This window comes from Pseudomonas sp. S49, from assembly GCF_009866785.1.
Taxonomy (GTDB): domain Bacteria; phylum Pseudomonadota; class Gammaproteobacteria; order Pseudomonadales; family Pseudomonadaceae; genus Aquipseudomonas.
Genome location: NZ_CP019432.1, coordinates 1,052,300 through 1,164,932 on the forward strand (window position 1 = coordinate 1,052,300; position 112,633 = coordinate 1,164,932).

At 59.1% G+C, this 112,633-nt stretch carries 107 protein-coding genes and 1 pseudogene (1 of these 108 only partly in view); 60 read left to right on the forward strand and 48 right to left on the reverse strand.

Annotated elements, in window-relative coordinates; all coding sequences use genetic code 11:
* Positions 1-507, reverse strand: a protein-coding gene (locus PspS49_RS04440; protein WP_202982094.1) for an IS3 family transposase whose coding sequence is annotated in 2 segments (ribosomal slippage) — positions 1-243 and positions 243-507 — 1,185 coding nt in all (it extends 677 nt beyond the left edge of the window). Because the reading frame shifts where the segments join, the coding sequence is not laid out codon by codon here.
* Positions 508-1,192: 685 nt separating this feature from the next.
* Here PspS49_RS04440 and PspS49_RS04445 point away from each other — a divergent pair.
* On the forward strand, positions 1,193-1,549 hold the full coding sequence (locus PspS49_RS04445) for a DUF6124 family protein (RefSeq protein ID WP_127925817.1): 357 nt from the start codon (positions 1,193-1,195) through the stop codon (positions 1,547-1,549).
* Between the two features lie 171 nt (positions 1,550-1,720).
* On the opposite strand, the gene PspS49_RS04450 is transcribed toward PspS49_RS04445, so the two are convergent.
* Positions 1,721-2,437, reverse strand: a complete 717-nt coding sequence (locus PspS49_RS04450) for an SIMPL domain-containing protein (protein ID WP_127925818.1) — start codon at positions 2,435-2,437, stop codon at positions 1,721-1,723.
* A 302-nt stretch (positions 2,438-2,739) separates the two neighbouring features.
* On the opposite strand from PspS49_RS04450, the gene PspS49_RS04455 reads away from it, so the two are divergent.
* The 4 genes from PspS49_RS04455 (at position 2,740) to PspS49_RS04470 (ending at position 7,316) form a co-directional block, all read left to right on the forward strand.
* A complete protein-coding gene (locus PspS49_RS04455; RefSeq protein WP_007915316.1) occupies positions 2,740-4,002 on the forward strand; it encodes an ATP-binding protein in 1,263 nt (420 codons plus the stop codon).
* On the forward strand, positions 3,995-4,555 hold the full coding sequence (locus PspS49_RS04460) for a response regulator transcription factor (RefSeq protein WP_003221630.1): 561 nt from the start codon (positions 3,995-3,997) through the stop codon (positions 4,553-4,555). Before PspS49_RS04455 ends, PspS49_RS04460 begins: the two co-directional genes overlap by 8 nt.
* 96 nt (positions 4,556-4,651) lie before the next feature.
* On the forward strand, positions 4,652-6,379 hold the full coding sequence (locus tag PspS49_RS04465; protein ID WP_160038285.1) for an ABC transporter ATP-binding protein/permease: 1,728 nt from the start codon (positions 4,652-4,654) through the stop codon (positions 6,377-6,379).
* A 190-nt stretch (positions 6,380-6,569) separates the two neighbouring features.
* Positions 6,570-7,316, forward strand: a complete 747-nt coding sequence (locus tag PspS49_RS04470) for a FadR/GntR family transcriptional regulator (protein ID WP_176472316.1) — start codon at positions 6,570-6,572, stop codon at positions 7,314-7,316.
* Positions 7,317-7,323: 7 nt separating this feature from the next.
* On the opposite strand, the gene PspS49_RS04475 is transcribed toward PspS49_RS04470, so the two are convergent.
* Positions 7,324-7,686: a hypothetical protein gene (locus PspS49_RS04475; RefSeq protein WP_160038287.1), complete on the reverse strand. Its 363-nt coding sequence runs from the start codon at positions 7,684-7,686 to the stop codon at positions 7,324-7,326.
* A 131-nt stretch (positions 7,687-7,817) separates the two neighbouring features.
* Positions 7,818-8,198, reverse strand: coding sequence for a hypothetical protein (locus tag PspS49_RS04480; RefSeq protein WP_160038289.1), 381 nt, complete (start codon positions 8,196-8,198; stop codon positions 7,818-7,820).
* 296 nt (positions 8,199-8,494) lie between these two features.
* Between PspS49_RS04480 and kdgD the strand changes: the two genes are divergently transcribed.
* The 5 genes from kdgD (at position 8,495) to PspS49_RS04505 (ending at position 15,204) form a co-directional block, all read left to right on the forward strand.
* Entirely contained in the window at positions 8,495-9,406 is a 912-nt protein-coding gene (kdgD, locus tag PspS49_RS04485; protein ID WP_016984321.1) for a 5-dehydro-4-deoxyglucarate dehydratase, read from the forward strand.
* A 75-nt stretch (positions 9,407-9,481) separates the two neighbouring features.
* Positions 9,482-10,927 carry an aldehyde dehydrogenase family protein gene (locus PspS49_RS04490; protein ID WP_034154458.1) on the forward strand — a complete coding sequence of 482 codons (1,446 nt, stop codon included), beginning with the start codon at positions 9,482-9,484 and terminating at the stop codon, positions 10,925-10,927.
* A gap of 138 nt (positions 10,928-11,065) precedes the next feature.
* A complete protein-coding gene (locus tag PspS49_RS04495) occupies positions 11,066-12,427 on the forward strand; it encodes an MFS transporter (RefSeq protein WP_007915342.1) in 1,362 nt (453 codons plus the stop codon).
* A gap of 11 nt (positions 12,428-12,438) precedes the next feature.
* Positions 12,439-13,992 carry a galactarate dehydratase gene (garD, locus tag PspS49_RS04500; protein ID WP_077571106.1) on the forward strand — a complete coding sequence of 518 codons (1,554 nt, stop codon included), beginning with the start codon at positions 12,439-12,441 and terminating at the stop codon, positions 13,990-13,992.
* 270 nt (positions 13,993-14,262) lie between these two features.
* Positions 14,263-15,204, forward strand: coding sequence for an AEC family transporter (locus tag PspS49_RS04505; protein ID WP_127925823.1), 942 nt, complete (start codon positions 14,263-14,265; stop codon positions 15,202-15,204).
* A 119-nt stretch (positions 15,205-15,323) separates the two neighbouring features.
* On the opposite strand, the gene PspS49_RS04510 is transcribed toward PspS49_RS04505, so the two are convergent.
* From PspS49_RS04510 to gatC, 6 genes are all read right to left on the reverse strand, one after another.
* Positions 15,324-15,704 carry a carboxymuconolactone decarboxylase family protein gene (locus PspS49_RS04510; RefSeq protein ID WP_016984177.1) on the reverse strand — a complete coding sequence of 127 codons (381 nt, stop codon included), beginning with the start codon at positions 15,702-15,704 and terminating at the stop codon, positions 15,324-15,326.
* Positions 15,701-16,762 (reverse strand): calcium/sodium antiporter, encoded by a 1,062-nt coding sequence (locus tag PspS49_RS04515; protein ID WP_127925825.1) that lies wholly within the window; start codon positions 16,760-16,762, stop codon positions 15,701-15,703. The genes PspS49_RS04510 and PspS49_RS04515 overlap by 4 nt, the downstream gene beginning before the upstream one ends.
* A 46-nt stretch (positions 16,763-16,808) precedes the next feature.
* Entirely contained in the window at positions 16,809-17,183 is a 375-nt protein-coding gene (locus PspS49_RS04520) for a septal ring lytic transglycosylase RlpA family protein (protein ID WP_007915349.1), read from the reverse strand.
* A 145-nt stretch (positions 17,184-17,328) separates the two neighbouring features.
* Entirely contained in the window at positions 17,329-18,774 is a 1,446-nt protein-coding gene (gatB, locus tag PspS49_RS04525) for an Asp-tRNA(Asn)/Glu-tRNA(Gln) amidotransferase subunit GatB (RefSeq protein ID WP_007915352.1), read from the reverse strand.
* 10 nt (positions 18,775-18,784) lie between these two features.
* Positions 18,785-20,236 carry an Asp-tRNA(Asn)/Glu-tRNA(Gln) amidotransferase subunit GatA gene (gatA, locus tag PspS49_RS04530; protein ID WP_160038291.1) on the reverse strand — a complete coding sequence of 484 codons (1,452 nt, stop codon included), beginning with the start codon at positions 20,234-20,236 and terminating at the stop codon, positions 18,785-18,787.
* A 16-nt stretch (positions 20,237-20,252) separates the two neighbouring features.
* Positions 20,253-20,540: an Asp-tRNA(Asn)/Glu-tRNA(Gln) amidotransferase subunit GatC gene (gene gatC, locus PspS49_RS04535; RefSeq protein WP_007901429.1), complete on the reverse strand. Its 288-nt coding sequence runs from the start codon at positions 20,538-20,540 to the stop codon at positions 20,253-20,255.
* A 211-nt stretch (positions 20,541-20,751) separates the two neighbouring features.
* Here gatC and mreB point away from each other — a divergent pair, with 211 nt between their 5' ends.
* From mreB to tldD, 8 genes are all read left to right on the forward strand, one after another.
* Positions 20,752-21,789 (forward strand): rod shape-determining protein MreB, encoded by a 1,038-nt coding sequence (gene mreB, locus PspS49_RS04540; RefSeq protein ID WP_002555108.1) that lies wholly within the window; start codon positions 20,752-20,754, stop codon positions 21,787-21,789.
* 141 nt (positions 21,790-21,930) lie between these two features.
* On the forward strand, positions 21,931-23,064 hold the full coding sequence (mreC, locus tag PspS49_RS04545; protein ID WP_150749567.1) for a rod shape-determining protein MreC: 1,134 nt from the start codon (positions 21,931-21,933) through the stop codon (positions 23,062-23,064).
* A complete protein-coding gene (gene mreD / locus PspS49_RS04550) occupies positions 23,064-23,555 on the forward strand; it encodes a rod shape-determining protein MreD (RefSeq protein WP_064387931.1) in 492 nt (163 codons plus the stop codon). The genes mreC and mreD overlap by 1 nt, the downstream gene beginning before the upstream one ends.
* Before the next feature lie 37 nt (positions 23,556-23,592).
* Positions 23,593-24,189, forward strand: a complete 597-nt coding sequence (locus PspS49_RS04555; protein WP_160038293.1) for a Maf family protein — start codon at positions 23,593-23,595, stop codon at positions 24,187-24,189.
* A 58-nt stretch (positions 24,190-24,247) separates the two neighbouring features.
* Positions 24,248-25,705, forward strand: coding sequence for a ribonuclease G (gene rng / locus PspS49_RS04560; RefSeq protein WP_034154470.1), 1,458 nt, complete (start codon positions 24,248-24,250; stop codon positions 25,703-25,705).
* Positions 25,706-25,780: 75 nt separating this feature from the next.
* Entirely contained in the window at positions 25,781-29,587 is a 3,807-nt protein-coding gene (locus PspS49_RS04565; RefSeq protein WP_160038295.1) for a YhdP family protein, read from the forward strand.
* A 135-nt stretch (positions 29,588-29,722) separates the two neighbouring features.
* The gene (locus PspS49_RS04570; protein ID WP_160038297.1) at positions 29,723-30,583 is read left to right on the forward strand and encodes a carbon-nitrogen hydrolase family protein; all 861 of its coding nucleotides are present in this window, start codon (positions 29,723-29,725) and stop codon (positions 30,581-30,583) included.
* 4 nt (positions 30,584-30,587) lie between these two features.
* On the forward strand, positions 30,588-32,030 hold the full coding sequence (gene tldD / locus PspS49_RS04575) for a metalloprotease TldD (RefSeq protein ID WP_034154473.1): 1,443 nt from the start codon (positions 30,588-30,590) through the stop codon (positions 32,028-32,030).
* A gap of 90 nt (positions 32,031-32,120) precedes the next feature.
* Here the strand turns inward: tldD and yjgA are convergent, their stop codons facing one another.
* Complete coding sequence (yjgA, locus tag PspS49_RS04580) at positions 32,121-32,645, reverse strand: ribosome biogenesis factor YjgA (protein WP_007915377.1); 525 nt, start codon at positions 32,643-32,645, stop codon at positions 32,121-32,123.
* Between the two features lie 102 nt (positions 32,646-32,747).
* Between yjgA and pmbA the strand changes: the two genes are divergently transcribed.
* From pmbA to PspS49_RS04610, 6 genes are all read left to right on the forward strand, one after another.
* Positions 32,748-34,100, forward strand: coding sequence for a metalloprotease PmbA (pmbA, locus tag PspS49_RS04585; RefSeq protein ID WP_174245042.1), 1,353 nt, complete (start codon positions 32,748-32,750; stop codon positions 34,098-34,100).
* 251 nt (positions 34,101-34,351) lie between these two features.
* Positions 34,352-34,759: a hypothetical protein gene (locus PspS49_RS04590; RefSeq protein ID WP_008085087.1), complete on the forward strand. Its 408-nt coding sequence runs from the start codon at positions 34,352-34,354 to the stop codon at positions 34,757-34,759.
* A complete protein-coding gene (locus PspS49_RS04595) occupies positions 34,740-36,116 on the forward strand; it encodes a class II fumarate hydratase (protein WP_160038299.1) in 1,377 nt (458 codons plus the stop codon). The genes PspS49_RS04590 and PspS49_RS04595 overlap by 20 nt, the downstream gene beginning before the upstream one ends.
* A 27-nt stretch (positions 36,117-36,143) precedes the next feature.
* Positions 36,144-36,584: a hypothetical protein gene (locus PspS49_RS04600; RefSeq protein ID WP_160038301.1), complete on the forward strand. Its 441-nt coding sequence runs from the start codon at positions 36,144-36,146 to the stop codon at positions 36,582-36,584.
* Between the two features lies 1 nt (position 36,585).
* Positions 36,586-37,197 (forward strand): superoxide dismutase, encoded by a 612-nt coding sequence (locus tag PspS49_RS04605; protein WP_122597935.1) that lies wholly within the window; start codon positions 36,586-36,588, stop codon positions 37,195-37,197.
* 30 nt (positions 37,198-37,227) lie between these two features.
* Entirely contained in the window at positions 37,228-38,121 is an 894-nt protein-coding gene (locus PspS49_RS04610; RefSeq protein WP_160038303.1) for a ZIP family metal transporter, read from the forward strand.
* Positions 38,122-38,214: 93 nt separating this feature from the next.
* Here PspS49_RS04610 and PspS49_RS04615 read toward each other — a convergent pair whose 3' ends face one another.
* The 10 genes from PspS49_RS04615 to PspS49_RS04660 all read right to left on the reverse strand — a co-directional run bounded on the left by PspS49_RS04615 (position 38,215) and on the right by PspS49_RS04660 (position 45,241).
* Positions 38,215-38,490, reverse strand: a complete 276-nt coding sequence (locus PspS49_RS04615; protein WP_160038305.1) for an HPr family phosphocarrier protein — start codon at positions 38,488-38,490, stop codon at positions 38,215-38,217.
* Between the two features lie 15 nt (positions 38,491-38,505).
* Positions 38,506-39,363 (reverse strand): RNase adapter RapZ, encoded by an 858-nt coding sequence (gene rapZ, locus PspS49_RS04620; RefSeq protein ID WP_038357533.1) that lies wholly within the window; start codon positions 39,361-39,363, stop codon positions 38,506-38,508.
* Positions 39,364-39,365: 2 nt separating this feature from the next.
* A complete protein-coding gene (gene ptsN, locus PspS49_RS04625; RefSeq protein ID WP_077571129.1) occupies positions 39,366-39,830 on the reverse strand; it encodes a PTS IIA-like nitrogen regulatory protein PtsN in 465 nt (154 codons plus the stop codon).
* A gap of 11 nt (positions 39,831-39,841) precedes the next feature.
* Positions 39,842-40,150 (reverse strand): ribosome-associated translation inhibitor RaiA, encoded by a 309-nt coding sequence (gene raiA, locus PspS49_RS04630; protein WP_047299778.1) that lies wholly within the window; start codon positions 40,148-40,150, stop codon positions 39,842-39,844.
* A 73-nt stretch (positions 40,151-40,223) separates the two neighbouring features.
* On the reverse strand, positions 40,224-41,717 hold the full coding sequence (locus PspS49_RS04635) for an RNA polymerase factor sigma-54 (RefSeq protein WP_160038307.1): 1,494 nt from the start codon (positions 41,715-41,717) through the stop codon (positions 40,224-40,226).
* Between the two features lie 187 nt (positions 41,718-41,904).
* On the reverse strand, positions 41,905-42,630 hold the full coding sequence (gene lptB / locus PspS49_RS04640) for an LPS export ABC transporter ATP-binding protein (protein WP_008085069.1): 726 nt from the start codon (positions 42,628-42,630) through the stop codon (positions 41,905-41,907).
* Positions 42,630-43,175: a lipopolysaccharide transport periplasmic protein LptA gene (lptA, locus tag PspS49_RS04645; protein WP_038357536.1), complete on the reverse strand. Its 546-nt coding sequence runs from the start codon at positions 43,173-43,175 to the stop codon at positions 42,630-42,632. The genes lptB and lptA overlap by 1 nt, the downstream gene beginning before the upstream one ends.
* Positions 43,162-43,734 carry an LPS export ABC transporter periplasmic protein LptC gene (gene lptC / locus PspS49_RS04650; RefSeq protein ID WP_127925838.1) on the reverse strand — a complete coding sequence of 191 codons (573 nt, stop codon included), beginning with the start codon at positions 43,732-43,734 and terminating at the stop codon, positions 43,162-43,164. The genes lptA and lptC overlap by 14 nt, the downstream gene beginning before the upstream one ends.
* Before the next feature lie 8 nt (positions 43,735-43,742).
* Positions 43,743-44,267: an HAD family hydrolase gene (locus PspS49_RS04655; protein ID WP_007912407.1), complete on the reverse strand. Its 525-nt coding sequence runs from the start codon at positions 44,265-44,267 to the stop codon at positions 43,743-43,745.
* Positions 44,267-45,241, reverse strand: a complete 975-nt coding sequence (locus PspS49_RS04660; RefSeq protein ID WP_127925839.1) for a KpsF/GutQ family sugar-phosphate isomerase — start codon at positions 45,239-45,241, stop codon at positions 44,267-44,269. Before PspS49_RS04660 ends, PspS49_RS04655 begins: the two co-directional genes overlap by 1 nt.
* Positions 45,242-45,516: 275 nt before the next feature.
* Here PspS49_RS04660 and PspS49_RS04665 point away from each other — a divergent pair, with 275 nt between their 5' ends.
* The 10 genes from PspS49_RS04665 to hisC all read left to right on the forward strand — a co-directional run bounded on the left by PspS49_RS04665 (position 45,517) and on the right by hisC (position 53,460).
* The gene (locus PspS49_RS04665) at positions 45,517-46,326 is read left to right on the forward strand and encodes an ATP-binding cassette domain-containing protein (protein ID WP_160038309.1); all 810 of its coding nucleotides are present in this window, start codon (positions 45,517-45,519) and stop codon (positions 46,324-46,326) included.
* Positions 46,326-47,123 (forward strand): lipid asymmetry maintenance ABC transporter permease subunit MlaE, encoded by a 798-nt coding sequence (gene mlaE / locus PspS49_RS04670; protein ID WP_007912402.1) that lies wholly within the window; start codon positions 46,326-46,328, stop codon positions 47,121-47,123. Before PspS49_RS04665 ends, mlaE begins: the two co-directional genes overlap by 1 nt.
* A complete protein-coding gene (mlaD, locus tag PspS49_RS04675) occupies positions 47,123-47,590 on the forward strand; it encodes an outer membrane lipid asymmetry maintenance protein MlaD (protein WP_007912400.1) in 468 nt (155 codons plus the stop codon). Before mlaE ends, mlaD begins: the two co-directional genes overlap by 1 nt.
* Positions 47,591-47,601: 11 nt before the next feature.
* Entirely contained in the window at positions 47,602-48,249 is a 648-nt protein-coding gene (locus tag PspS49_RS04680) for an ABC transporter substrate-binding protein (protein WP_038357539.1), read from the forward strand.
* Entirely contained in the window at positions 48,246-48,551 is a 306-nt protein-coding gene (locus PspS49_RS04685) for an STAS domain-containing protein (RefSeq protein ID WP_127925840.1), read from the forward strand. Before PspS49_RS04680 ends, PspS49_RS04685 begins: the two co-directional genes overlap by 4 nt.
* Before the next feature lie 115 nt (positions 48,552-48,666).
* Positions 48,667-48,906 (forward strand): BolA family protein, encoded by a 240-nt coding sequence (locus PspS49_RS04690; protein WP_008085051.1) that lies wholly within the window; start codon positions 48,667-48,669, stop codon positions 48,904-48,906.
* 22 nt (positions 48,907-48,928) lie between these two features.
* Positions 48,929-50,194 carry a UDP-N-acetylglucosamine 1-carboxyvinyltransferase gene (murA, locus tag PspS49_RS04695; RefSeq protein WP_007912385.1) on the forward strand — a complete coding sequence of 422 codons (1,266 nt, stop codon included), beginning with the start codon at positions 48,929-48,931 and terminating at the stop codon, positions 50,192-50,194.
* 124 nt (positions 50,195-50,318) lie between these two features.
* Complete coding sequence (gene hisG / locus PspS49_RS04700) at positions 50,319-50,954, forward strand: ATP phosphoribosyltransferase (RefSeq protein ID WP_007912384.1); 636 nt, start codon at positions 50,319-50,321, stop codon at positions 50,952-50,954.
* 125 nt (positions 50,955-51,079) lie between these two features.
* Positions 51,080-52,405, forward strand: coding sequence for a histidinol dehydrogenase (gene hisD / locus PspS49_RS04705; RefSeq protein ID WP_127925842.1), 1,326 nt, complete (start codon positions 51,080-51,082; stop codon positions 52,403-52,405).
* Between the two features lie 2 nt (positions 52,406-52,407).
* On the forward strand, positions 52,408-53,460 hold the full coding sequence (hisC, locus tag PspS49_RS04710) for a histidinol-phosphate transaminase (protein ID WP_160038311.1): 1,053 nt from the start codon (positions 52,408-52,410) through the stop codon (positions 53,458-53,460).
* Positions 53,461-53,797: 337 nt separating this feature from the next.
* Here the strand turns inward: hisC and PspS49_RS04715 are convergent, their stop codons facing one another.
* The 3 genes from PspS49_RS04715 to algW all read right to left on the reverse strand — a co-directional run bounded on the left by PspS49_RS04715 (position 53,798) and on the right by algW (position 57,881).
* Positions 53,798-54,517 (reverse strand): DUF4198 domain-containing protein, encoded by a 720-nt coding sequence (locus tag PspS49_RS04715; protein ID WP_160038313.1) that lies wholly within the window; start codon positions 54,515-54,517, stop codon positions 53,798-53,800.
* Between the two features lie 12 nt (positions 54,518-54,529).
* The gene (locus tag PspS49_RS04720; protein WP_160038315.1) at positions 54,530-56,635 is read right to left on the reverse strand and encodes a TonB-dependent siderophore receptor; all 2,106 of its coding nucleotides are present in this window, start codon (positions 56,633-56,635) and stop codon (positions 54,530-54,532) included.
* Positions 56,636-56,723: 88 nt separating this feature from the next.
* The gene (gene algW / locus PspS49_RS04725; RefSeq protein WP_016987037.1) at positions 56,724-57,881 is read right to left on the reverse strand and encodes a Do family serine endopeptidase AlgW; all 1,158 of its coding nucleotides are present in this window, start codon (positions 57,879-57,881) and stop codon (positions 56,724-56,726) included.
* 103 nt (positions 57,882-57,984) lie between these two features.
* Here algW and PspS49_RS04730 point away from each other — a divergent pair, with 103 nt between their 5' ends.
* The 3 genes from PspS49_RS04730 (at position 57,985) to cysN (ending at position 61,818) form a co-directional block, all read left to right on the forward strand.
* Positions 57,985-58,743 (forward strand): Nif3-like dinuclear metal center hexameric protein, encoded by a 759-nt coding sequence (locus tag PspS49_RS04730; protein WP_160038326.1) that lies wholly within the window; start codon positions 57,985-57,987, stop codon positions 58,741-58,743.
* Between the two features lie 249 nt (positions 58,744-58,992).
* The gene (gene cysD, locus PspS49_RS04735) at positions 58,993-59,910 is read left to right on the forward strand and encodes a sulfate adenylyltransferase subunit CysD (RefSeq protein ID WP_007912374.1); all 918 of its coding nucleotides are present in this window, start codon (positions 58,993-58,995) and stop codon (positions 59,908-59,910) included.
* Positions 59,911-59,919: 9 nt separating this feature from the next.
* Complete coding sequence (cysN, locus tag PspS49_RS04740) at positions 59,920-61,818, forward strand: sulfate adenylyltransferase subunit CysN (protein WP_127925848.1); 1,899 nt, start codon at positions 59,920-59,922, stop codon at positions 61,816-61,818.
* Between the two features lie 209 nt (positions 61,819-62,027).
* Here cysN and PspS49_RS04745 read toward each other — a convergent pair whose 3' ends face one another.
* From PspS49_RS04745 to PspS49_RS04755, 3 genes are read right to left on the reverse strand one after another with little or no spacing between them, the layout of a single operon-like run.
* A complete protein-coding gene (locus PspS49_RS04745) occupies positions 62,028-62,930 on the reverse strand; it encodes an acyltransferase (protein WP_150774084.1) in 903 nt (300 codons plus the stop codon).
* Positions 62,931-65,030: a phosphate acetyltransferase gene (gene pta / locus PspS49_RS04750; protein WP_127925851.1), complete on the reverse strand. Its 2,100-nt coding sequence runs from the start codon at positions 65,028-65,030 to the stop codon at positions 62,931-62,933.
* A gap of 60 nt (positions 65,031-65,090) precedes the next feature.
* Positions 65,091-65,417: a DUF3565 domain-containing protein gene (locus tag PspS49_RS04755; RefSeq protein ID WP_093436299.1), complete on the reverse strand. Its 327-nt coding sequence runs from the start codon at positions 65,415-65,417 to the stop codon at positions 65,091-65,093.
* Here PspS49_RS04755 and PspS49_RS04760 point away from each other — a divergent pair.
* The 3 genes from PspS49_RS04760 (at position 65,386) to PspS49_RS04770 (ending at position 67,775) form a co-directional block, all read left to right on the forward strand.
* A complete protein-coding gene (locus PspS49_RS04760; protein ID WP_007912368.1) occupies positions 65,386-65,871 on the forward strand; it encodes a peptidylprolyl isomerase in 486 nt (161 codons plus the stop codon). The genes PspS49_RS04755 and PspS49_RS04760 overlap by 32 nt on opposite strands.
* 123 nt (positions 65,872-65,994) lie before the next feature.
* Complete coding sequence (locus PspS49_RS04765) at positions 65,995-66,477, forward strand: glutathione peroxidase (RefSeq protein ID WP_127925852.1); 483 nt, start codon at positions 65,995-65,997, stop codon at positions 66,475-66,477.
* 194 nt (positions 66,478-66,671) lie between these two features.
* The gene (locus PspS49_RS04770; RefSeq protein ID WP_160038328.1) at positions 66,672-67,775 is read left to right on the forward strand and encodes an NADH:flavin oxidoreductase; all 1,104 of its coding nucleotides are present in this window, start codon (positions 66,672-66,674) and stop codon (positions 67,773-67,775) included.
* A gap of 136 nt (positions 67,776-67,911) precedes the next feature.
* Here PspS49_RS04770 and PspS49_RS04775 read toward each other — a convergent pair whose 3' ends face one another.
* Together PspS49_RS04775 and cysZ are read right to left on the reverse strand one after the other, a co-directional pair.
* Positions 67,912-69,111: a glycosyltransferase family 1 protein gene (locus PspS49_RS04775; RefSeq protein ID WP_160038330.1), complete on the reverse strand. Its 1,200-nt coding sequence runs from the start codon at positions 69,109-69,111 to the stop codon at positions 67,912-67,914.
* A 40-nt stretch (positions 69,112-69,151) separates the two neighbouring features.
* A complete protein-coding gene (gene cysZ / locus PspS49_RS04780; protein ID WP_038357552.1) occupies positions 69,152-69,904 on the reverse strand; it encodes a sulfate transporter CysZ in 753 nt (250 codons plus the stop codon).
* A 311-nt stretch (positions 69,905-70,215) separates the two neighbouring features.
* Between cysZ and trxB the strand changes: the two genes are divergently transcribed.
* Entirely contained in the window at positions 70,216-71,178 is a 963-nt protein-coding gene (gene trxB, locus PspS49_RS04785; RefSeq protein ID WP_103305131.1) for a thioredoxin-disulfide reductase, read from the forward strand.
* Positions 71,179-71,366: 188 nt separating this feature from the next.
* On the opposite strand, the gene PspS49_RS04790 is transcribed toward trxB, so the two are convergent.
* The 6 genes from PspS49_RS04790 to PspS49_RS04815 form a co-directional block, all read right to left on the reverse strand.
* The gene (locus tag PspS49_RS04790) at positions 71,367-71,705 is read right to left on the reverse strand and encodes a HopJ type III effector protein (protein WP_127925855.1); all 339 of its coding nucleotides are present in this window, start codon (positions 71,703-71,705) and stop codon (positions 71,367-71,369) included.
* A complete protein-coding gene (locus tag PspS49_RS04795) occupies positions 71,698-71,994 on the reverse strand; it encodes a DUF1244 domain-containing protein (RefSeq protein ID WP_034154503.1) in 297 nt (98 codons plus the stop codon). The genes PspS49_RS04790 and PspS49_RS04795 overlap by 8 nt, the downstream gene beginning before the upstream one ends.
* A 96-nt stretch (positions 71,995-72,090) precedes the next feature.
* Positions 72,091-72,462: a dihydroneopterin triphosphate 2'-epimerase gene (folX, locus tag PspS49_RS04800; RefSeq protein WP_007914273.1), complete on the reverse strand. Its 372-nt coding sequence runs from the start codon at positions 72,460-72,462 to the stop codon at positions 72,091-72,093.
* The gene (folE, locus tag PspS49_RS04805) at positions 72,463-73,023 is read right to left on the reverse strand and encodes a GTP cyclohydrolase I FolE (protein ID WP_127925857.1); all 561 of its coding nucleotides are present in this window, start codon (positions 73,021-73,023) and stop codon (positions 72,463-72,465) included.
* A 21-nt stretch (positions 73,024-73,044) separates the two neighbouring features.
* On the reverse strand, positions 73,045-73,755 hold the full coding sequence (gene folM, locus PspS49_RS04810; RefSeq protein ID WP_127925858.1) for a dihydromonapterin reductase: 711 nt from the start codon (positions 73,753-73,755) through the stop codon (positions 73,045-73,047).
* A gap of 175 nt (positions 73,756-73,930) precedes the next feature.
* Positions 73,931-74,500, reverse strand: coding sequence for an antibiotic biosynthesis monooxygenase (locus PspS49_RS04815; RefSeq protein ID WP_127925859.1), 570 nt, complete (start codon positions 74,498-74,500; stop codon positions 73,931-73,933).
* A 213-nt stretch (positions 74,501-74,713) separates the two neighbouring features.
* Between PspS49_RS04815 and PspS49_RS04820 the strand changes: the two genes are divergently transcribed.
* On the forward strand, positions 74,714-75,673 hold the full coding sequence (locus tag PspS49_RS04820) for a MerR family transcriptional regulator (protein ID WP_137219273.1): 960 nt from the start codon (positions 74,714-74,716) through the stop codon (positions 75,671-75,673).
* A gap of 3 nt (positions 75,674-75,676) precedes the next feature.
* Here PspS49_RS04820 and PspS49_RS04825 read toward each other — a convergent pair whose 3' ends face one another.
* Together PspS49_RS04825 and PspS49_RS04830 are read right to left on the reverse strand one after the other, a co-directional pair.
* Positions 75,677-76,282, reverse strand: coding sequence for a hypothetical protein (locus tag PspS49_RS04825; protein ID WP_160038332.1), 606 nt, complete (start codon positions 76,280-76,282; stop codon positions 75,677-75,679).
* Between the two features lie 54 nt (positions 76,283-76,336).
* Positions 76,337-76,813 carry a PAS domain-containing protein gene (locus tag PspS49_RS04830; protein ID WP_127925862.1) on the reverse strand — a complete coding sequence of 159 codons (477 nt, stop codon included), beginning with the start codon at positions 76,811-76,813 and terminating at the stop codon, positions 76,337-76,339.
* A gap of 153 nt (positions 76,814-76,966) precedes the next feature.
* Here PspS49_RS04830 and PspS49_RS04835 point away from each other — a divergent pair, with 153 nt between their 5' ends.
* Complete coding sequence (locus PspS49_RS04835; RefSeq protein WP_116029503.1) at positions 76,967-77,422, forward strand: flavodoxin; 456 nt, start codon at positions 76,967-76,969, stop codon at positions 77,420-77,422.
* On the opposite strand, the gene PspS49_RS04840 is transcribed toward PspS49_RS04835, so the two are convergent.
* Complete coding sequence (locus tag PspS49_RS04840; RefSeq protein WP_127925864.1) at positions 77,412-78,299, reverse strand: LysR family transcriptional regulator; 888 nt, start codon at positions 78,297-78,299, stop codon at positions 77,412-77,414. The two genes, PspS49_RS04835 and PspS49_RS04840, sit on opposite strands and share 11 nt — an antisense overlap.
* Positions 78,300-78,394: 95 nt before the next feature.
* Here PspS49_RS04840 and PspS49_RS04845 point away from each other — a divergent pair, with 95 nt between their 5' ends.
* The 5 genes from PspS49_RS04845 (at position 78,395) to PspS49_RS04865 (ending at position 82,394) form a co-directional block, all read left to right on the forward strand.
* The gene (locus PspS49_RS04845) at positions 78,395-78,781 is read left to right on the forward strand and encodes a CidA/LrgA family protein (protein WP_127925865.1); all 387 of its coding nucleotides are present in this window, start codon (positions 78,395-78,397) and stop codon (positions 78,779-78,781) included.
* Positions 78,771-79,457: an LrgB family protein gene (locus tag PspS49_RS04850; RefSeq protein ID WP_053117198.1), complete on the forward strand. Its 687-nt coding sequence runs from the start codon at positions 78,771-78,773 to the stop codon at positions 79,455-79,457. The genes PspS49_RS04845 and PspS49_RS04850 overlap by 11 nt, the downstream gene beginning before the upstream one ends.
* Before the next feature lie 131 nt (positions 79,458-79,588).
* Positions 79,589-80,371: a class II aldolase/adducin family protein gene (locus PspS49_RS04855; RefSeq protein ID WP_007950070.1), complete on the forward strand. Its 783-nt coding sequence runs from the start codon at positions 79,589-79,591 to the stop codon at positions 80,369-80,371.
* Positions 80,371-81,273 (forward strand): alpha/beta hydrolase, encoded by a 903-nt coding sequence (locus PspS49_RS04860; RefSeq protein ID WP_127925866.1) that lies wholly within the window; start codon positions 80,371-80,373, stop codon positions 81,271-81,273. The genes PspS49_RS04855 and PspS49_RS04860 overlap by 1 nt, the downstream gene beginning before the upstream one ends.
* Before the next feature lie 209 nt (positions 81,274-81,482).
* Positions 81,483-82,394, forward strand: a complete 912-nt coding sequence (locus PspS49_RS04865) for an SDR family oxidoreductase (RefSeq protein WP_099758023.1) — start codon at positions 81,483-81,485, stop codon at positions 82,392-82,394.
* A gap of 45 nt (positions 82,395-82,439) precedes the next feature.
* Here PspS49_RS04865 and PspS49_RS04870 read toward each other — a convergent pair whose 3' ends face one another.
* On the reverse strand, positions 82,440-82,706 hold the full coding sequence (locus PspS49_RS04870) for a bacteriocin immunity protein (RefSeq protein WP_202982098.1): 267 nt from the start codon (positions 82,704-82,706) through the stop codon (positions 82,440-82,442).
* Complete coding sequence (locus PspS49_RS04875) at positions 82,703-85,045, reverse strand: S-type pyocin domain-containing protein (protein ID WP_238786329.1); 2,343 nt, start codon at positions 85,043-85,045, stop codon at positions 82,703-82,705. Before PspS49_RS04875 ends, PspS49_RS04870 begins: the two co-directional genes overlap by 4 nt.
* 529 nt (positions 85,046-85,574) lie before the next feature.
* Between PspS49_RS04875 and PspS49_RS04880 the strand changes: the two genes are divergently transcribed.
* From PspS49_RS04880 to PspS49_RS04895, 4 genes are all read left to right on the forward strand, one after another.
* Positions 85,575-87,368: a DUF1302 domain-containing protein gene (locus tag PspS49_RS04880; RefSeq protein WP_160038334.1), complete on the forward strand. Its 1,794-nt coding sequence runs from the start codon at positions 85,575-85,577 to the stop codon at positions 87,366-87,368.
* A 23-nt stretch (positions 87,369-87,391) separates the two neighbouring features.
* A complete protein-coding gene (locus PspS49_RS04885) occupies positions 87,392-88,759 on the forward strand; it encodes a DUF1329 domain-containing protein (RefSeq protein WP_127925869.1) in 1,368 nt (455 codons plus the stop codon).
* A gap of 139 nt (positions 88,760-88,898) precedes the next feature.
* On the forward strand, positions 88,899-91,454 hold the full coding sequence (locus tag PspS49_RS04890; protein ID WP_160038336.1) for a LuxR C-terminal-related transcriptional regulator: 2,556 nt from the start codon (positions 88,899-88,901) through the stop codon (positions 91,452-91,454).
* A gap of 152 nt (positions 91,455-91,606) precedes the next feature.
* Complete coding sequence (locus tag PspS49_RS04895) at positions 91,607-95,071, forward strand: DUF6543 domain-containing protein (RefSeq protein ID WP_160038338.1); 3,465 nt, start codon at positions 91,607-91,609, stop codon at positions 95,069-95,071.
* A 29-nt stretch (positions 95,072-95,100) separates the two neighbouring features.
* On the opposite strand, the gene PspS49_RS04900 is transcribed toward PspS49_RS04895, so the two are convergent.
* A complete protein-coding gene (locus PspS49_RS04900) occupies positions 95,101-95,880 on the reverse strand; it encodes an IclR family transcriptional regulator (protein ID WP_127925872.1) in 780 nt (259 codons plus the stop codon).
* A 164-nt stretch (positions 95,881-96,044) separates the two neighbouring features.
* On the opposite strand from PspS49_RS04900, the gene hmgA reads away from it, so the two are divergent.
* The 4 genes from hmgA to PspS49_RS04920 all read left to right on the forward strand — a co-directional run bounded on the left by hmgA (position 96,045) and on the right by PspS49_RS04920 (position 100,803).
* On the forward strand, positions 96,045-97,349 hold the full coding sequence (gene hmgA / locus PspS49_RS04905) for a homogentisate 1,2-dioxygenase (RefSeq protein WP_160038340.1): 1,305 nt from the start codon (positions 96,045-96,047) through the stop codon (positions 97,347-97,349).
* Between the two features lie 3 nt (positions 97,350-97,352).
* Positions 97,353-98,657 carry a fumarylacetoacetase gene (gene fahA, locus PspS49_RS04910; RefSeq protein WP_160038342.1) on the forward strand — a complete coding sequence of 435 codons (1,305 nt, stop codon included), beginning with the start codon at positions 97,353-97,355 and terminating at the stop codon, positions 98,655-98,657.
* A 12-nt stretch (positions 98,658-98,669) separates the two neighbouring features.
* Complete coding sequence (gene maiA / locus PspS49_RS04915) at positions 98,670-99,305, forward strand: maleylacetoacetate isomerase (RefSeq protein ID WP_150749534.1); 636 nt, start codon at positions 98,670-98,672, stop codon at positions 99,303-99,305.
* Positions 99,306-99,447: 142 nt separating this feature from the next.
* Entirely contained in the window at positions 99,448-100,803 is a 1,356-nt protein-coding gene (locus tag PspS49_RS04920; RefSeq protein ID WP_160038344.1) for an aromatic acid/H+ symport family MFS transporter, read from the forward strand.
* Between the two features lie 87 nt (positions 100,804-100,890).
* On the opposite strand, the gene PspS49_RS04925 is transcribed toward PspS49_RS04920, so the two are convergent.
* Positions 100,891-101,694 (reverse strand): transglutaminase family protein, encoded by an 804-nt coding sequence (locus PspS49_RS04925; protein WP_150749532.1) that lies wholly within the window; start codon positions 101,692-101,694, stop codon positions 100,891-100,893.
* A 186-nt stretch (positions 101,695-101,880) separates the two neighbouring features.
* Between PspS49_RS04925 and PspS49_RS04930 the strand changes: the two genes are divergently transcribed.
* Positions 101,881-102,900 (forward strand): Glu/Leu/Phe/Val dehydrogenase dimerization domain-containing protein, encoded by a 1,020-nt coding sequence (locus PspS49_RS04930; RefSeq protein WP_105705534.1) that lies wholly within the window; start codon positions 101,881-101,883, stop codon positions 102,898-102,900.
* A 160-nt stretch (positions 102,901-103,060) separates the two neighbouring features.
* Here the strand turns inward: PspS49_RS04930 and PspS49_RS04935 are convergent.
* A pseudogene (locus PspS49_RS04935) lies at positions 103,061-103,300 on the reverse strand (YebG family protein); the annotation flags it as partial.
* A gap of 328 nt (positions 103,301-103,628) precedes the next feature.
* Between PspS49_RS04935 and PspS49_RS04940 the strand changes: the two are divergent.
* Complete coding sequence (locus PspS49_RS04940) at positions 103,629-104,129, forward strand: phosphate-starvation-inducible PsiE family protein (RefSeq protein ID WP_053117232.1); 501 nt, start codon at positions 103,629-103,631, stop codon at positions 104,127-104,129.
* Here PspS49_RS04940 and PspS49_RS04945 read toward each other — a convergent pair.
* The 3 genes from PspS49_RS04945 to PspS49_RS04955 form a co-directional block, all read right to left on the reverse strand.
* Entirely contained in the window at positions 104,126-104,443 is a 318-nt protein-coding gene (locus PspS49_RS04945) for a DUF3509 domain-containing protein (protein WP_127925879.1), read from the reverse strand. The genes PspS49_RS04940 and PspS49_RS04945 overlap by 4 nt on opposite strands.
* 295 nt (positions 104,444-104,738) lie before the next feature.
* Positions 104,739-106,040 carry an HAAAP family serine/threonine permease gene (locus PspS49_RS04950; RefSeq protein ID WP_160038346.1) on the reverse strand — a complete coding sequence of 434 codons (1,302 nt, stop codon included), beginning with the start codon at positions 106,038-106,040 and terminating at the stop codon, positions 104,739-104,741.
* Between the two features lie 86 nt (positions 106,041-106,126).
* Positions 106,127-107,503 carry an L-serine ammonia-lyase gene (locus PspS49_RS04955; protein ID WP_160038348.1) on the reverse strand — a complete coding sequence of 459 codons (1,377 nt, stop codon included), beginning with the start codon at positions 107,501-107,503 and terminating at the stop codon, positions 106,127-106,129.
* Between the two features lie 135 nt (positions 107,504-107,638).
* On the opposite strand from PspS49_RS04955, the gene PspS49_RS04960 reads away from it, so the two are divergent.
* Both PspS49_RS04960 and PspS49_RS04965 read left to right on the forward strand, forming a co-directional pair.
* The gene (locus PspS49_RS04960) at positions 107,639-108,586 is read left to right on the forward strand and encodes a LysR substrate-binding domain-containing protein (RefSeq protein WP_160038350.1); all 948 of its coding nucleotides are present in this window, start codon (positions 107,639-107,641) and stop codon (positions 108,584-108,586) included.
* Between the two features lie 200 nt (positions 108,587-108,786).
* Positions 108,787-109,191, forward strand: coding sequence for an HPF/RaiA family ribosome-associated protein (locus PspS49_RS04965; protein WP_116029519.1), 405 nt, complete (start codon positions 108,787-108,789; stop codon positions 109,189-109,191).
* Positions 109,192-109,579: 388 nt separating this feature from the next.
* Here PspS49_RS04965 and PspS49_RS04970 read toward each other — a convergent pair whose 3' ends face one another.
* Complete coding sequence (locus tag PspS49_RS04970; RefSeq protein ID WP_160038352.1) at positions 109,580-109,948, reverse strand: endonuclease domain-containing protein; 369 nt, start codon at positions 109,946-109,948, stop codon at positions 109,580-109,582.
* Between the two features lie 272 nt (positions 109,949-110,220).
* Positions 110,221-112,554 carry a TonB-dependent Fe(3+) dicitrate receptor FecA gene (gene fecA, locus PspS49_RS04975; protein ID WP_160038354.1) on the reverse strand — a complete coding sequence of 778 codons (2,334 nt, stop codon included), beginning with the start codon at positions 112,552-112,554 and terminating at the stop codon, positions 110,221-110,223.
* Positions 112,555-112,633 lie beyond the last annotated feature (79 nt).

Sequence of the window (112,633 nt, forward strand, 5' to 3'; positions counted from 1 at the left end):
GCAAAGCGTCGCGCAAAGGGCGGCTGCCGTAGCAGCCTCCACTCTCGGCGAAAGACGCCTTGAGTTGCACAAGAACAGGACAACTCTGCCGAACAGGCGCATCAGCACGCTTCTGAGACTCATAGAAGCCTGAACGACTGATGCTCAGCAACCGACAGACATGTGCCACTGAGTAAGCCTTCTGTTGCAGCTGCCGAACCAGTCGATACCTTACTTCAGCTCGCGGGCAAAGAAGGCGGTAGCCTTTTTTAAGATGTCGTTGTCCACCTTGAGCTGCCGATTTTCCTGTTCCAATTGCCGGATGCGCTGTTGCTCTGCCGTCAATGGCTTGCCGATTCCGGCCTGCCCCAGTTGCTCTGCCTCGTATTGCTGAACCCAGCGTCGAACGGCTGTCTCACCAATGTTCAGATCCTGGCAAACCTGCACAACAGTCAGTCCCTGATCCTTGATCATCTTCACGACTTGCAGCTTGAAGCTGTCGTCGAATGCCCTGCGTTTTTTAGTCATGAATAACTCCTCGATAGATGTATTTTCCACCTATCGGGGTGTCCGGGGAAATTAGACCACTGCAGCTCTCCCAAACACCTCGGTCAGTTCCCTCTCCCTCCGGGAGAGGGCTAGGGTGAGGGGCTTTTGATCTGTTTCAGAATCTGAGTTCGGCTCGGTATTTCATGTCGGCGTAGTTCTCCCAAACAACTCGGTCAGTTCCCTCTCCCTCCGGGAGAGGGCTAGGGTGAGGGGCTTTTGATCTGTTTCATAATCTGAGTTCGGCTCGGTATTTCACGTCGGCGTAGTTCTGCCAAACACCTCGGTCAGTCCCCTCTCCCTCTGGGAGAGGGCTAGGGTGAGGGTTGGCTTTTTGACTGTTTAAATCTGTGTCAGATAACCAGAACCTTCCCACAAGGTTTTCAGGTTGTCCGTCGGACGTGCGCTCTCTAGGCTCTGGTTGTCGCTGAAGACTCAGCGATCGGGAGGTGAGATTCCCGGTTATTGAATTTGGAAACCTGCACAAGCCACCCCATAATCGCCGCCAGCTCATGCTGTCAGCAGTTTTTATGGCGGCTATGTACGGGCGGACTTTTGTCCGGCCGGGTTGGTTTCCTTACCGGTAATCTCACTCCGTACATAGTTGCCACCTCATTTCTCGAGTGAGATCGGAAATGAATGGCGTCAGTTCATAAGGAAATTTTCCATGGATAAATTGATACCTGACCCACCCCTCGATACCCCACTCGAAGACGCCATCCGCGCCGACGACCAAATCAAAACCCGCGAAGCCATCAAACGCGCCCTGGATTTCTACCTCAGCCCCGAACCCCTAAAACCCCGGCAACCCAGCACGATGTTCCTGATCCAGCCGAACATCGACACCGAAAGCCTGCTGGCGCATGCCTGTGAATCACTGGCGTCGGCGAACACGTTAACCGGTAACTTTGCCGATCAGTTGGGCCGGCCCGAGCGTAATACGGCGTTGGCGATTCAGCAGATCATCATGTTGGCCGAACTGGCGGTTAACCGGGCGCTGGATCGGGTTGATCCGCAGACTTGATACCGCGTTATCGTTCTTCGCGAGCAAGCTCGCTCCCACAGGTGGAATGCATTTCAAACTGTGGGAGCGAGCTTGCTCGCGAAGAGGGTGGTTCATCCACAGCAAATCCCGGGCACAAAAAAACCGCCGATCATTCACCGATCGGCGGTTTTTTATTCAGCCCACATCAAATCACTGCATCAACACTTCAATCGAACCATCAGCGGTCATGCTGACCTGGCTGGTGCCTGCTTCAACTTCCGGCGTCACCGGCGCGGAATCCATGGCCGCGGCTTTCATCATCATCGGTGCGCGCAGGTACGGTTGTGGATAACCGTTGCTGTTGAGGTTCAGGTTGACGATTTTGTAACCCTTGCCGCCCAGTGCATCGGTGGCCAGTTGGGCGCGGGCCTTGAAGGCGGTCACGGCTTCTTTGAGCAACTGGTCTTCACTGGATTTGCGGGTCGGGTCGGCGATGGCGAAGTCCATGCCGCCCATTTTCAAGTCGCCCAGCAGTTCGCCGGTGAGTTTGGACAGGGCGGCGAAGTCAGAGCTTTCCAGGCGCAGTTCGGCGCGTTCACGCCAGCCGGTGATCTTCTGGCCCTTGGTGTCGTAGATCGGGTAACTGTTGCGGCTGCCTTGGCGCAGGGTGATGTCTTTGACTTGCTTGGCCTGGGCCAATGCCTTGTTCATGGTGGTGCTGACGTCGGCGGCGAGTTTCGCCGGGTCGGTGTTTTGCTCTTCGGTGTAGAGGGTGACGATCATCAGGTCGCGGGCGACTTCCGTGCTGACTTCGGCGCGCAGGGAAATCTGGTTGTAGTGCAGCTCATCGGCGGCCAGGGCCGGAAGGCTGGCGACGCTGCCGACGGTCAGGGCGAGAAGGGCGGCGCTGCGGCGAAATGTGTGCATGAAAGCTCCTTGATGAGGGCGCAGGTGATGGTTCGGGGGCCTGCGTGAAACCATCAGACTCTAGCTTTTATGATCCGGTTCGCCCAGTTACAACTTCTATACAGATGACTGGTGGCCGCTGTGCAGCCCTTCGCGAGCAGGGGAATGCATTTCAAAGGTGGGAGCGAGCCTGCTCGCGAAGGCGTCCTTATAGCCGCCGAAGATGTTTTCGCCATGTGGTCGTTTGCCGCACTTTCGCCTCTCAAGCCCGCGGCTTGGTTATACTCCGTGCGATCCGCCTGGAGCGCTCATCAGGAGAGCTCATGCTCGCCCCCGTACAACTGACTTCCGCCACTCGCCAGAACCTCTGGCGACTGACTTTCATCCGCACTCTGGTGCTCGCCGCGCAGGCTGGCTCCGTTGGCCTGGCCTACTGGCTGCAATTGTTGCCGTTGCCGTGGGTACAACTGGCGATGACCCTCGGCTGCTCGACGCTGCTCTGCGTGTTCACCGCGGTGCGTTTGCGTACCTCGTGGCCAGTGACCGAACTCGAATATGCCCTGCAACTGGCCTGCGATCTGGTTATCCACAGTGCGCTGCTGTATTTCTCCGGCGGTTCGACCAATCCGTTTGTTTCCTACTATCTGGTGCCGTTGACCATCGCTGCGGTGACGTTGCCGTGGCGCTATTCGGTGATTCTCTCTGGCATCGCGCTGGCGCTGTACACCGTGATGCTCACGCGTTTCTATCCGCTGGAAACCCTGCCGGTCGCTCGCGAGAATCTGCAGATCTACGGCATGTGGCTGAGCTTCGCACTGGCAGCGGCGGTGATCACCTTCTTCGCTGCGCGCATGGCTGAAGAGTTGCGCCGTCAGGAAGAATTACGTGCGATCCGTCGTGAAGAAGGCCTGCGCGATCAGCAATTGTTGGCCGTCGCCACCCAGGCCGCTGGCGCTGCGCATGAACTCGGCACGCCGCTGGCGACCATGAGCGTGTTGCTCAAGGAAATGCAGCAGGATCATCCCGACCCGATGCTGCAGGATGATCTGAAGGTGCTGCAGGATCAGGTCAAACTCTGCAAAGAAACCCTGCAGCAACTGGTGCGCGCCGCTGAAGCCAATCGTCGTCTGGCCGTCGAGATGCAGGACGTCACCGACTGGCTCGACGAAGCGCTGAACCGCTGGCACCTGATGCGTCCGGAAGCCAGTTATCGCTTCCACCGCCTCGGCCAGGGCACCGTGCCGCGCATGGCGCCGCCGCCGGATCTGACTCAGGCGCTGTTGAATCTGCTCAACAACGCCGCCGATGCCTGCCCGGAAAATCTCAAGGTGACCCTGGACTGGGACGTCGAGAACCTGACCATCAGCATTCGTGACCACGGCGCCGGTGTGCCGCTGGCCATCGCCGAGCAGATCGGCAAACCGTTTTTTACCACCAAGGGCAAAGGTTTCGGCCTGGGCCTGTTTTTGAGCAAGGCCAGCGTGACACGCGCCGGCGGCTCAGTGAAACTCTATAGTCATGAGGAAGGCGGCACGCTCACCGAGCTGCGCCTGCCCCACGGCGCCCGAGGAGACCAACATGAGTGACGAAATCCAAGTCGAAGGCGAAGAACTGCCGCATTTGCTGCTGGTCGATGACGACGCAACGTTCACCCGAGTGATGGCCCGTGCCATGGCTCGCCGTGGCTTTCGCGTCAGCACCGCAGGTTCGGCCGAAGAAGGTCTGACCATCGCCCAGGCCGATCTGCCTGATTACGCCGCGCTCGACCTGAAAATGGACGGCGATTCGGGTCTGGTGCTGCTGCCCAAACTGCTGGAGCTGGACCCGGAAATGCGCGTGGTGATTCTCACCGGTTATTCGAGCATTGCCACCGCGGTCGAAGCGATCAAGCGTGGTGCTTGCAACTACCTGTGCAAACCGGCTGACGCCGACGATGTGCTGGCTGCGCTGCTGTCCGAGCACGCCGACCTCGACAGTCTGGTGCCGGAAAACCCGATGTCGGTTGATCGCCTGCAGTGGGAACACATCCAGCGTGTGCTCACCGAGCACGAAGGCAACATCTCCGCCACTGCCCGCGCCTTGGGCATGCACCGCCGTACCCTGCAGCGCAAACTGCAGAAGCGCCCGGTTCGTCGCTGAACCTGCGCTGAACGACTATCGCTAGCGCTCGCGATAAAACGCACCGATCTACTATGATCGGTGCGTGTCTGTTCTTTTCTATATCGAGCCTTATCCATGAATCAGAACGCTGAATATTCCGCGGTCAACGATGCTGTGCGCGGGCAGTTTTTTCGCAAGGTGTGGGCAATCATCACGCCGTACTGGCGCAGTGAAGAGAAGGGCAAGGCCTGGACGCTGCTGATCGCAGTGATAGCACTCTCGCTGCTCAGCGTGGGCATCTCGGTGTGGTTCAACACCTGGTACAAGGACTTTTACAACGCCCTGCAAAAGAAAGACGAAGTGGCGTTCTGGCGCTTGATTCTGTATTTCTGCGGCATTGCGGCGGTGGCCATTGTCGGTGCGGTGTACAGGCTCTATCTGACTCAGATGCTGACGATTCGCTGGCGGGCCTGGCTCACTGAAAAGCATTTCTCGCGTTGGCTTGCCGACAAGAATTACTACCAGCTGGAGCAGGGCGGTTACACCGATAACCCGGACCAGCGGATTTCCGAAGACCTCAACAACTTCACTTCCAACACCCTCGAACTGGGTATCGGCCTGCTGCGCAATATCGTCAGTCTGGTGTCATTCTCGATCATTCTCTGGGGCGTGTCGGGCAGCATCGAACTTTATGGCATCACCATTCCCGGCTACATGTTCTGGTGTGTGCTGGTTTATGCGGTGGTGGGCAGTTGGCTGACGCATTTGATTGGTCGTCGCTTGATCGGTCTGAACAACCAACAACAACGCTTCGAAGCTGACCTGCGTTTTTCCATGGTGCGGATTCGCGAGAATGCCGAAAGCATCGCGTTGTACAACGGTGAGCCGAACGAAAATCGTCGTCTGAGCGCCCGCTTCGGCAATGTCTGGCACAATTTCTGGGACATCATGAAAGTGTCCAAGCGCCTGACGTTTTTCACCGCCGGTTACAGCCAGGCAGCGATCATCTTCCCGTTCATCGTGGCTTCACCGCGTTACCTTGCCGGCAAGATCGAGCTGGGTGAGCTGATGCAGATCAGCTCGGCATTCGGCAACGTCCAGGAAAGCTTCAGCTGGTTCATCAGTGCGTACCAGAGCCTCGCTTCCTGGCGCGCCACCTGTGATCGTCTGCTGAGTTTCCGTCAGGCTATGACCGACAACGAAGAGCGCATTCCGGCGATCGATGTGCAGAATCAGGGCCGCGAATTGAAGGTGCACAACCTCGGTCTGGATCTGGCCGACGGTCGTCATCTGCTGACCAGCGCCGACATGACCGTCGAACCGGGTGAGCGCGTGATGCTCAGCGGCCGTTCCGGCAGCGGCAAGTCGACGCTGTTGCGGGCGATGGGGCATTTGTGGCCGGCGGGCCACGGCAACATCCGTTTGCCGGCGGCGCGTTATCTGTTCTTGCCGCAAAAACCCTATCTGCCGATCGGCACCCTGCGTGAGGCGTTGAGTTATCCACAACCGGGCGACACTTACGCGCCGGAACGTTATGCACAAGTGCTGGAAACCTGCCGCTTGTCGCATTTGGTCGCGCGCCTTGACGAGGCCAATCACTGGCAGCGCATGCTCTCGCCGGGCGAACAGCAACGCTTGGCTTTCGCCCGCGCAATGCTTTACGAACCGCAATGGCTGTACATGGACGAAGCCACTTCGGCGATGGACGAGGAAGACGAAGCGACGCTGTATCAGGCACTGATCGATCAGTTGCCGGGTCTGAGCATTGTCAGTGTCGGCCATCGCAGCAGTTTGAAACGCTTCCATCCACGGCATGTGCGGATCGACAGCGGCCACTTGGTTGAACAGACCGTAACCGCCTGATCACCGCTAACCCCCTGTAGGAGTGAGCCTGCTCGCGATAGCGTTGGGTCAGTCACATTGATGCTGAATGTGCGGACGTCATCGCGAGCAGGCTCACTCCTACATAAAGCGATGTAAACCGGAAAGTGATCGTACAACCCGCTTGAGCTATCATGCCCACAAGCCGAATTTTCGAGACAAGATGCACACCATGGAAAACCTGATCGACACCCCGCGTCTCCCGCGCAAGCGCCGCAGCCTGGCCCAGGAACTGGTGACGGTGCTGAGCGAGCAGATCCGCGATGGCCTGCTCAAACGCGGTGACAAACTGCCCACCGAGTCGGCGATCATGGAAGCCCATGGCGTCAGCCGCACCGTGGTGCGCGAGGCGATTTCCCGTTTGCAGGCTGCCGGACAGGTGGAAACCCGCCACGGCATCGGCACCTTCGTGCTCGACACACCGAGCCCGAGTGGTTTCCGCATCGACCCGGCCACCGTCGTCACCCTGCGTGATGTGCTGGCCATTCTCGAACTACGCATTAGCCTGGAAGTGGAATCTGCCGGCCTTGCCGCGCAACGTCGCAGCGCCGAGCAACTGGCGACCATGCGTGCCGCCCTCGATGCTCTTAACGAAAGCGCTGCCCACGCCAGTGATGCGGTCGCTTCGGACTTTGCCTTCCACCTGGAAATAGCACTGTCCACCGGCAATCGCTACTTCACCGACATCATGACCCACCTGGGCACCAGCATCATTCCGCGTACGCGGCTGAACTCGGCGCGCCTGGCCCATGATGATCAGCAGCATTACATGAGCCGCCTGAGTCGCGAACACGAAGAAATCTACGACGCGATTGCCCGTCAGGATTCCGATGCAGCGCGTGCGGCGATGCGTCTGCATTTGACCAACAGCCGTGAAAGACTGCGCCAGGCCCATGAAGAGGCGCAGGCGCAGGGTTGAGGTTGGGTCATTCTTTAAGCGTGATTTCCAATGGTAATGATTGCCGGACGTTGCCTGCTCTGTCGTTGGAGTACTGCAAGCGCGCATTCATGCCAGCTTTGAGCATTTTTTCAAATAGCGCTTTCGGGATTGCAAACTTAACGGGCTTTCCAGCGGAGATTGCAGTCACTACTACGGAGTGTGACCACTCCTCAGCACCGTCTGAGTCGTACACTTTCAGTGTGATTTTGTCCCCTGCGGCCGCTTCTTGGAGGGCAGGCACTACCCCATGAGCAGGGTCAATCAAGTTATGTACGTAGAGGACGTCATCGATTGCTTCCTTGAGCACAGGTGCTGGCAGCATTTGGATAGCGAAACGTTTATCTGTCATGTTCAAAATCCTTTTAGTTGTCGAAACGAGCCGTTGGCAGCTCAAGTTGATTAACGTATGGATCGCGAAAGCCTGGCACCTGTAAGAAATACCAGTTCCGATGAACGGTCACCGCTCCCGCACGACAAGATTCAGCCCTCGATCCGCAACCTCAACGCGTGCGAAAACGGCTCCATGCTCGACTCGTCGGAAAACTTGTAGCGCAATTCAACCTCTCTGTTCAGGTACGGACGCAGCGCCTCTTTGGGGATCTGCAACTCGATCCCCGTGAGTTTCTCCATCTCGTCTTCAGCATCGTCCCAAGTGCCGGTGTTCACTTCCTCGCCTTCCCATTCCGGCTCTTCCGGGTCGCCGCCGAGAATCGGGTAAACGCTCCAGTTCGCTGGAAAATCGCTCGAATCCGGGACCTGCATGATCAATACATCGGGTAGCGCGGATAGCTGAAGGGTGAGGGTGTCAGAGGCAGAAGAGGCCATTTGCGCGAGGGTCGGTGCAGCATAATTCACGAACATTTCAGTTTCCTTCGAAGGTCCGCCACGATCCTTCGTGGCAGTCGTCGCACCTTACCCGGCGTCTCTGCATCGCTCAGTAAACGAATCTTGACCAGACATTTCCGCGCTAGAACCCTTTAAACACGCGCCTTTGCGACGAGTTTTGCCAAGCCTTGAGCAGCTTTGTCCGACAAAAAAACACCCACAACGATGAAATGCAGTTGACGGTTATTATTTAAGTTGTACGATGACCTACAACTTCAGCGAAGGCTGAACGGACCAATCACAAAAAACGTTGCTACCAGGGTGTTCGAATAATGAATCCACAAGAACTGAAGTCCATCCTCTCTGCCGGCCTGCTGTCTTTCCCGGTGACCGATTTCAACGCGCAGGGCGATTTCAACCGCGCGGGCTACATCAAACGCCTGGAATGGCTGGCTCCGTATGGCGCTTCAGCCTTGTTTGCCGCCGGTGGCACCGGTGAGTTCTTCTCCCTGGCCGCCAGCGAATACTCGGAAATCATCAAGACTGCCGTCGACACTTGCGAAACCAGCGTGCCAATCCTTGCCGGTGTCGGTGGTTCGACCCGTCAGGCCATCGAATACGCTCAGGAAGCCGAACGTCTGGGCGCCAAAGGCCTGTTGCTGCTGCCGCACTACCTGACCGAAGCGAGCCAGGACGGTGTTGCCGCTCACGTTGAAGCCGTGTGTAAATCGGTCAACATCGGCGTGGTCGTTTACAACCGCAACGTTTGCCGCTTGACCGCGCCGCTGCTGGAACGTCTGGCCGAGCGCTGCCCGAACCTGATCGGCTACAAGGATGGTCTGGGCGATATCGAGTTGATGGTGTCGATCCGTCGCCGCCTCGGTGATCGCTTCAGCTACCTGGGTGGTCTGCCGACCGCCGAAGTCTACGCCGCTGCCTACAAGGCTTTGGGCGTGCCGGTCTACTCCTCGGCGGTGTTCAACTTCATTCCGAAAACCGCGATGGACTTCTACCACGCGATCGCTCGTGAAGATCACGCTACCGTCGGCAAGATCATCGACGACTTCTTCCTGCCGTACCTCGACATCCGCAACCGCAAGGCCGGTTACGCCGTGAGCATCGTCAAGGCAGGCGCGAAAATCGCCGGCTATGACGCAGGCCCGGTGCGGGCACCGCTGACCGATCTGACTGGTGAAGAGTACGAAATGCTCGCTGCGCTGATCGACAAGCAAGGTGCGCAGTAACACCCGACAAAAACGCGGCCGCTGAGTAATCAGCGGCTTTTTGCGTAAAGGCTTTTAGTTTTGAGGGCTGCCCCTGTGACAAATGCAAAACGCTACGACAACTACATCAACGGTGAATGGGTTGCCGGTGCCGACTACTCGGCCAACATCAACCCGTCGGAACTGAGCGACACCATCGGCGATTACGCCAAGGCTGACCTGACTCAGGTTCACGCTGCCATCGACGCCGCCCGCGCGGCATTCCCGGCCTATTCGACTTCGGGTATTCAGGCCCGTCACGATTCGCTGGATAAAGTCGGTACGGAAATCCTTGCCCGTCGCGAAGAACTCGGCACCCTGCTGGCCCGGGAAGAGGGCAAGACCCTGCCCGAAGCCATCGGCGAAGTGACCCGCGCCGGTAACATTTTCAAGTTCTTCGCCGGTGAATGCCTGCGCCTGTCTGGCGACTACGTGCCGTCGGTGCGTCCGGGCGTCAACGTTGAAGTGACCCGCGAAGCGCTGGGCGTGGTCGGTCTGATCACCCCGTGGAACTTCCCGATCGCGATTCCTGCGTGGAAAATCGCCCCGGCGCTGGCCTACGGCAACTGCGTGGTGTTGAAACCGGCCGATCTGGTGCCGGGTTGCGCCTGGGCACTGGCGGAAATCATCTCCCGCGCAGGCTTCCCGGCCGGCGTGTTCAACCTGGTGATGGGCAGCGGTCGCGTGGTTGGTGATGCGCTGGTGCAGAGCCCGAAAGTCGATGGCATCAGCTTCACCGGTTCGGTGGGCGTGGGTCGTCAGATCGCAGTCAACTGCGTCTCGCGCCAGGCCAAGGTTCAGCTGGAAATGGGCGGCAAGAACCCGCAGATCATTCTCGACGACGCCGACCTTAAGCAAGCGGTCGAGCTGTCGGTGCAGAGCGCGTTCTACTCCACCGGTCAGCGTTGCACCGCGTCGAGCCGTTTGATCGTCACTGCCGGGATTCACGACAAATTCGTTGAAGCCATGGCCGAGCGCATGAAGTCGATCAAGGTCGGGCACGCGCTGAAATCCGGCACCGATATTGGTCCGGTGGTTTCGCAAGCGCAGCTGGAACAGGACATGAAGTACATCGACATCGGCCAGTCCGAAGGTGCGCGTCTGGTCAGCGGCGGTGGCTTGGTGACCTGCGACACCGAAGGCTACTTCCTCGCGCCAACGCTGTTTGCCGACAGCGAAGCGTCGATGCGCATCAGTCGCGAAGAGATTTTCGGGCCGGTGGCCAACATCGTTCGCGTTGCCGATTACGACGCGGCGCTGGCGATGGCCAACGACACCGAATTCGGTCTGTCGGCGGGCATTGCGACCACCTCGCTGAAGTACGCCAACCACTTCAAACGTCATTCGCAAGCCGGGATGGTGATGGTCAATCTGCCGACCGCTGGCGTCGATTACCACGTTCCGTTCGGTGGCCGTAAAGGTTCATCCTATGGATCACGTGAGCAAGGCCGCTATGCGCAAGAGTTCTACACGGTCGTGAAGACCAGTTACATCGGTTCCTGATAAACGCAATAACCCTGTAGGAGCTGCCGAAGGCTGCGATCTTTCAAGATCAAAAGATCGCAGCCTTCGGCAGCTCCTACAGGGAATACCAAAGAAGATTCACCCGCGCATAAAAATAATCAGTGGGAGTACATCTACATGCAATCGTCCAAGCCGACTCACGTCCGCTATTTGATCCTGCTCATGCTGTTTCTGGTGACCACGATCAACTACGCCGACCGCGCCACGATCGCCATCGCCGGCTCCAGCCTGCAAAAAGATCTGGGCATCGACGCAGTCACCCTCGGCTATATCTTCTCCGCATTCGGTTGGGCCTACGTGGCCGGGCAAATTCCCGGTGGCTGGCTGCTCGATCGCTTCGGCTCGAAAAAAGTCTATGCCCTGAGCATTTTCACCTGGTCGCTGTTCACCGTGCTGCAAGGCTTTGTCGGTGAATTCGGCATGTCCACGGCCATCGTTGCGCTGTTCATGCTGCGCTTCCTCGTGGGCCTGGCTGAAGCGCCATCGTTCCCCGGCAACGCGCGCATCGTTGCCGCGTGGTTCCCGACCGCTGAACGCGGCACCGCTTCGGCGATCTTCAACTCGGCGCAATACTTTGCCACCGTGTTGTTCGCACCGCTGATGGGCTGGATCGTTTACTCCTTTGGCTGGGAGCACGTGTTTATCGTCATGGGTATTCTCGGGATCATCTTCTCGCTGGTCTGGCTGAAAGTGATCTACAGCCCGCGTGAACACCCGCGTATCAACGAAGCCGAGTTCAAACACATCGCTGAAAACGGCGGCATGGTCGACATGGATCAGAAGGGCAAAAAGTCCGACGGTCCGAAGTGGGATTACATCCGTCAGTTGCTGACCAATCGCATGATGCTCGGCGTGTATCTGGGCCAGTACTGCATCAACGGCATCACTTACTTCTTCCTGACCTGGTTCCCGGTGTATCTGGTGCAAGAGCGTGGCATGACCATTCTCAAGGCGGGTTTCATCGCCTCGTTGCCAGCAATCTGCGGCTTTATTGGTGGTGTGCTTGGCGGGGTGATTTCCGATTACCTGCTGCGCAAGGGCCACTCGCTGACCTTCGCCCGCAAAGCGCCGATCATTGCCGGCCTGCTGGTTTCCAGCAGCATCGTTGCCTGCAACTATGTTGAAGTGGAATGGATGGTGGTTGGCTTCATGGCCCTGGCCTTCTTCGGCAAAGGCGTTGGCGCACTCGGTTGGGCGGTGGTCTCCGACACCTCGCCAAAACAGATCGCCGGTCTGAGCGGTGGCCTGTTCAACACTTTCGGCAACATCGCTTCGATCACCACGCCAATCGTGATTGGCTACATCATCAGCTCCACCGGTTCGTTCAAATGGGCGCTGGTGTTCGTCGGTGCCAACGCACTGGTCGCGGTGTTCAGCTATCTGGTCATCGTTGGCCCGATCAAACGTGTGGTACTCAAAGAGCCGCCAACCAATGGCGGTGTTGAAGCCAGCGGTAAATTGTCCCAAGCGCATTCCTGAGGAGCGGCGTCATGCAGTTGATTGAACATTCCGACTCGCCGCGCCACATCCGCCTGCACGAGCGGGACAATGTGGTGGTCGTGGTCAACGACCAGGGCGCACCGGCCGGCACTGAATTTGCCGATGGCCTGGTGACGCTGGAATTCGTGCCGCAGAGCCACAAGGTCACCCTCGAAGACATTCCCGAGGGCGGCCAGGTGATTCGCTACGGTCAGGTGATTGGCTACGCGTTGCAGCCGATTCGCCGAGGCAGTTGGGTCAAGGAAGATCAACTGCGCATGCCGACCGCGCCGCCGCTGGACAGCTTGCCGCTGTCCACCGAGGTGCCGGACGCGCAGGCACCGCTGGAAGGCTTCACGTTCGAGGGTTATCGCAACGCCGACGGTACCGTCGGCACGCGCAATATTCTCGGTATCACTACGACCGTGCAGTGCGTCACCGGCGTGCTTGATCACGCGGTAAAACGCATCAAGGAAGAGCTGCTGCCGAAGTATCCGCACGTCGATGATGTGGTGGCGCTGACTCATAGCTATGGCTGCGGCGTGGCGATTACCGCCACCGACGCCTACATCCCGATTCGTACCGTGCGCAATCTGGCGCGCAACCCGAACCTCGGTGGCGAGGCGTTGGTGATCAGTCTGGGCTGCGAGAAATTGCAGGCCGGGCAGGTCATGCACGAGGACGATGCGTCGGTGGATCTCAGCGATCCGTGGCTGTATCGCTTGCAGGATTCCAGTCACGGTTTCACCGAGATGATCGAGCAGATCATGGAACTGGCCGAGGTTCGCCTGAAGAAACTCGACCAGCGCCGCCGCGAAACCGTGCCGGCGTCCGAGTTGATCCTCGGCATGCAGTGCGGCGGCAGTGATGCCTTCTCCGGGATTACCGCCAACCCGGCGCTGGGTTATGCCTCGGACTTGTTGTTGCGCGCGGGGGCGACGGTGATGTTTTCCGAAGTCACCGAAGTGCGCGATGCGATTTACCTGCTGACATCTCGCGCCGAAAGCAAAACCGTTGCCGAGGAACTGGTGCGTGAGATGGACTGGTACGACCGTTACCTGGCCAAGGGTGAAGCGGATCGCAGCGCCAACACCACGCCGGGCAACAAGAAGGGCGGGTTGTCGAACATTGTCGAGAAGTCGCTGGGTTCGATCGTCAAATCCGGCAGCAGCGCGATCAATGGCGTGCTCGGCCCGGGCGAGCGGTTCAAACAGAAGGGTTTGATTTTCTGTGCGACCCCGGCGAGCGATTTTGTCTGCGGGACGTTGCAGTTGGCGGCGGGGATGAACCTGCATGTGTTCACCACCGGGCGTGGCACGCCGTATGGTTTGGCGATGGCGCCGGTGGTGAAGGTTTCGACGCGTACGGAGCTGGCGCAGCGCTGGCCGGATCTGATCGACATCGATGCCGGGCGGATCGCAACTGGGCGGGCGACCATTGAGGAGTTGGGTTGGGAGTTGTTTCACTATTACCTGGATGTTGCCAGCGGCAAGCAGCAGACGTGGGCGGAGAAGCACAAACTGCATAACGACATTACGTTGTTCAATCCGGCGCCGATTACTTGACGGTTTGGGGGGGGTCAAGAGCTACCCTCACCCCAGCCCTCTCCCAGGGGGAGAGGGGGCCGACCGAGATGTCTGGCGCTATACATCGACCTGAAATACCGAGTTGATTATGGATTCGACAAGCAGTTATGGATTCAGCGAAGTCATTTCAGGTCGATGGATTTCTGCAATATCCCCCGATCGGTTCCCTCTCCCTCCGGGAGAGGGCTAGGGTGAGGGGCTTTTGCTTTATCATTGGCTCCTAACGACGCTCACCCAAGGCTCCCCGGCATGCTGGCAATTTTCCTCGAAACCCTGAACATCACCGCGCCGGTGTTTGCCATGCTGTTTCTCGGTGTGCTCCTCAAGCGCATCGACTGGATCAACGACAACTTCATCCACACGGCCTCGTCGCTGGTGTTCAACGTCACCATGCCGGCGCTGCTGTTCCTCGGCATTCTGCATGCCGACTTGCACGCTGCGTTGCAACCGTCCCTGCTGATCTACTTTTCCCTCGCCACGCTGGTGAGTTTTGCCGTGGCCTGGGGCTGGGCGATTTTCCGTTGTCCGCGTGAAGATCGTGGCATCTATACCCAGGGCGCGTTTCGCGGCAATAACGGTGTGATCGGTCTGGCGCTGGCAGCGAGCATGTACGGCGATTACGGGATTTCCCTCGGGGCAATTCTCGCGGCGCTGGTGATCCTGTTCTACAACACGCTGTCGACCATCGTGCTGGCGGTGTACAGCCCGGTGATCAAGTCCGATCCGTGGAGCATCTGCAAAAGCGTGTTCAGCAATCCGCTGATCATCAGCGTGATTGCGGCGGCGCCGTTTGCCTATTTCAAGATCGGTTTGCCGGGATGGCTGGAAACCTCCGGGCAGTATCTGGCGCAGACCACCTTGCCATTGGCGCTGATCTGCATTGGCGGAACGTTGTCGCTGGCGGCGTTGCGCAAGAGCGGTAGCATGGCGCTGAGTTCCAGCCTGGTGAAGATGATCGGTCTGCCGGTGCTGGCGACGTTGGGGGCGTGGTTGTGGGGCTTTCGTGGCGCGGAGTTGGGGATACTGTTTCTGTACTTCGGCAGCCCGACGGCGGCGGCGAGTTTTGTCATGGCGCGAGCAGCGCAGGGCAATCATGAACTGGCGGCGGCGATTATTGTGATGACCACGTTGATGGCGGCGATTACCACCAATGTCGGGATCTTTGTTTTGCAGTGGGGTGGGTGGATCTGATTTTGAGTGTTGTGGTGTTGTTCAGGGCCTCTTCGCGAGCAGGCTCGCTCCCACATGTGAAATGCATTCCAAAATGTGGGAGCGAGCCTGCTCGCGAAAGCTATTTCAGCAGCACTGAATCACTCAGGTTTCTGATAGGTATCGATCACTTCCTGCGCCGCGCGAAACGCATCAATCGCCGCCGGCACGCCGGCATACACCGCGCAATGCAGCAGCGCCTCACGAATCTCGTCCACGGTGCAGCCATTGTTCAGCGCACCGCGTACGTGGCCTTTCAATTCCTGCGGGCACTTCAGTGCCGTCAGCGCGGCGAGGGTGATCAGGCTGCGGGTTTTCAGCGGCAAACCTTCGCGGTTCCACACGCCACCCCAGGCATGTTCATTGACGAAATCCTGCAACGGCTGGGTGAACTCGGTGGCGTTGCCCAGCGCGCGATCAACAAACGCATCGCCCATTACCTGGCGGCGGACTTCAACCCCGGACTTCTTCGATTCGGTCATGGTTTTTCACTCTTGTGGTGTTGGCGGCGCCAGGCGCGGATCGACGTGAACAGCAGAAACGTCAACAGCGTCGGCAGGACATAAAACAGCATCAGCCGTTCGAGCTTGCCCGCCAGCGGCATGCCGGTGGTGAACGACACCACGTGCAGCCCATAGGCCAGATACAAACCGAGCAGCAACAAACCTTCTGCACGCGTCACGCGGTAGCCGGAATAGAACACCGGCAGGCACAGCGCGGCGACACCGAGCATCACCGGCAAGTCGAAATCCAGCGCATTCGGCGATACCGACAGCGGTGTCGGTGCAATCAGTGCGGTGAGGCCGAGCACCCCGAGCAGATTGAACAGGTTGGCGCCGATCACGTTGCCCACGGCGATGTCGCGTTGACCGCGCAATGCGGCGATCAGCGAGGTTGCCAGTTCTGGCAGCGAGGTGCCGACGGCGACCACGGTCAGGCCGATCACCCGCTCGGAGAAGCCCAGATCCGTCGCCACCACCACGGCGGCTCCGAGCAGCAAGTGCCCGGCGAACACCAGCAGGACGAGGCCGACGATGATCATGAAGACGCTGGCAACCCATGAGGTCTGTACCACTTCGGCTTGTGCAGAATGCGGTCGCGTCGAGTGCCGTGACTGGCGCAACAGTAAACCGAGGTACAACGCCAGTGCGCCCAGCAGCAAGATGCCGTCCAAGCGGCCGAGCTCTTCATTCCATGCCAGGACGAACACCAGCAGGCTGGCGCCGATCATCAGCGGAATATCGAGCCGCACCAGTTGTCGCGAAACGCGCAGAGGAATGATCAGCGCGGAAAGGCCGAGGGTGACGAGGATATTGAAGATGCTGCTGCCGACCACGCTGCCAACGGCGATGTCCGGGTTGTGCGCCAGCGCCGCTTGCAGACTGACGGCCATTTGCGGCGCGCTGCTGCCGAGGGCGACGATGGTCAGGCCGATGATCAGCGGCCGTACATGCAGACGCGCTGCCAGACGCACTGCCGCACGCACCATCAATTCGGCGCCGAAGATCAGCAGGCACAGGCCGGCGAGCAGTTCGATCACGCTGATCAGGGGTAAATCGGCTAATCCGAAAATGGTCAGCGCTCCATCAGTCGTCGAGGGCCTGCACGCGAACCCGCGCGGTGCCGCTGCGCAGCATGCCGAGTTGTTCGGCGGCCTCGCGGGACACGTCGATCAGGCGTCCACGGGTGTGCGGGCCGCGGTCATTGATGCGGACCACGACGGATTCATCGTTTTTCAGGTTGGTGACCTTCACCCGTGTGCCGAAGGGTAGCTGGCGGTGGGCGGCGGTCAGGGAATTCTGGTTGAACGGTTCGCCACTGGCGGTGCGTTTACCGTGGTGCTTGGCACCGTAATAAGAGGCGACACCGGTCTGGTCGTAACCGTGCGGGTCGATGGTGTCGGTGCTGGCGCAACCGGCCAGCAAGGAGAGCAGGGCGCAGGCGCCGAGCAGACGTTTCATTCGAATACTCCAAAGTGATCGTTCCCACGCTCCAGCGTGGGAATGCATCCCGTGACGCTCTGCGTCACACCGCAATGGACGCGGAGCGTCCGGGGCGGCATTCCAACGCAGAGCGTGGGAACGATCCCCGGGCGCGGGGCTAGAATCAGCCTTCGAGCTTGCTTTTCAGCAGTTCGTTCACTTGCTGCGGGTTGGCTTTGCCTTTCGACGCTTTCATCGCCTGGCCGACGAAGAAGCCGAACATCTTGCCGCGTTTGGCTTCATCAGCCGCACGGTACTGTTCAACCTGCTCGGCGTTAGCTGCGAGCATTTCGTCCAGCACCGCCGAAATCGCGCCGCTGTCGGTCACTTGCTTCAGGCCGCGTTTTTCGATGATCTCGTCCGCGCTGCCTTCGCCGTTGGCCATCGCTTCGAACACCACTTTGGCGATCTTGCCGGAGATGGTGTTGTCCTTGATGCGCTGCAGCATGCCGCCCAACAGTTCAGCCGAAACCGGCGACTCGTCGATGTCCAGGCCTTGTTTGTTAAGCAGGCTGCCCAACTCGACCATTACCCAGTTCGCCGCCAGTTTGGCGTCGCCGCCGATGGCTGCGACTTTCTCGAAGTAGTCCGCTTGCTCACGGCTGGTGGCCAGCACGTTGGCGTCGTACGCCGACAGACCGAACTGGCTCTGGAAGCGCTCGCGTTTCTGCGGTGGCAGTTCCGGCAGGGTGGCACGCACCTCGCCGAGGAACGACTCTTCGATGACCACCGGCAGCAGGTCCGGATCGGGGAAGTAACGGTAGTCGTTGGCTTCTTCTTTCGAACGCATCGGACGGGTTTCGTCCTTGTTCGGATCGTACAGACGAGTCTGCTGAATCACTTTGCCGCCGTCTTCGATCAGCTCGATCTGACGCTGGATTTCGGAGTTGATCGCCTTCTCGATAAAGCGGAACGAGTTGACGTTCTTGATCTCGCAACGCGTGCCGAACTCAACCTGGCCTTTCGGACGGATCGACACGTTGCAGTCGCAACGCAACGAACCTTCGGCCATGTTGCCGTCGCAGATGCCCAGATAACGCACCAGCGCGTGGATCGCCTTGACGTAAGCCACGGCTTCCTTGGCGCTGCGCATGTCCGGCTCGGAAACGATTTCCAGCAGCGGCGTGCCGGCACGGTTCAGGTCGATGCCGGTGGCACCGTTGAATTCTTCGTGCAGGCTCTTGCCGGCGTCTTCTTCCAGGTGCGCGCGGGTAATGCCGACACGTTTGACGGTGCCGTCTTCCAGCGCGATGTCCAGGTGGCCCTTGCCGACGATCGGCAATTCCATCTGGCTGATCTGATAGCCCTTCGGCAGGTCCGGGTAGAAGTAGTTCTTGCGGGCGAACACGTTGTGCTGACCGATCTCGGCGTCAATCGCCAGACCGAACATCACTGCCATGCGCACCGCTTCCTGGTTCAGCACCGGCAATACGCCCGGCATGCCCAGGTCGATCAGGCTGGCCTGGGTGTTCGGCTCGGAACCGAATGTGGTGGAACTACCGGAAAAGATTTTCGACCGGGTAGTGAGCTGAGTGTGAATCTCCAGCCCGATCACGACTTCCCATTGCATGTGTGTCTCCTCAGAAGCCGGTTGGGGTGCGGGTGTGCCAGTCAGTGTTCAACTGATACTGGTGCGCAACATTGAGCAAACGGCCTTCCTGGAAATACGGCGCGAGCAGTTGCACGCCAACCGGCAGACCGTCGACAAAACCGGCCGGCATCGACAGGCCTGGCAGGCCTGCGAGGTTGGCGGTGATGGTGTAGACGTCTTCCAGATAGGCAGCGACCGGGTCGCTGTTCTTCGCGCCGAGCTTCCAGGCCGGGTTCGGCGTGGTTGGGCCGAGGATGATGTCGACTTCATTAAAGGCAGCCATGAAGTCGTTCTTCACCAGACGACGGATCTTCTGCGCTTTCAGGTAGTAGGCGTCGTAGTAACCGGCGGACAGCGCGTAGGCGCCGACCATGATCCGGCGCTGGACTTCCGGGCCGAAGCCTTCGCCACGGGAGCGCTTGTACAGGTCGATCAGGTCTTTCGGTTGCTCGCAACGGTGGCCGAAACGCACGCCGTCGAAACGCGACAGGTTGGAAGAAGCCTCTGCTGGCGCGATCACGTAGTACGCAGGGATCGCGTGCTGCATGTTCGGCAGGCTGATTTCCTTGATCACGGCACCAAGCTTCTGCAGCTCTTTGATGCTGTTCTGGATCAGCTCGGCGATGCGCGGGTCGAGACCGGCGCTGAAGTATTCCTTCGGCACGCCGATGCGCAGGCCTTGCAGCGAATCGCCCAGGCTTGCGGAGTAATCCGGAACCGGCTCGTCGATGCTGGTCGAGTCGTTCTGATCGAAGCCAGCCATACCTTGCAACAAAATTGCGCAGTCTTCGGCAGTACGCGCCAGAGGGCCGCCCTGATCGAGACTGGAGGCGTAAGCGATCATGCCCCAGCGCGAAACGCGACCGTAGGTCGGTTTCAGGCCAGTGAGGTTGGTGAACGCTGCCGGCTGACGAATCGAACCACCGGTGTCAGTGGCCGTGGCTGCTGGCAACAGACGCGCGGCAACTGCCGCCGCCGAACCACCGGACGAACCGCCCGGTACGTGTTCCAGGTTCCACGGGTTTTTCACCGCGCCGTACCAGCTCGACTCGTTGGCCGAGCCCATGGCGAATTCGTCCATGTTGGTCTTGCCCAGGGTCACGGCACCGGCAGCGGCCAGTTTCGCGACCACGGTGGCGTCGTACGGGGCTTTGAAGTTGTCGAGCATCTTCGAGCCGCAGCTGGTGCGAATGCCCTGGGTGCAGAACAGGTCTTTGTGGGCGATCGGCGCGCCGAGCAGGGGGCCGCTCTCACCGTTGGCGCGGCGGGCATCGGCGGCTTTCGCCTGCTCGAGGGCCAGCTCTTCGGTGAGGCTGATGAAACTGTTGAGCTGTGGATCGAGCTGGGTAATACGCGCCAGCAGGACTTTGGTCAGCTCTTCGGAGGAAAACTTTTTATCGGCGAGACCGCGGGCGATCTCGGCCAGAGTCATTTGATGCATTGCAGGCTCATTCCCTTTAGTCGATGACTTTCGGAACCAGATACAGGCCGTTTTCGACCGCTGGTGCGATGGACTGGTAGGCCTCGCGGTGATTGGTCTCGGTCACAACGTCGGCGCGCAGGCGCTGACTGGCTTCCAGCGGGTGGGCCAGAGGCTCGATTCCGTCGGTATTAACAGCCTGCATTTCGTCGACCAGACCGAGAATGCTGTTGAGGGCGGAAGTAATGTGTGGAAGATCGGCATCATTGAGACCAAGGCAGGCCAGATGAGCGATTTTTTCCACGTCGGAGCGTTCTAGCGCCATCGGGATTCTCCAGTGGAAAACAGAACGGACGGCGTCCGTGTGTTAGATTGTCGGAACACTACCGCACTTCTACGGTCATAAGGCCGCGATTGTGGGGCTTGGTGCACAGAAAAGCGGCCAATTTAACATATTGGCGCCTTGCCCAAAATCCCTGTCGTTGTTAGAGTTTGCCGCACTTTTTTACCCACGCGTTGCCTAGGGTCCCTTTCCCATGTTCAAGAAACTGCGTGGCATGTTTTCCAGCGATCTTTCCATTGACCTGGGCACTGCCAACACCCTTATTTACGTGCGCGAGCGCGGTATCGTCCTGAATGAGCCATCGGTTGTGGCCATTCGGACACACGGTAACCAGAAAAGTGTCGTTGCTGTCGGCACCGAGGCCAAGCGCATGCTCGGCCGTACGCCGGGCAACATTGCTGCCATTCGTCCGATGAAGGACGGCGTGATCGCCGACTTCAGCGTCTGCGAAAAGATGCTGCAATACTTTATTAACAAGGTTCACGAAAACAGCTTTCTGCAGCCTAGCCCTCGTGTGCTGATCTGCGTTCCATGCAAATCCACCCAGGTTGAGCGTCGTGCCATCCGTGAATCGGCCCTTGGCGCCGGTGCTCGTGAAGTGTTCCTGATCGAAGAGCCAATGGCTGCTGCGATCGGTGCCGGCCTGCCGGTCGAAGAAGCGCGCGGTTCGATGGTCGTGGATATCGGTGGTGGTACTACCGAAATCGCGCTGATCTCCCTGAACGGTGTGGTCTATGCCGAATCCGTCCGCGTTGGCGGCGACCGCTTCGACGAAGCGATCATCACCTACGTGCGCCGTAACTACGGCAGCCTGATCGGTGAATCCACCGCTGAACGCATCAAGCAGGAAATCGGCACGGCCTACCCGGGCGGCGAAGTTCGCGAAGTCGACGTTCGCGGTCGCAACCTGGCCGAAGGCGTTCCACGCGCATTCACCCTGAACTCCAACGAAGTGCTGGAAGCTCTGCAAGAGTCTCTGGCGACCATCGTTCAGGCCGTGAAAAGCGCCTTGGAGCAATCGCCGCCGGAACTGGCTTCCGACATCGCCGAGCGTGGCCTGGTGCTGACCGGTGGTGGCGCGCTGCTGCGTGACCTCGACAAGTTGCTGGCCCAGGAAACCGGTCTGCCAGTGATCGTTGCCGAAGATCCGCTGACCTGTGTTGCTCGCGGCGGTGGCCGTGCATTGGAAATGATGGATAAGCACACCATGGACCTGCTCTCGAGCGAATAAGTCGCCGAGTGCAATACGTGGGTGAACGCGCAGGCAGCACTTTGCAGTGCTGCCTGTTGGCGTTTATCTTCTGTCAGTCTTCATCCAGGCCGGTTTGATGCCGTATGAATAAACAGAACATTTGCCTGGGAGGAGCGGCTTATTAAACCGCTTTTCGCCAAAGGCCCTTCGTTGGGTGTGCGCCTGTTGGTGCTGGCCGTGCTGTCGGTCGCACTGATGGTGGTCGATGCCCGCTTCGACCTGCTCAAGCCTGCGCGCAAACAAGCGTCGCTGGTGTTGATGGACGCCTACTGGATTACCGATCTGCCGGGACGCCTGTGGGAAGGGATTGCCAGTCAGTTCGGCAGTCGCACCGAACTGGTCGCCGAAAACGAAAAACTCAAGACCGAAAATCTGCTGTATCAGGGTCGCATGCAAAAGCTTGCCGCCCTTACCGAGCAGAACGTTCGGCTGCGCGAGTTGCTCAATTCCTCTGCGCTGGTCAACGAAAAGGTCGAAGTGGCCGAGCTGATCGGCATGGACCCCAATCCCTTCACCCATCGCATCATCATCAATAAAGGTGAGCGCGATGGCGTGGTGCTGGGTCAACCGGTGCTCGATGCACGCGGCTTGATGGGCCAGGTGGTCGAGTTGATGCCTTACACTTCCCGTGTATTGCTGTTGACCGATACCACCCACAGCATTCCAGTACAGGTTAACCGTAACGGTCTGCGCGCGATTGCCAGCGGCACCGGCAACCCCGAGCGCCTGGAATTGCGTCACGTCGCCGACACGGCCGATATCAAGGAAGGCGATCTGCTGGTCAGTTCCGGTCTCGGCCAGCGCTTCCCGGCCGGTTATCCGGTCGCCACGGTGAAGGAAGTCATCCACGATTCCGGCCAGCCGTTCGCGATCGTCCGCGCCGTGCCGACTGCCGCACTCAATCGCAGTCGCTACCTGCTGCTGGTGTTCAGCGACAATCGTACCGCCGAAGAGCGCGCCAACGATGCCGCGCAAGCCCAGGAGAATCTTGACGCCTTTGGCGGTGGCCCGATTATTCCGGCCACTGTGCCGAAGACCGTGACCTCACCTGCTGTGGCGCCGGCCAATGCCACGCCTGCAGCACCTGCGGCCAATGCGGCTCCCACCCAACCCGCTGCAAGCAAACCGCCAGCGGCTGCCAAACCACCGGCAGCGACTCCGGCGGCAAGCAAACCTCCAGCTGCCCAGCCCGCTGCACGACCTGCGGCCAAACCGCCTGTCAGCGCACCGGCGACAACCGGGAGACAAGAATAATGGTCGGGGCTACCGCATCGCGAAACGGCTGGATTGTCTGGCTGACGTTTCTCGTTGGCCTGCTGCTCAGCGTGTCACCGTTGCCGATTTTCATGGAGATCCTGCGCCCGTTATGGCTGGCCTTGCTCCTGACATTCTGGGCGTTGTATATGCCGCACACGGTCGGCATGGTCACGGCGTTCTGTCTGGGGCTGGCCGAAGACGTCCTGCAAGGCGACTTGTTCGGGCAGAACGCGCTGATCCTGACCTTGATCACCTTCCTGGTGCTGTCGTTGCAACAACGCCTGCGAATGTTCCCGATGTGGCAGCAATGCCTGGTCATCCTGGTGATCTTCGGTCTCGCGCAACTGGTGCAATTGTGGCTCAGCGCCTTGACCGGCAACCGTCAGCCAACGCTGGCACTGGTGTTACCGGCGCTGGTCAGTGCCTTGCTCTGGCCTTGGGTCAGCTTTGCCCTTCGCGGACTACGCCGACGCTACAAAATCAATTGAGCCGGTGAAGCTGGGCACTGAACAGGGAGATGTTTTGATGAAGCCGCTTTACCTCGCCTCCGGATCGCCGCGTCGCCGTGAATTGCTCGCGCAGATCGGCGTTCCGTTTTCCGCCATCAGTGCGGATATCGACGAAACCCCAATACCCGAAGAATCGCCGTCGGCCTATGTCGAGCGTCTGGCACGCGGCAAGGCCGAGGCCGGGCGCCGTACCGTCGTGTCTGCTCAGTCATTCTGCGTGCTGGGTGCCGATACCGCCGTGGTGCTGGACGGCAAAATTCTTGGCAAACCGGTGGACGAAGCCGATGCATGCGCCATGCTGATGATGTTGTCCGGCAAGGAGCATGAAGTGCTGACCGCCATCGCCGTGCTCGAAGGCGATCATTGCGAGTCACGGGTGGTGCGCAGTCTGGTGCGGTTCCGGCCGATCAGCGAGGATGAAGCCGCCGCCTATTGGGCCTGCGGCGAACCGCAGGACAAGGCCGGCGGTTATGGCATTCAGGGCCTCGGCGCGGTGTTTGTCGCGGGGCTCAGTGGTAGTTATTCGGCGGTGGTCGGGCTGCCAGTTTGCGAAACCGCAGAACTGTTGGGCCATTTCGGCATACCCTGTTGGCAAAACCTGAACGCGCAATAAGCGTCGTACGAATCCAGATGCGGCCATTATCGTGAACATGCCTGAACGAGATCCTGCCATGAGTGAAGAGATTCTGATCAACATCACGCCGATGGAGTCGCGCGTGGCGGTGGTCGAAAACGGTGTGCTGCAAGAAGTCCATGTTGAGCGCACGCAAAAGCGCGGGATCGTCGGCAACATCTATAAAGGCAAGATCGTCCGCGTGCTGCCGGGTATGCAGGCGGCCTTCGTCGACATCGGCCTGGATCGCGCGGCATTCATTCACGCCGCCGAAATCTCCCTGCGCGAAGGCCCGGCGGTGGAAAGCATCAGTGCGCTGGTGCACGAAGGCCAAAGCCTTGTCGTGCAAGTCACCAAGGATCCGATCGGTTCCAAAGGCGCGCGTCTGACCACGCAACTGTCGATCCCGTCGCGCTATCTGGTGTACATGCCGCGTACTGCCCACGTCGGCATTTCCCTGAAAATCGAAGACGAAGCCGAACGCGAACGCCTCAAGCAAGTGGTCAGCGATTGCGTGGCCAAGGAAGGGATCAAGGAGGCGGGCGGTTTCATTTTGCGCACTGCCGCCGAAGGCGCTGGCGCCGATGAAATTCTCATGGACATCCGTTATCTGCGTCGCTTGTGGGACCAGATCAACGAACAGATCAAGACCATTTCCGCGCCGAGCGTGATCTACGAAGACCTTGGTCTGGCGCTGCGTACCCTGCGTGATCTGGTCAACCCGAAGATCGAGAAGATTCGCATCGACTCCCGGGAAACGTTCCAGAAAACCACGCAGTTCGTCGCCGAACTGATGCCGGAAATCGCTGATCGTCTGGAACACTACCCGGGTGAGCGGCCGATTTTCGACCTGTACGGTGTCGAAGACGAAATCCAGAAAGCCCTTGAACGCAAAGTGCCGCTGAAATCCGGTGGTTATCTGGTGGTCGATCCGGCGGAAGCCATGACCACCATCGATGTGAACACCGGAGCTTTCGTCGGCCATCGCAACCTCGAAGAAACCATCTTCAAGACCAATCTCGAAGCGGCTACCGCGATTGCCAGGCAGATGCGCCTGCGCAATCTGGGCGGGATCATCATCATCGACTTCATCGACATGGAAGATGAAGAGCACCAGCGCCAGGTGCTGCGCACTCTGGAAAAACAGCTGGAGCGCGATCACGCCAAGACCAACATCATCGGCATCACCGAGTTGGGCCTGGTGCAGATGACCCGCAAACGCACCCGCGAAAGTCTCGAACAAGTGCTGTGCGAACCGTGCAGCAGTTGCCAGGGGCGCGGCAAACTGAAAACTGCGGAAACCATCTGTTACGAGATCTTCCGCGAGATTCTCCGTGAAGCCCGCGCCTATCAGGCCGAGGGCTACCGAGTGTTGGCGAACCAGAAAGTGGTCGACCGGTTGCTCGACGAAGAATCCGGTAACGTTGCCGAACTTGAAGGCTTCATCGGCCGCACCATACGCTTCCAGGTGGAAACCATGTATTCCCAGGAACAATATGACGTGGTGCTGCTCTGAACCCCTGCGTCACAACTTTTTCACCGCGGCTGGCCTCAGCTTTTCGCAGTATTTTTGCCATGGGAGCCAACTGACATGGAGCGTCTGACACGCATTTTGGCCGCAATCACCCGCTGGGGGCTGGGCCTGTGCGCGTTGGTTTTGGTATTGATGGCGTTGTACGTCAGTCTCGGCCGCGAACTGACGCCGTTGGTGGCCGAATATCGCGCCGACATCGAAGACAAGGCCAGTGCCGCCCTCGGCATGCCGTTGCAGATCGGCGAGCTGGAGGGCAACTGGAGCGGTTTTGCGCCGATCCTGCTGGCTCACGATGTGATGGTCGGCTCAGGCGCCAATGCGCTGCGTCTGGATCGGGTGCGGGCGGTGCCGGATCTGTGGGCCAGCCTGTTGGCGCGCGAAGTGCGCATTGCCCACCTCGAACTCAACGGTCTGAAAATCAGCCTTAAAGAGGCAGAAGACGGCAGTTGGGCGCTGGAAGGTCTGCCGATACAGAACGATCAGCCGCTCGATCCGCAACAGTTGTTCAATCGCTCGCAAATGATTCAGCAACTGTCGGTGCTCGACAGTCAGGTGACCTTGCAACCGCTGGATCACGCGCCGCTGACCCTCACCTATGTCGGCCTCAATCTGAAAACCGGCGCCAGCCGTCAACGGCTCGATGCTCGTTTGACCTTGCCGGATGGTCAGCCCGTCGCGCTGAGCCTGCGCACGCGAATTCGCCCCGAGCAATTGAAGGACAGTGTGGTAGACGGTTACGCCAGCCTGCCGCAAAGCGACTGGTCGAAGTGGCTGCCAGAACGCCTTACCCAACAATGGAATTTTTCCGAGATCAAGGCCGGTGGTGAACTCTGGGTCAACTGGGCCAAGGGCACGCTGCAGAGTGCCGCGTTACGCTTGAATGCTCCGCAACTGACCGGCGCCTATGCCGATCGCAAGCCGATCCAGATCAATAATCTGGCGCTTAACGCCTACTACGAAAACAGTGATGAGGGTGCGACCGTTACCCTCGATTCACTGGCGATGAGTTTCGGCGAGAACCGTTGGGAGTCGCATGTACAGCTGAAGCAGACGCGCGCGACCGACAAGGTGGACGAGCTCTGGCACTTGCAGGCGGATCGTCTCGATCTGACCCCGATCACTCCACTGCTGAATGCGTTGGGGCCGTTGCCGCAAGGTTTCGCCACGGCCGTTGATCATTTGAAAGTCACCGGTGGTCTGCGCAACGTGCTGCTGGATTTTCGCCCCAATGCCACCGATGGCAACAAATTCAGTTTCGCCACCAATCTGGACAATGTTGGTTTCGACGCCTATCACGGCGCTCCGGCAGCACGAAACGTCAGTGGCAGCCTCAGTGGCAACCTTGACGGTGGCGAGTTGCGCATGGACAGCAAGGATTTTGTCCTGCACCTCGATCCGATTTTCGCCAAGCCATGGCAGTACATTCAGGCTAACGCCCGGCTGACCTGGAAGCTCGATAAAGACGGCTTCACCCTGATCGCGCCGTACCTGAAGGTGCTCGGCGAGGAGGGCAAGATTGCCGGTGATTTCCTGATTCGTCTGCATTTCGACCATAGCCAGGAAGACTACATGGACCTGCGGGTCGGTCTGGTCGAGGGCGACGGTCGCTACACCGCCAAATACCTGCCCGAAGTCCTGAGCCCGGCGCTTGACGAGTGGCTGCGCACGGCCATCCTCAAAGGTGCTGTCGATCAGGGCTTCTTCCAGTATCAGGGCTCGCTGAACAAGAACGCCGGGGAGGCCGACCGCAGCATCAGCCTGTTCTTCAAGGTGCACGATGCCGAACTGGCGTTCCAGCCGGGCTGGCCGCACGTGAGCAAGGTCAGTGGTGACGTGTTCATCGAAGACAGTGGCGTACGGATCTGGGCCAATAAGGGGCAGTTGCTCGACACCCAGGTCAGCGATGTATTCGTCAACATTCCCCACGTACCGGCCGGGCAACACACGCACATGTATCTCGATGGCGCGTTTGCCGGTGGCCTCGGTGATGGCCTGAAAATCCTTCAGGACGCACCGATCGGTACCGGTGAGACCTTTGCCGGTTGGGAAGGCGCGGGCGATCTGCAAGGCAAGCTCAAGCTCGATATCCCGTTGGACAAGGGCGGTGACCAGCCGAAAATCCTCGTCGACTTCAAAACCGCCAATGCGCGGCTGAAACTGGCTGAGCCGAAACTGGAGCTGACTCAGCTCAAAGGCGATTTCCGCTTTGACAGCGGCAAAGGCCTCAGCGGGCAGAACATCGCCGCGCGCGCATTCGACAAACCGGTGACTGCGCAGATCTTCGCCGATGGCAGCCCTGGCAAACTCAGGACTCGGGTGGCGGCATCCGGGCAGGTCGAAGTGAAGAAACTCACCGACTGGCTGGGTGTGAGCCAACCGTTGCCGGTATCCGGGACCATTCCCTATCAGTTGCAGCTCAATCTCGACGGTGCCGACAGCCAGTTGATGGTCAGTTCCAGCATGAGAGGTGTGGCGGTGGACTTGCCCGCGCCGTTCGGTATGGCGGCGGATGTCGGTCGCGACACGGTGTTCCGCATGACCTTGCAGGGGCAGGAGCGGCGTTACTGGGTCAATTACGACCAACTGGCCAATTTCACCTTTGCGGCACCGCCGAGCAATTTTGGCGAGGGCCGTGGCGAGTTGTTCCTCGGGGCCGGCGAAGCGGTGCTGCCGGGCGCCAAAGGCTTGCGGATTCGCGGGGTGCTTTCGGAGCTGGATGTCGCGCCGTGGCAGGACCTGGTCAACAAATACGCCGGGCAAGATCCGGGCGGCAGTGCCAAGCAATTGCTCAGCAGTGCTGATTTCAAGGTCGGCAAACTCACGGCTTTCGGGACCACGCTGGATCAGGCGTCGGTGCAGGTCAATCGCAAGCCAGGCACCTGGAATCTGTCCCTCGACAGCCAGCAGGCCAAAGGCTCGGCGAGCCTGCCGGACGCCAAGGGCGTGCCGATTGCGGTCAATTTGCAGTACGTGAAACTGCCAGCACCGGACCCGACGGTTCAAGCTGACGAGAACTCGCCGGATCCGTTGGTATCGGTCGATCCGACGAAAATTCCGGCGCTGGATATCACCATCAATCAACTGTTCCTCGGCCCGGATCTGGTCGGCGGCTGGTCGCTGAAGGTGCGCCCGACCGCCAAAGGCATCGCTCTGAACAACCTCGACATGGGCCTCAAAGGCATCCTGTTGCAGGGTAATGGCGGCTGGGAAGGCACGCCGGGTGCAACCAACAGTTGGTTCAAAGGCCGGATTGGCGGCAAGAACCTTGCTGATGTCCTCAAGGGTTGGGGCTTTGCTCCAAGCGTGACCAGTGAAGAATTCCACATGGACGTCGATGGCCGCTGGCCGGGCTCGCCGGCATGGCTGGCGACCAAGCGCTTCTCTGGCACCCTCGATGCATCGTTGAACAAAGGCCAATTTGTTGAAGTGGAAGGCGGCGCGCAGGCATTGCGGGTGTTCGGTCTGCTTAACTTCAACTCCATCGGCCGGCGTTTGCGTCTGGATTTCTCTGATCTGTTCGGCAAAGGCTTGAGCTACGACCGGGTCAAAGGCCTGCTGGTGGCAAACAATGGCGTGTACGTCACCCGTGAGCCGATTCGCCTGACCGGTCCTTCAAGCAATCTGGAACTGGACGGCACTCTGGATCTGGTCGGCGACAAGGTCGACGCCAAATTGTTAGTGACCTTGCCGGTGACCAACAACCTGCCGATCGCTGCGCTGATCGTCGGCGCACCAGCAGTCGGCGGCGCGTTGTTCCTGATCGACAAGCTGATCGGTGATCGGGTGGCGCGCTTTGCCAGTGTGAAGTACACCGTCAAAGGCCCATGGAAAGAGCCGAAAATCACCTTCGACAAGCCTTTTTGAGTAGCATGACCCTATTCCCGATGTAGGAGCTGCCGCAGGCTGCGATCTTTTGATTTTGTTTTTGACGAGCCAGATCAAAAGATCGCAGCCTGCGGCAGCTCCTACACGGTTATGTGCAGATTCCGAGGAGCGGCCATGTCTTTAGCGGTGATTCAAATGGTCAGCCAGAGCGACGTGCTGGCCAATCTGGCTCAGGCCCGGCGCCTGCTCGAACAGGCTGCGGCCAGTGGCGCCAAGCTGGCGGTGCTGCCGGAAAACTTCGCTGCCATGGGCCGTCGTGACGTTGCTGACATCGGCCGCGCCGAGGCGCTCGGCGAAGGACCGATCCTGCCGTGGTTGAAACAGACCGCCCGCGACCTCAAGTTATGGATAGTGGCTGGCACCTTGCCGTTGCCGCCGGTGGATCAGCCGACGGGCAAGGCTAATGCCTGCTCGCTGCTGGTCAATGAGTATGGCGAAATCGTTGCCCGCTATGACAAGTTGCATCTGTTCGATGTCGATGTGGCGGACAATCGCGGCCGTTACCGCGAATCCGATGACTATGCTTATGGCAGTGGCGTCGTGGTTGCCGACACGCCGGTGGGCAAGCTCGGTCTGACTGTGTGTTATGACTTGCGCTTTCCCGAGTTGTACAGCGAATTGCGAGCCGCCGGTGCCGAGCTGATTACCGCACCGTCGGCCTTTACTGCGGTGACCGGCGCAGCGCATTGGGATGTGCTGATTCGCGCGCGGGCCATCGAGACCCAGTGTTATGTGCTGGCCGCAGCGCAGGGCGGAACCCATCCGGGACCGCGGGAAACCTTCGGCCATGCAGCGATCATCGACCCGTGGGGCCGCGTGCTGGCGAGTCAGGATCAAGGCGAAGCGGTGTTGTTGGCCGAACGCGATAGCGATGAACAAGCGTCCATCAGGGCGCGAATGCCGGTGACGAGTCATCGACGGTTTTTCTCGCAGGGCGCCCAGCGGCCTGCTTCAGAACACGAATTTAAGGCGTAAACCTATGAGCGAGTTGTTGTCCTCAGTCAGTGATCACCTGTTGGCGCCCGGCGGCGTGACGATCGAGAGCCTGCAAGGCGTGCTTGGCGATCTGGCCGGCCCCGGCATCGATGCTGCCGACCTGTATTTCCAGGGCCAGATCTCAGAGTCCTGGGCGCTGGAAGACGGCATCGTCAAGGAAGGCAGCTTCAACCTCGATCAGGGTGTCGGCGTGCGCGCGCAGTCCGGTGAAAAAACCGGTTTTGCCTACAGCAACGCGATCACCCTCGAAGCCCTTGGCGCAGCGGCCCGTGCCGCGCGCTCGATCTCCCGCGCCGGGCAGAACGGTACGGTGCAGGCGTTCACCACGCAGGATGTCGCGCAACTGTACGCGCCGGACAACCCGCTGGAAGTGCTGAGCCGCGCCGAGAAGGTTGAACTGCTCAAGCGTATCGATGTGGCTACCCGCGCGCTCGACCCGCGTATCCAGCAGGTCAGCGTGAGCATGGCTGGCGTCTGGGAGCGGATTCTGGTGGCGTCCACCGACGGCGGGCTGGCGGCGGATGTGCGCCCGCTGGTGCGTTTCAACGTCAGCGTCATCGTTGAGCAGAATGGTCGTCGCGAGCGCGGCGGGCACGGCGGCGGCGGGCGTACCGACTACCGTTATTTCCTCGCCGAAGACCGCGCCATGGGTTATGCCCGTGAGGCGCTGCGTCAGGCGCTGGTGAATCTGGAAGCGATTCCGGCACCGGCCGGTACGTTGCCGGTGGTGTTGGGTTCGGGCTGGTCTGGCGTGCTGTTGCACGAAGCCGTCGGCCACGGTCTGGAAGGCGACTTCAACCGCAAGGGCAGCTCGGCCTACAGCGGGCGCATGGGCGAAATGGTTGCTTCCAAGCTGTGCACGATCGTTGATGACGGCACCTTGAGCGGCCGTCGCGGTTCGCTGAGTGTCGATGACGAAGGCACGCCGACCGAGTGCACCACGCTGATCGAAAACGGCGTACTCAAGGGCTATATGCAGGACAAGCTCAACGCGCGCCTGATGGGTGTGGCTCGTACCGGTAACGGTCGTCGTGAGTCCTATGCGCATCTGCCGATGCCGCGCATGACCAACACCTACATGCTCGGCGGCGAAAGCGATCCGGCAGAAATCATCGCCTCCGTGAAGAAGGGCATTTACTGCGCCAACCTCGGCGGCGGTCAGGTCGATATCACCAGCGGCAAGTTCGTGTTCTCCACCAGCGAGGCGTACCTGATCGAAGACGGCAAGATCACTGCGCCGGTCAAAGGCGCGACGTTGATCGGCAACGGCCCCGAGGCGATGAGCCGGGTGTCGATGGTCGGTAATGATCTGGCGCTGGACAGCGGTGTGGGCACGTGCGGCAAGGATGGGCAATCGGTGCCGGTAGGCGTCGGTCAGCCGACGTTGAAAATCGATGCGATCACCGTGGGTGGCACGGGCGCATAAGAAACGTGTGTAGGAGCTGCCGCAGGCTGCGATCTTTGCTCTTAAGATCAAAAGATCGCAGCCTTCGGCAGCTCCTACAGGGGCGAGATATCAACGCAGGCCGCGTTGAGTCTCGTCCAGCTCACGGATGTACTTGAAGATCTTGCGGCTGGAAGCAGGAGGTTTGTTTTGCGCAACCTCGTGCTGAGCCTGACGGATCAGGGAACGCAGTTGCTGGCGATCGGCGTCCGGGTACTCGACGACGAATTTCTCCAGCACGGCATCGTCGCCCGCGATCAGGCGATCACGCCAGCGTTCGAGATTGTGGAAACGCTCGTTGTACTGACGAGTCGAGGCATCGAGTTGATCGAGCAGCGTGAGAATCGCGTCAGTGTCCTGATCGCGCATCAGTTTGCCGATGAACTGCAAGTGCCGTTTACGCGCGATGTTCGCGGTGTGCTTGGGCGCATCGGCCAGAGCCCGGCGCATGGCGTCGGTCAGCGGCAGTTTTGCGATCAAGTCTGGCTTGAGTGTGGTCAGGCGCTCGCCGAGGTCAACCAGAGCATGCAGCTCGCGTTTGACCTGAGATTTGCTTTTTTCTCCCGTATCGAGGGAGTCGTCGTAAGAATCAACCATGGTGGCAGTCCGCAAAGAAACGCCGCCATGATAACCAGTCGGGGGCCGCTTGTCCGGCCCGGTCGCTCGATGACCCCAGCCGAAAGCAGAATTTGAGTGGAGATGAGCATGAGTGCAGTTCAAAGCGTCGGCCCGCAGGCATTGCCGGCACTGCAGGAACAGGTCGAGCAGATCATCGCCGAAGCCAAGCGTCAGGGCGCCAGCGCCTGCGAAGTCGCGGTGTCGCTCGAGCAGGGGCTGTCGACTTCGGTGCGCCAGCGCGAGGTCGAAACGGTCGAGTTCAATCGTGATCAGGGCTTTGGCATCACGCTGTATGTAGGTCAGCGCAAAGGCTCGGCCAGTACCTCGGCGACCGGTCCGGATGCGATTCGCGAAACCGTCGCTGCGGCGCTGGCCATCGCCAAGCATACGTCGGAGGACGAGGCTTCTGGTCTGGCTGATGCAGCGTTGATGGCCAAGGAACAGCACGATTTTGACCTTTTCCACGAGTGGGACATCACCCCGGAGCAGGCTATCGAGAAGGCTTTGCTCTGTGAAGCGGCGGCGTTCGACGCCGATGCGCGGATCAAGAACGCAGACGGCACTACCCTGAGCACCCATCAGGGCTGCCGGGTTTACGGCAACAGCCACGGTTTCATTGGCGGCTACGCATCGACCCGACACAGCCTGAGTTGCGTGATGATTGCCGAGGCCGACGGCCAGATGCAGCGCGATTACTGGTACGACGTGAGCCGCCAGGGCAATCTGCTGGCGGATCCGGTGAGCATTGGTCAGCGTGCGGCGCAACGCGCAGCGAGCCGTCTGGGCGCGCGTCCGGTGCCGACTTGCGAGGTGCCGGTGCTGTTTTCCGCAGAGCTGGCGGGCGGTTTGTTCGGCAGCTTCCTCTCAGCGGTGTCCGGCGGCAGCCTGTATCGCAAATCGTCGTTCCTTGAAGGCACTTTGGGGCAGAAGCTGTTCCCGGAATGGCTGACCATTGATGAGCGTCCGCACTTGATGCGGGCGATGGGCAGTGCTTCGTATGACGGTGATGGTCTGGCAACGTATGCCAAACCGTTCGTCGAAAAAGGCGAGTTGGTGTCGTACATCCTCGGTACTTACTCCGGGCGCAAACTGGGTATGCCGAGCACCGCCAACGCTGGCGGCGTGCATAACCTGTTCGTGACCCACGGCGATGAAGACCAGGCTGCGCTGTTGAAGCGTATGGGGCGTGGCTTGCTGGTCACTGAGTTGATGGGCCATGGCTTGAACATGGTCACCGGCGATTATTCGCGCGGGGCGGCAGGCTTCTGGGTCGAAAACGGCGAAATCCAGTTTGCGGTGCAGGAAGTGACCATCGCCGGCAACATGCGTGACATGTTCAAGCAGATCGTTGCCGTGGGTAATGATCTGGAGTTGCGCAGCAACATTCGCACCGGTTCGGTGTTGATCGAGCGGATGACGGTGGCGGGCAGCTAACCCCCAGTCGTCACACCAAAAAGGCGCGCCACCTCATTGGGTGGCGCGCCTTTTTTATTGGCGCCACACAAAACCAATGTGGGAGCGAGCCTGCTCGCGAAAGCGATTTTACTGTCGACCGCCAGGGTGACTGACAGGACGCCTTCGCGAGCAGGCTCGCTCCCACCCTGAAATCTGCATCGCTCGGTACTCTTGTTTTGGTTCTCATTATCATCTAATAATAAATCTCATTAACGGATGAGCCCCGGATCATGAGTTCTGCCTTGCACGAGCAGCCGTACCTCGAAAGCTGGCGCTGGATGAGTCGCCAGATCCGTTGCGCGATGGATCCTGACGAGCCGCGCCTGATCGAACATTACCTGGCCGAAGGCCGGTATCTGTCTTGTTGCACCGCGACCTCGCCCTGGATGGTCGCCGAAACCTCTTTCCGTTTGCTGCTCGACACCGCCACCGACATCGCTTTGCCGTGGCACTGGCGCAGCCTCTGTCTCGATCAAGCCTGGCGTCCGTTGCGTGAAATGGAGCGCCTTTCTCTGTGCAAATGCCGGCTTAAACGCTGGCAGCGCTACACCTGGCAGCTCGCCACTTGCGAATTGCTTCCCTCGATTCCTCTCATTGAATTAGTCCAAGGATTTACCGATGACCAAGACACGTATTGAGCGCGACAGCATGGGCGAACTGCAGGTGCCGGTGGACGCTCTCTACGGCGCGCAAACCCAGCGCGCAGTGGATAACTTCCCGATCAGCGGCAAGCCGATGCCGACGCAATTCATCCGCGCACTGATCCTCGCCAAAGCGGCCGCCGCTCGCGCCAACGTTGAACTCAACCAGATCAGCCCCGCACAGGGCAAAGCCATCAGCGACGCCGCGCAAGGCTTGCTCGAAGGCGATTTCATGCAGCATTTCCCGGTGGATATCTTCCAGACCGGTTCCGGTACCAGTTCCAACATGAACGCCAATGAAGTGATTGCCACCCTCGCCAGCCGTCTGCTCGGCGAGCCGGTCAACGCCAACGATCACGTCAATTGCGGGCAGAGCAGCAACGACATCATTCCGACCACCATCCACGTCAGCGCCGCGCTGGCCCTCCATGAACAACTGCTGCCGGCGCTGCTGCACCTGGTGCAAGTGATCGAACAAAAGGCCGGGCAAGTGCATCATCACGTCAAAACCGGCCGCACGCATTTGATGGACGCGATGCCGGTGCGCATGAGCCAGGTACTCAATGGCTGGGCGCAGCAGCTCAAGGCCAACATCGCTCATCTGCAGGATCTGCTGCCAAGCCTGCAATCGCTGGCGCAGGGCGGCACAGCGGTCGGCACCGGGATCAACGCGCACCCTGAGTTCGCCGCGCGTTTCAGTCGTCAGCTGAGCCAGTTGACCGATGTGCAATTCACCCCCGGCAAGGATCTGTTCGCGCTGATCGGCTCGCAGGACACCGCCGTCGCCGTCTCCGGCCAACTCAAGGCCACCGCCGTGTCGCTGATGAAAATCGCCAACGACTTGCGCTGGATGAACTCCGGCCCGCTCGCCGGCCTCGGCGAAATCGAACTCGAAGCTTTGCAGCCGGGTTCGTCGATCATGCCGGGCAAGGTCAATCCGGTGATCCCCGAAGCCACCGCCATGGTCGCTGCGCAAGTGATCGGCAACGATTCGGTGATCACCATCGCCGGCCAGTCGGGCAACTTCGAACTCAACGTGATGCTGCCGATCATCGCGCAGAACCTGCTGAGCAGCATCGAACTGCTGGCCAACTCCAGCCGCCTGCTCGGCGACAAAGCCATTGCCACTTTCAAGGTCAACGAATCGCGCCTGAAGGAAGCGTTGTCGCGCAATCCGATTCTGGTCACTGCGCTCAACCCGATCATCGGTTACCAGAAAGCCGCCGAAATCGCCAAGCAGGCCTACAAGGAAGGCCGCGCGGTGATCGACGTCGCCCTGGAGCACACCGACCTGTCGCGCAGCCAACTGGAAGAGTTGCTCAATCCCGAGAAACTCACCGCCGGCGGCGTATAAACCCCGCAACCGCTTTGGAGGCTCACCATGGAGCACTGGAAACGCACGATCGAACGGGCCAATCGCTGCTTCATGCGGGGCGAACTGATCGACGCCCGTGAGGCGTACCTGCAAGCCCTGGCCCTGGCGCAAGTGTTGTTCGAACGTTGGGCAGATGCCGACGAAGCGGTGGCGGCCTGCGTCATCTCGCACCACAACCTCGCGGATTTGCACTTGCGTCTGAATCAGCCGGAGGAGAGCGCCGAATACCTCTGCGCTATTCACCAACGGCTGCTGCAAACCATGCAGGACGAACGTCAGCGCCTGGCCTTGCGTGAAGCGGCGCTGCGCCAGAGCAGCAAGACCTACGTCGAGCTGCTGAATTTCATCAGCGAACACGGCGAATACCCGCGTACCCAGCGTCTGCTGCACCCGGATACCGGCAATGCGCGCCGCGCGCCTGCCCCACATCACCATGGAGTCCATTGAAATGGCTTTTACCTTGCCTGCCTTGCCTTACGCCTACGACGCTCTTGAGCCGCATATCGATGCACAGACCATGGAGATTCACTACACCAAGCATCACCAGACTTACATCAACAACCTCAACGCCGCTGTAGAAGGCACTGAGTACGCTGAATGGCCGGTAGAAAAACTCGTCGCCAGTGTTCAGCAACTGCCGGAAAAACTCCGTGCGGCGGTGATCAATCAGGGCGGCGGTCACGCCAATCACTCGCTGTTCTGGGAAGTGATGGTGCCGAGCGGTGGCGGCAAGCCGGATGGTGCGTTGGCCAAGGCCATCGATGAGCAACTGGGTGGCCTCGACAGCTTCAAGGAAGCCTTCACCAAAGCCGCACTGACCCGATTCGGCAGCGGCTGGGCCTGGCTCAGCGTGACCCCGGAGAAAAAACTGATCGTGGAGAGCAGCGGCAACCAGGACAGCCCGTTGATGAATGGCAACACGCCGATCCTCGGTCTCGATGTCTGGGAGCACGCCTACTACTTGCGCTATCAGAACCGCCGCCCCGAATACATCAATGCGTTCTACAACGTAATCAATTGGCCTGAAGTGGCTGCGCGCTATCAGGCCGCACTGGTTTAAGTCTTCTATAAAAACAATCCAAGGCTGACTATGGGCACTGAAACACTGGCGATCGGAAGTGGGCGTATGTTTCGTTACGCAGTGGGATCGCTGTTGCTGTTGGCGGGCATGACCTTGCTGGTCGCCCACGGGCTGGAATGGCTGAATCTCGAACCGAAGCTGTCGCGGGCGTTGCAGGGCGGTGCGATCTGCGCCCTTGGCACGGCGCTTGGCGCTGTGCCGGTGCTGGTGATTCGGCGTATGCCGCAGGCGCTCAGCGATACTTTGCTGGGGTTTGGCGCCGGCGTGATGTTGGCGGCGACGGCGTTTTCGCTGATCGTGCCGGGTATCGCTGCCGCCGAAAGCCTGGGTCTGACTCCGTGGGGTGCCAGCGGCCTGATCTGCTTCGGCATCATGCTCGGCGCTTTCGGGCTGTATCTGGTCGATCGCAAAGTTTCCGGCGCCTCACCGGAAATGCTCGTCGGCACGGTCGAGCATCCGGTCATTCCGCCGCGGATCTGGTTGTTCGTGTTTGCCATCATTGCCCATAACATCCCTGAAGGTATGGCCGTCGGCGTGTCTGCCGGTGGTGGCATGCCGGATGCAGACAGCCTGGCCATGGGCATCGCTTTGCAGGATGTGCCGGAAGGTCTGGTGATTGCATTGGTCTTGGCCGGGGCAGGGATGTCGCGGGTCAAAGCATTTTTAATCGGCGCGGCGTCAGGTCTGGTCGAGCCGGTGTTTGCGCTGCTGTGTGCGTGGCTGGTGGGTCTGGCGCAGGTATTGTTGCCGTTAGGTCTGGCACTGGCGGCGGGGGCGATGTTGCTGGTGGTGACCCACGAGGTCATCCCGGAATCACGACGCCATGGTCATGACAAACTGGCCAGTTTTGGCTTGTTGATCGGGTTTTGTCTGATGATGGTGATGGATACGGCGTTGGGTTGAGCGGATCAAAAGATCGCAGCCTGCGGCAGCTCTTACAGGGAACGTATTCCAAAGTAGGAGCTGCCGCAGGCTGCGATCTTTTGACTTTGGCTGTCAGCCACCTTCATCGAAGTAGTTGTTGATCAACGCCACCAGCGCATCCAGCGCTTCCTGTTCCTGATGCCCTTCAGTTCTCAGATAGATCTTGGTGCCCTTGCCAGCCGCCAGCATCATCATCGCCATGATGCTTTTGCCATCGACCGTAGTCTCTGGCGTGCGGCCTACTCTGATCGTGCAATCCGGGTACTGCCCAGCCACCCCGACAAACTTGGCCGATGCGCGGGCATGCAGGCCCAGCTTGTTGATGATTTCGATTTCCAGAGCAGGCATCGCGGTGTGAATCCTTTAAGTGAGGTCGCGGTGGCGAACCTGGACGTTCTTCAGGGTTTTCTGCAGGGCCTGACCCAGACGTTCGGTCAGGTAGACGGAGCGGTGATGCCCGCCGGTGCAGCCAATGGCAATGGTGACGTAGGCGCGGTTGCTCGCAGCGAAGCGCGGCAGCCACTTGTGCAGGTAGGTGAAAATGTCCTGAAACATTTCTTCGACCTCCGGCTGCGCCGCCAGGTACTCGGCCACTGGTGCATCAAGACCCGATTGCGCGCGCAGTTCCGGTTTCCAGTACGGATTGGGCAGGCAGCGCACATCGAACACCAGATCCGCATCCACCGGCATACCGCGCTTGAAGCCAAATGATTCGACCAGAAACGCCGTGCCTGGCTCCGGCTGATTCAGCAGGCGCAGCTTGATGCTGTCGCGCAACTGGTACAGGTTGAGGTTGGTGGTGTTGATTTTCAGGTCGGCGAGGTCGGCGATCGGGCCGAGCAGGGCGGTTTCATCCTGAATCGCCTCGGCCAGCGAGCGGTTGGCGTTGCTCAGCGGATGGCGACGGCGAGTCTCGGAAAAACGCTTGAGCAGGGTTTCTTCGTCGGCGTCCAGATACAGGACATCGCACTGGATGTGTTTGGCCCGGACATCTTCAAGCAGCTCGGGAAAACGGGTCAGATGACTCGGCAGGTTGCGCGCATCGATCGATACGGCCACCAGCGGTTGCGCCAGTTCAGTGTGAATCAGCGCGCGTTCGGCCAGTTCCGGCAGCAAGCCTGCGGGCAGGTTGTCGATGCAGTAATAGCCGTTGTCCTCAAGGACATCCAGAGCCGTACTTTTACCCGAGCCGGAACGGCCGCTGACGATGATCAAACGCATGATTAATGCCCGTTCTGCTCGCTCAGGACGACCTGATACAAGGCTTCGCTACTCGGTGCGCTACGCAGCTTTTCGCGCACTTCCTTACGATCCAGCATGCTGGCGATCTGACGTAGCAACTCCAGATGCGCATCGGTGGCGGCTTCCGGGACCAGCAAAACAAACAGCAGGTCAACCGGAGCGCCGTCAATGGCGTCGAAATCGATCGGAGCGTCAAGGTGCATCAGCGCGCTGATCGGCGCTTGGCAACCCTTGAGGCGGCAATGGGGGATGGCGATGCCGTTACCAAAACCGGTGGAACCGAGTTTTTCACGGGCAATCAACGCCTCGAAGACATCCTGCATGGCCAGATCCGGCACTTCGCGGGCGATCAGGTTGGCAATTTGTTCGAGGGCTTTCTTTTTACTGCCACCCGGCACGTTCACGAGGGAACGGCCGGGGGTCAGGATACTTTCAAGTCGGATCATGGAATGGGGGGTTATCGACCGGTCGCGCCCTGGAGCAGGCTCTGGGTCTTTTCCTTATGCTTTTTGAGTTGTTTATCCAGCTTGTCGGTCAAGGCGTCGATCGCGGCATACATATCGGTATGTTCTGCGTTGGCGACCACTTCACTGCCGGGGATATGCAAGGTGGCTTCGATTTTCTGCTTAAGCTTTTCGACGCACATCGTGACTTGCACGTTGGTGATCTTGTCGAAATGGCGCTCTAATCGTTGAAGTTTCTCATTGATGTAGTCGCGCAGAGGTTCGGTCACTTCCAGTTGGTGTCCACTGATGTTGACTTGCATACAGCTTCTCCTTCGTTGCCAGTGCATAAAGCGGCAGGCTGGATAGCCTGCCACTGGAACGCTGTAACGTGGCTTACATCAACCGCTTGCGTTCGCTCGAAGGCGCGATCCCTAAGGATTCGCGGTACTTGGCGACGGTGCGGCGAGCCACCTGAATGCCTTGTGCCTCCAGTAAACCAGCGATCTTGCTGTCACTCAACGGCTTTTTCTGATTTTCCGCGGCAACCAGTTTTTTGATGATCGCGCGGATCGCCGTGGACGAGCATTCGCCGCCTTCGGAAGTGCTGACGTGGCTTGAGAAAAAGTATTTCAGCTCATAAATACCGCGCGGGGTATGCATGAATTTCTGGGTGGTCACCCGCGAAATCGTCGATTCGTGCATGCCGACCGCTTCGGCGATGTCATGCAGGACCAACGGCTTCATGGCTTCGTCGCCGTACTCCAGAAAACCGCGCTGATGCTCGACGATCTGGGTGGCAACTTTCATCAGGGTTTCGTTGCGGCTCTGCAGGCTCTTGATGAACCAGCGGGCTTCCTGCAACTGGTTGCGCATGAAGGTGTTGTCGGCGCTGGTGTCGGCTCGACGGACGAAACCGGCGTACTGGGCATTGACGCGCAGGCGCGGCACCGATTCCTGGTTCAACTCGACCAGCCAGCGCTCATTGTCCTTGCGCACAATGACGTCAGGCACAACGTATTCGGCTTCGGTGGATTCGATCTGCGAACCTGGGCGCGGATTAAGGCTCTGCACCAGTTCGATGACCTGACGCAGTTCGTCTTCCTTGAGCTTCATGCGGCGCATCAACTGGCTGTAGTCGCGGCTGCCCAGCAGGTCGATGTAATCGCTGACCAAGCGTTTCGCTTCAGCCAGCCAAGGTGTCTTGGCCGACAACTGGCGCAATTGCAGCAGCAGGCATTCGCCGAGGTTGCGCGCGCCGATGCCGGCCGGCTCGAACTGTTGAATGCGGTGCAGGACGGCTTCGATTTCGTCCAGTTCGATGTCCAGCTCCGGGTCGAACGCCTCAAGAATTTCTTCGAGGGTTTCGTCCAGGTAGCCCTGATTGTTGATGCAATCGATCAGGGTCACGGCGATCAGGCGATCGGTATCGGACATAGGTGCGAGATTCAGTTGCCACAGCATATGGCTTTGCAGGCTCTCGCCGGCAGAGGTGCGGGTGGTGAAGTCCCACTCGTCATCATCGTTGCTGGGCAGGCTGCTGGCGCTGGTCTGGTAGACGTCTTCCCAGGCGGTATCGACCGGAAGCTCGTTGGGGATGCGCTCGTTCCATTCGCCGTCCTCGAGGTTGTCGACCGTCGGGGCGGTTTCCTGATAGGACGGTTCCTGGATCTCGGTGTTGGGCTTCTGTTCGGCGTTGTCAGCCATGGGGTCGGAATTATCGAAGTCTTCGCCTTCTTCCTGGCGTTCGAGCATCGGATTGGATTCCAGCGCCTCCTGGATTTCCTGTTGCAGATCCAGGGTCGACAATTGGAGCAGGCGGATGGCCTGTTGCAGCTGCGGTGTCATCGTCAGCTGCTGGCCCATTCTCAAGACTAGCGATGGTTTCATGGCAGGGGCTTAACACCTTATTCGCCGGCGCTATGCGCCATCCACTACAGGGCGCCGAGGCGCCAAACTTAAGCAAATTATATGCCTGAAACTGAAGTGTTTGCCTAGAGCGCTGTAACAATTAAAGCGGATTAAATCCTGCTTGAATCGATACAGCGCCCCGGCGGCGCACCGGGCACTGTTGCGCTTACAGGCGGAACTCGTGGCCCAGATACACTTCCTTGACCAGATCGTTGGCCAGGATGGTTTCTGCATCGCCTTCAGCGATCAGTTGACCATCGTTGACGATGTAAGCGGTTTCGCAGATGTCCAGCGTTTCACGGACGTTGTGGTCGGTGATCAGCACACCGATACCCTTGGCCTTGAGGTGGTGGATGATCTGCTTGATGTCGCCGACCGAAATCGGGTCGACACCGGCGAACGGTTCGTCGAGCAGGATGAATTTCGGTGCAGTCGCCAGTGCGCGAGCAATTTCCACCCGGCGGCGTTCACCACCGGAAAGGCTCATGCCGAGGTTGTCGCGGATGTGGCTGATGTGGAATTCCTGCAGCAGGCTTTCCAGCTCCTTGCGACGGCCGGCCTTGTCGAGTTCCTGGCGGGTCTCGAGGATGGCCATGATGTTATCGGCCACCGACAGTTTGCGGAAGATCGACGCTTCTTGCGGCAGATAGCCGATACCGGCCTTGGCGCGACCGTGCATTGGCTGATGGCTGACGTCCAGATCGTCGATCAGTACGCGGCCCTGATCGGCCTGTACCAGGCCGACGATCATGTAGAAGCACGTGGTCTTGCCGGCACCGTTCGGGCCGAGCAGGCCGACGATCTGGCCGCTGTCGATCGACAGGCTGACGTCACGCACGACCTGGCGGCTTTTATAGGCCTTGGCCAGGTGCTGAGCTTTCAGAGTTGCCATTACTGGGTTTTCTCGTCGGTTTTCTTCTTCGGCTGGATCACCATGTCGATGCGCGGACGCGCCTCGGTGACCTTGCTGCCGGTAGCGCGACCGGCGCTGGCCAGTTTCTTCACGGTGTCATAGACGATTTTCTCGCCCTGAGTGACGTTGCCGTCTTTGTCGACGACCTTGGCCTTGTCGATCAGCACGACGCGGTTTTGCTGGGCGTGGTATTGAATCGTCACGCCGTAGCCTTGAACCGGTTTGGTGTCGCCCTGGGTTTGCAGCTGCTCGAAGTAAGCCAGGTTGCCCACGGAGGTCACTACGTCGATATCGCCATTCGGCGCGCGAGTCATGGTGACCGTGTTGCCTTTAACGATCATCGAGCCCTGGGTGATGATCACATCACCTTTATAGGTAGCGATGCCGTTCTTGTCATCCAGTTGGGCGTCGTCGGCCTGAATGCGGATAGGTTGCTGCTGATCGTTCGGCAGAGCCCAGGCGCTCACGCTTCCCAGTGCTGCGCCCAGACTGAGCAAAATAGGGAGGGTTTTAACGAGCCTCATACTGTCCTCTTACGTTCGATAGCAGGTGTATCCTGCTTTCCTTCAGGTACGCTTTCATTCCAACGCCAGTCGATACACCGCCAGCGCCGTCGATTCTAACGGGTTGCTCGGTCTGCGCATATTCCTGCTGCGGGAACACGGTCATGCGCGTGGAAGTGATCAGGATGTCACGCTTCTTTTCGTCGGTGCGCGCAACGCGTACCGAATCGATCAGCTCGACTTCGGTGCCGCCTGAGTTCACTTCACCGCGCTCACTGGTCACGTGCCACGGGAAGTCCGTTCCGCGGTACATGTTCAGATCGGGTTTGGTCACCAGCGTGACGTCGGTTGCCTTTACGTGCTCGGCCTTTTCCGACGTCATTTCATACTGCACCTTGCCATCCGGCAGATATTGCAGGGTGTGCGTGTTGGTCGCATACCAGTCGATAGGCGTTTCCACCGAGGTGACCGGTGGTTTGTCGAGAAAGCGTTCCGGGCTGATATTCCAATAGCCGACCGCGGCGAAAATCGCAGCGATGCAGCCGAACAGCAGGAAGTTACGAAATTTTTTGCTGAACATGGTTTGGCTCACAGGTACGCGGCGTTGGCCGCATCGAGGCGGCCCTGGGCGCGCAGGATCAATTCGCAGAATTCGCGGGCGGCGCCTTCACCACCGCGAGCGCGGGTCACGCCATGGGCGTGTTCGCGGACGAAGTCGGCGGCGTTGGCCACGGCCATGCCTAAACCTACGCGACGAATCACCGGCAGATCGGGCAGGTCGTCACCGAGATAGGCAACCTCTTCATAGCTTAGGCCCAGTTGCTCGAGAAGACCGTCGAGAACGACCAATTTGTCTTCGCGCCCCTGAAACAGGTGGGGGATGCCGAGGTTTTTCGCGCGACGCTCGACCACCGGGGTCTTGCGACCGCTGATGATAGCGGTCTGCACGCCGGCGTTCATCAGCATCTTGATGCCCTGGCCATCGAGGGTATTGAAGGTCTTGAACTCACTGCCGTCTTCGAGGAAGTACAGGCGCCCGTCGGTGAGAACGCCGTCGACGTCGAAAACCGCCAGTTTGATCGCTTTGCCGCGTTGCAGCAGATCGTTACTCATTACATGACTCCTGCGCGCAGCAGATCGGAGAGGTTGAAGGCGCCGACCGGGCGATCTTCCTCGTCTACGACTACCAATGCGTTGATTCGGTGGTCTTCCATGATTTTCAGGGCCTCGGCGGCCAGCATTTCCGGCCGGGCAGTCTTGCCGTGAGCGGTCATTACCTGATCGATGGTGGCGCTGCGAATGTCGATGCTGCGATCCAGCGTGCGGCGCAGATCGCCGTCCGTGAAGATCCCGGCGAGTTTGCCGTCAGTTTCAAGAATGACGGTCATGCCCAGACCTTTACGGGTCATTTCCATCAGTGCGTCCTTGAGCAGCGTGCCGCGCTGTACTTGCGGCAACTCCTGACCGGCATGCATGACGTTTTCCACTTTCAGCAACAGGCGACGGCCAAGGGCGCCACCCGGATGAGAAAAGGCGAAGTCTTCGGCAGTGAAACCGCGCGCCTCCAGCAACGCTACGGCCAGCGCATCACCCATGACCAGCGCTGCGGTGGTCGAGGAGGTCGGCGCCAGATTCAGCGGGCAGGCCTCATGTTCGACGTGAACGTTGAGATTGACCTCGGCCGCCTTGGCCAGCGGCGATAGCGGGTTGCCGGTGACGCTGATCAGCTGGATACCCAGACGTTTGATCAGCGGCAGCAGGGTGACGATTTCGTTGGTCGAGCCGGAGTTCGACAGGGCCAGAATCACGTCATCACGAGTGATCATGCCCATGTCGCCATGGCTGGCCTCGGCCGGGTGCACGAAAAAAGCCGGGGTGCCGGTGCTGGCCAGGGTCGCGGCAATCTTGTTGCCGATGTGCCCGGATTTGCCCATGCCGACCACAACTACACGGCCCTTGCTGGCCAGAATCATCTCGCAAGCGCGTACGAAATCGGCGTCGATATGGGGCAACAAGCCTTGTACGGCTTCCACTTCGAGTTGGATGGTGCGTTGTGCCGATTGAATCAGGTCGCTGGATTGGCTCATGTCAGAAATCGTATAGCCCGATGAAAAGGCGGCGATTATAGCGGTTATGTGGCAAAGCCTCACGCAAGTTCGTCGCGCTTTGTCATTACTCGTTACCAAAACCCGGTAAAAGAGCCTGCGGACCTGTCATATCGCCGAACTCAGGCTGGTACAAGCCTTGGGCGCGTAGCCTTTGCAGTGATATAGTTCGCCGCCAGTTCGGCCTGCCCGGGATGTACGTACTTTTTAAGTAAAGACAGGCGTCCGAGTGAGAGGCTGCATCGCAAGGAGTTTAGATGAGTGCCGATAACGCCTACGCGGTCGAGCTGAAGGGAGTCTCCTTCAAGCGCGGTGCGCGCAGCATTTTCAATAACGTCGATATTCGCATACCGCGCGGCAAGGTCACCGGCATCATGGGGCCTTCCGGGTGTGGCAAGACCACGCTGCTGCGATTGATGGGCGCACAATTGCGTCCTGCCAGCGGCGAAGTCTGGGTCAACGGCCAGAATCTGCCTGCGCTTTCGCGCAGCGATCTGTTCGATGCGCGAAAGCACATGGGTGTGCTGTTTCAAAGCGGCGCGCTGTTCACCGATCTCGATGTGTTCGAGAACGTGGCTTTCCCCCTGCGTGTTCATACCGATTTGCCGGAAGAAATGATCCGCGACATCGTCCTGCTCAAGTTGCAGGCGGTCGGTCTGCGCGGAGCCATCGAGTTGATGCCGGATGAGCTGTCCGGTGGCATGAAGCGCCGCGTCGCACTGGCGCGGGCGATTGCGCTCGATCCGCAGATCCTCATGTACGACGAACCGTTCGTCGGGCAGGACCCGATCGCCATGGGCGTGCTGGTCCGTCTGATTCGCCTGCTCAACGACGCGCTGGGGATCACCAGTATCGTGGTGTCCCACGATCTGGCGGAAACCGCGAGCATCGCCGATTACATCTATGTTGTCGGTGATGGTCAGGTACTGGGGCAGGGTACGCCGGACGAGTTGATGAGCTCGGACGAGCCGCGTATCCGTCAGTTCATGACCGGCGATCCCGATGGCCCGGTGCCGTACCATTTTCCAGCGACGGATTACCGCGCAGATCTTCTGGGGAAGCGCTGATGCGCAGAATTTCATTAATAGAACGCGTGCGCCGGTTCGGCGAGGCGGCGATCGACGCCGTCGCGGTGTTCGGTCGTGCGACGCTGTTCCTGTTTCATGCTCTGCTGGGGCGCGGCGGGATCAGCGGTGGCTTCAGCCTGCTGGTCAAGCAACTGCATTCAGTCGGCGTGATGTCGCTGGTGATCATCGTCGTTTCGGGGATTTTCATCGGCATGGTGCTGGCGCTGCAGGGCTTCAGCATTCTGTCGAGCTACGGTTCGGAGCAGGCGGTGGGGCAGATGGTTGCGCTGACCTTGCTGCGTGAACTGGGTCCGGTGGTGACTGCGCTGTTGTTCGCCGGTCGTGCCGGTTCGGCACTGACTGCCGAGATCGGCAACATGAAATCCACCGAACAGCTTTCCAGTCTGGAAATGATCGGCGTCGATCCGCTCAAGTACATCATTGCCCCGCGCCTGTGGGCCGGTTTCATTTCCCTGCCGGTGCTGGCAATGATTTTCAGCGTGGTCGGGATTTGGGGCGGTTCGTGGGTGGCCGTCGACTGGCTGGGCGTGTATGAGGGCTCTTATTGGGCGAACATGCAGAACAGCGTGAATTTCACCAGTGACGTGCTCAATGGCGTCATCAAAAGTATCGTTTTCGCCTTTGTCGTGACCTGGATCGCCGTATTCCAAGGCTATGACTGTGAGCCCACTTCCGAGGGCATCAGTCGCGCCACCACCAAGACTGTAGTGTTTGCCTCGCTGGCAGTGCTCGGCCTGGACTTTATTCTGACTGCTTTGATGTTTGGAGATTTCTGATGCAAAACCGCACCCTGGAAATCGGTGTCGGCCTGTTCCTGCTGGCAGGGATCCTGGCTTTGTTGCTGCTTGCTTTGCGGGTCAGTGGTCTGTCTCCGACGTCGACCACCGACACCTATAAACTTTATGCGTATTTCGACAATATCGCCGGTTTGACGGTCAGAGCCAAAGTGACCATGGCCGGTGTGACCATCGGCAAGGTCACGGCAATCGATCTGGATCGCGACAGCTTCACCGGTCGGGTAACCCTGCAAGTGGATAAAAAGGTCGACAACCTGCCGACCGACTCCACAGCGTCTATCCTGACCGCTGGTCTGCTGGGCGAGAAGTACATCGGTATCAGCGTCGGCGGGGAAGACAAACCGCTGAAGGATGGCGGAACCATCCACGACACCCAGTCGTCACTGGTACTGGAAGACCTTATCGGTAAATTCCTGCTCAATACCGTTAGCAAAGACGCCAAATGAGGAGCTTTTGAATGATCTCTATCTTGCGACGCAGCTTGTTGGTGCTGTTGGCGGCCTTGCCGTTGATGGGTAACGCCGTGGCTGCTGCGACTTCGGCACATGATCTGGTTCAGGACACAACCACCCGGTTGCTGGCCGACCTGGCTGCCAACAAAGAGAAATACAAGCAGGATCCGACTGATTTCTACGCGGCGCTCAACACCATCGTCGGGCCAGTAGTGGACGCCGAGGGCATCTCCAAGAGCATCATGACGGTCAAGTATTCGCGCAAGGCCACGCCAGCGCAAATGCAGACCTTCCAGGAAAACTTCAAGAAAGGCCTGTTCCAGTTCTACGGCAACGCCTTGCTCGAGTACAACAATCAGGGCATCACCGTTGACCCTGCCAAGGACGAATCGGGCGATCGCACCAGCGTCAACATGACCGTCAAGGGCAGCAGCGGCGCAATCTATCCTGTGCAGTACACGCTGGAGAAGATCAACGGCGAGTGGAAACTGCGTAACGTGATCATCAACGGCATCAACATCGGCAAACTGTTCCGTGATCAGTTCGCCGACGCGATGCAGCGCAATGGCAACGATCTGGACAAGACCATCAATGGTTGGGCCGGGGAAGTGGCCAAGGCCAAAGAAGCCACCGAAAAGAACCCCGCGCAATGAATGAGGCCGCAGTTCGTATGAGTGATGTCGACGAGCTTCTGCTCAGCGGAGTGCTGGACTATCGCACCGGTGCCGACCTGCGCAAGCAAGGCCAGACGCTGATCAAGTCCAGCAAGGCTGCTTCGCTGGTGATCGATTGCTCGGCGGTGAAGAAGTCCAGCAGCGTCGGTTTGTCGTTGCTGCTGTGCTTCATGCGCGATGCGAATGCGGCCGGAAAGGCTGTCAGCATCCGCGCGATGCCCGAAGACATGCGCGAAATCGCTCAGGTCAGTGAACTGACCGAACTGTTGGCGCACCCCTGAAACAGCATCTATAAAGAAGCCCCCCGTCAGAGTCCTGCCATGCGGGGTTCGCAGGCGCGGGGCTTTTTTGTATGATGTCCGACCCGTGCGCACAGGGCGCCGATTGAGGTTGAGCATGCAGGCCGTAGAAGTGAAGAGCTTCCTTGAAGGAAAGCTGCCCGGAACGTTGGTAGAAGTTGAGGGCGAAGGCTGCAATTTCCAGCTGAACGTGATTAGCGATGAACTGGCGGCGTTGAGCCCGGTGAAGCGTCAGCAGCAGGTCTATGCCCATTTGAACCCATGGATCACCGATGGCAGCATCCATGCGGTCACTATGAAATTTTTCAGCAGCGCGGCCTGGGCCGAGCGCACCTGAGCCTTAGGGCGTCGAGATTCTTATGGATAAATTGATTATTACCGGTGGCGCTCGTCTTGATGGCGAGATCCGCATTTCCGGCGCAAAAAACTCCGCCCTGCCGATCCTGGCCGCCACCCTGCTGTGCGATGGCCCGGTGACCGTTGGCAACCTGCCGCACCTGCACGACATCACCACCATGATCGAGCTGTTCGGTCGCATGGGCATTGAGCCGGTGATCGACGAGAAACTCAGCGTCGAAATCGACCCGCGCACCATCAAGACCCTGATCGCCCCGTACGAACTGGTGAAAACCATGCGTGCGTCGATCCTGGTACTGGGCCCGATGGTTGCCCGTTTCGGTGAAGCCGAAGTCGCACTGCCTGGCGGTTGCGCCATCGGTTCGCGTCCGGTCGACCTGCACATCCGTGGCCTCGAAGCCATGGGCGCGGTCATCGACGTCGAAGGCGGCTACATCAAGGCCAAGGCGCCTGAAGGCGGCCTGCGCGGTGCGCACTTCTTCTTCGATACCGTCAGTGTGACCGGTACCGAGAACATCATGATGGCCGCGGCTCTGGCCAAGGGCCGCAGCGTGTTGCAGAACGCTGCTCGCGAGCCTGAAGTGGTCGACCTGGCGAACTTCCTCAACGCCATGGGCGCCAAGGTTTCCGGTGCTGGCACCGACACCATCACCATCGATGGCGTCGAGCGTCTGGGTTCGGCTTTCTATAAGGTCATGCCTGACCGTATCGAAACCGGCACCTACCTGGTTGCCGCTGCCGTGACCGGTGGTCGCGTCAAGGTCAAGGACACTGATCCGACCATCCTCGAAGCCGTTCTGGAAAAACTCCGTGAAGCCGGTGCAGAAATCACCTGCGGTGAAGACTGGATCGAGCTGAACATGCACGGCAAGCGTCCGAAAGCAGTCAACGTGCGCACTGCGCCGTACCCTGCATTCCCGACCGACATGCAAGCGCAGTTCATCTCGCTCAACGCCATTGCCGAAGGCACCGGTGCGGTGATCGAGACGATCTTCGAAAACCGTTTCATGCACGTGTACGAACTGCACCGCATGGGCGCCAAGATCCAGGTCGAAGGCAACACTGCCATCGTCACCGGTACCGAAGTCCTCAAAGGCGCGCCAGTCATGGCCACCGACCTGCGGGCTTCGGCCAGCCTGGTGATCTCGGCACTGGTTGCCGAGGGCGATACGCTGATCGACCGCATCTACCACATCGACCGTGGTTATGAGTGCATCGAAGAAAAACTGCAGATGCTGGGCGCCAAGATCCGTCGCGTTCCGGGCTGATTGCTGCATTGGGACACAGGGACGTGTCCACTGATTTTAAGAGTCGAGCCGGTTTCCGGCTCGATGTGTGTCCGGCGCCGATTGCGACCGGACATGAGTACCTTGATAAGGACTGACGTTTCCCATGTTGACCATCGCACTGTCCAAGGGCCGCATCCTTGACGACACCCTGCCGCTTCTCGCCGAAGCGGGCATCGTGCCGACCGAGAATCCGGACAAGAGCCGCAAGCTGATCATCCCCACGACGCAGGACGACGTTCGTCTGCTGATCGTGCGAGCCACCGATGTGCCGACCTATGTCGAGCATGGCGCGGCCGACCTTGGCGTTGCCGGTAAAGACGTGTTGATGGAATACACCGGCCAGGGTCTTTACGAACCACTGGATCTGCAGATTGCTCAGTGCAAGCTGATGACCGCCGGCAAGATCGGCGCGCCGGAGCCCAAGGGCCGTCTGCGCGTAGCGACCAAGTTCGTCAACGTTGCCAAGCGTTACTACGCCGAGCAAGGCCGTCAGGTCGACATCATCAAGCTGTATGGCTCGATGGAGCTGGCGCCACTGATCGGTCTGGCCGACAAGATCATCGACGTGGTCGACACCGGTAACACCCTGCGCGCCAATGGCCTGGAACCTCAGGAACTGATCGCCACGATCAGCTCGCGCCTGGTGGTCAACAAGGCTTCGATGAAAATGCAACACGCCCGAATCCAGGCGTTGATCGATACCCTGCGCAACGCAGTGGAATCGCGACACCGCGGCTGATTTACCTGCGCGGCCCCAGGTCGCGCCGTCTATCCGCCTCATAGCCAGAATTCTCAGGTGCCTAAGCGGATCGGATGATAGTTTCGGGCGCCTGAGTTTTTTGCCATTCCTATGAGGCTCTCGCTATGACCGCAACGACTGCAATTCGCCGACTCAACGCTGCTGACCCGGATTTCGCGCATCATCTGGATCATCTGCTGAGCTGGGAAAGTGTGTCTGACGACTCGGTCAATCAGCGCGTGCTGGACATCATCAAGGCTGTGCGCGAGCGCGGTGACGCGGCGCTGGTCGAGTTCACCCAGAAATTCGACGGCCTCGAAGTCGCTTCGATGGCCGACCTGATCCTGCCGCGCGAGCGTCTGGAACTGGCTCTGACCCGCATCACCGTGCCACAGCGCGAGGCATTGGAAACAGCCGCCGCCCGCGTGCGCAGCTACCACGAAAAACAGAAGCAGGATTCCTGGAGCTACACCGAAGCTGACGGCACGGTATTGGGCCAAAAGGTCACACCGCTGGATCGTGCCGGCCTGTACGTGCCGGGTGGCAAGGCGTCGTACCCGTCGTCGGTGTTGATGAACGCGATTCCGGCCAAGGTCGCCGGCGTGACCGAAGTGGTCATGGTCGTGCCAACGCCGCGCGGTGAGATCAACGAACTGGTGCTGGCGGCTGCGTGCATCGCCGGCGTCGACCGAGTGTTCACCATTGGTGGCGCGCAAGCTGTCGCTGCCTTGGCCTACGGTACCGAAAGTGTGCCGAAAGTCGATAAGGTGGTTGGCCCGGGCAACATCTATGTCGCCACGGCCAAGCGTCACGTGTTCGGTCAGGTCGGCATCGACATGATCGCCGGTCCTTCGGAAATCCTCGTGGTCTGCGACGGCCAGACCGATCCGGACTGGATCGCCATGGACCTGTTCTCGCAAGCCGAGCACGACGAAGACGCGCAGGCGATTCTGGTCAGCCCGGACGCCGAGTTCCTCGACAAGGTTGCGGCGAGCATCGACAAACTGCTGCCGACCATGGACCGCGCGACGATCATCGAAACCTCGATCAATGGCCGTGGTGCGCTGATTCACGTGAAGGACATGGCGCAAGCCATCGAAGTCGCCAACCGCATCGCCCCGGAACACCTGGAGCTGTCGGTCGCTGATCCACAGGCCTGGCTGCCGCAGATCCGCCACGCCGGCGCGATCTTCATGGGCCGTCATACTTCCGAAGCGCTGGGCGATTACTGCGCAGGTCCGAACCACGTATTGCCAACTTCGGGCACCGCGCGCTTCTCTTCGCCGCTGGGCGTGTATGACTTCCAGAAGCGCTCGTCGATCATCTTCTGCTCCGAGGCCGGTGCTTCGGAACTGGGCAAGACTGCATCGGTACTGGCCCGTGGCGAATCCCTGAGCGCGCACGCGCGCAGCGCCGAATACCGCATCAAAGACGAATCGAAGGGGAACTGAACATGAGTAAATTCTGGAGCCCGTTCGTTAAAGATCTGGTGCCGTACGTGCCGGGCGAACAGCCGAAGCTGACCAAACTGGTCAAGCTCAACACCAACGAAAACCCGTACGGCCCATCGCCAAAAGCCTTGGCCGCGATGCAGATCGAACTGAATGACAACCTGCGTCTGTACCCGGACCCGAACAGTGATCTGCTGAAAACTGCGGTCGCCAAATACTACGGCGTGCAGAGCAATCAGGTGTTCCTCGGCAACGGCTCGGACGAAGTGCTCGCGCACATTTTCCACGGCTTGCTGCAACACGATCAGCCGCTGCTGTTTCCGGACATCAGCTACAGCTTCTATCCGGTTTACTGCGGGTTGTACGGCATCCAGTTCGATGCGGTGCCGCTGGATACGCAGTTTCAGATCGATCCAGCCGACTACGCCAAGCCGAACGGCGGGATCATTTTCCCGAATCCGAACGCGCCAACCGGTTGCCTGCTGGCGCTGGAAGCGGTCGAGCAGATCCTCAAGGCCAGCCCGGATTCGGTGGTGGTCGTAGACGAGGCGTACATCGACTTCGGCGGCGAGACGGCAATCAGTCTGGTGGATCGTTATCCCAACCTGTTGGTGACGCAAACCCTGTCCAAGTCGCGTTCGCTGGCTGGTTTGCGCGTTGGTCTGGCGGTTGGGCATCCGGACCTGATCGAGGCGCTGGAGCGGATCAAGAACAGCTTCAACTCCTATCCGCTGGATCGTCTGGCGATTGTCGGTGCGGCGGCGGCGTTCGAGGATCGCGAGTATTTCGACAAGACCTGCCGTCTGGTGATCGAGAGCCGTGAGTGGGTGATTGCGCAATTGCAGGCCAAGGGGTTTGAAGTGTTGCCGTCGGCGGCGAACTTCATTTTCACTCGCCACCCGCAGCATGATGCGGCGGGACTGGCGGCCAAGCTGAGGGAGCAGGGCGTGATCGTGCGGCACTTCAAGCAGGAGCGGATTGCGCAGTTTTTGCGGATTTCGATTGGCACGCCGGAGCAGAATCAGGCGTTGATCGATGGGCTTGGCGACCTCTAAAAGCAAAGCCCTCACCCTAACCCTCTCCCAGAGGGAGAGGGGACTGATTGGGGGATATTGCAGAGCTTCGTCGACGTGAAAGTGCTGTACCGAATCCATAATCGACTCGGTCTTTCAGGTCGATGTACCTCACAAGACAACTCGGTCGGCCCCCTCTCCCAGAGGGAGAGGGGGCTGATTGGGGGATATTGCAGAGCTTCGTCGACGTGAAAGTGCTGTACCGAATCCATAATCGACTCGGTCTTTCAGGTCGACGTACTTCGCAAGACAACTCGGTCGGCCCCCTCTCCCTCCGGGAGAGGGCTGGGCGGGCGGCGTTTCCGATGAGGGTCTGCTCTTATTCGTGATGCGGTTCGCCAAGGAAAGTCAGTGAGGTAAACAGCCCACGACTATCCACATCCGCGCTGCCCTTCACTGGCACCTCAACCTGCGCCGCAATCACATTCAACCCTTCATTCCGCACCAACACCTGCGCCCGACCATCCTTGTCAGTCTCGGTGCTCAACGTGTTCGGCGCGCTGCGATAGTCGCCAATCAACTTCACCCCGGCCGCCGGTTTGCCATCGAGCAATACCCGCACCGGCAATGACTTGCCCGGCCCAACCGTCAGCGGATCAACCTCCGGCAGAATCAGCAACTTGATCTGATCAAGCTTGGGCAACTTCGCCCCCGGCTGATAAATCGCCAGACTGTATTTAAACGTCTCGGTTGCCTCGACAGCGCCCGGCACTTTGCTGCGGCCTTCGTTGATCCACTTCTTGTCGGTGGTTTGCGACCACATGCCGTTATTCAATGCGACGGCCATGACCGCCGGCGACTTTAAGGGCTTCAGGCGTGCGTGATCCGCCAGACGCTCGACGCTGACCGGAATCATCTTGCCGCTCGCGTCATAAGCCCACGCGCCGCTGATTTTCTGTGCCTTGAACGCGTTGTCTTCAGCGCCATGGCCATAAACCACTTCGATATTGCCGCGCCGTTGTTCGGTCCACAGGCCATGAGCCGAGACTTCCCCTGCGAACAGCGCTGCGATGAGTACAAAGGTTTTGCCGTATTGCATGGTGACGTCCTTTTACAGGTTGAGAGTCAGGCTGACAGTGAAATTGCGCGGCTCGCCGGGATTGACCCAGTAGTTGCTGTAGGAGCGCTCGTAATACTTCTCGTCGAAGAGGTTGTTCAGGTTCAGGCCGACGGTGACGTTGTCGCTGGCCTTGTAATGCGCGAGCAGGTCGACGGTCTGGTAGGCCGGTAATTCGAAGTCGCTGCCGGATTCTCCGGAGCGGTCGCCGACATAAGTGAACGCTGCGCCGACGTCCGAGCCGCGCCAATGACCATCCTGAAACTCATAAACCCCGAGCAGGCTGCCGCTGCGTTTGGCCACGCCGAGGATGCGACTGCCGGTGGGAATGACTGCGTCGCCCTTGGTCACTTCTGCGTCAATGTAGGCAAAGGCACCAATGACTCGTACAGCGTCGGTGACCTGTCCGGTGACTTGCAGGTCGAAACCACGACTGCGCGCCTTGCCCATCGCGCGGCTGGTGTCGGTGGCCGGATCGAGGGCGAGGACGTTTTCCTTGTCGATGTGGAAGAAGGCGAGGGTGCTGCTCAGGCGTTCGTCGAACAACTCGTTCTTGATGCCGACTTCGTAACCGACGCTTTCTTCCGGGTCGAAGGATTTGCCGGAGGCGTCGAGGCCGTTATTCGGTTTGAACGAGGTTGACGCATTGGCGAACAAGCCGGTATCCGGTGTCAGTTGATAGAGCAGGCCGGCGCGTTGAGTCAGAGCGTCGTGGCGCTGCTGGCTTTTCGCATTACGGCTGTGGTCGTCGATGCGCTGGTCGAAATGCTCGAAGCGCGCGCCGATCATCCCGCGCAGTTTGTCGGTGAAGACGATTTGATCCTGCAGGTTCAGTGCATGACTTTCGACCTGTTCGAAGAAGTCAGTGCCCGAGCGTGCGCCGTTGGGTTTCGGCTGGCCGTAGATCGGCTTGTAGATGTCGATGGCGTAGGGGCCGCCGGCAATGTTGGTGACGCGCTCGTTCTTGCGGAAGTTTTCGTATTCGGTTCCGATCAGCAGTTCGTGCTGCCACGGGCCGAGGTCGAACAGGCCGCGCAGCTCAAGCTGGGTAATGCTGTCGTGCCAGGTTGTGTCGCGCTCGCGATAGCGGCGGTTGACGGTGTGGCCATCGGCGTTCAACGGGCGGGATTCGGAGGCGTCACCCCAGAGTTTGCCTTCCTTGTAGTGGCTGGCCAGACGCAGCTTCCAGTTATCGTTGAGGTGATGTTCGAGCGTCGCCTGAAGCAGATTGTTGTGGTTATCGATGTTGCCGTCGTTGGGTTCACCGAGAAACGTCGAGCGCGAAACGCCGCTCCACTTGTTGTTCGGCGCGACGATACCGCGATCAAACGTGGAGCTCTGACGGACGATCTCGCTTTCCACCAACAGCGACGTGTCCGGGTTCAATTGCCAACTGATCGACGGCGCGACGAACACACGCTTGCTGTCGACGTGATCGCGAAAACTGTTGTTGTCTTCGACTGCAAGGTTGATTCGCGAGAGCACATTGCCCTGATCATCCAGCGGTGTGTTGAGGTCCAGCGCGGTGCGATAACGGTCCCAACTGCCGGCGCTGGTTTGCAACGTCGTGAACGCTTCGGGCTGCGGTTTCTTGGTGACGATGTTTACCGTGCCGCCGGGATCGCCTCGGCCATACAGACTGGCGGCGGGGCCTTTGAGCACTTCGATGCGCTCGATATTGGCTGCATCCGGTGTGCTCGGATAACCACGATTGGCGCTAAAGCCGTCCTTGTAGAACTCCGATGTGGTGAAACCGCGCACGCTGTATTCGTACAGCGTCAGGCCGCCGAAGTTGTTTTGCTTGGATACGCCGCCGGCGAAATCCAGTGCGCGCTCGACGCTGGTGCTGCCCAGATCCTTGAGCACGCTGGCCGGTACGACGCTGATGGCTTGAGGAATATCGCGGATCGCGGTGTCGGTTTTTGTTGCGCTGGACGAGCGGGTGGCGCGATAGCCCTTGACCGGACCGGTCGGCGATTCGTAGTCGGAGATGACGCTGATGGCGTCGAGTTCAAGCGGCTTGGGCTCTTCGGCGAAGGCTGGATCGACCAGCAGACCAAGACTCAGGCCGAGCAGGGAGGCCTTTGTTCGAGACGACATGTTATGTTGTTCCAATTATTAGAATTGAAACAATATAACATGCCTGTTGAGAATGTCTTTTATTCGCGCGGCTGGCGCGAAAAAAGTTTTATTCTTCTTTTTCTTTCACCGGCGCCGGTGGTGGGCGCAGGCCGATTTCAGCGGTGAGCTTGATCTCTTTGCCGTTGCGCATCACCTGAATCGTCACCTTGTCCGTCGGTTTGATCCGTGCAACCTGGTTCATCGAACGACGGCCATCGCCCGCAGGCTCGCCATCGATGCTCAGAATCACGTCGCCCAATTGCAGGCCGGCCTTCTGCGCCGGGCCATCGCGGAAGATCCCCGCCACGACAATCCCCGGACGCCCGGACAGACCAAACGACTCAGCCAATTCCTGGGTCAGCGGTTGCACTTCAATGCCCAGCCAGCCACGAATCACCTGACCGTGTTCGATGATCGACTTCATCACTTCCATCGCCAGTTTCACCGGAATGGCAAAACCGATGCCCTGCGAGCCGCCGGACTTGGAGAAGATCGCCGTGTTGATGCCGGTGAGGTTGCCGTTGGCATCGACCAGCGCGCCGCCGGAGTTACCCGGGTTGATCGCCGCGTCGGTCTGGATGAAGTCTTCGTAGTTGTTCAGGCCCAACTGATTACGCCCGGTGGCGCTGATGATGCCCATGGTCACGGTCTGGCCGACGCCGAACGGGTTGCCGATGGCCAGTGCGACGTCGCCGATGCGGATATTGTCGGAGCGGCCGACGGTGATCGCCGGCAGGGTTTTCAGATCGATCTTCAACACCGCGAGGTCGGTTTCCGGGTCGCTGCCGATGACGCGGGCGAGGGTTTCGCGACCGTCCTTCAGGGCCACGACGATTTGGTCGGCGCCGCTGGTCACGTGGTTGTTGGTCAGGATGTAGCCTTCCGGGCTCATGATCACGCCGGAGCCGAGGCTCGACTCCATGCGTTTCTGCTTCGGCGAGTTATCACCAAAGAAGCGGCGGAACTGCGGATCTTCAAACAGCGGATGCGCGGGTTTGTTGATGACTTTGGTGGTGTACAGGTTGACCACCGAAGGTGCGGCGATGGTCACCGCATCGGCATAGGACACCGGCCCCTGCTGCACGCTGGTGGTTTGCGGGGCCTGTTGCAGGTTGACGTCGAGGCTCGGCAGCCCGACCCACTGCGGGTAACGCTGAATAATCAACAGAGCGATAAGCACGCCGGCCAACAACGGCCAGCCCATAAAACGCAGCGCCTTGAACATTAAGCACGTCCTGGAAGAGTTGCAGGCGGGGTCAGACCGCCCATAATGTCGCGCATTATACGAGGCCGCGCGAGCCTCTGAACGGGATATTTAGGAGTCTTTCATGGCCGTTGCCCTCAGCACCCTCGTCGAAGAAGCCGACCGTTACCTCGGCAGTGCGAAAATTGCCGATTATTGCCCGAATGGATTGCAGGTCGAGGGCCGTCCGCAAGTGATGCGCATCGTCAGCGGCGTCACGGCCAGTCAGGCGTTGCTGGACGCTGCCGTTGAGGCCGGGGCCGATCTGGTGCTGGTGCATCACGGTTACTTCTGGAAGGGCGAGAACCCGTGCGTTACCGGCATGAAGCAGCGCCGATTGAAGACCTTGCTCAAGCACGACATCAGTCTGCTCGCTTACCACTTGCCGCTGGATCTGCACCAGGATGTCGGTAATAACGTGCAGCTTGCTCGCCAATTGGACATCACTGTGGAAGGCCCGCTGGACCCGGACAATCTGAAAATCGTTGGTCTGGTCGGGTCTTTGAAAGAACCGCTGACCGCACGCGATTTCGCCCGCAAGGTGCAAGAAGTCATGGGCCGCGAACCGTTGCTGATTGAAGGCAATCCGATGATTCGTCGGGTCGGCTGGTGCACCGGCGGCGGTCAGGGCTATATCGATCAGGCCGTCGCGGCGGGCGTCGATCTTTATCTGAGCGGTGAAGCGTCCGAGCAGACCTTCCACAGCGCCCGCGAAAACGACATCAGCTTCATCGCCGCCGGTCACCACGCCACCGAACGCTATGGCGTGCAGGCGCTGGGCGACTATCTGGCGAAACGCTTCGCCGTCGAACACATCTTCATCGACTGCCCCAACCCGATCTGAAAACCACCGCAAATCCCCTGTAGGAGTGAGCCTGCTCGCGATAGCGGAGTGTCAGTCACCGCTATGTCGAATGTGACAACGCTATCGCGAGCAGGCTCACTCCTACAGGGGGCATCGCCCAAACGAGTGGGCATATTCATATACCCTTTCGATCTAGTTGGCGTCCTGATTAGAAGAGGCCGCTGTGCTAGGATTTCTCGCTCGAACACGGCCCGCTGGCCGTTCATAAGAAAGTTTTCGTGAGTAGCCATGGTCGACAAACTGACGCATCTGAAACAGCTGGAGGCGGAAAGCATCCACATCATCCGCGAGGTGGCCGCCGAGTTCGATAACCCGGTGATGCTGTACTCCATCGGTAAAGACTCCGCCGTGATGCTGCACCTGGCACGCAAGGCGTTCTTCCCGGGCAAACTGCCGTTTCCGGTGATGCACGTCGACACCCGCTGGAAATTCCAGGAGATGTACAAGTTCCGCGACAAGATGGTCGAAGAACTGGGCCTGGACCTGATCACCCACATCAACCCCGATGGCGTGGCGCAGAACATCAACCCGTTCACCCACGGCAGCGCCAAGCACACCGACATCATGAAAACCGAGGGCCTGAAACAGGCGCTCGACAAGCATGGTTTCGACGCAGCGTTCGGCGGCGCCCGTCGCGATGAAGAGAAATCCCGTGCCAAAGAGCGCGTGTACTCGTTCCGCGACAGCAAGCACCGCTGGGACCCGAAGAACCAGCGCCCGGAGCTGTGGAACGTCTACAACGGCAAGGTCAACAAGGGCGAATCCATCCGCGTATTCCCTCTGTCGAACTGGACCGAGCTGGACATCTGGCAGTACATCTACCTCGAAGGCATCCCGATTGTGCCGTTGTACTTCGCCGCCGAACGCGAAGTGATCGAGAAGAACGGCACGCTGATCATGATCGACGACGAGCGCATCCTCGAGCACCTCTCCGATGAAGACAAAGCGCGCATCGTCAAAAAGAAAGTGCGTTTCCGCACCCTTGGCTGCTACCCGTTGACGGGTGCCGTGGAGTCCGAGGCTGAAAGCCTGACGGACATCATCCAGGAAATGCTCCTGACGCGAACTTCCGAGCGCCAGGGCCGTGTCATCGACCACGATGGCGCAGGCTCGATGGAAGATAAAAAACGTCAAGGCTATTTCTAAGGGGCTGTCATGTCGCATGTTTCTGATTTGATCAGCGAGGACATCCTCGCCTACCTGGGCCAGCACGAACGTAAAGAGCTGCTGCGCTTTTTGACTTGCGGTAACGTCGATGACGGCAAGAGCACCCTGATCGGGCGCCTGCTGCACGACTCGAAAATGATCTACGAAGATCACCTCGAAGCGATCACCCGCGACTCGAAGAAAGTCGGCACCACCGGTGACGATATCGACCTGGCATTGCTGGTCGACGGTCTGCAGGCCGAGCGGGAGCAGGGCATCACCATCGATGTTGCCTACCGCTATTTCTCCACCGCCAAGCGCAAATTCATCATCGCCGACACCCCCGGCCATGAGCAGTACACCCGCAACATGGCCACCGGTGCGTCCACCTGTGACCTGGCGATCATTCTGGTCGACGCGCGTTACGGCGTGCAGACCCAGACCCGTCGCCACAGCTTTATCGCCTCCCTGCTGGGGATCAAGCACATCGTTGTCGCCATCAACAAGATGGACTTGAAGGGCTTCGATGAAGGCGTGTTCGAGTCGATCAAGGCTGACTACCTGAAGTTCGCCGAAGGCTTGAAGATGAAGCCGACCAGCATGCACTTCGTGCCGATGTCTGCCCTCAAAGGCGACAACGTGGTGAACAAGTCCGAGCGCTCGCCTTGGTACAAAGGCCAGTCGCTGATGGAAATCCTCGAGACCGTGGAAGTCGCGGGCGATCGCAACTTCACCGATCTGCGTTTCCCGGTGCAGTACGTCAACCGTCCGAACCTGAACTTCCGTGGTTTCGCCGGCACGCTGGCCAGCGGCATCGTGCACAAAGGCGACGAAGTCGTGGTGCTGCCGTCGGGCAAGAGCAGCCGGGTGAAATCCATCGTCACCTTCGAAGGTGAGCTGGAACACGCCGGTCCAGGTCAGGCTGTCACGCTGACCATGGAAGATGAAATCGACATCTCCCGTGGCGACCTGTTGGTGCATGCCGACAACGTGCCGCCAGTCACCGACAGCTTCGAAGCGATGCTGGTGTGGATGGCTGAAGAGCCGATGCTGCCGGGCAAGAAATACGACATCAAACGCGCCACCAGTTACGTGCCGGGCTCGATTGCCAGCATTGTCAACAAGGTCGACGTGAACACCCTTGAAGAAGGCCCGGCGAGCGCGTTGCAGCTCAACGAAATCGGCAAGGTGAAGATTGCGCTCGACGCGCCGATCGCCCTCGACGGTTACGAAAGCAACCGCACCACCGGCGCGTTCATCATCATCGACCGTTTGACCAACGGCACTGTGGGCGCCGGCATGATCGTCGCGCAACCGGTGACGCATGGTACTGCCACGCACCACGGCAAACTGGCGCACGTGGCCACGGAAGAACGTGCCCAGCGTTTCGGCCAGCAACCGGCGACCGTGCTGTTCAGCGGTCTGTCGGGCGCGGGCAAGAGCACGCTGGCTTATGCGGTTGAACGCAAGCTGTTCGACATGGGCCGTGCGGTGTTTGTGCTGGATGGTCAGAACCTGCGTCACGACCTCAACAAAGGTCTGCCACAGGATCGCGCTGGTCGTACCGAGAACTGGCGTCGTGCTGCGCACGTTGCGCGTCAGTTCAACGAAGCCGGTCTGGTGACGTTGGCTGCGTTCGTTGCACCGAGTGCCGAAGGGCGTGAGCAAGCCAAGGATCTGATCGGCAAGGATCGTCTGCTGACGGTCTACGTGCAGGCCTCGCCGGCTGTCTGCGCCGAGCGTGATCCACAGGGTCTGTATGCCGCCGCTGGCGACAACATCCCGGGCGAATCCTTCCCGTACGACGTGCCGCTGGATGCCGATCTGGTGATCGACACGCAGACGCTGAGTCTGGAAGACAGCGTCAAGCAAGTGCTGGATCTACTGCGCAAGCGCGGCGCGATCTAAGCACTGAAGCAGCGGCAAGCTTCGAGTTTCAAGCTGCAAGAAAAAGCCCGCCGATGAGTAATCATCGGCGGGCTTTTTTATTCGGGCATACGGCGATTCGTGATCGTTCCCACGCTCTGCGTGGGAACGCAGCCCGGGACGCTCCGCGTCCCATCTAAAGCGGACGCAGAGCATCCAGTGAGGCATTCCCACGCGGAGCATGGGAACGATCATACGGAAGGGTATTCGCGGTGCATCTGTTCGAGCAGCGCATCCTTGTCCAGCCACAGCTGATTGATCCAGCCCTGAAACTGCAGGCGATACTCGCCGTCCTGATCGTAATTCTTGCCAATGAACTGCTGCGGAATCTTCAGCTCTTCAAAGTGCACCACCACATCGCGCACATTGCCGCAGAGCAAATCCCAGAACCCCGGACGTCCTGCCGGATAGTGGATGGTCACGTTGACGATCGACTCCAGCTGTTCACCCATCGCATCCAGCACAAAGGCAATGCCGCCCGCTTTGGGCTTGAGCAGATATTTGAACGGTGACTGCTGCTGCGCATGCTTGCCTTCGGTGAAGCGCGTGCCCTCGACGAAGTTGAAAATCCCCACCGGATTATTGCGAAACTTCGCGCAGGTTTTGCGCGTGGTTTCCAGGTCTTTGCCTTTCTTCTCCGGGTGCTTGGCCAGGTAGGCCTTGGAGTAGCGCTTCATGAACGGAAAACCGAGCGCCCACCACGCCAGACCGATCACCGGCACCCAGATCAGCTCCTGTTTGAGGAAGAATTTCAGCGGCTGAATCCGACGGTTGAGCACGTATTGCAGCACCAGAATATCGACCCAGCTCTGGTGGTTGCTGGTGATCAGGTACGAGTGCTGATAGTCGAGCCCTTGCAGGCCGCTGAGGTGCCAGCGGGTACGGCGCACCAGATTCATCCAGCCCTTGTTATTGCTGATCCATGCTTCATGGGTGTGGCTCATCAGCCAGCCAGCGATGCGCTGGGTGAGCGCGAACGGCAACGCCTTGACCAGCGCCACGCAGAACAGAAACGAGCAGAGCAGAATCGTGTTGAGCGCCAACAGCAGCGAAGCGATCACGCCGCGCACGGGTGCAGGTAGAAAATCCAGCATTTACACATCCATAGGTCGGTTGGCGGCTTGAATCGCGGTGAGGGCGATGGTGTAGACGATGTCATCGACCTGCGCGCCGCGCGGCAAGTCATTCACCGGTTTGCGCAGGCCTTGCAGCATCGGCCCGAGGCTGACGCAGTCGGCGCTGCGTTGCACGGCTTTGTGCGTGGTGTTGCCGGTGTTCAGATCGGGGAACACAAACACCGTGGCGCGTCCGGCGACCTGGCTGTTCGGCGCCAGTTGCCGGGCCACGTCGGCGTTGGCAGCAGCGTCGTATTGCAGCGGACCGTCGATCAGCAGCGAGTGCTGTTGCTCGTGGGCGAGGAGGGTGGCCTCGCGGACTTTTTCGACTTCTTCGCCGGTGGCCGATTCGCCGCTGGAATAACTGATCATCGCCACGCGCGGGGTGATGCCGAATGCAGCGGCCGAGTCGGCGCTTTGCAACGCGATCTCGGCCAGTTCCGTAGCGCTCGGGTGCGGATTCATCACGCAATCGCCATACACCAGCACTTCTTCCGGGAACAACATGAAGAACACCGACGACACCAGCGTGCAGCCCGGTGCAGTCTTGATCAGCTGCAGGGCCGGGCGGATGGTGTTGGCCGTGGTGTTGATCACGCCGGAAACGAGGCCGTCGACTTCATCCAGTGCGAGCATCATGGTGCCGATCACCACGGTATCTTCCAGTTGCTGCTCGGCCATCGGTGCATTGAGGCTTTTGGTTTTGCGCAGGGCGACCATCGGCTCGACGTAGCGCTCGCGGATCAGGTCGGGATCAAGAATCTCCAGCCCCGGCGGCAGGACGATGCCTTGAGCGCGGGCGACGGCTTCGACGTCTTCCGGTTTCGCCAGCAACACGCAACGGGCGATCCCGCGCTCCTGACAGATCGCCGCCGCTTGCACAGTGAACGGCTCGCTGCCTTCGGGCAGAACGATGCGCTTGTTCGCCGCTTGCGCGCGTTGAATCAATTGATAGCGGAACACCGCTGGCGACAGGCGCATTTCCCGTGGCGTGCCGCAACGCTGGTGCAGCCATTTGGCGTCGAGATGGCTGGCGACGAAATCGGTGATGATCTCCGCGCGCTCGCGGTCGTCGATCGGGATTTCCTTGTTCAGGCCGTTGAGCAGGTTGGCGGTGTCGTAGGAACCGGTGCTCACCGACAACACCGGCAAACCAGCCTGCAAGGCGCCACGGCACAAATCCATGATGCGCGGATCGGGCAGGGTGTCGCTGGTCAGCAGCAGGCCGGCCAGTGGCACGCCGTTAATCGCCGCCAGACTGACGGCGAGGATGATGTCGTCGCGATCGCCCGGGGTCACCACCAGTACACCGGGCTTGAGCAGCTCGACGGTGTTACGCATGGTCCGCGCACAGATGATGATTTTGGTCATCCGCCGGGTTTCGTAATCACCGGCGTTGAGCACTTGCGCGCCCATCAGATCGGCGACGTCGCGGGTGCGTGGCGCGTTAAGTTCAGGCTGATACGGAATGCAGCCGAGCAAGCGGAAATCACCGCTGCGCAGCAACGGCGAATGTTCCTTCAGACGCGTGGCGAAGGCGTCCATGCTCTCGTCGGTCTTGACCTTGTTGAGGATCACCCCGAGGACTTTCGGGTCTTTCGGCCCGCCAAACAATTGCGCCTGCAACTCGACGCGGCCGGAGAGTTCGGCGAGTACTTCGTTTTCCGGCGCCGAGACCAGAATCACCTCGGCATCGAGGCTCTTGGCCAGGTGCAGGTTGACCCGTGCGGCATAACTGGCGCTGCGGGTCGGCACCATGCCTTCGACGACCAGCACGTCTTTGCCAATGGCCGCTTGCTGATACAGCGTGATGATTTCTTCGAGCAGCTCATCGAGCTGACCATCGCCGAGCATCCGCTCGACGTGGGCCAGGCCGAGCGGTTGCGGCGGTTTCAGACCGTGGGTGCGCGCCACCAGTTCGGTAGAACGCTCAGGGCCGGTGTCACCCGGATGCGGCTGCGCAATCGGTTTGAAGAAACCGACTTTCAGCCCGGCGCGTTCAAGCGTGCGCACCAGCCCGAGGCTGATGGAGGTCAGACCCACGCCAAAATCGGTGGGTGCGATAAAAAAAGTTTGCATGCGAATTCTCTAAAGTTGCATGGCAATGGCGTCAGTCTATGTCTGGCTGACTACCGAAATTCAGTCGCCAAGGTTATCGCTAACCGAGCCTTGTGCGCACCAACCGCAGGCAAAGGGTTGGCCTATTTTTTCAATACGTTGCGCCGGGTCCAGCACCCAGGCGCGTGATTGCCATGGTGGTTGATGGCGCAGGTGCTGGGTGTGGCCACAGGAAAGCTCGACGACCCAGTGGCCGTCCTCGTCCTGATGGAAGCCTGCGATCGTCGAAACCCGTTTGTCCGGGTTGTGTTCGCTTTCGCGCGATTGCTTCGCTAAACTTGGCCTTTCTATATTCTTATGCAAAAGGTCTCGCCCCATGCTGATCGCCGCCAATAAGGCTGTCTCCATCGACTATACCCTGACCAACGACGCTGGTGAGGTCATCGACAGCTCCGCCGGCGGCGCTCCGCTGGTCTACCTGCAAGGCGCAGGCAACATCATCCCGGGCCTGGAAAAAGCTCTGGAAGGCAAAGCTGTTGGTGACGAGCTGGAAGTTTCCGTTGAACCGGAAGACGCTTACGGCGAATACGCCGCTGAGCTGGTCAGCACCCTGAGCCGCAGCATGTTCGAAGGCGTTGACGAGCTGGAAGTCGGCATGCAGTTCCACGCTTCGGCGCCGGACGGCCAGATGCAAATCGTCACCATCCGTGACCTCGACGGCGACGACGTGACGGTTGACGGCAATCACCCACTGGCCGGTCAGCGCCTGAACTTCAAAGTGAAGATCGTTGACATCCGTGACGCCAGCCAGGAAGAAATCGCTCATGGCCACGTCCATGGCGAAGGTGGCCATCACCACTGATTTTCTGCGCTAAGCTTCGAGTACTGGAGAGGCGCCTGCGGGCGCCTTTTTAGTCCGCGGCTGTCCTTGGTGACCTCGCCAAGTGGCTGTTTCGAGTAGAACACGGGAATCTTGGAGTTCGTCATGAGTGCTTTTCACGACCTTAAGTTGACAGCCCTGGATGGTCAGGAGCTACCGCTGGCGCCGTTCAAGGGCCAAGTCGTGCTGGTGGTCAACGTCGCCTCCAAATGCGGCTTGACCCCACAGTACGCGGCGCTGGAGAACCTCTATCAGCAGTTCAAAGGCAAAGGCTTCAGTGTGCTGGGCCTGCCGTGCAACCAGTTTGCCGGCCAGGAACCAGGTACCGAACAGGAAATTAAGGATTTCTGCAGCCTCAACTATGGCGTGACGTTTCCGTTGTCGAGCAAGCTTGAAGTCAACGGTCATGATCGTCACCAGCTCTACCGTCTGCTGGCGGGCGAGGGCGCGGAGTTTCCCGGTGATATCACCTGGAATTTCGAGAAGTTTCTGCTTGGCAAGGACGGTCGGGTGCTGGCCCGGTTTTCGCCGCGCACGGCGCCGGATGATCCGACCATTGTTCATGCGATTGAAAAAGCGCTGAGCTGAAACAGCAAGATCAAAAGATCGCAGCCTTCGGCAGTTCCTGCTGGTGACCTCAAACCCCATGTAGGAGCTGCCGAAGGCTGCGATCTTTTGCTTTGCGTCTTTTAATCCTTAATCACCCAAATCAATAGTGCTGTTCAAAGGGTGCGCGCCTCCATATTATCGCCGTCATAAAGCCTTCTCTGTGGAGCCCTTCGATGCCCGTTCAAGCCTTGTTCAAACCGTTCCACCTCGGTGCCCTCGAACTGCCGACCCGCGTGGTCATGGCGCCGATGACTCGCTCGTTCTCCCCGGGCGGCGTGCCTAATTCGAAAGTCATCGAGTACTACCGTCGTCGCGCGGCGGCCGGTGTCGGCCTGATCATCACCGAAGGCACCACCGTCGGCCACATCGCCTCCAACGGTTATCCGAACGTGCCGCAGTTCTTTGGTGACGCGCCATTGGCCGGCTGGAAAAAAGTTGTCGACGCTGTTCACGCTGAAGGCGGCAAGATCGTTCCGCAACTCTGGCATGTCGGCAGCGTACGCCGTATCGGCACCGAGCCGGACGCCAGCGTGCCTGCTTACGGCCCGTCGGAAAAACTCAAGGACGGTCAGGTCGTGGTGCACGGCATGACCAAACAAGACATTCAGGACGTGATCGCCGCGTTCGCTCAAGCGGCCAAAGATGCACAAGGCATCGGCATGGACGGCGTGGAAATCCACGGCGCCCACGGTTACCTGATCGACCAGTTCTTCTGGGAGGGCAGCAACCAGCGTACCGACGAATACGGCGGCAGCCTGGCCAACCGTTCGCGTTTCGCCATCGAACTGATTCAAGCCGTACGTGCGGCGGTCGGCGAAGGTTTCCCGATCATCTTACGTTTCTCGCAATGGAAGCAGCAGGATTACACCGCGCGTCTGGTGCAGACTCCGGAAGCGTTGGGTGAGTTTCTCAAGCCGCTGTCCGACGCTGGCGTGGATATTTTCCACTGCTCGACGCGGCGTTTCTGGGAGCCGGAGTTCGATGGTTCCGAGCTGAACCTGGCAGGCTGGACCCGCAAACTCACCGGCAAGCCGACCATCACCGTCGGTAGCGTCGGTCTTGATGGCGAGTTCCTGCAGTTCATGGTCAACACTGACAAGGTCGCGCAACCGGCCAGTCTGGAAAACCTGCTGGAGCGCTTGAACAAGGAGGAATTCGATCTGGTGGCGGTGGGCCGTGCGCTGCTGGTCGATCCGGACTGGGCGCAGAAAGTCCGCGAAGGGCGTGAGCAGGATATTCTGCCGTTCAGCCGCGAGGCGTTGATGACGCTGGTTTAACCAGCGGCTGTACTGACGCCATCGCGAGCAGGCTCGCTCCCACAGGTTTCTCTGCTGTTCACAAAATGTGTGTTCACTGAAGATCCCCTGTGGGAGCGAGCCTGCTCGCGAAAGCGGTTCTAAGGTCAGCAAAGATTCAAGGCAATGTTTGCGCATTCGGGACAACCAACTCCCCTACACAAGCCCCGCGCAAATGCTTTTCAAACTGCTCGATAACCGCCGGCCAGCCCTGGCGACTCGCATGCTGCCGCGCATTCAGGCGCACACAGCGCAGCCGCTCATCCTCTTCCAGCAACCACGCCGCCGCCTCGCAAAACGCCTGCTCATCACCCGGCATCGCCAACACGCCGTTGTAACCGTGGCGAATGTGCTGCGCCGCCGCAGCCTGATCGTAAGCCACCACACCCAGTCCCGAGGCCAGTGCTTCCAGTACCACATTGCCGAAGGTTTCGGTCAGACTCGGAAATAGAAACAAATCTCCAGACGCATAGTGCGCCGCCAACGCCTCACCGCGTTGTGCACCGCAGAAGATCGCTTCGGGCAATTGCTTTTCCAGTGCCAGCCGTTGCGGCCCGTCGCCGACGACGACCAGTTTCAGGTTGCGCTGTGGATAAGTGTCGCGCAGTTTTTCGAAGCAGCGTTTGAGCAGACCAAGGTTCTTCTCCGGAGCGAGTCGTCCTACGTGAATCACCGCAATGTCCTGCTCGGACAGGCCCCATTGCTCACGCAAGGCATTCAACCGTTTGCTTGGATGAAACAACTGGCTGTCGACACCGCGCGACAACAGCGCCAAACGCTCGAAGTGGCGCCGCTCCAGTTCCAGGCGTTGGCTGACACTCGGCACCAGGGTCATGGCCGAGCGATTGTGAAACCAACGCAGATAATGCGTAAGCATCCGGGTCAGCAGACCGAGCCCGTACTGGCTGGTGTATTGCTGAAAGTTGGTGTGAAACCCGCTGACCACCGAAATTCCCAGGCGCCGCGCCGCACGCAGCGCCGACAACCCGAGCGGGCCTTCCGTGGCGATGTACAGCACATCCGGGCGCTGACGTTTCCAGCGCCGCAGCAGTTTGTGCATCGACGACTGACCCCATTGCAACCCCGGATAGCCCGGCAGCGGCCAGCCCCGGCACAGCAGCAACGCATCGTCTTCACTGTGTTGCGGATCGCCAGCCTGACGCGGGCGCACCAGTTCCACTTGGTGGCCACGCGCGCGCAGCCCATCGCACAAGCGGCCAAGAGTATTGGCCACCCCGTTGATTTCCGGTGGGAAGGTTTCGCTGATCAGGGTGATGTGTAGAGCTGTCGTCATGACCTCAGTGTCGACTGAGGCCATGTCGTGCTTGTGACGTTCGGATGATGGATTTGTGACGTGCTCAGCGTTGAGTGACGAGATTCTCAGCACCGCGCTCACGCACCCAGAACAACGTCGCACCGGCCACGGCCGCCGGCATCATCAGGATGTTAACCACCGGAATCAGCAACACCAGATAGACGATTCCGCCAAAACTCATGCTCTGCCAGCGCTTCTGCCGCAGCCAGGCGAGCATTTCGTTCCAGCCCAGTTTGTGGTTGTCCGCCGGGTAGTCGATGTACTGGATCGCCATCATCCACACGCCGAACAACAACCACAGCGGTGCGGCAATGATGTTCACCACAGGGATGAACGAGAGAATGAACAGGCCGATGGCGCGCGGCAGGAAGTAGCCCAGTTTGCGCATTTCCCGTGCAAGGGTGCGCGGGACCATGGCGATCAACTCGCCCCAGCTGAACGCCGGGAAATCATCAGTGCCGCGCACCACCACTTCGACTTTCTCCGCGAGAAAACCGTTGAACGGTGCGGCGATCACGTTGGCGAGCATGGTGAAGGTGAAAAACACCATCAATGCCACCAGCACCACAAACAGCGGCCAGAGTACGTAGCTGAGGAAACTCAGCCATTCGGGCAACGACGGCATCAGCGTATCGACCCACAGGCTGAACTGGTGGCCGGCCAGATAGATCAATCCGACGAACAGCACCAGATTGATCGCCAGCGGCAATAACACGAACAGGCGCAAGCCTGGGCTCAAGACCAGTTTGAGGCCTTCGCGCAGGTATTGCGGGCCGGACAGAACAGGGGCGGGCATAAGGTGCTCCGAGCAAGGGAAAACGCGCCGACCTTACCGACTTTGCACCGGGGGCGAAAGCGCGGCAGAGCGATCGACATTCACTGTAACAAAGACGTCCATCTCGTCAGTGTGTCGGCATAGAGACCACCTATGAGCTGGATTGTTAAACCGTATTTCCTTAATCTTGCCCCCCTCGATACGCTGCACCCAACTTTTTACAGGACTGTCGAGCTCAAGCCTTCCCCAAGGTTTTCCACAGTCCTTTTTTATTCCCGCCGGCAGTCCGGCGATCCGGGCCTGTTTTTCCGCCCGGTCAACAGGAGCAGGTCATGTCTGAAGTCCGTCATTCGCGAGTGATTATTCTCGGTTCCGGCCCTGCCGGTTACAGCGCTGCGGTATACGCGGCCCGCGCCAACCTCAAGCCACTGCTGATCACCGGCATGCAGGCTGGCGGTCAACTGACCACCACCACTGAAGTCGACAACTGGCCGGGCGATGTCCACGGTCTGACCGGTCCGGCACTGATGGAACGCATGCGCGAGCACGCCGAGCGTTTTGAAACCGAGATCGTTTTCGATCACATCAACGCCGTCGACTTCGCTGCCAAGCCTTACACCCTGACCGGCGACAGCGCGACTTACACCTGCGACGCCCTGATCATCGCCACCGGCGCCAGCGCGCGTTACCTGGGTCTGCCGTCGGAAGAGGCGTTCATGGGCAAAGGCGTTTCGGCCTGCGCGACCTGCGACGGTTTCTTCTACCGCAACAAACCTGTTGCCGTGGTCGGCGGCGGCAACACGGCTGTTGAAGAAGCACTGTATCTGGCCAACATCGCCAGCACCGTGACCCTGATCCACCGTCGCGAAACCTTCCGCGCCGAGAAGATCCTGATCGACAAGCTCAACGCTCGCGTGGCCGAAGGCAAGATCATCCTCAAGTTGAACGCCAACCTGGACGAAGTCCTGGGCGACAACATGGGCGTGACCGGTGCGCGTCTGAAGAACAACGACGGCAGCTTCGACGAAATCACTGTCGACGGCGTGTTCATCGCCATCGGCCACACCCCGAACACTTCGCTGTTCGAAGGCCAGTTGACCCTGAAAGACGGTTATCTGGTGGTGCAGGGCGGCCGTGACGGCAACGCGACTGCAACCAGCGTCGAAGGCATCTTCGCCGCCGGTGACGTGGCTGACCACGTTTACCGCCAGGCCATCACCTCGGCCGGCGCCGGCTGCATGGCGGCACTGGACACCGAGCGTTACCTGGACGGTCTGCAGAACGCTTCGTTCTAAGATCGCAGGCATAAAAAAACCGGCCAGATTGGCCGGTTTTTTTGTGCCCGAGAATCACAGTCACCACGGATCAAATGTGGGAGCGAGCCAGCTCGTGAATGCGGTGTATCCGTCGACATCAATGTTGAATATCAGTCCGCATTCGCGAGCAGGCTCGCTCCCACAGGGATTTTGTGTGGATAGAAGGATCAGCGGCGGGTCAGGGGTTGCGCGGTGAATTTGACGCCGGCCAGACCGTGCTGGATCAACGCACGAATATTGCCGTGATCACTGCCCTCAGGGGTCGCGACCACCGAACGATAATGCTCGCCGAACGCCAACAGCGCTTCCTCATCGCTCAGACCTTCCAGCAGCGCCAGACCCAAGGTCTTGCACGAACCTTCGTTCTGCCCGGCGGCACTTTCCACGCCACCGTTGTTGAACGCCTGCGGCTGATAATCGTAGCCGGCGGCGATGAAGGCCAGGGTGCCGGCGAAAGCGTGTTCGCCGCTGTTGAGGCTGGCGCGCAGGGTGTTGAGGTCACTCATGGGTTTTTCCTTTGGCGAACGCTGCTTGCTGTTCAGCGTTGGCTTCTTGCTGAAATTGGGCTTTCCACTCGGCGTACGGCATGCCGTAAACCACTTCGCGGGCGTCATCGAGGCTGACCTCGATCTGGCGCTCGTCAGCTTCGGCCTTGTACCACTTCGACAGACAGTTGCGGCAGAACCCGGCAAGGTTCATCAGGTCGATGTTCTGTACATCCTTGCGGCTGTCCAGGTGTGCGACCAGCCGGCGGAAGGCGGCGGCTTCGAGTTCGAGGCGTTGTTGCTCGTTCATGGGAGTCTCTGCGAGACAGCTTCAAGCGACGAGCTTCAAGCTGCAAGATGGTTGGCGGTGATACCAAGTTTACAGCTTGGTGCTTGAAGCTTGAAGCTAGCGGCTCGCTGCAAGCGTGATTGACACCGATTCGGCAAAACGCAGCGCATGCGGCTTGTCGACTTCGACTTCGGCGTACAGCACCGAGCCATTGCTCATTACCAGATCGAGCAGCTCCTGAGTCAGGCGTTCGAGCAGTGCAAAGCGGTTGCCTTCGACGTGGGCGATGATCGCTTTGGTGATCGTGCGGTAGTTCAGCGCGTGGTCGATGTCGTTGTCACGCACCGCTTCCTGCGCGGCATACAGGATGGTCAGGTTGATCAGCACATCCTGCTTGTTGAGGATTTCGTCCTCGTTGATCCCGATAAAGGTGCGCAAGCGCAGATCCTTGACCCGGATGCGCGCCATTCCCGGTTGAAGTTGTGGCATTTACTTGCTCCGTCCAATCAATTGCAGGAACTCCTGACGGGTGTTGCTCGACTCGCGGAACGCGCCGAGCATGACCGAGGTGTTCATGGTCGAATTCTGTTTCTCGACACCGCGCATCATCATGCACATGTGCCTGGCCTCGATCACCACGGCGACGCCGGCGGCTTCGGTGACCTGTTGCACCGCATCGGCGATTTGCCGGGTGAGGTTTTCCTGAATCTGCAGGCGCCGGGCGAACATGTCCACCAGTCGCGCGATCTTCGACAGACCCAGTACTTTGCCCGTCGGAATATAAGCCACATGGGCCTTGCCGATGAAGGGCAACAGGTGATGTTCGCACAACGAGTACAACTCGATGTCGGCGACGATGATCATTTCGTCGCTGTCGGAGGCAAACAGCGCGCCATTGACGATCTCGTCGACGCTCTGTTCGTAACCGTGACACAGGTATTGCATGGCCTTGGCCGCGCGCAGCGGGGTGTCGAGCAATCCTTCACGATCGGGATCTTCACCGAGGCCGATGAGGATTTCGCGGTAATTCTCGGGCAGTGAGCGGGCCATGGAAATCCTCGCAGGCAGGCGTTATTTGAGGTGCCGTCCGCCGTTGACGGTCAGGGTCGTACCGGTGACATAGGGGTTGTCGAGCAGATAGCGCAGGCTCTGGTAGACCACTTCGCTGCCGGGTTCGATGCCCAGCGCGGATTTGGCCAGGGCCTTGGCGCGGTACGCCGCGTCGTCGTCGGGATTGAACAATAGCAGGGCTGGTGCGATGCCGTTGACCTTGATCGCCGGCGCATAGCGAGCGGCGAAGGACAGCGTCAGGCTGTCGAGCCCGGCTTTGCTGGCGCAATAGCCGATGTGCTTGCTGCTGCCTTTGCGAGTGACATCGTCGCTGATATGGATGATGTCGGCGGGCGTCGAGCGCTGCAGCAATTCGCCACAGTGCAGATTGATCAGATACGGCGCGAGCATGTGCAGGTTGAACATGCGCGTGAACGCTTCGGCTTCGCTGTCCGGAATTTCGGCCAGCCACTCGGAGGCGTTGTGCACGATGGCGCGCAGGCGGTCGGTGTGGGTTTTCAGTTCGTTGATGAAGGCGAGAATCCCGGCTTCGCTGGAGAAGTCCGCGAACAGGCCGGCGGCGCCCAGATCTCGTAGCGTCTGTACGCCGGGGCGTTCGCTGCGGTAGGTGAAGATGACGCGATAGCCGTCCTCGAGTAACCGCTGCGCGCAATGCAGGCCGACACGCTGGCCAGCACCGGTGATGAGGATCGGGGCGGAGGAATCAGGCATGAACGGCTCGCATCGAGGTGGGAGCAAAAACTATAACAGCGACATGGCTTGCCCACCTATCGTCGGCTGTCCCCATGACTGTGGGAGCGAGCCTGCTCGCGAAAGCGGTGTCTCAGTCGACATCAATGTTGAAGGTCAGTCCGTATTCGCGAGCAGGCTCGCTCCCACACAGAGATCATCGATTCTGTGCGGAAGACGTCACTGGCAACGGGCGCACCGGCGTGCTGTTCAGCCAGTTCGCGAGCAACCGCGTCGACAGCGGAATAAAGAGGTAAACCATCAGCGGCGTCAGGCACGCCGTGCTGATCAACACACGCGGCAACAAACTCATGTCAGCGAGCAACGGCCCGAGGACAAAGTTGAACAGCAATGACACCGGAAAGAACGCCAGCCAGATCGCGACAGCCTGCTTCCAGCGCGGTGGCCGCTGACCGGCTGCGCCAAACCAGCCTTCGATGCCGCTGACCCGATGTTCCTTGGGGTGGGCGAACAGGTCGCTGCCACGATCCAGCCACGCCGTGCGTGAAGCCGAATGCTCCCACGCATGCAGCGTCTGTTCATCGACGAAACGGAAAATGATTTGAAACTCGTTATCACCGGGCGGCGGAGCGAGCACGCCAGAGCCGAGATAACCGGGAAAGTCAGTGGCCAGTTGTTCGCCTTCGCGCAGCCAGGCGATCAAATCCTGATAACGGCCGTCGGCGACGCGACGGGCAACCATCAGCGTGACGGGGGAAGTAGACATTTTGTATCTCCGTATTTCGAGTGCGTCACTCCGGGTAGGAGTTTCGCCTGACGCAGAGCCGGGGTAGAGGCCTGCGTTTTTCAACAAGCAAGGATTATTCCGGTTTTTCACGATTAAACCAGCGACTTTCGTCGCATTTCATCACTTGAACCCCATTGGGGCATAAGCGTTAGAATGGGATCCAATTGAACCGACATGGAAGTTGAACGCCATATGCCTGTCATCACGGATGCAAGCCCCGCTTCGCAGGCATCTGTCGCGCTCGAGCGTGCCGATCTGTTCCCGATCCGTGAGGTCGCACGCCTGACCGGTGTCAACCCGGTGACCTTGCGTGCCTGGGAGCGGCGCTATGGTTTGATTCAGCCAACGCGCACCGAAAGTGGGCATCGGCTCTATTCGATGACCGATATCGAGCGCGTGCGCAGCATCGTCGACTGGATTGATCGCGGTGTCGCCGTGAGCAAGGTCGGCAAGATCCTCGCCAAGACCGAGCCGATGAAAGTGCTGGCGCACATCATCCCCGATGATCTGGTGCAGGCCGATTACCTGCAGTGGCAGGAGCAGATTCAACAGGCGGTCAGTGCATTTGATGATCAGCAACTGGACCGCGTCTATGGGCAGATTTTCTCTTCCTACGCACTGCCCGTGGTATTTCAGGACATCCTCATGCCGTTGTGGCTGCAATTGTTGCAGCGCCAGGAGGCTTTCGGGCAAACCAGCGAGTGGCTGTTCTTCGATGGATTCCTGCGGGCGCGGGTGTTGCAGCGGATTGTCATGCTGCGCGGCACGCAACCGCGTCGAGTGATCGTCAGCGCGCTGGCCGGGCAATGTCGGGAACTGGAATTGCTGGTGGCGGCGCTGTTTCTCAGCGATAGCAATGCCGGTGTCAGGGTGTTGACCACGGGGCAGCCGTTCGATGAATTGACGCTGGTGTGCGAAAAGATCAAACCTGATGCACTCGTGCTGTTTTCCAATCACGCGCCCAGCGCCGAATTGCCTCGACGTCTGAACCGGTTGGCGTTAAGCCTTGATTGTCAGTTGATGCTGGCGGGCGATGCTTCAGATCTGGCGCAGGACAGTCTGGCCGGCTCCTCTGTTGCATGTCTTGGAAACGAAGGGGCGAGCATGCGTCAGCGCATGCTGCAGTTTCTTGCAGGGAATCTTGATACCTGAAACTCAGGTGTGAAGGGCAGGATGCGTCAGGCGATGTTGCTGCAGGATGAACTGACGCAGCCGCTCGGTTTCGTCGGTATCGGTCTGGCTCAACTCGTAGGCGTAGAACCCGCTTTCGGTTTCACATTCGAAATTGCCACGCAATGAAATCCGCTCATAACCCGAAGGGCTGAACCACAGCGCGAAATGCTTGGGTGGTTTGGTCTTGTTGCGCACTTCCAGCAGCACACCTTTGTGCGAAACCTCGTGCACAAACAACATGCCCGGCTGGCCTTTGGCGTTTTCCAGAGCTACTGGCTCTTCGAGAGTCAACCGCCATGGCCGCACCATCGGGCCGTCTTCATAAATGCTCGGCACGCCAAGACGCAGATGCAACGCGTGAAACTCGTCTTCCACCAGATGCAGCGGGAAGGTCATCTGCTGGTTTTCGAAGTTGGCCTGAATGGTCACTTGCTCGTGAGCGGCCAGGCGGGTGAGCAAATCGCGGATCTGCGAACCGCCGTTAACCAGCAGACTCGACGTCGCATCCCGCACGTTCAGTTGCGGGTTGTGCTGCATGGTCTGGATGAAATCCAGCTCGTCCTGAGTGAGGAGGGCGTCGCGCTGCATGGCTAACTCAAAAGATATAGTTACAAAGTTATTGGTGATTGTAGTTAATGACAATTAGTTCGCGATTTTGTTTTGACCGTTTGTCGTTTTCACCGCAGCCAGTTCAGCTTCGAGGGCCGCGACCTGAGCTTCCAACTGCGCCACACGCTGCTGAGCCTTGACCTGAACAGTCACGTCTTTTTGTACGCCGACGAAATAAGTCTGACCGTCGTCGGCGTTTTTCACCGTTGAAAGCGACAGTTCATTCCAGAACGGCGTGCCGTCCTTGCGATAGTTGCGCAGGATTTCCCGGCACGATCCGCCGCCGCGCAACGTGTCGCGAATCAGCTCCAGGTTCTCCTGGTCGCGGTCCCCGGACTGCAGGAAACGGCAGTCCTGATAGAGGATTTCTTCGCTGGTGTAGCCGGTCAGACGTTCAAAGGCCGGATTTACGTAAATCAGGATGTTGTCCTGCTCACCTTCTTTTTCAGCGACCACGATGCCGTCGTTCGACGCGTTGATCACCATTTGCAACAAGCTTGCGTTGATCATCTTTGAATCCTTTCAGAGTTGTCAGTGGCTCGCATTCTAGAAGAACCGTAGGCGCTGTCTACTGGCCATTATCGCCAGTTGAGATTCAATCGCAGCTTTGCGTTGGAGGCTGTTACTATCGCCGCTCTTTTTTTCAGTTTCAGGATCAGATTGATGAAAGTCGCCATCCTCTCCGGTTCGGTCTACGGCACCGCCGAAGAAGTCGCCCGTCACGCCCAGAACCTGTTGAAAGCCGCCGGCTTCGAAACCTTCTACAACTCGCGCGCCAGCCTGGCCGACATTCAGTCGTTCGCTCCTGAAGCGTTGCTCGCGGTGACTTCCACCACCGGCATGGGCGAGTTGCCGGATAACCTGCAACCGCTGTACTCGACCATTCGCGATCAGTTGCCAGCCGCGTGGCGCGGTTTGCCGGGCGCAGTGATTGCCTTGGGCGACGCCAGTTACGGCGACACCTTCTGCGGTGGCGGCGAGCAAATGCGTGAGCTTTTCGGCGAACTGGGTGTGCGCGAAGTACTAGACATGCTGCGCATCGACGCCAGCGAAAGCGTCACTCCGGAAACCGACGCCGAGCCTTGGCTGGCGCAGTTGATCGACGCGCTCAAGGGCTGATCGGCCGTTCGCGCAGCAAGTCCAGCCACGCCTGCGCCGCTTTCGACAAGTACGCGCCCCGGCGCCAGATGAACGCGATGTCCCAGCGCAGATAATCCGGCGCGCGCAAGGCCAGGCGTACAACGCCCGGCCGCACCAGACCGCGCGCGACCACGCTGGGCAACAGCACCACGCCTTGCCCGGCGGCCACCAGCGCCGCAAGAAAGTCTGCCTGACCGCTGCGTCCGCCTTCCTTCGGCGTGAAACCCAGTTGCTGACACGCCTGCAGCAAGCGGTCGTTGAGCACGAAACTGCGTTGATAGAGCAGAAAGGGCGTCTCGGCCAATTCCTCCAGACCAATCTCGCCTCGATCGGCCAGCGGATGATCCACCGGCAGCAGGGCGTCGAGTTGCTCATCGCAAAACGGCTGCCAGTCGAATTGTGGATCCTTGGGCAACAGACTGCCGCCCAATTCCAGCTCCCCGCTCAACACTGCCTGCTCGATATTGCGACTGCCACCCTCCAGCAATTGCACGCTGATATTCGGATAGCGCCGACGGTACTCGGCAAACAGTCCGGCGAACAGCGCGTCACTGCCCAGCAGTGGCAGGCCGAGACGTAACTCTCCACGCGCCAGATGACTGAGGTCGTCCAGTTCAACCAACAGCTCGTTGCGTAAACGCAGCATCGCTTCAGCGCGTTGCAGTACCACGCTGCCAGCGGCGGTCAGGCGCAACTGCGAACCGAGCCGTTCGAGCAACGGCGTGCCGAGGCTCTGCTCCAGTTGTGCGATTTGTTTACTGACCGCGGACTGGCTGATGTGCAGGGTTTTTGCGGCTTGAGTGAAACCGCCCTGGTGCATGACTTCGACAAAACTGCGCAGCTGTTTGAATTCCATTGCCTGATTCCATTTTGGAATGGTGTTGAGTCTAACAATTCGCTTCGGGGATGGCAGGCCGCTTCGTAAAATAGGCCTCTGTCAGGAGCACAATCATGAACGCCGCCCGTCTCAAGCACTTTTTCCGTCTCTTTGTCGAACTCGCCGTGTTACTCGGTCTCTACCTGCTCGGCTGCCAACTCGCCGCATGGCTAACCTGGCCGATTCCCGGCGGCGTGATCGGCATGGCGCTGTTGCTGTTGGCATTCGCTTTCGGCTGGGTCAAACCGGCGGCGCTGCAATTGGGCGCGGGTTTGCTGATGGCCGAGATGCTGCTGTTTTTCATTCCGGCACTGATGAGCTTGCTCGACTACGGCGCGTTGCTGCGCAATGACGGCTGGCGGATTTTGCTGGTGATCGCGGCCAGCACTTTGATGGTGATGCTGGTGACTGCGTTCACCGTGGAGCTGGCCGTGCGCGCGAGGCGTTCCCATGAAGCTTGAATGGATGCCGATGTTCTGGCTCGCCTTCACCTTGTTGGCGTATTTGTTCAGCCGCTGGATTTATCGGCGCACCGGCCGCTACGTGTTGTCACCGCTGATTCTGGTCCCGGCGCTGTTGCTGGCGCTCGCCGTGCCGCTGCACACCGCGTATGCCGAGTATTCGAGCAACACCCACTGGCTGATGCTGGTGCTGGGCCCGGTGACCGTCGCCTTCGCCGTACCGATCTGGCAGCAACGCCGATTGTTGATGCGGCACTGGTCGGCACTGATGCTGGGCATGGTTGCCGGCAGTGCGGCATCGATTGGTACGTCGTTCGGTCTGGCCAAAGCATTGGCGTTGGACAGTTCGGTGACAATGTCACTGGTGCCGCGCTCGATCACCACACCGTTCGCCATGCCGCTGGCGCAAAATCTGGGGGGCGTGCCGGAGTTGACGGCGGTGTTCGTAATGTTCACCGGCGTGTTCGGTGCGATGCTCGGCGGCGTGCTGTTGAAGTGGTTGCCGTTGCGCAGTGCCTTGGCGCGTGGGGCGCTGTTCGGGGTTGGCGCGCACGGTGCCGGCGTCAGTCGCGCCCATGAAGTGGGCGGCGAAGAGGGCTCTGTCGCCGGGCTGGTGATGGTATTGACCGGCTTGCTCAATCTGTTTGCCGCACCTTTGTTGGCGTCGTTGCTTTGACATGGATCCAAGCTGTTTGCATGAGTGACCCGCTCAGTCATCAAGCTGGCTGCCAATGCAACTACGCGATCCTCTGCGCCTGACTAGACTGCTCACACGTGCAGAACAATAAGAACGCAGAGGTGCATACAGTGAGCGTAGCCCCCGTCCAATCGTCCCTTAATGTCAAAGACCAGGTCAGCGCCGCAGAGTGGCAGACCCGGGTCGATCTCGCCGCTTGTTATCGTCTGGTCGCCGCCCATGGCTGGGACGATCTGATCTTCACGCATATTTCTGCCAAGGTGCCGGGCACCGAAGATTTCCTGATCAACCCGTTCGGTCTGATGTTCCATGAGATCACCGCGTCGAGCCTGGTGAAAGTCGATCAGGCCGGCAACAAACTCATGGACAGCCCTTACGAAATCAACCCCGCCGGCTACACCATCCACAGCGCCGTGCACGAAGTGCGGCACGATGTGGTTTGCGTGCTGCATACCCACACCGCGTCCGGTGTCGCGGTGTCGGCGCAAAAGCAGGGCGTACTGCCGATCAGCCAGCAATCATTGTTCGTGCTGTCGAGCCTGGCCTATCACGCCTATGAAGGCGTGGCGCTGAACCACGAAGAGAAGGCGCGCTTGCAGGCCGATCTGGGCGAAAACAATTTCCTGATGCTGCACAACCACGGTTTGCTGACCTGTGGCGGCACCATCGCCGACACCTTTTTGATGATGTTCACCTTCCAGCGCGCCTGCGACATTCAGGTCATGGCGCAAACCGGCGGGGCTGAACTCATCGCCATCGAACCGCAAATTCTGGCAGGCGCCAAAGCGATGATCGCTGGCGTCACCAAAAGTGCTCAAGGCATGGGTGGCGCGCTGGCCTGGCCAGCGTTGCTGCGCAAACTCGATAAACAAGACCCCGGATATAAACTCTAATGCCTCTTGCCGAGATTCCTCTGTGTGTCTGGCGTAAACGCAGCCAGGCGTTTGTCTTTCGTGGTCAGCCAATCCGTTACTGGACGGCGGGGCAGGGTGAGCCGCTGCTGCTGATTCACGGCTTCCCGACCGCCAGTTGGGACTGGCATTACCTGTGGCAGCCACTGGCCCAGCGTTATCGGGTGATCGCCTGCGACATGCTCGGCTTTGGTGATTCGGCCAAACCGCTCAATCACACCTACAGCCTGCTGGAGCAGGCTGACCTGCAACAGGCATTGCTCGCGCATTTGCAGGTTGAACAACCGGTGCATGTGCTGGCGCATGATTACGGTGACAGCGTTGCCCAGGAACTGCTCGCCCGGCACTACGAAGACAAGATCGAGGTCGCCAGTTGCGTATTTCTCAACGGCGGATTGTTTCCGGAAACCCATCGTCCGGTGTTGATGCAGAAATTGCTGCTCAGTCCGCTGGGCTGGATGATCGGCCGCGCGTTCACGCGCGATGCGCTGGTGAAAAGCTTCCGGCAGATCTTCGGCCCGCAGACCCGGCCGACTGAAAGTGAGCTGGACGATTTCTGGAGCCTGGTCGACAGCAATCGCGGGCCACGGATCATGCACAAGTTGATCAGCTACATTCCCGAACGCCGGGTGCAACGTGATCGCTGGGTGATGGCGATGCAGCGGGGCGAGATTCCGTTGCGGGTGATCGATGGTGAAGTCGATCCGATTTCCGGGGCGCACATGGTCGAGCGTTACCGCGAGTTGATCCCGGACGCGGACACGGTGCTGTTGCCGGGCATTGGTCACTATCCACAGACCGAAGCGCCGGTGCAGGTGCTCAAGCACTATCTGGCGTTTCGCGATCGTTTTGTGCTGCCACCGCGCAAAGTCGCCTGCTCCTGAAAGATCAAAGGATCGCAGCCTGCGGCAGCTCCTACACAAATCCAATGTAGGAGCTGCCGAAGGCTGCGATCTTTTGATCTTTTGTTTCTTTGACGGCCTCATCATCCCCCAACCTTATCGCACACCATTCAGCCTCCGCCGTATTCATTGTGACCAAAAGCTGTGTGCCTGACACTCAGGCTCAATACTGGCCTGCTGGAGTTGCTGCGATGAATGAGTCTGTGCGTTTCGAAGATAAAGTCGTCATCGTCACCGGAGCCGGTGGCGGCCTCGGACGCGCCCATGCATTGTTGTTTGCCAAGCAAGGCGCCAAAGTGCTGGTCAACGACCTCGGCGGCTCGACCCAGGGTGAAGGCGCCAATGCCTCAGCCGCCGACCGTGTGGTGGCGGAAATTCGTGAGGCCGGCGGTATCGCCGAAGCCAACCACGACTCGGTCACCGACGGCGACAAACTCGTACAAAACGCCCTCGACGTCTTCGGTCGCGTCGACGTCGTGGTCAACAACGCCGGCATCCTGCGCGACAAGACCTTCCACAAAATGGACGACGCCGACTGGGATCTGGTCTACCGCGTCCACGTCGAAGGCGCCTACAAAGTCACCCGCGCCGCGTGGCCACATATGCGCGAGCAAAACTATGGCCGGGTGATCTTCACCGCCTCCACCTCGGGCATCTACGGCAACTTCGGCCAGTCCAACTACGGCATGGCCAAACTGGGCCTCTACGGCCTGACCCGCACCCTGGCCATCGAAGGCCGCAAGAACAACATCCTCGTCAACGCCATCGCGCCAACCGGCGGCACGCGCATGACCGAGGGCCTGATTCCGCCGCAGGTGTTCGAGCAATTGAAACCGGAACTGGTCAGCCCGTTGGTTGTGTATCTGGCGAGCGAACAATGCCAGGAAACCTCCGGGCTGTTCGAGGTCGGTGGCGGCTGGATGGGCAAGGTGCGCTGGGAGCGCAGCCTCGGTGCCGGTTTTGATCCTCGGGTGGGTTTCTCGCCGGAAGATGTCGCGGCGCACTGGCAGCAGATTTGTGATTTCGAAGGGGCGGCGCATCCGAAGGACAATATCGAGGCGCTGAAGGAAATGATGGCGAATTTGCAGAAGTATTCGTTGTAAATGGAGAACCAAGCGAGCAGGCCAAGATGCCTGCTCGCTTGGTTGTTATTCTTCAGGTTTGAAGCTAGGTTTTCCGTTGGCAGCGCGCCATTGTTTTATCGCTGTCAGCACACCAGTAGGGCTGTCTTCGACACCGTCTTCAGGATAATACAAAATATTTGTCCCATTGGGATGCTGCGATGTATCCACAATGTTATCGACTATCGCGTCGTGTTCTTTTTCTGAGGAGTAATTTCCCTCAAATAATCTGTTGATAAGGCTCGCATATTCCGACTCTGTGTACTCTTCAAGTTTGCTTTTTAGTTTGATCATGGAGTCTCGCCTTTTTTGGAATGTGCATCGATATGCTGCTTCGGTGTTAATAGGGTCAGGTTGGATATATCGTAGACTGAGCCACCCTCATTTATCGGATTGATATGGTGGATTTCAAATTTTCTTCTCTTGCCAATGTGTTCTGCAATGTCTGCACTTGGTGACAGGCCTTTGCTCATATCAATTTTGTTAATTTTAGTGAACTGATTGGCTAAGGATTTTTCGTTTGCTACGGCCTTCCAAAACGCCTTTCGAAAAGCCCTGAAACTCGAAAACTCCCGTCCTCTCAGCTTATCCGCGATCTGCATCGGAATAGGTGCACCTTGCGGTGTCGCAGCGGCCCCCAACCAATTGCCCGAAACCGGTTGTCCGATACCGCTGGCAAAGCCGGGATCCTGCCGCCGATCCCTGAACATCGTGAAAATCGGCGGGATTCCGGAGTCGACCGGAAAGACCGTGATCCATCCACCAAAACCATACAGATCCATCTCGGGAAATGGATCGATCCGTCCGCTGTCGGGTGTGACATTCGCGCCTTCATAGATTGGCAAGTCTGGATCGGCGACAGGTAATTGCGTCGAAGGATTTGGCGGTTCCAGCAACGGCGTCCAAGTGATTACAGGGCCTTTGGCGTCGGTTGCAGAGGCGGAGGAAACGTAAACGTTTTTAAGTGCGTCAAACCGCGCTGATACAACCGGCACTTTGCTGGGCACAGTCACTCCATCGGTGCTGACGACAACCACTTCGACTTTGTTGCCTATCGTCCTTGAGCCAAGCCTGACCGGCAGATCGACGTCTGCGCCTATCCTTGCCAGTTCGTAGAGATCGTCCTCCAGATCAGGAGCAAGGTCGGACAGTGGCACGCTTGCAGCAAACAGATCGCCGTTGCCCAGCTCGGAGGGAATGAGCAAAGCGGCAAATCCCACCAGCACCGGGACTGCGCTGGTCGAAATCGCTGCAATCGCGATGGTGACGGCCGAGCGCAGTGACGTTCTGAGTGCTTGTGTGGTTACCGAGTTGTGGCTTATCGCGCCGAGTGTTCCCGAGAACGCGGGGCCGAACGCCGCGTGGGAACCGAAATAGGCGAATTCAGGACTATTCCAGCGTGCTTGTGTCTGCGTGTGCCAATGGGCGTGCATGCGTGCTTGCTCAGCACGCTGCTGGGCCTCTGCCTTGGCTTGCTTGCGCGCTTGCCGCTGGCGTTTACTTTTTGCCGCTCTTGCGGCTTTTTGCTGTTGTTCAAGGCGAGCCTTTTCAATCTCCAGTTGCTTTTCCTGTTCTATGCGCAACCTTTGCACTTCAGCCTGACGTTCCGCCAATGCCGTCAATTTTGCCTGTTCAGAGGCTAATTGCCGTGCAGCAGCTTCGGCAGCGATTCGTGCTTGCTCGGCTGCCTGCCGCTGAGCCTGTGCGAGCGCAGCGAGCCGTGCTTGTTCGCGAGCCCGAACTTGCTCCTGTTCTAGGCGTGCCGCTTCGGCCAATTCTCTCTGGCGGTTTTGTTCGGCGGCGATGCGAGCATTTTCGCCAGCCACGCGCTGGGCCTCTGCCGCTGCCGCTTGTGCCTGATCATTGCCCTGCACAGCAGCCAGCCACCTGTGCACATCGATTTGCTGTTGATTAAGCAGATGAATGGTTTGCAACAGTAAATTTGCTTCGTGTGCCGCCCTGTACGATACGACCCAGGCATCAGCAATACCCAGAACATAAGTTCGTCTGCTGTGGCTGACTTTTACGTAATAGTCATGAAAGTTTTTATTAAGCGGGGAGTCCCCAAAAAACTGATTGGCTACTGCTGTTTTCTGATGATACTCGGCTGTTTTTCTGGCGATTAACGTGTGGCGAACTTGCAGCTCCCGCATGATCGCCTGCGCGGGAGGAAGCGGGTGAGTCGTGCCTTCCAGGCGTGTCGCGGCCAGCTCCTGTTCAATTGAATGGGGCATTTGCTCTGTGCGAGTTTTAAACTCGTGAGTGATTTGCGCCGTGTGGTCGTTAAATTCAGCAATATTGGCTCGAGTGGCGCTGACCGAATCGAACGCTCCGCTGTTCGGAATGTTCGTAATAGTCGCAGGTGTTATGGGTATTCCGGCGGGTGCTATTGCCGTTGTATGGACAGCTTCGGTCAATTCCCATGGTGGAGGCTTTTGCATATTCATATCCTTTTGAATGTGCGCGATAAGTCGCCGGCAAGTCAGTGCGGCCAATAGTGACGTCCATGTCACCGGCGAGTGTTTGAGGCGTTTCAAGTTACAACAGATTTCAGGTTGCAAAATCTGAGAACTTCGTAAGTAAACAGGTTTTGTTTTGGAAGAACTTTCCAGGACTTTCAATTTGTCGGTCATCGTTCTCCTGCGAACAGAGAAACGTCCGACATTGTTCTCGGAAGTTTTTCGCTGAGTGAGGCGTTTAACTTTTCATCAGGCATAAAAAAGGCCGCTGCAAACGCAGCGGCCAAGGTAAGACGTTGGATCAAGGAGCTACAAATCAACGTCAGTGAACACCGGGGCGATAAACCGAACTTTCGATTTATCTGAAATCTGTTGCCAATCGCTTCAGTCATTCAGCGGAGTTGGCTTCGTGCGTTACGGCGTGTCCCGTGAAAGCGCGTTCAGAATAAGGTCTTGAGCGCGTAGGAAAAATACCGATTCCGGACATGCACTGTTGCGGGGCATGCAACAGTCCCACGAACCCATGCGCACCATGCGTGGCACTGATGATCGTTCATCCAGCCGATCCATGAGCGGCGCAAAGCCCCGTCCCGCAAGGCCATTCATCCTTTCGAGCGACAATACGAATACCTCCTTGGTGCGCTTATCGACGCGGTTGCCCGGCAGTAGGGTGGGGCCTTCTGTCACTCACCGGGGAAGACGCATGACAAAAACAACAATGCGCGCCATCTTCACACCGCAGGCGCTGGCAGCCGCGGTGGCTTTGGGTTGCTGCGCCCAGGCGCAAGCGGTTGCGTTCAACATTGGCGAAATCGAGGGCACCTTCGACTCGTCGCTGTCGATCGGCGCGAGCTGGGGCATGCGCGATGCCGACAAATCGCTGGTCGGCACAGTCAATGGTGGTACCGGGCAATCCTCGACCGGTGATGACGGGCGTTTGAATTTCAAGAAGGGCGAGACCTTCTCGAAAATCTTCAAAGGTATTCACGACCTTGAACTCAAGTACGGCGACACCGGCGTCTTCGTACGTGGCAAGTACTGGTATGACTTCGAGCTGAAGGACGAAGACCGCGAGTTCAAGCCGATCAGCGACAGCGGCCGCAAGGAAGGCGCGAAATCTTCCGGCGCGCAGATCCTTGATGCATTCGTCTATCACAACTATTCCATCGCCGATCTGCCGGGCACCGTGCGCGCGGGCAAGCAGGTCGTGAGCTGGGGCGAAAGTACCTTCATCGGTAACTCGATCAACAGCATCAACCCGATCGACGTTTCGGCGTTTCGTCGTCCCGGTGCGGAGATCAAGGAAGGCCTGATTCCGGTCAACATGCTGTTTGGCTCGCAAGGCCTGACCGATCAACTGACCGTTGAAGGTTTCTACCAACTGGAGTGGGACCAGACCGTTCTCGACAACTGCGGCACCTTTTTCGGAGTCGACGTCGCGGCGGACGGTTGCAACAACGGCTACACCGTCGGCAACCCGGCAATCGCACCGTTTGTCCCGCTGACCCAGGCTTTTGGCCAAGGCATTCAAGTGACTCGCGAAGGTGTGGTGATCCCCCGTGGCGGCGACCGCGATGCGCGGGATTCCGGGCAGTGGGGCACGGCATTGCGCTGGCTCGGGGACGACACCGAATACGGTCTCTACTTCATGAATTACCACAGCCGCACGCCGACGGTTGGCACTACGACGGCCGGTCTTTCGACATTGGCAGCATTGCCGGGCATGGTCGGCATCGCCAATGGCCTGGCCCCCGGCAGCGGTTCCGGTTTGGCCCAGAGCGTGATGCTCGGACGCGGCCAGTACTACCTCGAATACCCGGAAGACATTCGTCTGTACGGCGCGAGTTTCTCCACCACGCTACCCACCGGCACCGCGTGGACCGGTGAGATCAGCTATCGCCCGAATGCTCCGGTTCAGGTCAACACCAATGACCTGACGCTGGCGCTGCTCAACCCGATTGCCGGTGGTACGGCTTCGCCACTTTCGACGTCGCCGGGCTCTGACAACAAAGGCTATCGGCGCAAAGAAGTCACGCAGATCCAGAGCACGCTCACGCATTTCTTCGATCAGGTCTGGGGCGCTCAACGGTTGACCCTGGTCGGTGAAGCCGCGGTGGTGAGGGTTGGTGGCCTGGAGTCGCGCAACAAGCTGCGTTATGGCCGCGACTCGGTTTACGGGCAGTACGGTTTTGGCGGCGACACCGACGGTTTCGTGACCTCGACCTCGTGGGGCTACCGCGCCCGGGCGATCCTCGATTACGCCAACGTGATCGGCGGGATCAACCTCAAACCCAACCTGTCGTGGTCGCATGACGTCGCCGGTTATGGCCCCAACGGCCTGTTCAACGAAGGCGCGAAAGCGATCAGCGTCGGCGTCGATGCCGACTACCGCAACACCTACACCGCGAGCCTCAGTTACACCGACTTTTTCGGTGGCGACTACAACGTCCTCGAAGACCGTGACTTCGTGGCCCTGAGCTTCGGCGTGAACTTCTGATCTGCCCGAGAAGGATGACTGCAATGCGCAAAATGATTCTGCAATGTGGCGTGCTGGCCCTGAGTCTGCTGGCGGCCAACGTGATGGCGGCGGTGTCGCCGGATGAGGCCAACAAGCTCGGCACCAGCCTGACGCCGCTCGGTGCCGAGAAGGCCGGTAACGCCGATGGCTCTATCCCGGCATGGACCGGCGGCATCCCGAAAAATGCTGCAGCGGTGGACAGCAAAGGCTTTCTCGCTGACCCGTTCGCCAATGAAAAACCGTTGTTCACCATCACCGCGGCCAACGTCGACAAGTACAAGGACAAGCTCTCCGATGGCCAGGTAGCGATGTTCAAGCGCTATCCGGAAACCTACAGGATCCCGGTCTATCCGACTCACCGCACCGTCGCCGCACCGTCGGAAATCTACGAATCGGCCAAGCGCAGTGCGCTCAACGTGACCACCATCAACGACGGTAACGGCCTGGCCAATTTCACCGGCAATCGCTATTACGCCTTCCCGATTCCGAAGAACGGCGTCGAGGTGTTGTGGAACCACATCACCCGTTATCACGGCGGCAACGTCAAACGCATCATCACCCAGGTCACCCCGCAGACCAACGGCAGCTATACGCCGATCCGCTTCGAAGAAGAGATCGCCGTGCCGCAACTGATCAAGGATATCGACCCGGAAAAAGCCGCCAACGTGCTGACCTTCTTCAAGCAGTCGGTGACCGCGCCAGCGCGTCTGGCCGGTAACGTATTGCTGGTACACGAGACCCTCGATCAGGTGAAGGAACCGCGCCTGGCGTGGATCTACAACGCCGGTCAGCGCCGCGTGCGTCGTGCGCCGCAAGTAGCCTATGACGGTCCGGGCACCGCTGCCGATGGCCTGCGCACTTCAGACAACTTCGACATGTTCTCCGGCGCACCGGATCGCTACGACTGGAAACTGGTCGGCAAGAAGGAAATGTACATCCCGTACAACAGCTACAAACTCGATTCGCCGAAGCTCAAGTACGACGACATCGTCAAGGCCGGGCACATCAATCAGGATCTGACGCGCTATGAGTTGCACCGGGTCTGGGAAGTGATCGGCACCGTCAAACCGAATGAGCGGCATATCTACGCCAAACGCCACATGTATATCGACGAGGACAGTTGGCAGGTTGCACTGGCCGACCACTACGACGGTCGCGGTCAACTCTGGCGCGTAGCCGAAGGCCACTCTGAATATCACTACGAGCATCAGGCACAGGCATACACACTGGAAGCGCTCTACGACATCATTGCCGGTCGCTACATTGCCTTGGGGATGAAGAACGAAGAGAAGCACAGTTACGAATTCGGCTTCGAAGCCAAGGCTGCCGACTACACGCCAGCGGCCTTGCGTGCAGAGGGTGTGCGGTAACGGTTCTGATACATCAGTTGCACAAAAGGCGACCGCTCGGTCGCCTTTTTTATGGACGCCAATCAGCGCGCTGAATACTCGTCAACAAGCGCGCGGGAGAGGGCTAGGGTGAGCGCACAACGATAAGAAGGCTCACTCGATGACTGCCATGACCCCGTGCCTGGATCGACCCGGATTTTTGCCCAGACTTTCTTCACATCATCAGCTTCGCAGTCGCTTGAGTGCGCCTCTTCTGGCTTCGAACGCGCGGGTCAGGCTGTTGTGCGCCCCCGCTGGCAGTGGCAAAACCGCACTGCTCAGCGAATGTTTTCTGCAGGTGCGTGCAGACTGCGAGACGATTTGGCTGCCGCTGGCGGGAGCAGCGCTCAGCCGCGAGGAGTTTTGCCTGCGTCTGACTCGGGCGCTCGGGCTGGTCGAAGACCTTGACGCTACGCAACTGATGGCGCAGCTGGCACGCTGGTCCAGGACGACTTCGCTGTTTATCGACGATTACAGTCGTCTGCCAGATCCGGCTCTGGATGCTTTACTGGATCGTTTGTTGGCGGTCAGCAGCCCGGCGCTCACCTGGTGGATCAGCACTCGCCGCCGGCCGCAGTGCAACTGGCCGCGCCTGTTGCTCGATGACGAACTCTACGAATCCGAGCGCGCCAGCCTGGCACTGACCCACGATGAGGTTGTACCGGTGTTGCGCCATTTACCGCCAGACCAGGCGGACCGTGTCGCCGCCCGTATCATCCAGCGTACCGGCGGCTGGTGCGCGGGTGCGCGCATGGCGCTCCTGCAAAAATGCGACTGGTCGCAAAACCTGCAGCCACAACAGCGTGTCGACACCCTGCTCGATTATCTGCAGCACGAACTCTTCAGCAACCTGACGCCAGAGCAGGATGAGGCATGGCGTGTTCTGGCTCACCTGCCACGGTTCAACGCGCCATTATGCGAGCATTTGTTCGGCCCCGGCGAAGGCGCACAGCTGTTGCATGATCTGCAAGTGCTGGGCTGCTTTATCGAGCCTTGGCAGGAGTCCGCCGATTGGCTGCAGGTCTTTCGCCCGCTGTCGCGAATCATGCAGGAGTCGCATTGGCCGTGTGCGCGCTCGTGGCACCGGCGCGCCTGTCAGTGGTTCACTGCGGTGCAGGATTGGCGAGCAGCGTTCGAACAAGCGTTGTTGGCCGAAGAGTACGAAACGGCCGTAAGCCTGTTGCAGCATTTGAGCTTCGAGGATTTGCTGGAAGACCAGACGGTCGTCCTGCTGTTGCGCTTGCATGAGCAGCAAAGCCGCGAGCTGACCTTGATGACACCGCAATTGATCGGGCTGGTCACCGGGGCATTACTGTTCGCCGGCCGATTCGAACAGGCCGCGCAATGCATGGCCCATCTCGTCCGCTTCATGCCACAGCCGACGGGACATCTGGAGCAGCAACTGCTGGCACGTTGGCAGGCGCAACAAGGTTGGCTCTGCCACTTGCAGGGGCAAATGGAGCCGGCGCGCGCCTGTTTTCAGGAGGCATTGTCAGCCCTGACCGACGATGCCTGGCAGGCCCGTCTGATGTGTCTGTCGGGACTGACGCAGCAGGCGTTATTGTGCGGTGAACTCGATCAGGCCCATGCCCTCAACCGCGAGGCGCTGTGCCTGGCGCGCGCGCATGGCTCCTTGTTGTTCGAAGGGTTGCTCGAGCTTGATCATGCGCAATGGCTCGAGCAGCGAGGAGCGCCCGTGCGTGCCGAAAGTCTGCTGGTGGACATTGAGAATTTGCTGCGCCAGCGCACCCTGGTGCCCACGCCGCTGCTGGGCCGAATTGCCCTGCGACGAGGACGGCTGGCGCTGTGCATGGGGCTTGAAGAGCAGGCTGCGGATCTGTTCAGCCGAGGCCTTGAAGATTGCTTGCGCAGTGCAGACAAGCGGGTCTTGTATGGCTACCTCGGGCAGGCTCAATTGGCCGGCAATCGAGGCGATTATGCCTGCGCTTTCGAGCGCCTGCGCGAGGCCGAAAGGGTCATGCAGCAGCGGCAGATTCCCGATACGGTCTATCGCGGTGTCGTGCTTCAGGTCAGCAGCCAGTTCTGGTTGCAGCAGGGGCGACCGCAATTGGTGCAAGAGGCGTTGGGCCGGCTGTTACGGCATTACCGTGGACCCTCTGCACTCCAGGCGCCGCCCGCGACATTCGAGCTGATTATCCGCATTGAATACCTGCTGGCCTGCGCGCATACGCAGTTGAATCCGGATGAAAACTGTCTGCCAACCATTGAACGATTGCTGAATCAGGCCCAGGCCAGAGGCATGTTGACGGCGGAAACGGAGTTGCTGCTGGCCTTCGCCCAGTTGGCCGAATCGAACGGTGACACGGAGGCGGCGCAGCAAGCTTTCCAGCGTGCCGGAATGCTGGTGGAGCGCTGCCAATTGCAGCACGCCATGCGGGAGTGGGAATTACGCCGAGGCAGTCTCGGAGCGGTGCCTGCCAAGCAGTTTCCTGCCAGGCAATGCGATAACCGTGATCTGACGTCGGGCCTCAGCCGGCGTGAGCGTGAAGTGCTGATGTTGATTGCTCAAGGTGCTTCGAATCAGCAAGTTGCAGAACAACTTTTTATTTCGTTGCATACAGTAAAAACACATGCGAGACGGATTAACGGAAAGTTGGGTGTGGAGCGCAGAACTCAGGCTGTGGCAAAAGCAAAGTTTATGGGGATATTGGTTTAGTGTTGTGATTTTCTTATGGTGCAAATGGTTGTGGTTGTTTGTCGGCATGTTTTGTAAATTGTTCGAGCTTCATGTTGATTGAAAAAGAAACTACCTTGCGACCCTCTGTGTGGCTGCACTCGCAGCTCTGGATAGTCAAGTAAGGAGATGTTGTGGCTAAGTTATTTAAAAGTTTGATGCGTGGTTCGTTGGGTGAACAAGTTACGTGGGCCGAAGAGTGGGAAAAGGCAAGCCAGGCAAAAGCAGGTCTATTCAAGATCATCGACGCCATGCCAAGCGTGCTGGATATTCTTCGCAACATGCTTGAAAGTGAATTAAAGCGTTTGGGTAAAACAGTCGATATCGACAGAGTCTATGTCAATACGGATCCTGCTTTCCCCGCCAATGAAAATCGACCTTCGGGCACTCTTTGGGACGTCACTGTTCATTGTCTGAATAATAACGTCAGCCCCGCTTACATAATGGGCGGCGATGGCGTTTATTTTCTGCCGGACACGTTCAGTGAGCAATTCAAAGTCAATGTTCTGAATACGCTTATTGTCGAAGACCTGATCGCTGCTGTAGCTGCCGGACTGGAAAAAACGTTGCGAACCGAGATCGCAAAGTTCTGGGCGGCGCCAGCGAAAACCATTCGCCGGGACACTGCACCGCTGTCGAATAAGCAAACTTTCATCGAAGCGTACGCCGTAGTCACGAGTGCAGAGCTGTCCCTGTCAGTCATGGCCCGGATTTTTGATGCCCGGTTGGGTGAGCGATTCGCCCATCTGCTCGACGCAAACGCCGGTCGCGCAGTGTTCGAAGTGAAGTTGCAACCGGCGCAGGATTACCTTCTGTCGCTCCTGCCCTGTTTCGTTCTGGACAACGCCGAGCGTCCGGACGCAGAAATGCGGCTAGTCAACGAGTCGACCTCTTACCTCATGCACACGCCGGAAAACGGCTTCGAGTTCTTTGAAAAAAATACCGAGCTGCACAGCAAACTACAGCAGCGGCTGTCTATGGGTAGCGACCAGATCCGATACCTGAAAGCCACACAAAGTCCTCACGCCTTCTGCGTAGAGACGCACCTCAAGGGCCAGCTGGAAAGCGTGTCATCCTTGCTCGGTGGCCGGGAACAACTGGAAAGTCCGCTCACCTCCGTGCTGCAGGAGAATCAAGGCTTGCACGTGCTGCGCTACGGTATCGACACTCGCTTCTATCTGCTTTGGGCTGCATTGAAACGCACCGACTGGCCGCTTTGGCTCCATGCCGCCGGTCGCGATATTCAACAGCGATACAAGGAGCTTGAGGAATCCAGGGATGAATACCAGACTGCTTATTCAACCGTCTTCGATGCGTACTTTTCGTTTAAGGATTATGTGGTGCGTACGTTCGCCGAATGGGCGGACAGGACGCTCGGGGAACAGCTTGATCCAGAAACAATTAGTGTCCATAGCTCGTACACCCTGCAAATTGCCGGACGTACTGTCGAACAGGAAGACACCCGAACGCTGACGGAATTTCTCGTTTTTGGACTGCATGACAATGGTTATAAAGCCACTCTGACTATCATTGGCGCTCCCGAGGGAAGTCGGCTGACGAGTATGGCGCTTGAGCAGTGGCTGGAAAATCGTAACCTGCGACTGGCATTTACCGGCGGCCTTGCATCCTCGCCCTCGGTTGATTACCAAGAGGCTTACCGCAACTACCTGTTCAGCCAGATAGCGTTTGCAGTTTTTGTTGCTCGCCACTCCGGAAAGCTGGACTCCACCGATGCGAATATCATCGCGCGAGCCATGGCCAATGACCCTTCGGTGACTATTCAGGGATTGAGAATCAGTGCTCAAGTACCCGCTTTAAAAGATGTCCTGATTATTTCGGCCAGGGAATACGTACCGTCGCTGATGTTGGTCAAAACGCCTCGTGGTGAATTTGAACTGCTGAAATTTTCCGATGTTTACGCGGCGAACCGCTGGCTGGAGACAGCATTGTCCGCAGATCGTGAATACGCTGCATTGCTGATCCATCCAGACTACCTGCAAGAAGCAGGTAAGTTGCTCGGCAGCGATTCCAGACAGCTGAACTACCGCTACACGCTCGATGGCCGGCCGGTCGATCTTGGCCTGAATCTCAAGGCACCGTTGGCAGACTACGTAAATATCGCTTACCGAGCCGAAGTTGCCCTGCGCAAGGCCATTGCACCGGCAAGTTATCGGGCGCTTGGTATCGAAGGCCGCAAGCGCTATTCGCGTCTGACAACCGAACTCAAGGCACTGTCTACGATTGATGCACGAGATAATGGTTTTCCGACATTCGAGCAGTTCACTTATGACTCGGTGAAAGCTCAGATAGAAGACATTTTGCGTATTCGTGGGAGCAATGTTTCGGTCAACCCCGACCAGATCATTGTTCAAACCGAAGCGTTTCGTAAGAGCGTTACCGATGTTTTGCTCGAGGGACTCGCCTTTGAAGCGGTGCATCCGGCTTACGAAACTAAATTCAGCCCGAAATACTATTTGGTGAATGGCCATCCCAGCGTTGAAAAACTGGATATCCGAGACCTGTCCTCGCTGTCGAAAACTTTCCGTCCCGGCGACAGATATGCCGCGATGCTGAAAGCGCAATATCAGAACAAGGCTCATCCTGATTACGCGTTCAGGCGCGCAGTACACGCGCGAAGAATTCGCTGTGAAATGTACTGCGGTGCTTTGGCCGACTTTACCAATGGCAGACTGTCAATAGAGTCTTTCTCTGCTATCCAGCGGACTATCGATAATCTGAAAGAAAGTGGCGGCTATCAGTCAATTGTGGACAGCCTTACCGAAGGTGATGTCGGGCTGTATAAATTCAATATCGGTACGCTGGGTTTGACGACTGCCTGGGACCGTACGGTGGGCGGCGTTTATATTTTCCGGCTGAAGTTGTCTTCAGGGTTTCTCGATTTGCTCTATACGCCTGACGCGCCGGATCTGGTCAGCTTCCGGCCAATCGCTGAGTTCATTCCTTCGATTCGTTTTCGATACGGCCCGTTCCGGGACTACTACAGCCAGCGGGTACTGCTGGTCGACCAAAAGGTGATCAACGACTATTTCGACAATCTGGTCGCAACCGTCGATACCAAACCGGTTATTCGCACGCAGCAGCGTTCGTTATTGCCTGATCTGTTCACTTTCCATGACGAGCGAGTGCGCCGTGTATTGAGTGATATCGACGAACGCACCACCAGTCTCAATGAAATAATCGCCGGTCTTGTTTACGACAACCTGTTGAAGGCCGCGAACATCATAAGCCTGCTGGTGCCTCCCGTGGGCACTGTCGTGGTGGCTGTGCAGATGATGAAAAGCATCTACGACGCTTCGCAGTCGCACCGACGGGGTGATTACTCCGCTGCGCTTGGACATGTACGGGATGTATTGAGCGAACTGCTGACATTGGGTCAGGCTGCGGCGGCGGGCGCACCGGTTAAAGAACTTACTCGTGCGCAACGCTCGTTCCTCAGTTTGTTTGAAGACGCTCGGACAGTCGCGGAACTCGTTACGTATTACACCGGCCACCAGGACCCTCAGGATGAGCTGCTCGGTTTCTTCAAGTCACTGATGGAAGATGCTGGTTCCGCATTGAGCAAGACCACGGTTCGTTGAGCCGTTTCGAGCGATCTTAGCCTGCGGATTTATCTTTCATAACCCATCCGCCAACTCACGGCCCGCGTCGCCGCCAGCAATCGCTGCGCCGCCGGGCCGTTTTCGTCGGCGTGGAACAGCGAGGTCGGGCCCACAATGGTCAGCACGGCGGCGACCTGGCCAACGGCGTTGAACACCGGGGCCGATAACGCATCCACACCCGGCATCAGCAAACCATGCACATGATGCAGACCGCGTTCGCGGATCTGTTCACACAGCGTCGTGTAGGCTTTTTCGTCTTTCAAAGGATGATCGACAGCGGCGATTTCCAGTTCGCGCAAATCGTCGGTTTCCCGAGGCGGCAGGTAGGCGCTGAAGACCAGTCCGGTCGATGAACTGAGCAGCGGCAGCACTGAACCCAATTGCGTCACCACCGTCACCGCGCGCACTGCAGGTTCGATGTGCACCACCGTTGCGCCCTGATTGCCCCACACCGCCAAAAAGCAGGTTTCGTTGAGTTCGTCGCGCAGTTCGGCCAGCGGCAGGGCGGCGACTTTCAGCACGTCCATACTGTTGAGTGCCGCCAGGCCGACACGCAGCGCTTCGCGGCCGAGACCGTAGTGGTTGGTCGCGGTGTTCTGCTCGGCAAAACCCGAGGCGATCAACGCTTGCAGATAGCGATGAACCTTGCTCGCCGGCATCTGCACATGTTCGGCCAGACGCGACAACGAAGTCGATGGCGACAACTCGGCCAAGGCCTTGAGGATGTCGGTGCCGACTTCGGCGGAGCGGACTTTCTGTTTGCCGTTGCTGTCGCTGGTTTTTTCCATGGTGCGGCCGGGTTCCGAAACGAATGGGCGTCTTTATAGCTTGACGCTGGATAGCGAGCAAATTACGTTATGCGTAATCGAATTACGACAATAACAACCCCGGCGTGCCGAAACCTCTGAGCCAGAGCGATGGGCCACTGCCGACTCCCTGTTCAGGAGGCTCCATGAACCTCGATTCAACCGCTCAGGCGCTGGCGTATCAGTCCGGTTTCGGCAACGAATTCAGCACTGAAGCGTTGCCCGGCGCGCTGCCCGTCGGCCAGAACTCCCCGCAAAAAGCCCCGTACGGCCTCTACACCGAATTATTTTCCGGCACCGCGTTCACCATGACCCGCAGTGAAGCGCGGCGCACCTGGATGTACCGCATTCAGCCGTCGGCCAATCACCCGGCCTTCGTCAAACTGGAGCGGCAACTGGCCGGTGGCCCCATGGGTGAAGTGACGCCCAATCGCCTGCGCTGGAACCCGCTGGAGATCCCGGCCGAACCGACGGATTTCATCGACGGACTGGTGAACATGGCCGCCAACGCCGGCGCGGAAAAACCGTCCGGTATCAGCATCTACAATTACGTCGCCAACCGTTCGATGGAGCGCGTGTTCTTCAACGCCGACGGCGAACTGCTGCTGGTGCCGCAACTCGGCCGTCTGCGCATCGCCACCGAACTGGGTGTGCTGGACGTGGCGCCGCTGGAAATCGTCGTACTGCCACGCGGGCTGAAATTTCGCGTTGAATTGCTCGATCCGCAAGCACGTGGCTATGTCGCCGAGAACCATGGCGCGCCGCTGCGCCTGCCGGATCTGGGGCCGATCGGCAGTAACGGTCTGGCCAATCCGCGCGACTTCCTGACCCCGGTCGCCGCTTACGAAAACCTGCAACAGCCGACCACGCTGGTGCAGAAATTCCTCGGCCAGTTGTGGGCTACCGAACTCAATCACTCGCCGCTCAACGTGGTCGCCTGGCACGGTAATAACGTGCCGTATAAATACGATCTGCGCCGCTTCAACACCATCGGCACCGTCAGTTTCGATCATCCGGACCCGTCGATCTTCACCGTGCTGACCTCGCCGACCAGCGTGCACGGTCTGGCCAATCTCGATTTCGTGATCTTTCCGCCGCGCTGGATGGTCGCCGAAAACACCTTCCGTCCGCCGTGGTTTCACCGCAACCTGATGAACGAGTTCATGGGCCTGATCCAGGGCGAATACGACGCCAAGGCTGAAGGTTTTGTGCCCGGCGGCGCGTCGCTGCACAGTTGCATGAGCGCTCACGGCCCGGATGGCGAGACCTGCACCAAAGCGATCAACGCTGAACTGAAACCGACCAAGATCGACAACACCATGGCCTTCATGTTCGAGACCAGCCAAGTGCTGCGGCCAAGCCGCTTCGCCCTCGACTGCCCGCAACTGCAATCCACTTACGACGCTTGCTGGGCCACGTTGCCCGCCACGTTCGACCCGACCCGGAGATAATCCATGACGCAGAATTCCATCACCCGCAGTTGGGTCGCTTCGGCCAACGACCACACCGATTTCCCGCTGCAGAACTTGCCGCTCGGCGTATTCAGCATCGCCGGTGCGCTGCCGCGCGCTGGCGTGGCGATTGGCGACCACATCTTCGATCTGCAAGTGGCGCTGGAGGCAGGGCTGTTTGACGGTGCCGCGCGCAGCGCCGTCGAAGCCATGCACGGCGGCCAGTTGAACGCGTTCTTCGACCTCGGTAGCGAGGCACGTGTGGCCCTGCGCACACGCCTGCTGGAACTGTTCAGTGAAGGCAGCACCCTGCGCGGCAACATCGAAGCCCAAGGTGCAAAATTGCTGCCCCTGGCCGCCGATTGCCAACTGCACCTGCCGGCACGCATCAGCGATTACACCGATTTCTATGTCGGCATTGAACACGCACAAAACGTCGGCAAACTGTTCCGTCCGGATAACCCGCTGCTGCCGAACTACAAGCACGTACCGATCGGTTATCACGGTCGCGCCTCCACCGTGCGTGCATCCGGCACCGACGTGCGCCGTCCGAAAGGCCAGACGCTACCGGCCGGTCAGACCGAGCCTGTGTTCGGCCCGTGCGCGCGCTTGGACTATGAGCTGGAACTGGGCATCTGGATCGGCCAGGGCAACGAGATGGGCGATTCGATCGCCATTGGTGATGCCGCTGATCACATCGCCGGTTTCTGCCTGCTCAACGACTGGTCGGCCCGCGATATCCAGGCCTGGGAATACCAGCCGCTGGGGCCGTTCCTGTCGAAAAGTTTTATCACCAGCGTCTCGCCATGGGTTGTAACTGCTGAAGCCTTGGAACCGTTCCGCACCGCGCAGCCGAAGCGTCCTGATGGTGATCCGCAACCTTTGCCGTATCTGTTCGACAAGCGTGATCAGGACGGCGGAGCCTTCGACATCGAACTGGAAGTGCTGCTGCTCACCGAAGCCATGCGCGAGCAGAACCTGCCGGCCCATCGCCTGACCCTGAGCAACACCCGTTACATGTACTGGACCGTCGCGCAAATGGTCGCGCATCACAGCGTCAACGGATGCCAGTTGCAGGCCGGTGACCTGTTCGGTTCGGGCACTTTGTCCGGCCCGGAAAACGGCCAGTTCGGCAGCCTGCTGGAAATCACCGAGGGCGGTAAAAAACCGATCGAACTGGCCTCTGGCGAGGTGCGTAAATTCCTCGAGGACGGTGACGAAATCATTCTGCGCGCACGTTGTGCCCGTGATGGTTTTGCTTCGATCGGCTTCGGCGAGTGCCGCGGCAAAGTGCTGGCGGCGCGCTGACAGGAGCTGCTTATGGATCTTTATACCTATTACCGTTCGACCTCGTCGTATCGAGTACGAATCGCGCTGGCGCTGAAGGGGCTCGACTATCAGGCGTTGCCGATCAATCTGATCGCACCGCCGGGTGGCGAGCATCGGCAAGCGGCGTATCTGGCGATCAATCCGCAAGGCCGGGTGCCGGCCTTGCGCACTGACGAAGGTGAGTTGTTGATTCAGTCGCCGGCGATCATCGAATACCTGGAGGAACGTTATCCACAGCGGCCACTGTTGCCGGAGGACCTTGTCGCCCGTGCCCATGTGCGCGGCGTGGCGGCGGTGATCGGGTGCGATGTGCATCCGCTGCACAACGTCAGCGTGCTCAATCGCCTGCGCCAGTCGGGGCAGGACGAGCCGCAGGTGGTCGAGTGGATCAGTCACTGGATCAGCCAGGGGCTGGCGACGGTGGAGCAGTTGATTGGTGATGAGGGATTCTGTTTCGGCGAGTGGCCGTGCGTGGCTGATGTGTACCTGATTCCGCAGTTGTATGCGGCTGAGCGGTTCAATGTTTCGCTGGAGGCTTACCCGAAAATCCGCCGGGTCGCCGCACTGGCGGCTGAACATCCAGCGTTCATCAAGGCCCATCCTGCCAATCAACCAGACACCCCATAACCCTGTAGGAGTGAGCCTGCTCGCGATGAGGGAGTGTCAGTCACTCATGTTCTGACTGACCCACCGCTATCGCGAGCAGGCTCACTCCTACAAGGGAATATCGCCATTCGCATAATCATAAAAACAAAACAGGTACCTTGCGATGCACAACCAGATTGCCAGCTTCCGGGCGGCGCTCGACGCCCGTCCTGTGTCCCGCTATCAGTGGTTACTCTTGATCCTGCTCGCCTTGCTGTTGGTCACCGATGGCTATGACGCCCAAGTGCTCGGTTACGTGGTGCCCGCGCTGGCGCAGGACTGGGGCCTGGAAAAGTCGGCGTTCGGACCTGTTTTCAGCGCCAATCTGCTCGGTCTCACCCTTGGTTCACTGGCGGTCACGCCGCTGGCTGACCGCTTTGGCGTGCGACGGATCCTGCTCGCTTGCGTACTGATCTACGCCACGCTGACCGTGCTGATGGTCTTCGCCGACTCGCTCAATACGCTGATGATCGCGCGCTTCATCTGCGGCATCGGCATGGGCGGCGCGATGCCCAGTGCCATGGCGTTGATGTCGGAATACTCGCCACCGCGTTTACGCACCTTGATGGTGACGCTGGCGGCTTGTGGCTTCTCGTTCGGTGGGGCAGCCGGTGGTTTCGTCGCCGCAGGGTTCATCGACCAATTCGGTTGGCAAGCGGTGTTTCTCGCCGGTGGCGTCACGCCGTTGCTGCTGTTTCCGTTTCTGTGGTGGATGCTGCCGGAATCGCTGCCACGCCTGCTGCGTGATGCGCCGCCGTATGCACGACTGCGCAAAGTCACCGCGCGCATGCTGCCTGACTGGCAACCGCCGGTGGCGACTGTCGAGCAGAACGAACGTGAGCAGGGCAGCAAACTGACCGTGGTCGAGTTGTTCCGCAACGGTTACGCACGGCCGACCTTGCTGATCTGGGCGACGTTCTTCGTCAGCCTGATTCTGCTGTATTTCATGATCAGCTGGCTGCCGACGCTGCTGTTGGAAAGCGGCCTGAAACTCAACGAAGCCAATCTGGTGACGTCGATGTTCCTCTTCGCCGGTACTTTGGGCGCGATTTGCATGGCCTGGTTCGCTGACCGCTTGAAGCGCAAAGTGCGTCTGTTGTCAGCGGTGCTGGCGGGCGCAGCGCTGTGCACGATTTTGCTCGGGCTCAATCACGACAACCCACGCTATCTGGTGGCCTGCGTTTTCGCCGCCGGCTTCTGCATCATCGGCGGGCAACTGACGTTAAATGCGTTCGCCAGTAATTTCTACCCGGCGCATGTACGTGCCACGGGCACCGGATGGGCATTGGGTGTGGGGCGGTTCGGTTCGATTCTCGGGCCGCTGTTCGGCAGCCTGCTGCTGGCGATGCACATTCCGGTGGCGCAGATTTTTTTCTTCTGCGCGATCCCGGCGGTCATCGCCGCGTTGCTGATCATCCAGGTGCGCTCGCCCTCCGAAGGCAGTTCGGCAGTTGGAGTGGGGATGTCTGTCAAATCCTGAAGAGCAAAAGATCGCAGCCTTCGGCAGCTCCTACAGGGAAATACATAATTCAATGCAGGAGCTGCCGAAGGCTGCGATCTTTTGCTTTTAATGGACGACCGAGTTGGGCGGCAGGTGACCGAGGCGCTCGGTGAGGCGCAGGCGTTGAATCGGGTCATCGCTGAGCATCAGCGCATGCTCCAGATCGAAGCGCTCGGCATTCGGGCAGTCGAGCCGCTGATACAGACTGGCACGGGCCAGATAATCGGCGGCGCCAGCGTCACCCAGTTCGAGGACGCGCTCGGCGTCGATCAGCGCAGCAATAAAGTCATCATGGGTCAGGTGCAATTGGCGCAGGTTGCGCGACAGGCGCTGGAGCATCTGCTGCGGTGTGGCGGTCAGCAGATGCTCGGCGTTGAGCTTCATGTTCGGCCCGTACTGGCGCTGCAACAGCTCGCGACAATCATTGGGATACAAACGCCGGCCGCCACACGGATCGAGCAAGTGATCGGCACCGGGTACCCGCAACAGGAAGTGTCCGGGGAAGTTGACCCCGACCAGCGGAATTTCCAGACTGCGCGCCAGTTCCAGAGCAATCAGCGCCAATGCCAGCGGTTGTCCACGACGGGTCTGCAACACTTTGTGCAGCAACGCAGCCTGTGGGCGCAGCGGCAGAAAGTCGTCCTGTGCAAAGCCCAGATCGGTCATGCGGCGTAACAGGGGTTGTGCCAGTTCACTCACTGGCAGCATCGGCAAACCGTAACTGACCCGTTGCTGCAGATCCTTGAATTCCTGTAGCAGGGCTTCGGGATCGACCGCTTTTTCGTGCTCGGCCGCCATCCACAGCGCGGCTTCGAACAGCGCGGGCGGTGAACGGTGCAGGCATTCGAAAAAACGTTGACGCGCACTCATCGAAATCTCCGGGGAATGCCTCGTTTTAGCCCGGTCCGTGACATTCGTCCAGTACCCCCGCTGCGCGGGTTTACGGTTATGCCGCAAAGCCGTGGTCTGCGCAGGCGCTTATTCCGGTGCGCTCCAGCAATTTTCAGGCGCAGGCCTATACTGGCGTTCTACAAGAAGTGATTCGGGAGCCCAACGATGTTTGCGCTCATGCAAAGCACTCGCCTGGAATCGCTGCACCTTAGCGTTGACCCGGTCTCCGGGTTGAAGGCGGTCATTGCCATCCATAACAGTCGCCTCGGGCCAGCCTTGGGCGGATGTCGTTATCTTGCCTATCCCAATGACGAATCTGCCGTTGAAGATGCCATTCGCCTCGCTCAGGGCATGAGCTACAAAGCCGCGCTGGCGGGTCTGCAGCAGGGCGGCGGGGTTGCGGTGATCGTGCGTCCGGTGCATGTGGAAAACCGTGGGGCACTGTTTGAAGCGTTTGGCCGCTGCATCAATCAGCTCGACGGCCGCTACATCACCGCGATCGACAGCGGTACCTCGGTGGCGGATATGGATTGCATCGCTCAACAGACCCAGCATGTCACTAGCACCACCTCGGCCGGCGACCCGGCGCCACACGCAGCGATGGGGGTGTTCACCGGCATTCGAGCAACGGCGATGGCCCGGCTGGGCAGCGATAATCTCGAAGGCTTGCGCATTGCGATTCAGGGCCTGGGCAATGTCGGTTTTGCCTTGGCCGAGCAACTGCACGCCGCCGGGGCTGAGTTGCTGGTCAGCGATATCGACCACGGCAAGGTGCAACTGGCGATGGAGCAGCTCAACGCGCATCCGATCGCCAACGATGCATTGCTCAGCACGCCATGCGACATCCTGGCGCCGTGCGGTCTGGGCGGTGTGCTGAACAGCCACACGGTCACCCAACTGCGGTGTTCGGCCGTGGCCGGTTCGGCAAACAATCAACTGACGCACCTGGATGTCGCCGATCAACTGGAGCGCCGCGGAATTCTGTATGCGCCGGACTATGTGATCAATGCCGGAGGCTTGATCTACGTCTCGCTGAAACACCGTGGCGAGGAATTGCCGACGATTACTGCGCACCTGTCGAAGATCAGTTCACGGCTGACCGAGGTGTTCGCCCATGCGCAGGCGGAAAAACGTTCGCCGGCGCGGGTGGCGGATGAGTTGGCGGAGAAAGTTTTGTATCGCTGAGTTTCACAGGCATGAAAAAGGCCCTGAGCCATTCGACTCAGGGCCTATTCAATTCGGTCATCGCTTACTTTGCAGCTTTCGCCGCTTTGACCGGCTTCACCGGCGTTTCAGCAGGTTCTGCAGCTTCGGCATTATCGACCGGTTCGGCCGGTGCGTTGATCAGCTCGGACAGCGCATCCGGCTGGCTCTTGAACGCCCGGGCGAACACATCGCGATTCTTCGCCATGTAGATCCCGGCTTCTTCCACTTGCTGTTCAGTCAGGGACGGAACGGCTTTTTGCAGGACATCGGCCAGATATTCGGCCAGTTCGAGCATTTTGTCATGACGGTCAGCTTCGGCTTTATCCATGAACAAGCGCTCCAGATCTCGGCTGCTGCGGTATACCACTTCGACGGCCATTCACCACCTCACATGCCTTCACATTAAGTTGTCTTGACGACTACTGTATCCATATACAGCGAAAAGGATAAGCGAATCCCTGCGCCATGGGTAGTGGCTTTTCAATGTAGACCGGATTTCGGGTTTGTCAGATGGACCTTAGCGTCTGCATTCGCGAGCAGGCTCGCTCCTACAAAAGCACAGCGGTGCGACCAAACGCCACGGCGCGGGTCTGGCGGCGGCTCGCCATGATGGCGTGGCCTCTTTTCTGCATGAAAACCGTTACGTGCAGAAAACCGTCACGTCCAACACGCATCATCCGCTCGCATTCGAGCTAAGGAACATCATCGTGAAAATAAACTGGGCCGAGAAATTGCGGCAAAACGTGCATCAACTGGCCGAGTCCCTGGGCAACCTGTTTGTCGAGACCTTCCACTATCTGGCGCTGTTTGCCATCGGTGCGGTGACGGCATACGCGGCGGTGATGGAGTTTCTCGGGATGCTCGAGGAAGGCCACATCAAGATCGATGACATTCTGCTGCTGTTCATCTATCTCGAACTGGGAGCGATGGTCGGAATTTATTTCAAGACCAACCACATGCCGGTGCGCTTTCTGATCTATGTAGCGATCACCGCGCTGACCCGTCTGCTGATCTCCAATGTCTCGCACCACAACCCGCCGGACATGGGCATCATCTATCTGTGCGGCGGGATTCTGCTGCTGGCGCTGGCGATTCTGGTGGTGCGTTACGCCTCGTCACAATTTCCCTCGGTGAAGATCGAGAAACCGCAGCGCACACTGGGCACCGGTTCCAGCGAACATCCTGAAGTCGAGAAGGGTGAGCTTTAAAGCCCGGCCGCTGGTCGGGGCTGGCTGCTGACGAGGGGCGGTGGCGGGGTCAGCCCGCTGCCGCTGGTCATGGCTTCGAGGATCGCCATGGCGCTGTGGCCCTGTTCGATGGCGATGCCGAACTGGATGCTTTGCACCAGTCGCTTGAGACGCGCGGGGTCGTTGCGCTGCTCGGCGCTGATCATGCGTTTGGCCACGATCCGGCCGCTATTGGACAGGGTCAGCATGATGCTGCCGTCCAGGCCCTGAATGCTCAGATTGATCTGATAGTCCGGCGCGAAGGCATCGGTAATGATCTGAAAAGGATTGTCCATGATGCGTCACCGCCTGATTGAACGTGCAGTTGTTGACCGGCCGTGATCGGGTTGGTTCGCCAAACCGGATCACTGGCCATTCCGTGGTCTGTGTTGTTGCTTCGTATAGGAGTTGCCGCAGGCTGCGATCTTTTGCTCTTCAATGTTTTGATGTCGGTCACGAAGATCAAAAGATCGCAGCCTGCGGCAGCCCCTGCAGGTATGTAGCAAGGGCTGTGCCGGGAAAATTGTCGAACAATGAACACGGGCATAAAAAAGGCGAGCCGCTTGGCTCGCCTTTTTTAATGGCGCGTTTTCAGGGCAGAACCGAGTAGATGATCGCTGACAGTGCAATCAGGCCGATCAGCACCACAAACACGTTGGACACCTGGCCCGAATACTGGCGCAAGGCTGGCACGCGACGGATGGCGTACATCGGCATCAGGAACAACAGACAGGCAATCACTGGCCCACCGAAAGCCTCGATCATCCCGAGGATGCTCGGGTTGAAAGTCGCCACGGCCCAGCAACTGAGGATCATGAACACGGCGGTCGCGCGGTTCAGCCAGCTCGCTGACATGACACGGCCACGGCTGCGCAAGCTTTTCACGATCATGCCCTGGAAGCCTTCGCTGGCGCCGATGTAGTGGCCGAGGAAGGACTTGGTGATCGCTACCAGCGCAATCAGCGGCGCGGCATAAGCGATGACCGGGGTCTGGAAGTGGTTGGCCAGGTACGACAGGATCGAAATGTTCTGCGCCTTGGCCGCTGCCAGATCCGCCGGCGACAATGCCAGCACGCAGCTGAAGCAGAAGAACATTACCGTCACGACCATCATGCCGTGGGCCATGGCGAGGATGCCGCTGCTCTTGCGTTCGGCCTGCTCGCCGTAGCGTTGTTTCTGCTCAACCGCGAACGCGGAGATGATCGGCGAATGGTTGAACGAGAACACCATCACCGGGATCGCCAGCCACAGCGTCTTGAGAAAAACCGACATCGGCATGGCTTCTTGAGCACTGGCGAAAAAAGCGCCGTTCCAGTTCGGAATCAGGCTGACCGCGAGCACCAGCAACGCGGCGACGAATGGATACACCAACACGCTCATGGCTTTGACGATGACGCTCTGACCGCAACGGACGATGGCCATCAAACCCAGAATCAACGCCAGCGAAAGGATCGCCCGAGGCGGCGGAGCGATGTGCAATTGGTGTTCGAGGAAGCTGCTCAGGGTGTTAGTCAGCGCCACGCTGTACACCAGCAGGATCGGGAAGATCGCGAAAAAATACAGCAGTGTGATCAGCTTGCCGGCACCGATGCCGAAGTGTTCTTCGACCACTTCGGTGATGTTCCCGGAGCGACCAGACAGTACGAAGCGGGTCAGGCCTCGGTGGGCGAAGAAGGTCATCGGAAACGCCAGCACGGCGAGAATCAGCAACGGCCAGAAACCACCGACACCGGCATTGATCGGCAGGAACAACGTACCGGCACCGATGGCAGTGCCGTACAGCCCAAGCATCCAGGTGGTGTCGAATTTGCTCCAGCCCTTGTGGGCTGTTTCTGTATTGCGTGTGCGGTCTACAGCGGGATTTTCGGCAGCAGGTGTACGTACATCGGTCATCGGTATCGCCTCGTTATTATTTTTGCTCGGGCTCACGGTTGGCAGACCGTCGGGTGCGGTCTGCCGGGGCGGTCAGGGAATGCGCCTCAGCACTCCACCCAGCTCACAGCCAGGCCGCCCCGTGAAGTCTCTTTGTATTTGTCGTGCATGTCGGCACCGGTATCGCGCATGGTGCGGATCACCCGGTCGAGGGAAATGAAGTGCTTGCCGTCGCCGCGCAGGGCCATTTGCGTGGCGTTGATCGCTTTCACGGCGGCGATGGCGTTGCGCTCGATGCACGGCACTTGCACCAGGCCGCCGACCGGGTCGCAGGTCAGGCCGAGGTTGTGTTCCAGGCCGATTTCGGCAGCGTTCTCCAGTTGCTCCGGGGTGGCGCCGAGTACGTCAGCCAGGCCGGCAGCGGCCATCGCGCAGGCCGAACCGACTTCACCTTGGCAGCCAACTTCAGCGCCGGAGATCGAGGCATTCTTCTTACAGAGAATGCCGACGGCGGCCGCGCCCAGGAAGAAAGCGACGACATCATCGTCAGACGCGTCCGGATTGAATTTCATGTAGTAGTGCAGAACCGCCGGAATGATCCCCGCTGCACCGTTGGTCGGCGCGGTGACCATGCGTCCGCCGGCGGCGTTTTCTTCGTTGACGGCGAGGGCGAACAGATTGACCCACTCCATTGCCGACAGCGTCGAACTGATCACGTTCGGCTTGCCGATTTCCAACAGGCTGCGATGCAGTTTCGCTGCACGACGTGGCACATTCAGACCACCGGGCAGAATGCCTTCGTGGCGCAGGCCTTGTTCGACGCATTCACGCATCACCGACCAGATGTGCAGCAGGCCCTGACGGATTTCTGCGTCAGTGCGCCAGGCGCGCTCGTTGGCCATCATCAGTTCGGACACGCGCAGATTGTGCTGTCGGCACAACGCCAGCAGTTCGGCAGCGCTGGAGAAGTCATACGGCAACACCACATCACCGGTCGGCGCCACACCGGACTCGGCTTCCGCCGCTTCGATGATGAAACCGCCGCCGACCGAGTAGTACGTCTGCTCGAACAGCTCGGCCGTTTCGCCAAAGGCTGTCAGCGACATGGCGTTGGGGTGGTAGGGCAGGCTCTCATCCAGCAGCAGGAGATCATGCTGCCAGTCGAAGGCAATTTCTCTTTGCCCGGCGAGAGACAGTTGGCCTGTCTCGCGCAGTTGCTGGATGCGTGGATCGATGGTCGACGGATCAATGCTGTCCGGCCATTCGCCCATCAGGCCCATGACCGTGGCGCGGTCGGTGGCGTGACCTACACCCGTGGCCGACAGCGAACCGTATAAACGGATTTCCACACGGCGCACATCGTTCAACAGATGCTGATCGATCAGCGCCTGAGCGAAGGTTGCCGCCGCACGCATCGGACCGACGGTGTGGGAACTGGACGGGCCGATGCCGACTTTGAATAGATCGAAAACACTGATAGCCATGCTAAACCCTTACAAGCAATGGAGTAGGAATCGCTGCCATTTTTTGTAGGACAAGCGCAATGTCGGCGATACTGCCTACCTCGGTCCTACGTGACTAACGAAACTTCCTAAGTAAGCCTTTAGCAGGACTAAACGATGAGTCGTCAATTGCATGCCCAGACCTATGTCTGGCTGCAGGTGTTTTCCTGTGCCGCGCGGCATCTGTCGTTCACCCGTTGTGCCGAGGAACTGCACATCACCCCGGGGGCGGTTAGCCAGCAGATCCGCCAGTTGGAGGAACGCCTCGGGTTTCGCCTGTTTCATCGTCGCGCGCGCGGTGTGGAATTGAGTGCAGAAGGGCAGCGGCTAGCCATTACCGTTAATGAAGCGTATGGCAGCATCGATGCGGAATTGCGTCGACTCGATGCCGGAATGATCAGCGGGATTTTGCGCGTGCGCTCGATTCCGTCGTTCCTCAGCAAGTGGCTGACGCCGCGCTTGCCGCGCCTGCAACAGCGCTATCCGGATATTCAGCTACGGCTGGTCGCCGAGGACAGCAGCGTGCCGTTGCACGAGGGCGACTTTGATCTGGCGATAGATCTGAACGACGGCAGTTACCCGGGATTGTTATCAACAGCATTGCTCGACGAGCAGATTTTTCCCGTGTGTGCACCGAGCCTGTTGCGTGGGCGTCCGCCGCTGCACGGGCCGGCGGATCTGGTGCATTTCCCGTTGCTGCATGACATCACCGCCTGGCGTGGCAGTTATGAATACGCAGAGTGGGAGTTCTATTTGAACGCGATTGGCTTCGACGGCGCCGACGTACGGCGCGGGCACACGTTCAATCGCAATCACCTGACCATCGAAGCGGCGATTGCCGGTATGGGCGTGGCGATTGCCAGACGCACGTTGCTTAACGATGAGTTGGAGCGAGGGACGTTGATCGTGCCGTTTGGCCTGTCGGTGCCTAATCACAAACGTTACGTACTGCTTTATGCACCGGGGGCGTTGAGCCATCCGGGCGTACGGGCTGTGCATGATTGGCTGGTCGAAGAGGCGGGGATATTTCGCAGCTTGCACCCGTTGAACGACGGGCAATTGTGAGTAAATTTTGCCGGGTTGCGAGGCGACCCAACTCCCGACCTTACCAGTGCTTTGCTCGGTTGTCCGGCTTTTTTTGCGAATGAATATTTATCTTTTTTCAGGGGTTGAAATGTTCGTCAGTCGGGCCGATTGTTGTAACCAGGAGGTCAGGAAATTCAACTCAAGGCCTCTCACGAGCTAGCTGAAATAAGGGATGAACTATGCAAATCCAAGTCAACAGCGATAACCATATTCAAAGTAGTCAACGACTGGAGGAGTGGGTACGTACAACCATTGAGAGCACGCTCGAACGTTATGAAGAAGACCTGACCCGCGTCGAAGTCCATCTGGCCGACGAGAACGGTGATAAACCAGGTCCCCATGACATGCGCTGCCAACTGGAAGCGCGGCCAAAAGGCCATCAACCGATTTCCGTGACCCACAAGGCCGATTCGCTGGAGCAGGCGATCGACGGTGCTGCCGAAAAACTCGAGCACGCACTGGAGCACCTTTTCGGCAAACTGCGAGGTAAACCACGTGCCGCTGTGGTGCCATTCAGCAAGGCGAATGATGCTCTGCTGGAGGAAGAATTTCTTGAGAACGAACAGGCAGCGATCAACAGTTGATGCGCTGATTTTATAAGCCACTCAATGAGAACGGGCCTGCGAAAGCAGGCCCGTTTTTGTTTGTGGCGGTTTTTGCACAGGGCGTAAGAAAGCGGCCCCTCACCCCAGCCCTCTCCCTCCGGGAGAGGGGGCCGACCGAGGTGTGTTGCGGGTTACATCGACCTGAAAGACAGCGTCGACTATGGATTCGGCAAAGCACTTCAGGTTGATGTATTTCTGAAGCATCCCGCAATCAGTCCCCCCTCTCTCCGGGAGAGGGCCGACCGAGGTGTCTGAAGAGGTACATCGACCTGAAAGACCGAGTCGATTATGGATTCGGCAAAGCAGAATCAGGTCGGCGTAGCTCGCAAGCATCCCCCGGTCAGTCCCCTCTCCCTCTGGGAGAGGGTTAGGGTGAGGGTATTTTTCGATTGGCTGCAATTCTCATGATCTGCTCCAGCACATCGTCCATCTGCTGGATCACCTCGAGATTACTGAAACGCGCGACTTCAATGCCCTTTTGATTCAGATAGTGCGTCCGTCGCTGATCATGAATCACTTTCGGCGTTTCATAATGCTGACCGCCATCCAGTTCAATCGCCAACTTCAGCTCAGCGCAGTAAAAATCCAGCACGTAAGGCAGACACGGAAATTGCCGGCGAAATTTCAGATGGGCGATCTGGCGGGAGCGGAGTTTTTGCCAGAGCAGGTGTTCGCAATCGGTTTGGTTGACGCGGAGCTGGCGGGCGAATTGGGCGAGGGTGGGGCGGGTTTGCATGCTTCACGATCCTTGTGAAGTTGGTTTGATATTTCACTGTAGCCGAGAACCCTCACCCCAGCCCTCTCCCAGAGGGAGAGGGCTGGGGTGAGGTGTCTGGCGTTGTACATCGACCTGAAAGACCGAGTCGATTATAGATTCGGCAAAGCGGTTTCAGGTCGAGTCGATTATGGATTCGGCACAGCACGTACAGGTCGGCGTACCTCGCAAGCATCCCACGATCAGTCCCCTCTCCCTTTGGGAGAGGGCTAGGGTGAGGGGCTTCTCAATCCTCAGAACGCTACAGAAGTCTGCACATAAACCGTGCGCGGTTCCCCGACATACTTGCCCTTGTTGTTGTCATCAAACGAACGCGTGAAGTACTGCGTATTGAAAATGTTCTTCACCCCCACCGCCACATTCAGATCCGACAACTGCGGCCCGAAGTCATACCCGGCGCGGCTGCTGAACAGCATGTAACCGGGGATTTTTCCGGTGCTGCCATCGGCGCTTTCCTTCGAGGTGTTGGCGTTGTCGGCGAACTGGTCGCTCTGGAAGCTGCTGTCCAGATTGAGCTTCCACGGCCCTTCGGTGTAACCGACGCCAATCGTGCCTTTGTGTTTCGAGGAGAACGGCACGCGATTGCCCTTGTTCGGCCCGTCTTCGCGGATGGTCGCATCAACATAGGCGTAGGTGGCGTAGACATCGAAGCCGGCGAGTGCCGGGCTCAAGTCATCCAGCGCGTAATTGACGCTGGTCTCGATCCCTTGATGGCGGGTTTCGCCTCGGGCAATCACGGAGTCGTTGGTCTGATTACTTTCATACTGGTTGTCGAAGTTGATCAGGAACGCGCCGATCTCGGCCCGCAACGCGCCGTTGTCATAGCGCGTGCCGAGTTCCCAGGTGCGGGCCTTCTCCGGTTTCACTTCGCCGCTGGTCACACGGTTGGGCATCTGGCTGTATTGCACGCTGCCGAACGAGCCTTCGGTGTTGGCGTACAGGTTCCAGCTGTCGGTCAGGTGATAAAGCACGTTTAAAGCCGGCAGTGCGGTGTTGTAGTCGCCCTTGTATTTGACGTTGGTCAGGTTGTTGGTCTGCTGCGATTCGATCATCTCGTAGCGCACGCCCGGGGTGATCGTCCATTTGCCGATGTCGATGCGATCGTCGACGAAGAACGCATTGGCTTCGGTGCCGCCACGGGTGTCGCGGTCATTGCGACTGTTGGTGGTCGGGTATTCGTTGCTGGCGATCGGCGTGCGATAGCGCAGTTCGTGGCCAGCCTCGTTGATGTAGCGGTAGCCGACGCCGACTTCGTGGCTGGTCGGGCCGAGGTCGAAGCCTTGGGCGAAACGGGTTTCCAGGCCGCGCACCCAATACTCGCGCGGCGACAGCGACAAGAAGCTGCCCTGATCCAGATAACCGCTGCGCAAGGTCTTGGTGAAGAAGGTGTTGGCGGTGAATTCGCGGCGATCTTCCTGATAGCGATAGCCGAAATTGAACATCGTGCGCCGGCCCCAGAACTGGTCTTTCGGGCGAGTCGATTGATAAGGATCGGCGTCGTAATCCGCGACGTTCAAACCGCCGGGCATGTCGGCTTTGCCTTCGTAATACTGGGCCATGGCGTTGAAGCTGTTGGCTTCGTCGAGCTGGTATTTGCCCTTGAGGATCAGGTCGTCGATCTCGGTGTCGCTGTGCTCACGCCAGTCGCCGCCGCGCGTCCCGGAGTAGAGCAACGCGCCGCCCAGACCATTTTCGTTCGTGCCGCCGGCCAGCAGGTTGGCGCTGGTCTTGAAGCCGTCGTGGCTCGACGAGGGGCTGGTTTCCGTCTGGAAGCCGCCCTTGACTGTCGGTTCATCAGGAATCGCCCGGGTCACGAAGTTGACTACGCCGCCGACGTTCTGCGGGCCATACCGCACTGCGCCACCGCCACGCACCACGTCCACGGCATCCATGTTGCCCATGCTGATCGGCGCGAACGATAACTGCGGCTGGCCGTAGGGCGCGAACGGCACCGGAATGCCGTCCATCAACACGGTCGAGCGCGCGGCCAGTCGCGGGTTCAAGCCACGGATACCGAAATTCAGCGCCATGTCGTGGCTGCCGGTGCCGTTGTTGTCTGGAGCGTTGACGCCGGGGATGCGATTGAGCACATCCCGCGCCTGAGTGGCGCCCTGGCGTTCGAACTCTTCGCGGCGGATCACATCGCGCGCGCCCGGGTGCTCGAACACATTGATTTGCGCAGCGTCGCCGAGCCAGTCGCCGACGACTTTCGAGGTGTCCAGCTCCAGCGCGGCATCCGCCACCGGTTGCAGGCTGAACGCATTGTTGCCTTCGGCGCGCGCTTGCAGACCGGTGCCTTCAAGCAATGCATTCAAACCCTGCTCAGGTGTGTAACTGCCTTCCAGGCCACGGCTTTGCACACCGCTGGTGACTTGCGAACCAAACGAAATCAGCACACCCGCTTCACGGCCAAACTGGTTGAGGGCGTTCTCCAGCGACGACGGCGCGATGTGATAAGCCTTGGCATCAGCGGCCAGCGCGGCGGGCAGGGCACTGAAACTCAGGCTGGCGCCGAGGACAAGATTGCGCAGGGTACGAGCCAGTGGCGTGAGGCGGGTGGAGTGCATGTCGGATGATCCTGAGAAGGTTGAATCAAGGGGGCTTTCCTTCTCTGTCACGCCAGATCTGAAAAACGGCTCATTTATT

What these genes read in the sequence shown, in the direction of transcription:
- PspS49_RS04445 (WP_127925817.1), top strand. Translation starts at nt 1,193, where the DNA reads ATGGATAAATTGATACCTGACCCACCCCTCGATACCCCACTCGAAGAC.
- PspS49_RS04450 (WP_127925818.1), bottom strand. Translation starts at nt 2,437, where the DNA reads ATGCACACATTTCGCCGCAGCGCCGCCCTTCTCGCCCTGACCGTCGGC.
- PspS49_RS04455 (WP_007915316.1), top strand. Translation starts at nt 2,740, where the DNA reads ATGCTCGCCCCCGTACAACTGACTTCCGCCACTCGCCAGAACCTCTGG.
- PspS49_RS04460 (WP_003221630.1), top strand. Translation starts at nt 3,995, where the DNA reads ATGAGTGACGAAATCCAAGTCGAAGGCGAAGAACTGCCGCATTTGCTG.
- PspS49_RS04465 (WP_160038285.1), top strand. Translation starts at nt 4,652, where the DNA reads ATGAATCAGAACGCTGAATATTCCGCGGTCAACGATGCTGTGCGCGGG.
- PspS49_RS04470 (WP_176472316.1), top strand. Translation starts at nt 6,570, where the DNA reads ATGGAAAACCTGATCGACACCCCGCGTCTCCCGCGCAAGCGCCGCAGC.
- PspS49_RS04475 (WP_160038287.1), bottom strand. Translation starts at nt 7,686, where the DNA reads ATGACAGATAAACGTTTCGCTATCCAAATGCTGCCAGCACCTGTGCTC.
- PspS49_RS04480 (WP_160038289.1), bottom strand. Translation starts at nt 8,198, where the DNA reads ATGTTCGTGAATTATGCTGCACCGACCCTCGCGCAAATGGCCTCTTCT.
- kdgD (WP_016984321.1), top strand. Translation starts at nt 8,495, where the DNA reads ATGAATCCACAAGAACTGAAGTCCATCCTCTCTGCCGGCCTGCTGTCT.
- PspS49_RS04495 (WP_007915342.1), top strand. Translation starts at nt 11,066, where the DNA reads ATGCAATCGTCCAAGCCGACTCACGTCCGCTATTTGATCCTGCTCATG.
- garD (WP_077571106.1), top strand. Translation starts at nt 12,439, where the DNA reads ATGCAGTTGATTGAACATTCCGACTCGCCGCGCCACATCCGCCTGCAC.
- PspS49_RS04505 (WP_127925823.1), top strand. Translation starts at nt 14,263, where the DNA reads ATGCTGGCAATTTTCCTCGAAACCCTGAACATCACCGCGCCGGTGTTT.
- PspS49_RS04510 (WP_016984177.1), bottom strand. Translation starts at nt 15,704, where the DNA reads ATGACCGAATCGAAGAAGTCCGGGGTTGAAGTCCGCCGCCAGGTAATG.
- PspS49_RS04520 (WP_007915349.1), bottom strand. Translation starts at nt 17,183, where the DNA reads ATGAAACGTCTGCTCGGCGCCTGCGCCCTGCTCTCCTTGCTGGCCGGT.
- gatB (WP_007915352.1), bottom strand. Translation starts at nt 18,774, where the DNA reads ATGCAATGGGAAGTCGTGATCGGGCTGGAGATTCACACTCAGCTCACT.
- gatA (WP_160038291.1), bottom strand. Translation starts at nt 20,236, where the DNA reads ATGCATCAAATGACTCTGGCCGAGATCGCCCGCGGTCTCGCCGATAAA.
- gatC (WP_007901429.1), bottom strand. Translation starts at nt 20,540, where the DNA reads ATGGCGCTAGAACGCTCCGACGTGGAAAAAATCGCTCATCTGGCCTGC.
- mreB (WP_002555108.1), top strand. Translation starts at nt 20,752, where the DNA reads ATGTTCAAGAAACTGCGTGGCATGTTTTCCAGCGATCTTTCCATTGAC.
- mreD (WP_064387931.1), top strand. Translation starts at nt 23,064, where the DNA reads ATGGTCGGGGCTACCGCATCGCGAAACGGCTGGATTGTCTGGCTGACG.
- PspS49_RS04555 (WP_160038293.1), top strand. Translation starts at nt 23,593, where the DNA reads ATGAAGCCGCTTTACCTCGCCTCCGGATCGCCGCGTCGCCGTGAATTG.
- rng (WP_034154470.1), top strand. Translation starts at nt 24,248, where the DNA reads ATGAGTGAAGAGATTCTGATCAACATCACGCCGATGGAGTCGCGCGTG.
- PspS49_RS04565 (WP_160038295.1), top strand. Translation starts at nt 25,781, where the DNA reads ATGGAGCGTCTGACACGCATTTTGGCCGCAATCACCCGCTGGGGGCTG.
- PspS49_RS04570 (WP_160038297.1), top strand. Translation starts at nt 29,723, where the DNA reads ATGTCTTTAGCGGTGATTCAAATGGTCAGCCAGAGCGACGTGCTGGCC.
- tldD (WP_034154473.1), top strand. Translation starts at nt 30,588, where the DNA reads ATGAGCGAGTTGTTGTCCTCAGTCAGTGATCACCTGTTGGCGCCCGGC.
- yjgA (WP_007915377.1), bottom strand. Translation starts at nt 32,645, where the DNA reads ATGGTTGATTCTTACGACGACTCCCTCGATACGGGAGAAAAAAGCAAA.
- pmbA (WP_174245042.1), top strand. Translation starts at nt 32,748, where the DNA reads ATGAGCATGAGTGCAGTTCAAAGCGTCGGCCCGCAGGCATTGCCGGCA.
- PspS49_RS04590 (WP_008085087.1), top strand. Translation starts at nt 34,352, where the DNA reads ATGAGTTCTGCCTTGCACGAGCAGCCGTACCTCGAAAGCTGGCGCTGG.
- PspS49_RS04595 (WP_160038299.1), top strand. Translation starts at nt 34,740, where the DNA reads ATGACCAAGACACGTATTGAGCGCGACAGCATGGGCGAACTGCAGGTG.
- PspS49_RS04600 (WP_160038301.1), top strand. Translation starts at nt 36,144, where the DNA reads ATGGAGCACTGGAAACGCACGATCGAACGGGCCAATCGCTGCTTCATG.
- PspS49_RS04605 (WP_122597935.1), top strand. Translation starts at nt 36,586, where the DNA reads ATGGCTTTTACCTTGCCTGCCTTGCCTTACGCCTACGACGCTCTTGAG.
- PspS49_RS04610 (WP_160038303.1), top strand. Translation starts at nt 37,228, where the DNA reads ATGGGCACTGAAACACTGGCGATCGGAAGTGGGCGTATGTTTCGTTAC.
- PspS49_RS04615 (WP_160038305.1), bottom strand. Translation starts at nt 38,490, where the DNA reads ATGCCTGCTCTGGAAATCGAAATCATCAACAAGCTGGGCCTGCATGCC.
- rapZ (WP_038357533.1), bottom strand. Translation starts at nt 39,363, where the DNA reads ATGCGTTTGATCATCGTCAGCGGCCGTTCCGGCTCGGGTAAAAGTACG.
- ptsN (WP_077571129.1), bottom strand. Translation starts at nt 39,830, where the DNA reads ATGATCCGACTTGAAAGTATCCTGACCCCCGGCCGTTCCCTCGTGAAC.
- raiA (WP_047299778.1), bottom strand. Translation starts at nt 40,150, where the DNA reads ATGCAAGTCAACATCAGTGGACACCAACTGGAAGTGACCGAACCTCTG.
- PspS49_RS04635 (WP_160038307.1), bottom strand. Translation starts at nt 41,717, where the DNA reads ATGAAACCATCGCTAGTCTTGAGAATGGGCCAGCAGCTGACGATGACA.
- lptB (WP_008085069.1), bottom strand. Translation starts at nt 42,630, where the DNA reads ATGGCAACTCTGAAAGCTCAGCACCTGGCCAAGGCCTATAAAAGCCGC.
- lptA (WP_038357536.1), bottom strand. Translation starts at nt 43,175, where the DNA reads ATGAGGCTCGTTAAAACCCTCCCTATTTTGCTCAGTCTGGGCGCAGCA.
- lptC (WP_127925838.1), bottom strand. Translation starts at nt 43,734, where the DNA reads ATGTTCAGCAAAAAATTTCGTAACTTCCTGCTGTTCGGCTGCATCGCT.
- PspS49_RS04655 (WP_007912407.1), bottom strand. Translation starts at nt 44,267, where the DNA reads ATGAGTAACGATCTGCTGCAACGCGGCAAAGCGATCAAACTGGCGGTT.
- PspS49_RS04660 (WP_127925839.1), bottom strand. Translation starts at nt 45,241, where the DNA reads ATGAGCCAATCCAGCGACCTGATTCAATCGGCACAACGCACCATCCAA.
- PspS49_RS04665 (WP_160038309.1), top strand. Translation starts at nt 45,517, where the DNA reads ATGAGTGCCGATAACGCCTACGCGGTCGAGCTGAAGGGAGTCTCCTTC.
- mlaE (WP_007912402.1), top strand. Translation starts at nt 46,326, where the DNA reads ATGCGCAGAATTTCATTAATAGAACGCGTGCGCCGGTTCGGCGAGGCG.
- mlaD (WP_007912400.1), top strand. Translation starts at nt 47,123, where the DNA reads ATGCAAAACCGCACCCTGGAAATCGGTGTCGGCCTGTTCCTGCTGGCA.
- PspS49_RS04680 (WP_038357539.1), top strand. Translation starts at nt 47,602, where the DNA reads ATGATCTCTATCTTGCGACGCAGCTTGTTGGTGCTGTTGGCGGCCTTG.
- PspS49_RS04685 (WP_127925840.1), top strand. Translation starts at nt 48,246, where the DNA reads ATGAATGAGGCCGCAGTTCGTATGAGTGATGTCGACGAGCTTCTGCTC.
- PspS49_RS04690 (WP_008085051.1), top strand. Translation starts at nt 48,667, where the DNA reads ATGCAGGCCGTAGAAGTGAAGAGCTTCCTTGAAGGAAAGCTGCCCGGA.
- murA (WP_007912385.1), top strand. Translation starts at nt 48,929, where the DNA reads ATGGATAAATTGATTATTACCGGTGGCGCTCGTCTTGATGGCGAGATC.
- hisG (WP_007912384.1), top strand. Translation starts at nt 50,319, where the DNA reads ATGTTGACCATCGCACTGTCCAAGGGCCGCATCCTTGACGACACCCTG.
- hisD (WP_127925842.1), top strand. Translation starts at nt 51,080, where the DNA reads ATGACCGCAACGACTGCAATTCGCCGACTCAACGCTGCTGACCCGGAT.
- hisC (WP_160038311.1), top strand. Translation starts at nt 52,408, where the DNA reads ATGAGTAAATTCTGGAGCCCGTTCGTTAAAGATCTGGTGCCGTACGTG.
- PspS49_RS04715 (WP_160038313.1), bottom strand. Translation starts at nt 54,517, where the DNA reads ATGCAATACGGCAAAACCTTTGTACTCATCGCAGCGCTGTTCGCAGGG.
- PspS49_RS04720 (WP_160038315.1), bottom strand. Translation starts at nt 56,635, where the DNA reads ATGTCGTCTCGAACAAAGGCCTCCCTGCTCGGCCTGAGTCTTGGTCTG.
- algW (WP_016987037.1), bottom strand. Translation starts at nt 57,881, where the DNA reads ATGTTCAAGGCGCTGCGTTTTATGGGCTGGCCGTTGTTGGCCGGCGTG.
- PspS49_RS04730 (WP_160038326.1), top strand. Translation starts at nt 57,985, where the DNA reads ATGGCCGTTGCCCTCAGCACCCTCGTCGAAGAAGCCGACCGTTACCTC.
- cysD (WP_007912374.1), top strand. Translation starts at nt 58,993, where the DNA reads ATGGTCGACAAACTGACGCATCTGAAACAGCTGGAGGCGGAAAGCATC.
- cysN (WP_127925848.1), top strand. Translation starts at nt 59,920, where the DNA reads ATGTCGCATGTTTCTGATTTGATCAGCGAGGACATCCTCGCCTACCTG.
- PspS49_RS04745 (WP_150774084.1), bottom strand. Translation starts at nt 62,930, where the DNA reads ATGCTGGATTTTCTACCTGCACCCGTGCGCGGCGTGATCGCTTCGCTG.
- pta (WP_127925851.1), bottom strand. Translation starts at nt 65,030, where the DNA reads ATGCAAACTTTTTTTATCGCACCCACCGATTTTGGCGTGGGTCTGACC.
- PspS49_RS04760 (WP_007912368.1), top strand. Translation starts at nt 65,386, where the DNA reads ATGCTGATCGCCGCCAATAAGGCTGTCTCCATCGACTATACCCTGACC.
- PspS49_RS04755 (WP_093436299.1), bottom strand. Translation starts at nt 65,417, where the DNA reads ATGGAGACAGCCTTATTGGCGGCGATCAGCATGGGGCGAGACCTTTTG.
- PspS49_RS04765 (WP_127925852.1), top strand. Translation starts at nt 65,995, where the DNA reads ATGAGTGCTTTTCACGACCTTAAGTTGACAGCCCTGGATGGTCAGGAG.
- PspS49_RS04770 (WP_160038328.1), top strand. Translation starts at nt 66,672, where the DNA reads ATGCCCGTTCAAGCCTTGTTCAAACCGTTCCACCTCGGTGCCCTCGAA.
- PspS49_RS04775 (WP_160038330.1), bottom strand. Translation starts at nt 69,111, where the DNA reads ATGGCCTCAGTCGACACTGAGGTCATGACGACAGCTCTACACATCACC.
- cysZ (WP_038357552.1), bottom strand. Translation starts at nt 69,904, where the DNA reads ATGCCCGCCCCTGTTCTGTCCGGCCCGCAATACCTGCGCGAAGGCCTC.
- trxB (WP_103305131.1), top strand. Translation starts at nt 70,216, where the DNA reads ATGTCTGAAGTCCGTCATTCGCGAGTGATTATTCTCGGTTCCGGCCCT.
- PspS49_RS04790 (WP_127925855.1), bottom strand. Translation starts at nt 71,705, where the DNA reads ATGAGTGACCTCAACACCCTGCGCGCCAGCCTCAACAGCGGCGAACAC.
- PspS49_RS04795 (WP_034154503.1), bottom strand. Translation starts at nt 71,994, where the DNA reads ATGAACGAGCAACAACGCCTCGAACTCGAAGCCGCCGCCTTCCGCCGG.
- folX (WP_007914273.1), bottom strand. Translation starts at nt 72,462, where the DNA reads ATGCCACAACTTCAACCGGGAATGGCGCGCATCCGGGTCAAGGATCTG.
- folE (WP_127925857.1), bottom strand. Translation starts at nt 73,023, where the DNA reads ATGGCCCGCTCACTGCCCGAGAATTACCGCGAAATCCTCATCGGCCTC.
- folM (WP_127925858.1), bottom strand. Translation starts at nt 73,755, where the DNA reads ATGCCTGATTCCTCCGCCCCGATCCTCATCACCGGTGCTGGCCAGCGT.
- PspS49_RS04815 (WP_127925859.1), bottom strand. Translation starts at nt 74,500, where the DNA reads ATGTCTACTTCCCCCGTCACGCTGATGGTTGCCCGTCGCGTCGCCGAC.
- PspS49_RS04820 (WP_137219273.1), top strand. Translation starts at nt 74,714, where the DNA reads ATGCCTGTCATCACGGATGCAAGCCCCGCTTCGCAGGCATCTGTCGCG.
- PspS49_RS04825 (WP_160038332.1), bottom strand. Translation starts at nt 76,282, where the DNA reads ATGCAGCGCGACGCCCTCCTCACTCAGGACGAGCTGGATTTCATCCAG.
- PspS49_RS04830 (WP_127925862.1), bottom strand. Translation starts at nt 76,813, where the DNA reads ATGATCAACGCAAGCTTGTTGCAAATGGTGATCAACGCGTCGAACGAC.
- PspS49_RS04835 (WP_116029503.1), top strand. Translation starts at nt 76,967, where the DNA reads ATGAAAGTCGCCATCCTCTCCGGTTCGGTCTACGGCACCGCCGAAGAA.
- PspS49_RS04840 (WP_127925864.1), bottom strand. Translation starts at nt 78,299, where the DNA reads ATGGAATTCAAACAGCTGCGCAGTTTTGTCGAAGTCATGCACCAGGGC.
- PspS49_RS04845 (WP_127925865.1), top strand. Translation starts at nt 78,395, where the DNA reads ATGAACGCCGCCCGTCTCAAGCACTTTTTCCGTCTCTTTGTCGAACTC.
- PspS49_RS04850 (WP_053117198.1), top strand. Translation starts at nt 78,771, where the DNA reads ATGAAGCTTGAATGGATGCCGATGTTCTGGCTCGCCTTCACCTTGTTG.
- PspS49_RS04860 (WP_127925866.1), top strand. Translation starts at nt 80,371, where the DNA reads ATGCCTCTTGCCGAGATTCCTCTGTGTGTCTGGCGTAAACGCAGCCAG.
- PspS49_RS04865 (WP_099758023.1), top strand. Translation starts at nt 81,483, where the DNA reads ATGAATGAGTCTGTGCGTTTCGAAGATAAAGTCGTCATCGTCACCGGA.
- PspS49_RS04870 (WP_202982098.1), bottom strand. Translation starts at nt 82,706, where the DNA reads ATGATCAAACTAAAAAGCAAACTTGAAGAGTACACAGAGTCGGAATAT.
- PspS49_RS04875 (WP_238786329.1), bottom strand. Translation starts at nt 85,045, where the DNA reads ATGACCGACAAATTGAAAGTCCTGGAAAGTTCTTCCAAAACAAAACCT.
- PspS49_RS04880 (WP_160038334.1), top strand. Translation starts at nt 85,575, where the DNA reads ATGACAAAAACAACAATGCGCGCCATCTTCACACCGCAGGCGCTGGCA.
- PspS49_RS04885 (WP_127925869.1), top strand. Translation starts at nt 87,392, where the DNA reads ATGCGCAAAATGATTCTGCAATGTGGCGTGCTGGCCCTGAGTCTGCTG.
- PspS49_RS04890 (WP_160038336.1), top strand. Translation starts at nt 88,899, where the DNA reads ATGACTGCCATGACCCCGTGCCTGGATCGACCCGGATTTTTGCCCAGA.
- PspS49_RS04900 (WP_127925872.1), bottom strand. Translation starts at nt 95,880, where the DNA reads ATGGAAAAAACCAGCGACAGCAACGGCAAACAGAAAGTCCGCTCCGCC.
- hmgA (WP_160038340.1), top strand. Translation starts at nt 96,045, where the DNA reads ATGAACCTCGATTCAACCGCTCAGGCGCTGGCGTATCAGTCCGGTTTC.
- fahA (WP_160038342.1), top strand. Translation starts at nt 97,353, where the DNA reads ATGACGCAGAATTCCATCACCCGCAGTTGGGTCGCTTCGGCCAACGAC.
- maiA (WP_150749534.1), top strand. Translation starts at nt 98,670, where the DNA reads ATGGATCTTTATACCTATTACCGTTCGACCTCGTCGTATCGAGTACGA.
- PspS49_RS04920 (WP_160038344.1), top strand. Translation starts at nt 99,448, where the DNA reads ATGCACAACCAGATTGCCAGCTTCCGGGCGGCGCTCGACGCCCGTCCT.
- PspS49_RS04925 (WP_150749532.1), bottom strand. Translation starts at nt 101,694, where the DNA reads ATGAGTGCGCGTCAACGTTTTTTCGAATGCCTGCACCGTTCACCGCCC.
- PspS49_RS04930 (WP_105705534.1), top strand. Translation starts at nt 101,881, where the DNA reads ATGTTTGCGCTCATGCAAAGCACTCGCCTGGAATCGCTGCACCTTAGC.
- PspS49_RS04945 (WP_127925879.1), bottom strand. Translation starts at nt 104,443, where the DNA reads ATGGACAATCCTTTTCAGATCATTACCGATGCCTTCGCGCCGGACTAT.
- PspS49_RS04950 (WP_160038346.1), bottom strand. Translation starts at nt 106,040, where the DNA reads ATGACCGATGTACGTACACCTGCTGCCGAAAATCCCGCTGTAGACCGC.
- PspS49_RS04955 (WP_160038348.1), bottom strand. Translation starts at nt 107,503, where the DNA reads ATGGCTATCAGTGTTTTCGATCTATTCAAAGTCGGCATCGGCCCGTCC.
- PspS49_RS04960 (WP_160038350.1), top strand. Translation starts at nt 107,639, where the DNA reads ATGAGTCGTCAATTGCATGCCCAGACCTATGTCTGGCTGCAGGTGTTT.
- PspS49_RS04965 (WP_116029519.1), top strand. Translation starts at nt 108,787, where the DNA reads ATGCAAATCCAAGTCAACAGCGATAACCATATTCAAAGTAGTCAACGA.
- PspS49_RS04970 (WP_160038352.1), bottom strand. Translation starts at nt 109,948, where the DNA reads ATGCAAACCCGCCCCACCCTCGCCCAATTCGCCCGCCAGCTCCGCGTC.
- fecA (WP_160038354.1), bottom strand. Translation starts at nt 112,554, where the DNA reads ATGCACTCCACCCGCCTCACGCCACTGGCTCGTACCCTGCGCAATCTT.